The sequence below is a fragment of the Methylomonas sp. genome, from assembly GCF_023228165.1.
Classification (GTDB): domain Bacteria; phylum Pseudomonadota; class Gammaproteobacteria; order Methylococcales; family Methylomonadaceae; genus Methylomonas.
On the sequence record NZ_JALOBS010000012.1, the window covers coordinates 1 to 114,524 of the forward strand.

The following is a 114,524-nucleotide window of genomic DNA, read 5'->3' on the forward strand; positions in this document are numbered from 1 at the left end:
GGGTCAAAGCCGAGGTGACGCGGACGGCCAGGGCCGCCGAAGGCAATCACCGTGACGGTGTAGGCGCGATTATTCACTCAGGGATGGTGAATAATCTTTACCGCCGGAAGCCGTCACTCGCCGGTACCAATGGCCCGCGATTGGCGCGAAGTAAATCCACCCCGCAGACATTCAGTCCCATAATTTTCGCGGCCCGCACTGCCGTGGCGCGTTCCAGCGGCGTCAATTTTATCAATGCGGCGCTGCCGCCACGGTGCAGGTTGGAGCGAAATTCGCCTTCCTGGCCTTGGCGTTTGATGGCAGCTACCACCTTGTCGCCAATCACGAAGCAGCGGATATCGCTGCCTTTGGACTCCTGGATGAATTCCTGCACCATGATGTTGGCGTTCAGCCCCATAAAGGCTTGAATCACGCTGCGGGCGGCATTGTCGGTTTCCGCCAATACCACGCCTATACCTTGCGAACCTTCCACCAATTTGATAACCAAGGGTGCGCCGCCCACTTCGGCGATTAGATCTTCGATGTTGTCGGGATTATGGGCAAAGGCGGTGATCGGCAAATCGATACCCTTGCGGGCCAGTAATTGGCTGGAAGCCATTTTGTCGCGGGAACGGCTGATGGAGGCCGAGTTATTCAGGCAAAAGGTATTCATGACCTCGAATTGGCGCAATACCGCTGTGCCGTAAAAGGTGATCGAGGCGCCTATTCGTGGAATCACCGCATCGTAGCCCAATAGATTTTCGCCTTGATAATGTATCGAAGGCTTCATCGAGGTGATGTTCATGTAGCAATGCGTAGGGTCCAACACGCGGGCTTGATGACCAAGGGCCGCGGCAGCTTCCATCAGGCGCACGCTGGAATACAGCGTGGGGTCGCGGGATAAAATCGCGATTTTCATAGCCAATCGCCTATTGCTTATAACGGGATAGCGGCAAAATCTTTAACCTGCCGATGAGCGGCTTGCTGATCGATGGCGTGATCCCTCACTAACCAATAGGTATCGAACCCGGCTGCGCGCGCGGCATTCAGCTCGGCTTCGATATCGGATAAAAATAATATATCGGCGGCGGGCAACTGTAATTGTCGAGCTATGGCCTGATAGGACGCTGCTTCTTGTTTGCTGCCGATATGGGTGTCGAAATAACCGGAAAATAATGGCGTCAAATCGCCGTATTCGCTATGTCCGAATAATAATTTTTGTGCATAGACAGAACCGGACGAATACACATAAAGCGCATAGCCCTTGGCATGCCAGTGTTTTAAACGTTCCGCCGCGTCCGGATATACGTGGCCCGTAAAAGCACCTTGCCGGTAACCGTCTTGCCAGATCAGGCCTTGTAACGATTTAAGCGGAGTGACTTTTTGATCGCGGTCTATCCAATCCGTGAATTGATCGATTAATTGCTCGTTATCTAGCGCTTGGCCGGCAATTTGCCGCGCATCATCCAGTAATGCCTTGATTTCCGACTCCCGGCCATGCTGGCGGACAAAATCCGCTAGATGGGCGCGGGCATAGGGAAACAGCACATCCTTTACAAAAGACAATGAGGAGGTGGTGCCTTCAATGTCGGTGAGGATCGCTTTGGTCATAAACTGGTCAAATACTGGTCTAAAGTGGGAAAGCTGTCTGCAATCGGGTCGCCGGTAAAGTTGCCAATCCAGCCGTCTTCAGTAGTAAATAGCCGAATACATTTAAAATCCGGCATTTCGCCCATATCGAACCAGTGCTTGGTATGCGCCGGCACGCTGATCAAATCGCCCTGTTCGCAGAAAATGGCGTACACCTTGTCGTCGACATGTAAATAAAATAAGCCCCTGCCCTCCACAAAAAACCGTACTTCGAAGTCGTCGTGGGTATGTTCGGACAGAAATTTCTGCCGCATGGCCTCCTTTTCCGGATGGTCGGGTTTCAAGCTGACAACATCCACCGATTTAAAACCAAACTGTTCGGTAAGTCTGTCGATGTGTTGTTGATAAGCGTCCTTGACTGTGAGAACTTCGACTTCGGAAATAAATTCGCTGCCGGCTTCCCAGCGTTCGAATTGCACGCCGATAGTCTTGAGTTGTTCTGAAATGCTGTCGAAGTCACGGCAGGTATTACCCTGTTGCGGTTGATTGGCCGGATAGATAGTTAATGCGCTCATGGTTGTTTCACTCCGTGTAGACGTATTTCACAATCGAATAAAAATTCCAGCGCCTCGAGATGGCGCAGGGTTTCCGCCACCGAGCGGCCCCAGGTGTAAAAACCGTGACCGGCAATGATATAGGCATGGATGTCACTATTTCGATCCAGAAAATTTTCCACTTGGGTAGCCAGACGCGGAATATTCTGATCGTTGGCGAAAATCGGTATGCTAACGCGGGATTCGTGGGTATCGATGTCGGCAAGCGCTTTCAATAGCTCGTAATTTTTCAAGACGATTTCGGATTTGAACAGCCGCGCCGCCAAGGTAGCATTGATCGAATGCGGGTGCAAAATTGCTTGGACGGCAGGAAAACGCCGGTAAAGCGAGGTGTGCAGCAAGGTTTCCGCGGAAGGCTTTTGTCCGTCGAGTGACTGGCCTTGCGGGTCGATCAACATAATATCATCGTGCAGCAATTGGCCTTTATGCCGGCCAGAAACCGTAATGGCGATGTTGCCGTCGCTCAAGCGCGCGGAAAAATTACCGCTGGTGGCCGGTACCCAACCCTTGCTGTCGATGAAGCGCCCGGCGTCGATCAATTCGTCGGCCTTGCTAAAAAATTCGTCGGTTTTTAAATTCATGGGAAGATTTTGCGAATTGCAAAAGGGAAGAGAAAGAGTTGGCCTGTAAGCCGGGTTCTGTCGAGAACAGCCATTCATCTAGGCGGCAAGTCACCCTGCCGCTCAAGCAATCTACCCAGGCGCCGCGCGGGCCACGCGTATGCGCCTCTATTTGATCTTGCTCCGGGTGGGGTTTTCCATGCCACAGCTGTTACCAGCTGCGCGGTGCGCTCTTACCGCACCATTTCACCCTTACCGGGTTCTAAAAGAACCAGGCGGTATATTTTCTGCGGCACTTTCCGTAGGCTCGCGCCTCCCAGGCATTACCTGGCACCCTGCCCTATGGAGCCCGGACTTTCCTCCCTTTCATTTGCATGAAACGGCGGCTGCTCGGCCAACTCTGGGAGTAATTATACAGAACTTCTAAAACGAAAGTATGTCGTAAAAAAAACCGAGTTTAGTTTTAGCTTTGCGCTTGGCCTTCGGCAATGCGTTTTTCCCGTTCTTCGCGGGCATGTTCCAGTTTGGAAAATACCTTGAGAATATCGGTAGCGGACAAAATTCCAATCAGCTTGTTGCCCTCTACCACCGGCAAGGCGCCGATACGGTGATCGGCCATCATGGCGGCTGCTTCGGAAACCAGTGTTTCGGCGGTGACGGTATAAACGCCTCGGTGCATGATGTGCACGACTTTTTGTGACACCACATGCAGCTGAGTATTGTCTTTATTGGTTTCGACCGCGTTGGAGTTGCTTTTCGGTCCCAGGGCTTTATAAAGGTCGCGGTCGGACACGATACCGACCAATTTGCCTTTCTCCACCACGGGTAGATGGCGGATTTTTTCGTAATGAATTAAAAAGAAAACCCGATCGATCAGATCGTGGGGTTCCACGGTAAAAACTTTGCTGGTCATTAATTCAGCGACGCGCATGGTGATCTCCAGATAAATTATAGCTACACAGAATAAGGAAATAGCGGTTGCTTGACAAGGTGAAATCAGTTTAACCGAAGGAAAGCGATGAAAAAAAAAGGGGGAACAAGCAGCCGGTTTCCGGCAACTCGGTCGGCAAATTTACTGAACAGCGTTAAAATTCTTTTGAATGGGGATTGGCTGCAAAAGGCATTGTTGGCGTTTTCTAAGCCCTTAAATGTCCATCGCCATAAGCAACCCATTTGTAGGTTGTGAGCTGGTCTGGCCCGACCGGGCCGCGGACATGAATTTTATCCGTGCTGATGCCGACCACCGACCCCAAACCATAATCGCCGCCGCCCGACAATCTTGTGGAAGCATTTATCATCACCGACGCCGAATCCACCTGCTGTTCAAACTGTTGAGCCATGTTCAGGCTTTGTGTGACGATGCCGTCGGTATGTCCCGAGCCATAGTAATTGATGTGAGCAATCGCCGATTGAATACCGTCCACAATTTTGATCGACAAAATCGGCGCTAGATATTCGGTATGCCAGTCGTCTTCCGTCGCCGCTGCAATACCCGGCAACAGCTTTTGCGTCGCATCGCAGCCGCGCAGCTCGATCCGGTTTGAGCCGAACGCCGTCTTCAGCAGCGGTAACAGCTGTTCGGCACACTGTTTATCGACCAGCAGGGTTTCCAGCGCGTTACAAACCTGTACGCTTTGGCATTTCGAGTTAACGGCGATGGCGACCGCCTGATCGGGATTTGCATCGGCGGCGATATAGAGGTGGCAAATGCCGTCGTAATGTTTAATGACCGGAATGCGGGTGCCTTCGGCAATACGTTTGATTAAGCCTTTGCCGCCACGCGGAATTAACACGTCGATATACTCGTCCATTTTCAGCAGCTCGCTCACCGCCTCGTGTCCGGGGGTGCGGATGATCTGTAGCGCGTGTTGTGGCAAGCCTGCGTCAACGGCGCCTGCAATCATGGCATCGGTAAGCAATGTGTTGGTAAGCAGGGCTTCCGACCCGCCGCGCAAGATGACCGCATTGCCGCTTTTGATGCACACCCCGGCGGCATCGGTGGTGACGTTGGGTCGCGATTCATAAATAATACCGATGACGCCCAGCGGTACCGATTTTTTACAGACCCGCAGCCCATTTGGATTGGTATGCCCCGACAGTATTCGATTCAGCGGGTCCGGCAACTGCGCCACTTTTTGCAAGCGCGTCAGCAGGTACAGAAAGGTTTTGTCGTCTATCGTCAGACGCTTGATCATCGCATCGGACTGTCCTTCATCCCGGGCCTTAATGATTTCCAGGGCATTAACCTCCAGAACCCGAGTTTTGACCGACTCAAGCGCCGCGGCCATTTTAGCCAGGGCAAGATTTCGCAATGCTTCAGGCGCCGATGCTAATTGGCGCGCCGCTTGGCGGCTTTGTTTGGCAATGACTTCAACGGGAGGGACACTCATGATTTTCTCGATATGATCGCTGTTTGAGAGCATTAAGATTACCAGTATTCAGGGAAACGGTGTGTCATCGCCGATTTCGCCAAGCGCTATTCCCCTGCCTCATGGTTACCAGGATTTTCTTAAAAACCAACGGCTGGCTTGAGCGACTTGCTGCCACAGCAAAGTCCACTTCTGCCGGTTTTTGGCATCTTTCAGGCATCGTAACAAACGGGCCCGATTTGCTTCATCCATTTGCTGGCCCATGACCAGCCACAAGGAATCGACGTTATAAACGCCTAAACCGTCATTATTGCCCAAGCTAACCGGTACCAGGGCGGTGGTGTCCGGCAGGGCCAAATCTTGCTGAATGGCGTCCATGGCGGCGCGAATATTGACAGCCTTTACGCAATCAGGTTCTAGCACATCATAGGGTGGCTGCCATTCTCGAAGCGGCCGAAGTTCATCGATATGGGTTACCACCACAAGGATGGGCGGAATTTTCCGATTGGCTTGATGATGGTAGTGCCGGTGAAATTCATGCAAAAAATGCCGGTCGGCGGAGCGTGCCGCATTGTTGGCATGACAGACCAGCATGACTAAATCGGTTTTATCCAACTCCTGCCGATTGTCATGTATCCAACTGGTGTTTTCGCCATAACCAGGCGTGTCGAAAATCAGGCCGGAAAACGCGCCTTCGCGATCCAGCGTATAAGGCATGATCGCGTCGGTGCAGGAAACCACATCAGCCGCCGCGCGTGGCGAATCAAACAAGGTATTGATCAAGGTTGATTTGCCGGCATTGGTTTGTCCCGCCACCAGAATACGGATCGGTTCCTGACTCTGCGTTTGCTGCCGCTCCGTTGCCTGTAACTCATCGTCCCGTGACTGGGCTGACAAGATATCCGATTTTTGCGGCTCCACCGCCATGCGCCCGCTATACAGCATGATGGCATAATGCCCCACTTTCTGAATATAGGTTTCCAATAACCAGTCTTGCAGACGCGGTACGGTTAAAGCCACGGCCTTATCCTGAGCATAATTTTTTAATTCCTGTAATACCCCGCTCATGGGATTCAATACCACGCGCCCCAAGCGTAAAGCGGTATTAGCGTCACTTAAATGGTCCAGCCAACGCTGCATATTTAAACCATCCGCCAAGGTAATCACGTGACTGAAGGGTATATGCCCCGTTATTTGTCGATGCAAGTCATGGCATACCTGCTCGGCTAGCCGCAGTAGCTCCGTAACGGGAATATCCATTTCCGGTTGCGTCGCATTGGCGCGGTAGTGCCGGGCCACCAGCAGCAGAACCTGTTGCCCTAGCTTTAACCAGGTATCAATTTGATCCAGTCCGCTTCGAGTGTCTTGGTTAATGGTGGGCGCCAGTGCCTGCACCGCATCCCAGGCGGCTTGATCGCGTTGCGAAAATGGGGTGTCCGGCTTGACCGCGCCTTCCTTCCGCGCCCTTTTTCTAGAACGATTCAGCCAGCGGGACACAATCCAAATAAGGCCCGTACAAGCCACGGATGAATTGAGCCATATCCAAAACCACTGCTGTTGCCATAACCACCAGGCACCGCAAGCCATTAACACTAAAAACGGAATGCTGCCGATAAAAAGCATCAACAGCCAGGGCCAAGCTCGTTTGATCATGATTGAGCACCCTTACTGAACCTGTCTTTTAATAATTCGCGGCCTTGTTGTAATTGATCGTCATAGACCGCCTTCAGCATTTCCGGAGAGAAGGCATGGCCTTGCCGGGTTTGTGCATAGTAATAGCAAAGGGTCATGCCCAAGGCATAGGTAATTGCGGCTGTGGATAGGCCGGCAATTAGCGACCCCCAACCCGGCACAAATTTAGCCAATTCGCGCACGCCTAATCCAAAACTTAAGCCGCCGATGCCGATCGCGCTGGTCACTTCGTAGACGCTACGCCGTGTCAGCGGTAAACCGTAAATTGACGCGATACTATGAAACAACTTGCCTTGCGCGGTAATCACCAGCGGCACGCTGGCGGCGGGCACGGGCGTCATTGCCAGCAGTCCGCAAGATATGGCGTATCCCAGGATGTGCGGATACGCGTGTTGCAGATAAACATCGTTGAGCTGGTCTCTTTGCGCCCGGTTTTGCAACAACATCTGCCGCAATCCGGTCGGCAAGGCCAACTCGATGGCCGACCACAAGGCATCGAGACCGTAATCGGCTGGGACATAACCGTCTTGTTCCTGCGTCAAATCCACCGCCACAAACTGGGCGTTTAAGTCTTTAAAATGTTGCCGTTGCACATTTAGGGAACGGGCCAAGTCGGCTGGGCAGTTACTGGCAAATTGATCGGCGGCATAGGGATACGGCAGCACATGTTCCGTGGATTTATGCGGATAGCCTTCATGCAAACAGGTCTGTATCACCAGCAATGGCCACTCAGGACGACTATGCCGAATCGCGCGAATCGCTGCTAATACGCCGTCTAATTCATGATCCATGGCTTTAATCACAACCATCAATAAATGTGCCTGGCTTTGGCACCAAACCATATCTTCGGCGGGGTCGTAGCCTGCTTCGCCCAGTCCCCGCGTATCTAAAAAACGTACAAAGGCTGTTTCCGAGTCAGGAAAATCGAAAACGAAAGACCGCCGGGTGCATGGGCGAAACCCTTGCCCAATCTCAGCGCGGCTGGAACTGGTTAAAGCTTGAACGATGGACGACTTACCGCTTTGGGTTTTACCCAATAACCAAAATACCGGGATGGGCAGATGTTGACGCGCCTGCCGCAGTTTTTCATGCAACTGAATGTCGGATACTTTGGGGGTTAGAATTTGATTAATCCAGTCACCTTTCAATAATTTAGAAATCATGGGTTGCCTGGGTTAGCTAGTAAGGGAAGGTTAATGAGCCGTTGCGTGGTCATACATGACACCGAACAACTGTATCACCGTAAAAATCAGAGTTTGCGTAATGCGGGTGGCTTTGACGCGAATCGGGTTTTCCGAGGCAAAATCGTCAATCGCGGCATTCATGAAATTGACCAAGCCGGTTTGCGAGTTGCCGTCCATGATGCGCTCCAAAAAGCGATCCTGCAGTTTGTCGCGGATTTTTGGCTCCATGGGCCGATCGGTCATTAAAGCCTGCAGTTCTGTATCCAGCAGTACGGCGCTCTTTTCCAGCCAGTCGAAACCCAGGGTATTTTGAGAAGGCAGTGGGCCAAACGCTTTTTCAAACACACAAATTACATCGAAGCACAGATCCATAAACAAATTAGCCATGTCTTGGTTCTGTCGGGCAATAACAGTGGGAAAAACCCCAAAGATGGTTTGTGCAAATGCGGATTGATCAAGCTGAAATTGCTGCAGGATTTTTCTGCCGGCGGTTTCATCGATGGATTTAGCATATTCCAATGCCTGGTATAGCTCGTGTGTAGTCAGTTCGCGCATTGTGTTTTCCGGTGTCGGTGTCTGATTGGTCTGATTTTATCAAGATACCCCGGGATTGACTGATGCTTTGTTGCCTAAAAGAAATGATCGCAGTCAGTTGTTGATGGGCTAGGATGCCGGCGAGTGTGCGGCGGGTGTTGGAAAAAGTCAGTTATCGGTGGTGAGTTCAATGTCTTCGGAAACCTCATAGTGTACGGCGCAGTTCCTGCCTTTTTCTTTAGCCTGGTATAAAGCGAGATCGGCTAAGTGGACAATATTAGCTACGTCGACTTTTAGGTGGGACGGTGTAGCCGTATAACTCCCAACTGAAACAGTCAGGTAATTAGCGATAGCAGAGCCTTCATTCGGGATATTCAGTTTCCTTACCGCTAAAAGTATCTTATCGGATACGCACTGAGCGCCGGCGATATCGGTATTGGGGAGCAGTGCGGCAAATTCTTCTCCGCCAAATCGTGTCACAATGTCACCGGTTCGTTTAACATTATTTGTCAGCGTTTTCGCCACCTGAATAAGAACTTTGTCACCTTGAGAATGGCCATAGGTATCGTTAATATTCTTAAAAAAATCCAAGTCCAACATCAGAAATGAAATTGACGAGCGGGAATGAAACGCTTGATCCCAGAGTGTTGGCAACGCCTCTTCCAGGACCCGGCGGTTGGCAATTTTAGTGAGCGGGTCGATACGCGAGTCCGATACTGCTTGTTGCAACTTTAGGTCGGTGGTTAAGGTTTTCTTTTCATGTTTGTTTTGTTCCAGGTATAAACGATTTAGAGATGAAAAAGCATGCAAACGTTGTGCACGGTGATGAAATTCTATGAGATAAACGGGATGACTAAAAAGAGTGAGATCAATGCGTGTGCAGCAAACGATCATATTGGTGACATTTGCCACTAACTTTGCCTCGACTAGCTGAACCCGCTTGTTTCGCACGATAAGTTTTTTTACAGCGCTTTCTTGCTTTCTATTTTCCAGAAGTGCAAAAAAACATTCTTTATCGAGAGGCGCCAGATATTCTTTGAGGCTTAAATTCTTAAAGAGCCATTGTCCTTCGGCATTCATGACCCCGGAGGGCAATGAATACGCGTCCAAAAATTTTGCCGTTTCATCTGATAGCCCATTATTCAGACCCATAATATTCAATTCCTTCAGCCGATGAGTTCGGATCAAAATGTAATGTAACTTTACAACCTGAGTGCCCGCGCGCAATGGATTCATCAATGCTGACTTTAGCGTATGTTAAATTTTCCGCGGCAATAACGCCGAAAACATTTGAAGTCATCATGCATAGGGCCTCTCGGCCGATTACCTTGTCTTCGAAGGGGCACTGTCGATTACCGAAGACTATTTTGCTATCGGTTTCTTCGATGATATAAAAGTCGCCATGGACACGTTTCTTTAAATCAACAAGCACTTCAGCCACTTGTGCTTTATTCAGACGGTCTAGCTGCAATGCTTGTCGATATTCTTGGTTGATTTCTTCACCGATTTTTTGGCCTACCAGTGCGATAAAACCTTCTGCTTCTTGTAAACCAATAACGTCTTGCAATGTTCCCGAAAGATGACGAAGCATTTGTAGGAGAAAATCATCGCGATTTAGTAAAACGGGAGCTTGTTGAATATTTTTACTCATATGCTGATTCCCCTTGATAATAGATGAACTTGCATTGTGCGAATTAAGATTTACTTACCCGGAGAATCCAATCTGCAATTCAAGAATTAGGGCCGTTCTAAAACGAACTACCCAAAATTACTACAATGAATAACAACGACTTGTGCCTTATCAGCGCATGTTCTTAATGTTTGAATTCTCCTTCGCTAAGCAGCGAACGAGTTCGAGATAGCTCGTAGCCCAACGCGCGGATGATAGTAGCATTAACGGCAATGTTCTGCATGTTTGGTCCGGCAAGGACGGTCGTTATGGCGGCGAGGTAAGCTCGATCAGAACCGCGAACATTAGTTACGATGAACTCGATCGCTCAAAAACATGTTCCGGCTGACCGATGAGCAGGATCTACCAAAAGGTCCACGGCCGAATCCTTCATTTTGCAATCATTGGATTGAAAACCGTAATAGGTTCTTATCCGCTTTGCGTTATCGCTGTGCCAGCCCCGATATGCGCAAAAGGTCGGGGAAGAATCAACAGCAGGGTAGTGACGGCATGGAATAATTCGAACGATGTGACTTTTGGCGACGGCAGAGCACTATTTAGTGCATCCAATCGGGTTTAACCAATCCCTGAAGAAATTAGCAAGGCATTCAGATAACGTGTACATTAGAAAAGCCAATTAAAATAAATCTATCATCGGTTTTTTATTAAAGCAGGCGAAGCATTAACGGTAGTTTAATTTTTCTAATTGTTTGTGCATGGAGGCCATCAAATTAAATTAATCTGAAAACCGAGACTACTAGTTGTATAACAATAAATAACTAACTAACAGGATCTAACCTATGAACAAGAAATTATTAATAGTGTGTGTAAGCTTGAGCTCTTTAACTGGTTGCCCACCAACTTATGTTGCGCCGCCTCAAGGCGATACAACGGCTAATTTCAAGGAATCTCCGGGTTTCCAGGAAGAAGAAAAACCAGCGCCGATTATTAATCAGGCATCGCCTTCAAATAATCAAAATCCGCAAAACTCAGAATACTAAAAAACTTATTAACTCATATCTGCTGTAGAGCAAGGCGAGGTTTGGCATTTAAAAATGCCAAACCTCAATTTTCTAAATAGGTAGGGCTTATTTTAAGCTAATTGGGCTGGCAATTGGCGACACAACGTGTTTGGGAAGTAACCTTGCCGCCACATGTTGAATAACAGCGCTGATATTGATTATCGCATTGAGAGCTTGCTTCGCATTCCTGTTTGGTACACCAGTCTTTGGCGCAGTATTTTTGGCCGGAAGCAACACATTGATTATATTTCGTATCAGCCCGGGTCTCGCAATTTTGATAATTCATTTCAGCCATTTGCTGGCAATTATTGACCCTCATTTGGTCTAATTGTTCGCACGACATCTTTGTGTTTTCACATTGGAAGGTACAAGATCGTCCTTCCGCTGTTGTGGGAGGATCATAGTTATAGAAAGTCTTATACTGAGGTGTGGCACAAGCTTGAATAAGGATCGTTAAAAATATAGTCAATATCCATGTGAGTTTTGAGTTCTTCATTGTATTTCCTTTTTTCTATTTATTTTTATAAAAAGTGAATTAATCGAGTTATAGCCAAGAGCACTAAACCGAGAAAAATTCTGAAAGCCTTGTATCGGTTATATGAAATACCCATCTACCACCGTTATTATTTGCCTCTTTTCACTGTATGTTAATTTTTGTGACACAAAGTAATCAATGTGTTGGGTACAAAATCATTTTCTAAGAAATACAAATCTTTTTCCCTGAAAAACTAATATTTGGCTCGCCAGTAAAAAAGCCCCCCCGTTCGCCTCAAAGGTGGTTATCAAAGATAAGCTTCATGGGCTTTGTACCATATTGAGCTACTTACATCCCGAAAAAAAGCAAATTTACAGGCCTATAGAAGCCGATAAAAGCGAAGCTAAGATTGAGCTGCATTGGCATGAGATTGCGTAGCAAACAGATTGGATTAATCCAAAATCCTTGCAGGCTATTAAAAATTATAGAGATTTCTAAAGGGGGCGGGCTGGATCGATCATGCACTAGTTTGCTTGCATCTCCAGCGCGGCCTGGTACAAAAGTTTCTTGCGCTGTCCGGTAATTTCCGTGGCTAGGGCCACGGCGGTTTTGATCGAACATTCTGTTAGCAGCAGACGCAGAATTTTTAAGTGCTCGTCGCTAAGTTGCCGTTGATCGGCTTCGAGTTTGCGCCCGGCAACGATGACCACGAATTCACCCTTGCGCATGTTTTCGTCGCTTTGCACCGCTAGCACGGCGTCAGCCAGCGGGGCTTTTAAAATGGTTTCATGTAACTTGGTGATTTCGCGAGCTATGACGATTTCGTGATCGGCGGGGAAAATTTCCGCCATGTCTTCTAATGCGGCCTGAATACGGTGGCTGGACTCGTAAAAAGCCCACGTGGTGGTGTCGGCCAGTTTCTCCTGAAAAAAGCTTCGACGGGCCGAGGCGGTGCGCGGCGGAAAACCTTCAAAGGTAAAGCGGGTGATGGGCAGGCCGGAGGCCGACAAGGCGGCGATGAGTGCGCAGGCGCCGGGGATGGGGACGACCTCCAGGTCTTCTTGTTTGGCCAATTTCACCAGCGGCAGGCCGGGGTCGCTGAGTAATGGGGTGCCGGCATCTGAAACCAAGGCAATGGATAGACCGGCTTGTATTTTTTCGATCAAGCCTCGCGAAGCATGTTCTTCATTATGTTGATGCAGCGAAACCAGCGGTTTGTTGATGCCGTAGTGGTTTAGCAGCATTTTGGCGTGGCGGGTATCTTCGGCGGCGATTAAATCCACCTGCTTGAGAACCTCGACCGCCCGGAAGCTGAAATCCGCCAGATTACCTATTGGCGTGGCAACCACGTATAATTTTCCGGACATTTGTTTTAAGCCCTCCGCTGCTATGTCTGATTCAAAGTTTTTTTTCATTATGCCCCGTCGCTGTCTGGTCTGCTGTGTTTTTGCCGGCTTTTTTTTAACGGCCTGTACGCCAGAACCGGTGAAAAACCGGACGCACTTGGAAGTAAGAACCCAACAGCCAGCTCGCCGGCCGGTTGCGCCCATGGTGAGAAGTTACGGTTTGGCGGATGGCCAGGCCGACAGGCATTTACTGAGTGCCGACACGTTTATTCAAGGTGGCGATAATCAGGCAGCCCGGCAAGAGCTGGATTTGATTAATGAAGCTGAGTTGTCCCCGGAACAACGCGCTAAATTCAATTTACTGGACGGGCAGATTGCGTTGAGCATGGGCGATGCGGAACATGCCATGCAAAAACTGAAAATGGTCCGGCCCGCGTTGTTGCCGACCCAGGATAAGATCAATTATTACCAGTCGCTGGCGTTTGCCGATTTGTTGATGGGCGATGTATTGCAAGGGGTTAGCGCCCGCATCAGGCTGGGCAATTTGTTGCAAGACCCGCAGCAGCAGCAAGCCAATATTTCCGCCATTATCGACATGCTCAGCGTATTGCCGGAAGAGGCCCTGCAGGCCCGACCGCAAATGGCCGGCGAATTGAGTGGTTGGATGTCGCTTGCCAAGATCCTTAAGCAGCGGAATCAGCCGGGCTTCGATGTAAATGGCCAAATTCAGCAGTGGCGGCAGGATTATCCGGGTCATGCCGCCAACGCCGGATTTTTGCAGGCGTATCTGTCCACGCCCGCTAGTGCTTCGGCGGAGGAAAATGTTTCAGAGCAAGTGGCGCAGGCTCAACAATCCGAGGCTGGCATGATAGCGGTATTGTTGCCGACTTCCGGCGCTTATGCGCCTGCCGGTAAGGCGATTAAAGTGGGCTTGCAGGCGGCTTATCGGCTCGCCGCCAGTGCCGCGCCGCAGCTGCCGTTAAAGTTTTACGACAGTGCTCAGGATGATGTCGGCAGCCTGTATCAGCAGGCGGTTGCCGAAGGGGCCAAGCAGGTGATTGGGCCGCTGGTTAAAGAGCAGATTCAAGCGTTGGCTAATAATGCCAATCTCAGTGTGCCGGTGCTGGCGTTGAATCACGTCGATAATCTTAGCCAAAACCATTTGTATCAGTTCGGCTTGAGTCCAATCGATGAAGCGGAAGCGTTAGCGGTTAAAGCGCTTCACGATGGCCGACAAAGTGCCCTGGTGTTGGTGCCGAATACCTCCCAAGGCGAACGGATCGGCAATTATTTGGCGACGGCGTGGCAGAATCATGGCGGTACGGTGGCGGGCATACAATCTTACGATCCGAGACAGCATGATATTGGCGCCGTGTTGAATCAGCTGATTAGTTCTTCAAATTACCCCGGCGCTCAGCAACCGTCCCGTGCTCTGTTGCTGAGCGCCAATGCCGATGCCGCTCGGGAGCTGGCGCCGCAATTGAAATACCATCAAAACACCGATTTGGCTGTGTATGCCATGCCGACCATCTATTCCGGATCTCCCAACCCGGTGCAAGATGCCGAATTAGGTTCGTTCGAGTTTTGCGATATGCCCTGGCTGTTCGATAGTTATTTTAGCGGGCCGTTGAGTCAGTCCGCCTTGCAAAACAGTCTGCAAGGCATGCCGGACAGTTTAAGCCGCTTGGTGGCGCTGGGCGTTGACGCTTACAATTTGTTGGGACATTTGGATCAATTGCCGGTTAGGCCGTATGCCGGCGCCACTGGACATTTGTCGCTGGATAGTGAAAATCGCGTCACCCGTAAATTGGTTTGCGCGCAATTCAAGGGCGGGTTGCCGGTGGCCTCTGGGTTTGCCGAATAATGGTATTCGGCAAACCCAAGCCCGCGCATTTAGTCAAGGGCGATAGCGCCGAACGGCAGGCGCTGGACTATTTACAACAGCAGGGTTTGACGCTGGTCACCAGTAATTTTCGTTGCAAAGCCGGCGAGCTGGATCTGGTGATGAAAGACGGTGCCGCGCTAGTGATCGTCGAAGTACGCTATCGCAAATCCGAACAATTCGGCGGCGCTTTGGCCAGCATTACCCGGCAAAAACAGGCGCGCATCGTCGCTGCCACGCAACACTATGTCATAATCAACAAACTGAGCCATTACGCCATTCGTTTTGATGTGGTGGCTCTTTCCGGCGATAGCCGCATCAATTGGATTAAAAACGCTTTTCAAACCTGAATTTATGAGCTTACAAGACCGTATCATCAACCACTTTTCCGACAGCATACAGACCAAGCAGGATGCCATGGCCAGTCTATGCGAACTGATCGAGTTCGCTTCGCAAAAAATTGTCGAGGCACTGGTCAACGACAAAAAAGTGCTGACCTGCGGTAATGGTGGTTCCGCCGGGGACGCGCAGCATTTTTCTTCCGAAATGTTGAATCGCTTTGAACGCGAACGTCCCGCACTGCCGGCCATTGCTTTAAGCACCGACACATCGACCATCACCTCGATTGCCAACGACTATCATTTCGACGAAATTTTCGCCAAGCAATTGCGCGCCCTGGGGCAGGCCGGCGATATTTTATTGGTGTACACCACTAGCGGTAATTCCGCCAATATCCTCAAAGCCGTAAAGGTCGCTCACGATAGGGAAATGACTGTAATAGCGCTGAGCGGCAAGGATGGCGGTGCGTTGGCTGGCGCGCTTAACGAAGCCGATATAGAAATCCGGGTACCGTCCGGGTCCACCGCGCGGATTCAGGAAGTGCATCTACTCATCTCCCATTGTCTGTGCGATTTGATCGATCATCAGTTATTCGGCGGATAAGTGAGTTATCCAGGCCGGGATGGCGGATGGATGCTGCTAGGGTTTAATTTGATCGGGCAGTAACGATAGCTCAACAAATTAAATGCTATTTCTGCTTCATAACGCTTTAAACAATGAGTTGAGCGGCTTTGGCGTCGGTTAATCTTTGTAATTCAATTGGTTGTGTGAACAGTATGATATTAAAGTTATTGGTTATGGTATTTTTTCGAGAATATCCAGGTCTACGTTCGAATAGATTGAATTGAAATACATTTTTAATTTCACTCGGTATTGTTGCGATAAACGTAAACTACCAATACTGAGGCTACAAATTATCGCTTTATTTGAATACCAATTTTGGCGGCTCGCAATTAGGCTTTTCTTGTCAAGGCCTATTTCTGTACAAAATTAAGGGACTTTAAAAAAGCTTGCAAAGCGCGATTTAATGGGTGTAAGGTTGAGCCCAACGGCATGGAAAATTAATTTAAATTAGCGACTTATAAACAACGGCTTTTGTAAAAAAGCATCAATTATGTTGCTAATTGGCAAATTATTTTTACAAGGTTTTAATTGCCGTTGTAGTTTTATACAGGGGTAAAATGACGGCGCAATCTGATTGTGCGTCTATAACAATAATATATATACCAAGAGTTTGACTATGTCCCAATTTCCAATTGATCTCGGCGCTTATCAGCGCATCGCTTTAAACCCAAACAACCCAACTTTAACTGCCGAGCAAAGAGCCAGCCTCAAAGCCAATATCCAGCTTTGTCGCGACGCTATCGTATTTTTCACTGCCACGGGTGCTGCCCGTGGGGTGGGCGGACATACCGGCGGGCCTTACGATACGGTGCCTGAAGTTATGATCATGGATGCGTTATTCCGTGGTTCGGATGCGTTTGTACCGATATTTTTCGACGAAGCCGGGCATCGGGTGGCAACCCAATATTTGATGTCCACCTTGAACGGCGACCTGCCGGCCGAACGTCTGATGGAATACCGTGCCGCGCATTCTCATTTGCCTGGTCACCCCGAGTTGGGTTTTACGCCAGGCGTAAAATTCAGTTCCGGCCGTTTGGGCCACATGTGGCCGTATGTAAATGGCGTGGCAATCGCCAACCCCGGCAAGGTTTTATTTTGCCTGGGTTCCGACGGTTCGCAGCAGGAAGGTAACGATGCGGAAGCAGCCCGTCTGGCGGTGGCGCAAGGGTTGAATGTAAAACTGATTATCGACGATAACAATGTCACCATCGCCGGTCACCCCTCCGATTATTTAAAAGGTTGCAGTACCGCCAAAACGCTGGCGGGTCAAGGCGTCACCGTTTTGGAAGGCGACGGCGAAGATCTTGACGATTTATATAAACGTATTTGCACCGCGATTAATACGTCTGGCCCGGTAGCGGTCATCAACCATAGGCCGATGTGCCCAGGCATTGTCGGTCTCGAAGGTTCGACGCACGGCCATGACGTAGTATCTGTCAAAGTCGCGCTGGAATATCTGGAGTCGCATGGTCAACAAGCGGCGGCCGACCATCTAAGAACCGTGCAAGCGCCTAAAAACGACGCGGTATTTTTGGGTTCCAGCGATAAATGGGATGCCAACCGTAACGTGTTCGGCGACGCTTGCGTGGAAATCCTCGGCCGCATGAGTGATGCGGAAAGAATCGAAAAAGTGCGGGTGGTCGATAGTGATTTGGAAGGCTCTTGCGGCCTGATCAAAATTCACAAAGCCTTCCCGGAAGTATTCATATCCTCCGGTATCATGGAACGCGGCAATTTCGCGGCGGCGGCCGGTTTCGGCATGGAAGCGGGCAAACAAGGTATTTTCGGTACGTTCAGTGCGTTTTTGGAAATGTGTATTTCCGAAATCACCATGGCGCGCCTGAACAATTCCAATGTGCTGAGCCATTTCTCGCATTCCGGTATCGACGACATGGCGGACAACACCTGCCATTTCGGTTTAAACAATATGTTTGCCGACAATGGTTTGAGCGACGGTTACGATACCAATCTGTATTTCCCGGCCGATCCGCTGCAGATGAAAGCCTGTCTGGAAACCATTTTCTTCAATCCCGGTTTGCGCTTCGTGTTCTCAACCCGCTCCAAAGTGCCGACTATTCTGGATAGTAATGGCAACGAGTTCTTCGGCGGTGCTTATAAATTCGTATCCGGCAAGGATGAAGTGATTCGGGAAGGTAGCGCCGGTTATATCGTCAGCTTTGGTGAGGCCTTGTACCGCTCGCTGGATGCCGTGGAGCGCCTGAAAAAACAAGGTATCGATGTCGGCTTGATCAACAAACCGACACTTAACGTCATAGACGAAGATATGCTGGCCAAGATCGGTAAATCGCCCAAGGTGATGGTGGTTGAAGCCTTTAACCGCAAGACAGGTTTGGGTAGTCGAATGGGAAGCTGGTTGCTGGAGCGCGGCTATACGCCTAAATACGCGCATCTGGGTACGCATAAAGAAGGCTGCGGTGGTTTGTGGGAGCAATTCCCTCATCAAGGCATCGATCCCGAGGGCATCATGGCTAGCTTCTTAAAAGATTAACACCCTCCTTAATTTAGGGCACAGGACGTGCCCTTTCTTTTAGAGGATAATTTTATATCCAAGTTGGAATCGATTTTTCAATGAAGCTAAAGCTATGTCTACAATTATTTATGCCCTAACCGTACTTTACTTTTCGTATGTTATTTATGTTGTTCTTGGAGATAAGATAGGGGTTTTGATTAAATATAATTTCCCTAATTATTTATCCGGTTTATTAAAGTAACACCAATCCTCGGTAAATAGCTATATTATTTCCGAGGATTATTATTGTACGAGTAAAATGGAAAAACGCATCATCGGTAGTATTGAAACATCCACCCCGCTCACGGCGGAAAATTGGCGTGACCTGGACGCTCTCGCAAGCGTTGAAGTAAGCTCTGAAAATCCGGATCGTCCTATAGAAGCCGCATTGCTGCCGGGGTTTAAACAAGGCTGGCAAGCGGGCGGACCGGGTGAGCAAACCATTCGGTTGTTATTTGGGCAGGCGCAAAATATCCGCTGCGTGCAGCTCGATTTCTTGGAATCCGCTTTCAGTAGAACGCAAGAATATGTGTTGCGTATGTCTCAGGATCAGGGTGCCACTTTCAGAGACATCGTTCGGCAACAATGGAATTTCAGTCCCGACGGGGCGACTGCGGAATCCGAAATGCATTTAGTCGATATGGTTGGCGTAACGACTATTGAATTAATTATTAAGCCGGATATCGGCAATCCCTCGGCAGTGGCCACGTTAGAGAAAATACGAGTATACGAGTTATTTTCAAGTTAAATAGTCCGGCGAGGCTTTGCAAACTAAACCTGCTCCCAAGCTACATTCCAGTCAAGAAAATCATCGATTGCTTTTATGTCGGTAAAGCTCGCATAAGCCAGGCCAAGTTTGGCATAGGCGGCTTCAAGGGAATTATTCCAGATCATTTTGCCGCCGGAGGCAAGTATCTGTTGAGTTGAACTATAAGCTGCAGCGGATTTTATGGACGGCGCCATATAAAGCGGAATGCCGTTTTGCCGACAACGTTGGCAGAAAGCCAGTAGACTGTTGGCTTGGCCCCATTGTTGCGAGGCGCAAGCGGTACCGGAATGATAAAGGTCGTGCAATACGGCGTCGACATTTTCCAGATCAAAACATCGGTAATTTAGGCCAGGATAAGGCTTGATCAATAATATGTGCGCAAATCGATTTTTTAGGCCGGTTACCGGCGTATGTCTAGGCGGCAAATCATGCAAGACTGTAAAGCCGCCGTTCTCATAGCGTAGATAGGGTTTGGCTTGCACGCTAATAAAATCGCCGCTGAGAGGTAAGCAGCTGTTTAAGCGTGTGCCGATATGCACATGCATGGGTTGGCCTGGGTTTTGGTAAGGAACAAATAGCCCGGCTTGGCGCTGTTGGCGTATGAACGCCACGGCGCACATAAAATTGCGCAAGCCGTTAGCTTGCGGATTCCCCAAGGGATAATTACTAGATACCAGCAGCAGTGGAATTTTTAACGCATTGAAATAGATGCCCAAAGTCGCCGCGCTAAAAGCCAGCGTATCCGTGCCATGGGTGATTATGATGCCGTCGAATTGCGATAAATCCTGGCTTTCTATGGCCTCAATGATCTGTTGCCAAACACCCGGATGCAGATTTTCGCTGAGGATTTGTACCGGCTGCAGGCTGGTAAATTTAATTTGGTTGTGATCGCGATAATGTTGGCTGAACAGATGCAGCAATTGAAAACCGGCACCGGCATGGGTATCGATAGCGCCATGTTCGACTTGAGAGCCGATTGTGCCGCCTGTAAAGACTAGAAGGATATGTTTCATATAAAATGTACAGCCAAGTTAAGTCGCGCATAGTAATCACAAACCATGAAAATTTCACTGATCGTCGCCATGGCCAGTAATCGGGTCATCGGTCTGAATGGGGCGATGCCATGGCATTTGTCCGCGGATTTAAAGCGCTTCAAGCACATTACGCTGGGCTCGCCCATTTTGATGGGGCGTAAAACTTTTGAGGCCATCGGCAGGCCGTTGCCTGGCCGGGAAAATCTCATTATCAGCCGCAACAGGGATTATCACCAGCCCGGCTGCCGGGTTTTTGCCGATATTGAAAGTGCGTTGGAACAGCTACAAGCTGGTTCGGAACTATTTGTAATCGGCGGTGCGACGCTTTATGAAACGATGTTGCCGCAAGCGGATAATCTTTATTTAACCCTCATTGAACGCGAATTTGCCGGCGACACCTATTTCCCGGAGATAGATTATTCGGCCTGGCAGAGCTTGGAACGGGTCGAGGTGGCTGACGATCCGAGTGTGGATTTTTCGTATAGTTTTTTGACATTGACCAGACGAAACCGGGTTTAACGATAGCAAAAAGCCCCGGAGCGGCTTACAATTACTCATTGTCATAAAACTGTCATATTCGCTTCATACTATTGTCACGCTCAAAGGGCAGTATAGATTCTGGTTTTAAACATTGATTGAGAAATAATATGAAAAAAACATTTCAGCTGAAGTCACTCATCCTTGGATTTGGCTTTGCTTCTACAGCATTTATGGCAAGTGGCGTGGCGGCTGCGCCAGCTTCTGTTGACCCATCCTTGCCAGAATATGCGGCAGCTAGCGGCGTATCGGGCAACATTTCCAGTGTGGGTTCCGATACGTTGGCTAATTTAATGACATTGTGGGCTGAAGAGTTCGGCAAAGTATATCCAAATGTCAATATTCAAATTCAAGCAGCCGGTTCTTCGACCGCGCCACCGGCTCTGACCGAAGGGACTTCAAACCTGGGCCCGATGAGCCGCAAAATGAAAGACAACGAAATCGACGAGTTTGAAAGCAAATACGGCTACAAACCGACTGCAATTCCCGTTGCCATTGACGCCCTGGCTGTATTCGTAAACAAAGATAACCCTGTGAAAGGTTTGAGCATTCCACAAGTGGACGCCATCATGTCATCCACTCGTAAATGCGGTCATGCTACAGACATTACTACCTGGGGTGAAGCGGGGTTGACTGGCGGTTGGGCTGGTAAGCCCATTCAATTGTATGGCCGTAACTCTGTTTCCGGCACTTACGGTTTTTTCAAAGACGAAGCGTTGTGCAAAGGCGATTACAAAAGCAACGTTAACGAACAACCTGGTTCAGCTTCCGTCGTTCAAGCTGTAACCACATCCAACAATGGTATTGGCTACTCCGGTATCGGTTACACCACTTCCGGTGTCAGAGCAATTCCGTTGGCCGCCAAAGATGGCTCGCCTTTTGTCGACCCTACTCCAGAGAACGCAACTTCAGGTACATACCCGCTGTCTCGCTTCCTGTACGTTTATGTCAACAAAAAACCAAACGAACCATTGGCACCATTAGAAAAAGAATTCATCAAAATGGTACTGTCTAAAACCGGTCAACAAGTTGTTGTTAAAGACGGTTATATTCCACTACCGGCTAAAGCGGTTGAGAAAGCCTTAACACTGATTCAATAATCATCATTTACGGACGAGTGATACAGGGAATTAATAGCAAGGATGCTTTAAGGAATTAAAGTAAAATCAATAAATTAATTATAATGTTTGATTTTACGCCCGTTAATAAAGCCGATAAATTACCCTGGTGATTTGTCGGCTTTTTTATACTTAAAATCCTTGTAGTGTGATACAAGGACGCCACGTATTACTACTTATGTTTTGTTATGTCTGAAACTCAATCTTCCGCGGCGAAATCGACGCTGTTGCAGCTGTCATCAAGCGATGCTTATCAGCGTTGGCGGCTATTAAAAGATAAAATCGTGGCTCAAGCCGTTGTTATTGGCGGGTTGAGTATTATTCTGGCGATTGTTTTGATCTTTTTCTATCTACTTTATGTGGTATTTCCATTGTTACTGTCGTCGCATGCCGAATCGGTAAGCAGCTACGATGCGCCGGAACCCGCGATGGGCAGTACCGTGTTTTTGTCCATGGAGGAACAAAACGAAATTGGGGTTCGTTTTACCGATACGGGGAAAGCTGTTTTTTTTGCGGTTGCCGACGGACAGGTAAACCGGATAGTTGATTTGCCGATACCGGAAGGGGTGCGGATTACTAGTTATGCCCATGGTAGCGTCGATAAAGGCATTATCGTTTATGGTTTGTCCGATGGCAGGGTTTTAGTCGTCAGGCATGAATACAAATTATCCTATCCAGAAAGCAAGCGCTTAATAACCCCGACTATTTCGTATCCGTTCGGAACTGAGCCAACGGTAATCGACAACAGTGGGCAGGCGCTCAGCAAAGTCACGGTTAAGGTCGGTGATAAAAACACCAGCTTTTTAGCCAAAACAGCGGATAGCCGCTTGGTATTCGTCACCCTGGGCAAAAAGGAATCGATGTTCGATGACGAAGTCACTTGGGAGCGCACCGATGCCGTATTGGATATGACGGCCGGCGATGTGGATTTTATGCTGCTGGACAAGGAGTTTCGCAACCTTTATCTGGCTAGCCGTACCGGCGATTTGACCGTGGTGGATGTCACCGATAAAAGCGAGCCGGTCATCAAGCACAAAATCAACGTCATGAAGCAAGGTGGTGAAATCACCAGCATGGAATTTTTGAACGGCGATATTTCCGTATTGATTGGCGACAGCCGCGGCGAGTTGGCGCAATGGACTATTGTGCGCGACAAGCAAAATCATTACAGCGTGCAGAAGTTACGTTCGTTCAAGGTATCCGATGCGCCGATCATTACCATCAATCCCGAGCAGCGCCGTAAAGGCATGCTGGCGGTGGACGCCAATGGCGAAATGGGAATATACAACACCACGGCCGAGCGGGAATTAATCAAGGAAAAAGTGGCGGATTCAAAGCCGGTTGCCGTGACCCTGTCGCCGCGCGCCAATGCATTTTTGATGCAAACCGAGGACGGTAAAATACAGCATTGGAAAGTGGAAAATGAACATCCGGAGGTATCCTGGTCTTCGTTATGGCAAAAAGTCTGGTACGAAAGTTACCCCGAACCTGATTATGTATGGCAATCGTCCGCGGCCAGTAACGATTTCGAACCGAAAATGAGCTTGACACCGTTGGTGTTCGGCACCTTGAAAGCCTCGTTCTATGCCATGATAGTTGCTATTCCGTTGGCTTTGTTCGGAGCGATTTATACCGGTTATTTCATGGCGCCGAGTATGCGCCAGTATGTAAAACCCGGTATCGAAATCATGGGAGCATTACCCACCGTGATATTGGGTTTTCTGGCCGGGTTATGGCTGGCGCCCTTTGTGGAAGTGCACTTAACCGGCATCTTTGCGCTATTAATGTTTGTACCATTGGGTGTCATGATCTTTGCTTATGTTTGGCAATATGCGCCAAACGCGGTCCGTAATAACATTCCCGAAGGCTGGGATGTCATTGTGTTGGTGCCGGTCATTATCTTCAGCGGTTGGTTTGCATTCGAATTAAGTCCTGTTGTAGATGAGTATTGCTTTGGTGGTGATTTACGCACCTGGATGCGAACTGAATTCGGTATCGGCTACGACCAGCGCAACACCTTGGTGGTCGGTTTAGCCATGGGATTCGCCGTGATTCCGATGGTATTTTCAATTGCCGAGGACGCTATCTTTAGTGTGCCCAAACATTTGACAACGGGTTCCCTGGCTTTGGGGGCGACACCTTGGCAGACCTTGGCTAAAGTAGTGATTCTGACCGCTAGCCCGGGTATTTTCTCTGCGGTGATGATAGGCTTGGGCCGCGCCGTGGGTGAGACCATGATCGTATTAATGGCGACAGGCAACACACCGGTGATGGATATCAGTATTTTTCAAGGTTTGCGGACGCTATCCGCCAATATCGCCGTGGAAATGCCCGAGGCCGAAGTCAATAGTACGCATTATCGGGTGTTGTTTTTAGCGGCCTTGGTGCTGTTCATGTTTACGTTTATTGTCAATTCACTGGCTGAATTGGTACGTCAGAATCTGAGACAAAAATACAGTTCGTTATGATTAAAGCATGGTTTAAGAGCGGTTCCCCGTGGATCTGGATGACAGCTGGTGCGGTCAGCATTAATTTATTGCTTGTTGGGGGCCTGTTGGTATTGATTGCAATTCGAGGGTTGGGGCATTTTTGGCCAGCGAATATTGTGGAATATCAATACCAGAATCAACAAGGCCAGAACTCGGTCATCATCGGCGAGGAAGTTGATGAATCGTTGTTGCCTGAAGCTCAAGCCAGGGCGGCAGGGTTTGAGGTGTTGAACGGTGCCAAATATTTGCATCAGTATCTGGTGAAAACCGGCAACCGCGATATTCTGGGTAGCGATTTCCGCTGGATACAGGACCAATATATACGTCAAAAAAGTAACCCGCTAGATCTGATTGCCGTTGAGCGCAGGGAGTGGGGTAATTTTTACGGTCGTTTGCTGGCGGTAAAACAAAACGGCCAAGTTATAGCGGACGGTGAACAAGCTTGGCCCGTGGCGCAGGAAAAACTGGCTGAAGCCTTGGCCTTGTTTGATGAAATCGACAGTCTGCAGGATAAAGATGTAGGAGCGATTAATTACGATCTGGAACGCTTACGCTTGAAACAACGCGCCCTGGAATTGAAAAATCAATGGAACGGCACCAAAAGCCAGGAATTTGCTGCGCAAAAATTAGCCTATGAAGAGCAATATAAAGTCATCCAGGCACAACTGGGCAAGCTGAATCAGGAAATCAAGACTTACAGCATTATGGTCTCCGAGGCGGGGGGGCGGGAAATCAACATTCCACTGAATAGAGTGGTGAAGCTGACCCGCCCCAATGCCATGAGCGTACTGGATAAATCCATTGAGTACGTGAAAAACTTTAAATCCTTTATTACCGAGGATCCGCGCGAAGCCAATACCGAAGGCGGTATATTTCCGGCCATATTCGGTACGGTGTTAATGGTGATGCTAATGGCTGTGGTAGTGACTCCGTTTGGGGTGATCGCGGCGGTTTACCTGCGGGAATATGCCAAACAAGGCTTTATTACCCGTATCATCCGTATTGCGGTCAACAATCTGGCCGGGGTGCCGTCGATTGTTTACGGTGTGTTCGGCCTGGGCTTTTTTGTCTACATCATCGGCGGCAATATCGACAAGATATTTTTTCCAGAAGCGGCGCCCGCTCCGGTATTCGGCACGCCGGGTTTGTTATGGGCTTCCCTGACCCTGGCATTATTGACCCTGCCGGTGGTGATTGTTGCCACCGAGGAAGGCTTGTCCCGCATACCTAAATCGATTCGGGAAGGCAGTTTGGCCTTGGGTGCGACCAAAGCCGAAACCTTGTGGCGCACGGTATTGCCCATGGCCAGTCCGGCCATTATGACAGGCCTGATTTTGGCCGTGGCGCGCGCGGCTGGCGAGGTGGCGCCATTGATGTTGGTGGGCGTGGTTAAGCTGGCCCCGACGTTGCCGTTGGACGGCAACTTTCCCTATCTGCATTTAGACCGAAAATTCATGCACTTGGGCTTTCATATTTACGATGTGGGTTTTCAAAGTCCTAACGTCGAAGCGGCAAGGCCTTTGGTTTATGCAACGTCCTTGCTGTTGGTGATGGTGATCATTGGTTTGAACATGTTCGCAATCGCCATCCGCAACAATTTAAGAGAAAAATATCGCGCACTGGAAAATTAACGTTGTTCATCAACACGACACGTTTGGATTAAACACAATGACAACAGAAGCAAGAAAAACCCATGCCATTGATATCAATGCGCTGAATCGAGCCGACAAGTCCGGCCGCGACAAGTTTGATACCTGCATTTCGGTACAGGATTTGAATTTGTTTTACGGTAGCAAACAAGCGTTACACAAAGTCAGTATGGAAATGCCCCGTAAAAAGGTTACCGCTTATATCGGCCCCAGCGGTTGCGGCAAATCGACTTTATTGCGCTGCATTAACCGCATGAACGATCTGGTCGACGGGGTCACTATTCAGGGGAAACTGTTACTGGATGGGGAAGATATTTACGATAAAAACATTAATGTGGCCGCTTTGCGGCGGCGGGTGGGTATGGTGTTTCAAAAACCCAACCCATTTCCGAAAAGTATTTATGAAAATGTTGCTTACGGATTGCGCATACAAGGTATTAACGACAGACGGGTCTTGGATGAAATCGTCGAAAAATCCCTGCGGGGCGCCGCCTTGTGGGACGAAGCCAAAGATCGGTTGAACGACAACGCCTTAGGCATGTCGGGCGGTCAGCAGCAACGTCTGGTCATTGCCCGCGCCATCGCCATCGAGCCCGAGGTGATCCTGCTCGACGAACCGGCTTCGGCCTTGGACCCGATTTCCACCTTGAAAATCGAAGAATTGATAGACGAGCTCAAGGAAAAATATACTATCGTCATTGTTACCCACAATATGCAACAGGCAGCCCGGGTCTCGGATTACACTGCATTTATGTACATGGGCGAGCTGATCGAGTTTGGTGAAACCAGCGAGCTGTTTACCAATCCGTCAAAAAAACAAACCGAAGATTACATTACCGGGCGTTACGGTTAGGAGCATCATTCATGGATAACAGCATCATAAACCAACACATTTCCCGTCAGTTCAATAAGGAAATGGAAGACATCCGTAACAAGGTGTTGACCATGGGCGGACTGGTCGAACAACAGGTCGATTTAGCGACCAACGCCTTCATGAGTTATGACATGGAAAGTGCGGAAAAAGTGATCCAGCAGGACCAGTTGATCAACGCATTGGAAAAAGATATCGACCACGAATGTACTGAAATCATGGCCAAACGACAGCCGGCGGCGTTTGATTTGCGTATGTTGATCGCTACCATCAAGATCATTACCGATTTGGAGCGCATCGGCGATGAAGCAGCCCGTATCGCCAAAATGACCATGCGGATCGAGGCGGCCGATTATTATCAGGATAAGTACTACGAAATCGAGCATTTATTGGAGATGGTCAAGGAAATGCTCAATGGCGCGCTGGATGCCTATGCCCGTACCGATACCGAGGAAGTCATTGCCATCACCGCGCAAGATCACAAGGTAGACCGCGAATACACCAGTATTACCCGGCAGTTGATCACCCAGATGATGGAAGACCCGCGCAATATTACCCGGGCGTTGGATATGCTATGGACCGCTCGTGCCTTGGAGCGGATAGGCGATCATTCCTGTAACGTCTGCGAGCATGTTATCTATATGGTCCAAGGCAAGGATGTGCGCCATCTCACCCATGAAGAATTGGAAAAGACCGTCAACGAGGGGCGCTAACAGGGGAATCCATTCCTAAAGAATGGCCGCAAAAGGATTCGCGGCCAAAAACGTTCAGCCTAACCTTGCCGGTAACGGAGCTCTAAAACTCTGTTTTACCCGCTCTTAACAACTGGCGCCGTAAGTGATCGAGTTCTTCCTGCATATCAGCGACTAAGGCGGCCAGCTCGGGATGGGCTTCGAAGTTGCGTTCGATAGTTATCATGCGTTTGGCTCGGTTCAGTTCCATGGCGGTGAAACACCATTGATCAGATTCGCACTTAGTGGCGGACAATAAACCCTCCTCGATGTGCCGCATCACCCAGTCGGGTTCAACCGAGCACAGTGCCGCCAATTGCTCCACTGTCAGGTAAGTGTCTTCTATAACCGCGGTTAAGGTAATTTCGGTATGTGACATGATTTAACTCCGTGCGGCACGCGGGTCGAAGGCCAGTTCCTGCGCCATGCTTCGGTAAAGTTGTCGGGCTTTTTCAGTGTCGGCGGGCGGTAATACCACTTGAATATCCAGGAACAGATCCCCAGGAGGCCGGCTTGGAATACCCTTGCCGCCTAGACGCAGTTGCCGGCCGCTTTGAGTGCCTTCCGGTATCCGTACCTTCAGCTGGCCATCAATCAGATGGACATTCACCATCGCCCCCAGTGCGGCTTCCCAAGGCGTCACCGGTAAACCGAGATGCAGGTTGCGACCATCGATCCTGAATCTGGGGTGCGGGTTGAAACAGACCTCCAATAACAAATCTCCGGTTTTACCTTCGCCAAGTCCGGGAGCACCCTGACCGGCCAAACGAATGATTTGGCCTTCGTAAACGCCTTGGGGGATTTTAATATTGAGCAGCCGGTTTTCCAGCAGAACATGTCCCTGTGGATCCATGCGCGGCACGCGCAGGCCAATTTGTCTGGAAGCGCCTCTAAAGCTGTCCTCCAGATCCAGCATGACCTTCGCATGGTGATCTTCACCGCGGGCGCTAACCTTTCCCTGGCTGTAAAACCCGCCTTGCTTGCCCGTGCCGCCACGCATTTTGCCGAACAGTTCGGCAAAAAAGTCGCTAAACTCGGACGCTTCTCCGGCATTAAAGCCGCGACCGGAGAATTCAAAACCGGCATCCCAGTTAGGTGGCGGTTTAAACTCCTGCCCGGGTTTATAGCCACGGCCAAGTTGGTCATAAGCGGCGCGTTTTTCGACATCGGAGAGCACGGTATAGGCTTCATTGATCTCCTTCATCTTCGCTTCGGCATTCGCTTCCTTGGAGACGTCGGGATGATATTTGCGGGCCAGTTTGCGAAAGGCCTTTTTAATATCGGCCAGCGCGGCATCTTTTTTAACGCCCAAGACTTGATAATAATCCTTGTATTGCAATGATCCCCCTTGTGATTGCTGTCACGCCAGGTACTCTGGTTGGTTAAATCCGTTCGAATTTAAAAAATAGCATACATCATCAACTGATAAATTGTTGCCAGGAAAATAAGCCATGCCTATCACCCAACCTTGCTTTCGACCCGCATGGTGGTTAAACAACCCGCATTTACAAACCTTGTATCCGGCCTTGTTACGTAAAGTGCCGCCATTGCAGCGGAAACGGGAACGTTTATCAACCCCGGATGGCGATTTTATCGATCTGGATTGGTATGGGGAAAACCACGGCGTTATCGTGATATTACTGCATGGCTTGTCAGGCAGCTCGCAGTCGGGATACATCGTCGGTTTACAACGTAGCTTGCGGCAATGCGGTTATGCCAGTGTGGCGATGAACTTTCGCGGTTGTAGCGGCGAACCCAATCGTCTGGCGCGTTGTTATCATTCGGGCGAAACCGAGGATATCGATTTTGTCTATCAAACGCTAAGCCAGCGCTACCCGGAGACTGCGTTTGCCGCCGTAGGATTTTCATTAGGCGGCAACGTATTATTGAAGTGGTTGGGAGAGCAAGGCGATAACCTTAACTTATCCGCAGCCGTGGCGGTTTCGGCGCCTCTTTTGTTAAACGAGTGCGCCACTAAATTGGATAACGGTTTTTCCAGAATTTACCGCAAGCATTTATTGGATGAATTAAAGCGCTACATGCATGCAAAACAGCGGTATTTGCAGACAAGCGGTCGTGAGGCGGAAGCCGATAAATTGGCCCGGTTAGGCGATTTGGCGAACATTCAATCGTTTTGGCGATACGATGATCGGGTAGTGGCAAAATTACACGGTTTTAAAGATGTGCATGATTACTATCGCCGCTGCAGTTCCCGGCAATTTTTATCGGCGATTCGAGTGCCGACTTTGCTGATTCAAGCCGAAGACGATCCTTTTATGACCCCGGCGGTTCTGCCTAATGCCGATGAACTTGCGCCACTAGTTCAATTGGAAGTGTGCAGCGCGGGCGGTCATGTCGGGTTTGTAATTAGCCGAAACCGGTGTAGAGCCGATTATTGGCTGGAACAGCGGATCCCGCTGTTTCTAAGCAAATATCTACCGGATTCGGAGGGTTTCGTCCGGGGTGAGCAGGGGTAAGCTAACCCGGTATAGGCCTTGTCCAGCCAGCTTGGCCGAGCTTTTTCAGGTATAATCCCGCTATTTTTATTATTCAAGTGGCTCTCAGCGTGTCTACTAGCAAAAACGATGTCTCTACTTTTCAGGGCCTGATTTTGACCTTGCAGGAATACTGGTCGAATCAGGGATGTGTATTGTTGCAACCTTTGGATCAGGAAGTGGGCGCCGGTACGTTTCACCCCGCCACGTTTCTGCGCGCCATCGGTCCGGAGCCCTGGAATTCGGCTTATGTGCAGCCATCCCGCCGCCCAACCGACGGCCGTTATGGCGAAAATCCCAACCGCTTGCAGCATTACTATCAATTTCAGGTGGTGATGAAACCGTCACCCGCCGATATTCAGGAGTTGTACTTGGGTTCGTTGCGGCATTTGGGCTTGGACTTGCTGGAACACGATATCCGTTTCGTCGAAGATAACTGGGAATCGCCGACGCTGGGTGCCTGGGGTTTGGGCTGGGAAGTGTGGTTGAACGGCATGGAGGTCACCCAGTTTACCTATTTCCAACAAGTAGGCGGTTTGGAATGCAAGCCGGTCACCGGCGAGATCACTTACGGCCTGGAACGTATCGCCATGTATCTGCAAGGCGTGGCATCCGTGTTCGATTTAGTCTGGACTAGCGGCCCGCAAGGTGTGGTCACTTACGGCGATGTATTTCACCAAAACGAAGTGGAAATGTCGGAATTTAACTTTGATTTGGCGAATGTGGATTTTTTGTTTCAGTGCTTCGATACCTATGAACGCGAATGTCTGATGTTACTGGACAAAAACTTGCCGTTGCCGGCTTATGAAATGGTCTTGAAAGCTTCGCACTCGTTTAATTTGCTGGATGCGCGGCATGCGATTTCCGTTACCGAACGCCAACGTTTCATTTTGAGAGTGCGCAATATGGCCAAGTCGGTGGCCGAGGCTTATTACAATCGCCGGGAAGCGTTGGGCTTTCCTATTCTTGCCAGACAGGGAGCGTAACATGACCGCGACTAATCATTTGTTATTTGAACTGGGTTGCGAAGAGCTGCCGCCGAAATCACTGAAAAAACTCAGTCAGGCCTTGCTGGATAATGTCCTGGCCGGATTGAACGATGCAGGACTGAGCTACAATCAGGGGCGTGCCTATGCGACGCCGCGCCGTTTGGCGGTATTGATCAACGATCTGCAAACTTTTCAGGCCGACAAGGTCGTCGAGAAACGCGGCCCGGCGGTGATGGCGGCATTCGGCCCGGATGGCACGCCCAGCAAGGCCGCTCAGGGTTTTGCAGCCAGCTGCGGAGCAAGTTTCGAACAACTGGAAAAGCTGGAAACCGACAAGGGGGCTTGGTTGGTGTTTAAGCAGGCCGTCAAAGGTCAGTCGACTGCCGAATTGATCCCGGACATCATCCGCAAAAGCCTGAACAATCTGCCGATCGCCAAGCGCATGCGCTGGGGCAGTCTGGACAGCGAGTTTGTCCGGCCTGTACATTGGGCTGTACTGCTGTTCGGCGCGCAAGTCATTGATACCGAGATCCTGGGCATCAAAACCGGTCGTAGCACGCGCGGCCACCGTTTCCATGCGCCGCAGGCATTGGAGATTGCCAGCCCGCACGATTACTTGGGCACTCTAAGTTCGCAAAGCAAAGTCTTGGCCGATTTCGAAGAGCGCATGGCCATCATTCGGGATGCTGCCAATCAGGCCGCCGCCAATGTCGGCGGTGAAGCGCATATCGAAGAGGACTTACTGGAAGAAATTGCGGCGCTAAACGAATGGCCGGTACCGGTAGTGGGTAATTTCGATGCCCGTTTCCTGGAGTTGCCGAAGGAAGTGCTGATTACCACCATGCAGTCCAACCAAAAGTATTTTCCGGTTAAAAACGCCGAAGGCGGCCTGTTACCGCATTTTATTACCTTTGCCAATATCGAAAGTTCTAACCCGGTTTCGATTCAGCAAGGGAACGAGCGGGTGGTGTTGCCTCGTTTATCGGATGCCGAATTTTTCTGGAAACAAGATAGAAAGCAGGCATTGGCCGATCGCGTCGACAGTTTAAAAACCATTGTGTTCCAGAAAGACCTAGGTACTTTGTTTGATAAGACCGAACGAGTGGCCGGTCTGGCAGTGTTGATAGCTGAAAAATTGGATGCCGATATTGCGTTAGCCAAACGCGCGGCGCTGCTGGCCAAGACCGATCTGATGACCAACATGGTTGGCGAATTCGCCAATCTGCAAGGTACCATGGGCTTCTATTATGCGAGAGCGGATGGTGAGGATATAGCCGTAGCGAGGGCGCTGGAAGAGCAGTACTTTCCAAAACAATCCGGGGGCATGGTTCCTCAGGCTCAAATTAGCGTGGCGCTGGCGCTGGCTGAGAAAATCGATACGTTGGCCGGCATATTTAGCGCAGGTTTGATCCCTACCGGCGATAAGGATCCTTATGCCCTGCGTCGTGCTACCTTGGGTATCTTGCGGATTATCATTGAAAACGGCTTGCGGCTGGATGTAGTTGAATTGTTGGACGTGGCGTTGGACCAATTCAGCCACAGCTTTAACAAGACCGAAACCCGGCAAAAAGTGATCGGTTTCATCTTTGATCGTTTGAGAGGCTATTGCCTGGACCAAGGCTATAGTAGTGATGAATTCGAAGCGGTATTGGCCGCCAATCCAACTCAGCCGTTCGATTTTTGGCAGCGAATTCGAGCGGTTCAGTCATTTAGACAGTTACCGGAAGCGGAAAGCCTGGCGGCGGCAAATAAGCGCATCATCAACATTCTGAAAAAATCCGAACAAGCTGTTTCCAGCTCGATAGGCACATTGGTCGAAGCGGAAGAGAAAAATCTGTTGGCGGAAGCCGAGTCATCAGCCGCGGATATTCTGCCTTTATTGGCGGAGCAAAATTATCAGTTGGCGCTGAATCGCTTGGCGGAACTACGCGATAGCGTGGATGCGTTTTTCGATCATGTCATGGTGAACACCGATGACGTGGCGCTGCGTAACAGCCGTTTGGCTTTGTTGGCGATGTTGTCCAATCAATTTTTACAAATTGCCGATATTTCCAAACTGCAATCGTGACGGAGCGTTGGGTCATCCTGGATCGTGATGGTACGATCAATATCGATTCCGATGAGTTTGTTAAATCGCCCGACGAATGGCTGCCGTTACCCGGTAGCCTGGAAGCGATAGCCGAGCTCAATCGGCATGGCTTCAAAGTGGTCGTCATCACCAATCAATCGGGGTTGGCGAGAGGGTTGTTCGACTTGGCTGCGTTGTCAGCGATGCACGATAAAATGCAACGCATGCTGGCGGAGCTGGGTGGGCAAATTGAAGCCATTTATTTTTGCCCGCACGGGCCTAACGACCAATGCTCTTGCCGAAAACCCAAGGCGGGATTATTTAAGGCTTTTGCCAGAGACAAGCAGGTCGATTTGCAGGCGGTTTACGCAATTGGTGACTCATATCGCGACATAGAGGCCGCTCAAGCCGCGGGTGTCCGCCCTGTGTTGGTTAAAACCGGCAAAGGCCTGAAAACCTTAGAAAGCCATCCTCAGCTAAATTTACCCATATTTGATAACCTTTATGACGCAGCGCACTACATCGTCTCCAAAAGCTGATTTCAAAGTCTATTTGGGCTCGACTTTATTTTTTATCTACGTTTTATTTTCCACGCCGATTGTCGGTGTGGCAATCCTGGGCGGCTTTTTCCTGCCTTTTCCGATGAGATATAAATTTGCGGACATCTGGATCGATTGTCTGTTGTTCATGCTGAAATTATGTTGCGGCTTAAGCTACGAAGTTGAAGGATTGGAAAATGTCCCTAACGATCGGGCGGCCATTATTCTTAGCAAGCATCAGTCGGCTTGGGAGACGATTGCCTTGCGGCAAATTATTAGTCCGCAAACAGCGGTCCTAAAGAAGTCGCTATTACAAATTCCATTTGGCGGCTGGGCATTGGCAACCTTGAAACCGATAGCCATTGACCGCAGCAACCAGAAGGAGGCTTTGAAAATGTTGCTGGACCAGGGTGTTGAACGGTTACAGGAGGGGTTGTTTGTACTGATTTTTCCGGAAGGGACTCGGGTAGCGCCTGATGCATATAAAAAGTTTAATGCCGGGGGTGCCATGCTTGCAAATAAATCGGGTTTTCCGGTCATTCCTTTGGCCCACAATGCCGGTGAATTTTGGCCTCGTAACAGCTTTGTGAAATTCCCCGGGGTAATCAAGGTCAAAATCGGTCCTATGATTTCAACACTGAATAAAAGTACCAAGGATATTAATGCTGAGGCGGAAGCCTGGATTTCTCAGGCTATGCTGAGTATTGCAAAGGAATCCGGTTGAGAAATAGTTCTTGCGGGAGGGGGTATTGAAAGGAAATTATGAAAAATGAGAAGGCCCACCTAGGTGAGCATGAGCCTTACGTCTAAAAGTTAAAGCTGTACTGAAGTAGAGCTAGAAACTTTTTGTTTCGACGCGTCTGGATCGTCCATGCAACCGCTCAAGCCAACAATCATCAGGGTCATCGCTAAAAGAGATAATACTTTTTTCATAACATCCTCCAAATTAAATTTTTATTTTTGATTGTACTAAATATATTAAGCACGGTTATTTATAACACGGAATCCCACCCGCGTAAAAAAAGTATTTTTGGAAATAACAGCCTTTAACGCATAAGGCCCACGGATGTGGGCCTTACAAGGATTGAAGAGAATCCTGTTAACGCTATTGCTTTAGTTGACCCCGGAGCCTACTTGGTTAGGCGTGCCGTAATTTTTTGGTTTTGGATTGCCTTGATCCGGATCGTCCATGCAACCGCTCAAGCTGACAATCATCAGGCTCATCGCTAAAAGAGATAATATTTTTTTCATAACATCCTCCAAATAGGTATTTTTATAGTTTTGTTTGTACTCGATATATTAAGCACGGTAAGGCTTATATCACGGAAAACCGCGTGTGCAAAATAAATATAGGCTTGGAGGCGGGGGGGAGGAATGCATAAGGCCCACGGATGTGGGCCTTACAAGGATTTAAGAGAAATCCTGTCAACGCTATTACTTTAGTTGACTCCAGAGCCTACTTGGTTAGGTGTGCCGTAATTTTTTGGTTTTGGATTGCCTTGATCCGGGTCGTCCATGCAACCGCTCAAGCTGACAATCATAAGCGCCATAGCTAAGACAGAAAATACTTTTTTCATAACATCCTCCGAGTAAAATAAGGTTTTTATAATTTTGTGCACTTAAGTTAAGCACATAAAATTTATAGCATGACAAAAAGCCGCATGCAAGACCCAATTTAAATGTGATTTTCAAAGCAAGTCGATATCGGTGGGTAGATTGATTTTGAAATCTTTGCCGCTCCATTGAGCCGAGCCTATGGCTTGCCAATCGCCTGCCAGGTTTTTGTTTCTCAGATCCTTTTCCCAAGTGAAGGGTGCATCCGTTTTTTTCATTTTGATAATAAATCGGGTGCTTTCAAAGTCAAGATCAAGTTTTTTGCCCCAAAATGCAGTGAGTTTCATGATGAATTTTTTCAAGCGGAATTCATCGATATTAGGGGTGACTGCTATGTTGGCCCACATCGAATGGACTCTGCCCCAGTTGGGGGCCAACAGCCTGCCTTGTTGGTCGACAAAGGGTAGCCAGTGTTCGATGCCGTTTGCATCCAGATAGGTGATCGCCAGCAAGTGGTTGTAGCCTTCAAAGTGATCATGCAGATACAAGGCGTGTGGGGTAATACCTAGGAAAGTATGCGAGAGCATCATGACGGCATTGCTCATATCGGCCATGACGCTGGTGACAGGTGACTGGCGGGTGTCCACTTTTAGGCGGTACAGCAATCCATAATGCAAGCTGCTGTTCAATTGCAGCAAAATGATGACCAACAGCACTTTGCTGATTTTATCGGCATTGCGTTTTTGCTGCTTCGCTGTCCCGGCTTCAAAAATCCGTTCGTAGATCGTGGGCTGGAAAATGGCTCGGGGCTCTTTTATGCAGCTGACGTCGCAATTCAGGCGGGCACGATTATCGGCGATTCGGCGGTAATTTGAGCTAGCCAACGCATGGATCAACGGCAATTTGATAATCCAGCCAATCACCGCGGTGTAGCCCATGGCAATAAAAATTTGCGCATAGGTATCTACGCCCGCATAAAGTTTGTCGTCGCTGTCCAGTGCGTATAGATCGGTTAATAAGGTGCTGTCGTCTAGTTGATCAAGCACCGAATATTGGCGGGCATGAGCTTGGGCTGGTTTGAAGTCTATGGCGCGCAGGATGTCGAAATGATTCAAAATCAGCACGGTGCGATTACACAGCGGACACTGCTGGTCATAAAATACCGTCAGGATGGGTTGAGGTTTTGTTAGCCACTGACCTATTTGTCTATACCAGGAAAACGGCGTCATCAGCGTATAAAAAATCAACATGCCCATACCGAAGGGATAGATGTTTAAGGACAATGTGATACCCAGATGCAAGCCTATGCCGATCAAAAAATACAGCGGACGTAATAATCTGAAATGGAACAAAGGCAAAAAGCTGAACTGGAACACGATGATTGTGTAGCCAATCAGTTTTTGAAGCGGTTCGATGTTTAATAGCCATGACATATCCAGCGCGGAAATGTAATAAGGCATGGACGATGGCAGCCAAGCGCCAAGGCCGTTGCGCCAGTGCTCGGCAAACATTTTGTGGATGGCGGAGTCGAAATATAAGAAGCCCAGACAGATGACCACGGGCAAGTAATAAGCAAGTCTGGATACTTGCGCGATTGGATATTGGGAGTAATGAACAAAAGGCGCGGCCAATTTTTTTCTGAGCCCGTCAATGGCAAACGCTTTATCGGTAGGCATAAAAATCAGAAAAAAATTGGCTCCGATCATGAATAAATCAAATCCGCCGTCAAAATCGCGTTGCATGGGGGTGAAGTTGACGAAAACCAGCCAAAACACATAATTGGCGATACTGCTGGTCTGGCAGCGGTAGCCAATCATCAGGCAAAAGGCAATGGCTGCCCAAAGCCACAAAAAGAAAGTGATCATCGGAAACTCGACGTCCAGGTAGGGAATGGGGTCGAAAATCAGGTGGTTAAAATAAATCAGGAAAAGGATTTCCTGAAAGGTAATCAGACCGAACAGTAGTCTGAAGAGGCCGATACCGGTGGCGGGAGCTTGTTGCAGAAAAAAACTATTAATTTTGGATGCGAATAAGTGATACATCTATATTGGGCCAGACAAAAAATATACAAATTATAAGGTATTTTGCCTGGTGAGAAGCGTTTGGGCATAAAAAAGGCGGCCCCGGGAAACCGTGCCGCCTTTAATCAGAAAAACTAGGCTCCGAGAAGCAATCTAGCTTATTCTTCGTCTTTAGGCTCTTGGAACACCCATTTTACGAAGAAGTATCCTGCCGCGATAATCACTACCGCTCCAATCATACCTGATGGTTCTTTTAACATTTCTGTTAAGTCTAAGATCGCTCCCATGGGTGCCTCCTACCTTTTGTTTAGTTGTTATAAAAATTGCCAGCCAATCGGCCTTCGAGGTTAATATGTTACTTTAGCTGACTTTAAAGTCAAGCAATTGATAGCTATTTAAGAAAGATGTCGCCACAAATTGCCAATGCGTTTGTTTATGGTAGTATGAGCATTCCAACTGACTTTACAAGAATAAAAACAGTTAATAAGGGGATAGATTATGATTGGCGGTATTGTAATGGTTTTGACAGTGATATGGGTGTATCAGTCACTGATGAAAGCAAAGAAAAGTAATGTTTTGATGTGGGTTGCCGGCTGCGCTGTGTTGTTTTTTGCCTCCGAATTTATAGCCCAGATTTTTTGTATCGAAATTATCGATGCTCTCGGCGGTAAAGATATCGGTGCTGAATACGATCCGAGCCTTGTTGACGTAAGAGATCGAAAAACCAGTGAAGGTGTGGGCGGCTCCTTTATGCCGGTAATATGTGAATTATTGCCGTCGATATTAGCTTTTATACTGGTAGCAATCCTTCGTACGCAATTCATTTTGAAAGAGGCATTGACGCCCGCAAATCTGTTTAGCGGTGTTAAAGAGATGTTCGAAAGTATTAAAAACAGCTTTAAAACATCCGGCAACTAAGCTGTTGACAGCTTGAAAAAAGCCCAAGCTTTCTTGGGCTTTTTTTTGTAAAAAAACCGAGATCAACCGGTAACAAGCGATACTACCGATACAATTGCTAAAATAAATAACACTGTCCCAATCAATCCAACAATGATATAAGCAGGCAGCGAGCCATGCTTGAAATCCACTTCCCGATTTTTTTCGCTTTGTATGCCGATTGCGGCGGCAAACACGCTTTTTACAACATGCAGTAGATTGGGTTTGGACATGATTTCCTCAATTTCCAAGGTTTAAAAAACAATACGGCTGCTACAGCCCGTTCAGAATTAACTTCGATTTCTTCCTGCCAATGAACAGCATACAACGATTAAACCAGCAATTAAAACAACGAATTCTATATCTGGATGGCGCCATGGGCACCATGATACAGAGCTACAAGCTGGGAGAAAAGGATTATCGCGGCACCCGTTTTGCCGACTGGACCAGCGATCTAAAGGGTAATAACGACCTGTTGTCGCTGACGCAACCGGACATTATTAAAGCCATCCATAAGGCGTATCTCGAGGCAGGTTCCGACATTATAGAAACCAATACCTTCAACGCTACCAAGATAGCCATGGCCGACTATCACATGGAAGGTTTGGCCTACGAAATTAATGTTGCTTCCGCGCGCTTGGCCAAACAGGCTGCCGAAGAGATTTCCGCATTGACGCCGGACAAGCCGCGCTTTGTTGCCGGCGTATTGGGGCCCACCAATCGCACCTCTTCCATGTCACCGGATGTTAACGATCCGGGTTTTCGTAACATCACTTTCGATGGTTTAGTCGATGCGTATAGCGAAGCTACCGAAGGCTTAATCGAAGGTGGGGCAGACATTATCCTGATCGAAACCGTTTTCGATACCCTAAACGCCAAGGCGGCTATTTTTGCCGTCGAAAACACCTTCGATAAGCTTGGCTATAAGTTGCCGGTGATGATTTCAGGCACGATCACCGATGCCTCCGGACGGACTTTATCCGGACAGACAACGGCCGCGTTTTGGACTTCCTTAAAGCACGTCAAGCCCATTTCCATCGGATTTAACTGTGCCTTGGGTGCGCAGGAATTGCGCCAATACATTGAAGAATTATCCAACATTGCCGACACCTATGTATCGGCTCACCCCAATGCCGGCTTACCTAACGAATTTGGAGAATACGACGAAACTCCGGAGCAGATGGCCTCTGAATTGGCCGACTGGGCAGCTAGCGGTTATCTAAATATCATTGGTGGTTGCTGCGGTACCTCGCCGGATACTATTCGAGCCATTGTCGAGGCCGTGAACAAATATCCACCCCGGCAGATTCCGGTACTGGAAAAACGCTGCCGGTTAGCCGGGCTGGAAGCTATGAGCATAGGTCCGGAAACCCTGTTTGTGAATGTCGGCGAACGCACAAATGTTACCGGTTCGGCCGCGTTCAAAAAATTGATTGTCGAAGAAAATTACGAAGCGGCGTTGGAAGTTGCCAAGCAACAAGTCGAAAACGGCGCTCAGATCATCGACATCAATATGGACGAAGGCATGCTGGATTCCAAAGCTGCCATGGTGCGTTTTTTACACCTGATTGCTGCCGAGCCGGACATTGCCAAAGTCCCCATCATGTTGGATTCATCCAAATGGGAGATTCTGGAAGCCGGTCTGAAATGCATCCAGGGCAAAGGCGTCGTCAACTCTATATCCATTAAAGAAGGCGAGGAAGCCTTCATCAAACACGCCAAATTGGTACGCCGTTATGGTGCCGCAGTGATCGTCATGGCGTTTGATGAACAAGGCCAGGCCGATACCATGCAACGCAAAATCGAGATTTGCACCCGCGCTTACAAGATTTTGACCGAACAAATCGGCTTTCCTCCGGAAGATATTATTTTCGACCCCAACATCTTCGCGGTGGCCACCGGAATCGAGGAGCATAACAATTACGGTGTCGACTTTATTGAAGCGACCCGAATCATCAAGCAGACTCTGCCGCATGCCCTGATTTCCGGTGGCGTGTCCAACGTATCATTCTCGTTTCGCGGCAACAATCCGGTGCGGGAAGCCATTCATGCCGTGTTTCTGTATCACGCCATACAGGCGGGTATGGACATGGGCATCGTCAATGCCGGACAGCTGGCAATTTATGCCGATATTCCAGCGGAGTTACGCGATATCGTCGAAGATGTGATTCTGAATCGCACGCCAGAGGGTACTGAAAAACTGTTGGAAATCGCCGAAAAATATCGCGGCACTGGACAGGTGGCCAAGCAAGAAACCCTGGAGTGGCGGGAATGGCCGGTCGGCAAAAGGCTGGAGCATGCTTTGGTGAAAGGTATTGCCGATTACATCGATGACGACACCGAACTGGCCAGGCAGGAAGCGGAAAAACCCCTGCATGTTATCGAAGGCCCATTGATGGACGGCATGAATGTGGTGGGTGACTTGTTTGGCGAAGGCAAGATGTTCCTGCCGCAGGTGGTGAAGTCGGCCCGGGTCATGAAAAAAGCCGTGGCCTATTTAATGCCGTTCATGGACGCGGAAGTAGACGGCTCCGCCCGCCAAACCAACGGTAAGGTATTGATGGCCACTGTAAAGGGTGATGTACACGATATCGGCAAAAACATCGTTTCCGTAGTGCTGCAATGCAACAACTACGAAGTGATCGACCTGGGTGTGATGGTGCCCGCGGACACTATTTTAAAAACCGCCCGCGAAGAGAAGGTCGATGTCATCGGTCTGAGCGGCTTGATTACCCCTTCGCTGGATGAAATGGTGCATGTAGCCAAGGAAATGCAGCGCCAGGGTTTCACTATTCCGTTAATGATAGGCGGGGCCACCACGTCGCGTGCCCATACCGCCGTCAAAATCGAGCCGAATTATCAGCATCCGACTATTTACGTTACCGACGCCTCGCGTAGCGTGGGAGTGGTCAGTGCCTTGCTCAGCGAGGACTTGAAAGCGGATTTTGTGGAAAAAACCCGGACGGAATATGAACAGGTGCGTGAACGGCACAAAGGCCGCCACGCTAAAAATCCGCAGCTTGATCTGCAAAAAGCGCGGCACAATAAATTTGATTTTGCAGGGTATCAGCCGGTAAAACCCAAGTTCCTGGGTATCCAGGTTATCGATCATTTTCCCCTCGATACCTTGGTCGCGTATATCGACTGGACGCCGTTTTTCCAGACTTGGGAATTATCCGGCCGTTACCCTGCCATTCTTAGCGATCAGGTGGTTGGCGACGCAGCAACCAAGCTGTTTGAAGACGCTCGGGCCATGCTGAAACAGATTGTCGATGAGCAATGGTTGGCTGCTAAAGCCGTGGTTGGCTTCTTCCCGGCCAACAGCATTGATGACGACATTGTGCTGTACACCGACGATAGCCGTACCCAGCAACTGGAGGTGCTGCATCATTTGCGTCAGCAAAACGTCAAAGCGCCGGGACGGCCCAACTATTGCCTAGCCGATTTTATCGCGCCGGTCGGTAGCGGTATTGCTGATTATATGGGCGGCTTTGCCGTGACTGCCGGGATCGGCATAGAAACCAAACTAGCCGAATTCGAAAAAGACCATGACGATTACAGCAGCATCATGCTGAAAGCCTTGGCCGACCGCTTGGCGGAAGCTTTTGCCGAATGCATGCACCAAGCGGTGCGAAAAGATTATTGGGGTTACGCCGCGGAAGAAACCCACGATAACCATGCCTTGATCGAAGAGGCTTATCAGGGCATTCGCCCAGCTCCCGGTTACCCGGCCTGCCCCGATCATACCGAGAAAGCCAAGTTGTTCGAGCTTTTGAACGTGACCGAATCAACGACCATCGAGCTGACCGAAAATTTCGCCATGTACCCGACCGCCGCGGTCAGCGGTTGGTATTTCTCGCATCCCGAGTCACACTATTTCAATGTCGGAAAAATAGATCAGGACCAGTTGCAGGATTACGCCAGGCGTAAAGGGCTGAATATTGAAGTGGCTGAACGCTGGTTGGCCGCGCATTTACACCATTAACCACGGTAAACAGCATGCAATTAGGTCTCGAACATTTTCTGGAGCGCTTGATGTATGCCAGTCGTTGGATCATGGCGCCGGTTTTTCTGGGCATGAGCCTGATTTTATTGATGTTGGCCGTCAAGTTTTTCCAGGAGTTGTATCATTTTGTGCCGCATATTCTGGAGGTTGACGAAGGCCAGATTATTTTGAAGCTGCTGACGTTTATCGATTTGACCCTGGTGGGCAGTTTGACCCTGATTGTGATGTTCAGTGGCTACGAAAACTTCGTTTCCCGGCTGGACATCGGCAGCGAGGCCGAAAAGCTGGACTGGTTGGGCACGCACGATTACGGCTCGTTAAAGCTGAAAGTGGCCACATCGATAGTGGCCATTTCCTCGATCCGCTTGTTGAAAGTGTTCATGGAAGTGGAAAATACCGAAAACGATAAAATGCTGTGGTTTGTGATCATCCATCTGACGCTGGTGATTTCGGCCTTTATCATGGGTTATCTGGATAAGCTTTCCAAACACCGATGAGCGACTTGGTATTGTTTGGCACCGAGGGCTGCCACTTGTGCGAAGAGGCCGAGAATTTGGTCGATTGTGCAGAGTTGAAGGTCGAAAAGCGGGACATTATGGATGACGAGAGCTGGCAGCAGCGTTATGGCATTCGCATCCCGGTGTTACGTAATCAAGCTAACGGCCATGAGTTAAATTGGCCTTTTTCCATTGAGCAATTGCAACTATTTGTAAGTGATTGCGCATAATGTCCGATCACATTGTAACTGATCGGCGAGGTCGTTCACCCCTACTCCCGCAGATTGCCTGCGCGGATGTAGCTGGCAGGGCAACGCGGGAGCAGTTCCGAGGGATTGTTGTGCTTTGGGCTGAATAGTTACCTTAACTTTTCAGGTTAAGGCGGTTTATTGTTCCGAATTATTGCAGGATTAGCCATGACTACCATTCGCCAAGACGATTTCATCCAAAGTATCGCCGACGCTCTGCAGTACATCTCGTATTATCATCCGAAAGATTTCATCGACGCGCTATTTGCCGCGTATCAAAAGGAGCAAAGCCCGGCCGCCAAGGACGCGATGGCGCAGATTTTGATTAATTCGCGCCTGTGCGCGGAAGGCCGACGACCGATTTGCCAGGATACCGGCATCGTTACGGTGTTTTTAACAATCGGTATGGAGGTAGGTTGGGATGCCGAGCTGGGCGTCAGCGAAATGGTCAACGAAGCCGTGCGACGGGCTTATCTGCAGCCGGATAACGTGTTGAGGGCCTCGATTTTGTCCGACCCTGCCGGTAAACGTATCAACACCAAGGACAACACGCCGGCGGTAATACATATGGAGGTGGTGCCCGGCGATAAAGTCGAAGTGGAATTGGCGGCCAAGGGAGGTGGTTCGGAAGCGAAATCCAAGTTCGTCATGCTCAATCCTTCCGACAGTATTGTCGATTGGGTAATGAAAACCGTGCCGACCATGGGAGCTGGCTGGTGCCCTCCGGGTATACTCGGTATCGGCATCGGCGGTACGGCGGAAAAAGCCATGCTGTTGGCCAAACAGGCTTGCATGGGTTCGATAGACATTCAGGACTTAATCGCTCGCGGCCCCGACAATGCGCTGGAAGAATTGCGGCTGGAGCTGTATGAAAAAGTCAATGCGCTGGGTATAGGCGCGCAAGGTCTGGGGGGGCTGACCACGGTGTTGGATATCAAAATTCTGGATTATCCGACCCATGCCGCCAATAAGCCGGTGGCGATGATTCCCAATTGCGCCGCTACTCGCCATGCGCATTTTGTGTTGGACGGTTCCGGTCCGGCTTTGTTGACACCTCCCAAGCTGGCGGATTGGCCACGGATCAGCCAGGCGGACGGAAATGCGCGGCGGGTTAATATCGATCTATTGACTGAACAAGACATTGCCGCATGGAAGCCGGGGGAAGCCTTACTAATCAGCGGCAGCTTGCTGACCGGTCGTGACGCCGCACATAAGCGCATCGTGGACTTGCTGACCAAAGGCGAGCCGTTGCCGGATGGTGTGGATTTTAACAACAAATTTATCTACTACGTCGGGCCTGTCGATCCGGTACGCGATGAAGTAGTGGGTCCCGCCGGGCCGACCACCGCGACACGCATGGATAGTTTTACCGAGATGGTGCTGGACAAAACCGGCCTGTTGGGCATGATAGGCAAGGCCGAGCGGGGACCGGCAGCCGTCGAAGCAATTAAGAAGCATCAGTCCGTCTATTTGATCGCGGTTGGTGGCGCGGCGTATCTGGTGTCCAAAGCCATTCGTAAAGCCCGTATCGTGGCCTTTCCGGACTTGGGTATGGAAGCCATACACGAATTTGTGGTTGAAGACATGCCGGTCACTGTGGCCGTCGATAGTCGCGGTGATTCCATTCACAATACCGCGCCGAAGCTCTGGCAGGCCAAAATCGGCAAAATTCCGGTGACGGTGGAATAGCTTGGCCGGCTGATGGATGTTGAGTGCCGTTTAAAGCGTAATATCGGTTTCCCAGCCTTTGATGGTTTGACTTGCGGTAAAGGTTTTTCTTTGTGCGGTGATATCGCTTAGTTGCAAATCCGAACGTCTGCGTTCTTTACGGCGTCTGTCGGTTAATGGTTGACGGCCGTTGCTACGCCTGTCATTGCCTTGAAGCCTTAAATAATATTCGGCAATATTGATAGGCTTGCCATTCAGTGGCTTTCTGTTTAGCTGCTTGATAACGCGCTTGGCCACTGTGTCGGGTTCTATGCGGATCAGGGCATTGAATTCGGCTTTATCCGAATTGGCTGCCTGTAGCATTTGAATGCTGACCTTTTCCAGGTTGCCGGCTTTTGAAAATATTCCGCCCTTCAGGGCGGGACTGATAAATGACTCAATATCGCGAATCAGGGTGGTATGGCTGATTCTTTTCAGAATTAAGATCATGTTGCTACACCTTTTAAGAATCCGGGCTGATTTAATCCAAATGAGGTAGGCAGTTACTTACGAATTAATAGCGACATCGAAGCGATAAACTTTAGGGCGGGATATGCCGCGGCATATCTATCCGCCCAAGTTCGCGGCACTATTCGGATAGACGTTTACTGATGCGCTGATAGGTATCTTTGAGTTCGTCGCCTACGATTTTTGCTTTAGCGATAAAATCTTCCGATGTTTCGATGGAATCGTCAGCGATTTCGGCCGCCTTTTGCTTAATTTGCTGCCAATGCTGTTCGGCCTGCTGGAACTCATCCTTGGCTTCCAGGCTGGCCAGATGCAGTTTCAGCTGCAGTTCTTCGCGCTCGGTGTTCAGTTTGGAGAGCAAATTTTCGAACTCGTTTTGTATGGACATGAATCACCTCAATTAGTTATAGCCGAGCGTCAACTACAGCAATCGACAGTTGCTACTCGGCAAAGTTTAGTCCCTATCAGGGGTAAATGGATATTTTTAATCTAATGATAATATTCGGACAGTTTTGCCAAGCAAATAGGCCTTTAATGATCATCAAAATCAACCATGTCGGATAAAAAAATGCAAAAAATCCTCGAGCCTTGCGAGGGCAATAATTTTTACCGGGATCATGTCGCTATGATGATCGACAGTTATCATAGCTTGTTGCATCGGTCTTTTTTGAAAAACATCCGCGCGGATAGCGTCGGGCGGCAGGTGTTTAGCGCCGAATTTGCCGTGCTTTCACACAATACGGACCCGGATCCTTTGTTTAACTACGCCAATCGAAAGGCCTTGGATTTGTTTGAATTGAGTTGGGACGAACTGATCGGCATGCCCTCGCGCCTGTCGGTAGAGTCCGAAAATCAACAAGCCCGCGAACGTTTGATGGCGGCGGTCACGGATAATGGTTTTGTGGAAAATTATGCGGGTATTCGCGTTTCAAAAACAGGCCGGCGGTTCCGGATCAACAATGCGGTGATTTGGAATGTTTATGACCGACACGGCGTGTATAACGGACAGGCGGCTTGCTTCAGCGATTGGGTATATTTGTAAGCCTAACCTGTCTCGGTGTCCTTGTCGTCATCCGATGACATGTCGGATATTTCCTTCAGTCGCTCAACCGCCTTAAAGTTGATGCTGCCTTCCGGGTACTGGCCCTCGGCATTCATGCTGCCGGCCTCCTGATTCATCAGTAAACAGAGGGCTTCGTCGACATCGGAAACAGCATAAATTGTGAATAAACCTTGTTCAACCGCATCGATTACCTGTTGATTTAACATCAGGTTCGGCTTATTCGACGTGGGGATGATGACGGCTTGCTTTCCGGTCAGGCCGCGCGCCGCGCATAAGCTGAAGAAACCCTCGATTTTTTCGTTGACCCCGCCTATGGCTTGCACTTCGCCGTATTGGTTAATGGAACCGGTCAAGGCCATGCCTTGATTGATTGGAATCCTGGTAAGCGCGGAAATCAGACAGCACAACTCGGCCAATGAGGCGCTATCGCCGTCGATATGCCCGTAGGATTGTTCCATGGCGATACTGGCGGAAATGGCCAGGGGAAACTGTTGCGCATAACAGTGGCCGAGATAGCCGCTCAGAATCATCACGCCTTTGGAATGGATGGGCTGGCCCAGTTCCACTTCCCGTTCGATGTCGACAATACCGCGCGAACCGGGATGCACCGTAGTGGTGATACGGGCCGGCGCACCGAAGCTGCTGCCGCCGATATCCATAACGGTCAGACCGTTGACCTTGCCAATCGCCTCGCCGTCCGTGTCGATCAGAATGGTGCCTTCCAGCATCTCTTCCAGAATGGCTTCGGAAATGCGGCCGTTACGTTGCTCGCGGGCCGACAGTGCCAGTTCGATCTCGGTCTTGTCTATGCTGGCGGCTTTGGTTTGATTAGCCAGTAAATTCGCCTCGGCAATGATTTCCAGGCAATTGTTGACGTGGGCGGATAAACGGTTTTGGTTTTCCGCCAGTCGGCAGCTATGTTCGATCAAGCGTAGCAGTGCCGCGTCGGTTAGCGGTTTGGCGCCGGAGTCCCGAGCCTGTGTGATCATCAGTTGAGTGAATTGGGCGATATGGTCCGGAGTGCGCTTGATATGGTCGTCGAAATCGGCCAGTACCCGGAACATCTCATTGAACTCGCTATCCATTTCTTCCAGCAAATAATAGATGTCGCGCGAGCCGACCAAAATGACTTTTACGTTTAACGGAATGACTTCCGGTTTTAGCGTGATGGTATTGATCCCGAGTTCCGAATACGGTGATTCAATTTCGATTTTGCCGGCTTGCAGCGCCCGTTTCAAACCTTCCCACACGAAAGGATAAGTGAGGATTTTTTCCGCATCCAGAATCAGGTAACCGCCATTGGCGCGGTGCAGAGAACCGGGACAGATGCGCCGGTAATTGGTGACCAGCGTGCCTTGATCGCTGAGGTATTCGATACGGCCGAACAGGTTTTGATAAATGGGATGCGGCTCGTAAATGACCGGGGCGCCGTTGGCGTCGTGCTTGCAGTCCACCAGAATATTGGGCAGATATTGCTCGGTAAGCACCAAGCGTTTGGCCAGGCTTTCGCGGCTCTCCTGGCTGCGGCTAGGCATTAAAAAGTCGCTAATGGTGTTGCTGAGATTTTTTTCGACTTCGGCCAAGTAAGTAATGACATCGTCAACGTTTTGATACTTGCCGTTGAGCGAGGCGAATAGAGGCTCTAGGGCGAGTTTGATGGTATCGGTATCCAGTTGGCGCAGTTCTTCCACCAAGCTGCGGCGCCATTGCGGCAACTCCAGCAGTACATCGCCCAGATATTCTTCCAGTTCTTCGGTGTGTTGATGGAAGGCGTCACGTTCTTCCTGAGGCAGCAAGGTAAATTGCTCTTCGTCCAGGGCTTTGTCGTTGCGTATCGGTAGGAAGGTAATGGCGTCACTGTCGCGATAAAGGGCTACGCTCATCGCACGGGCTTTGCTGTCAACTAGATCGATGGCGGCGTTGTAACGCTGATTGAAACGGCGTTCGATCGCGGTTTTTTTTTGCTGATAACTGGGGCTTTCGAAAGCGGCCGGAAAGGTGGCCAGAATGTTGTCGATCAGTTTTTCGATGTCTTTGCTGAAGGTGTGGCCCTCACCGGACGGTAATTCCACGGCGACCGGTTCACGAGAATTTTCGAAATTATCCACATAAGCGTAGGAAAGAGGCGATTCCTGTTGCTCGGCATAACCGGTCAAATAATGGCTGACCATGGATAAGCGCCCGGTACCGGGTTCGCCCATCACAAAAATATTGTAGCCCGGTGCTTTCATGGCCACGCCGAAAGCCAGGGCGGATTGCGCGCGTGCTTGTCCAACGATCCCATGATGTCTGGAGATTTGGGCTGGCGTGAGTTCGTATAGGTCAATCGCCAGCTTCAGGTCCGATGGCGGCAGTTTTAAATGTTCCAGCATGGGGAGGTGTTATTTTTTGTCCGGCATTTTTAAAATATGACGCATGCGCTCTACTTTGGTTTTCAAGTAGCCGAGATTGTCGAGATGGATATGGGTTTCGATGGGAATACGGTCGTTGACCTGGATGCCCAGCATGGTCATTTCGTCGATTTTTTGCGGATTGTTGGTGATCAGCGCAATCGAATGCACTTGCAGGCTATTCAGAATCAGCGCCGCAATGTCATATTCGCGTTCGTCGGCCAGATGGCCCAGTTTGATATTGGCGTCGACGGTATCCAGACCTTGGTCCTGCAGATTATAGGCCTGCAGTTTTTTCAGCAGGCCAATGCCGCGGCCTTCCTGCCGCATGTAAATCAACACGCCGAAGCCGGTTTGGTTGATCAGATCCAGCGCCATATCAAGTTGTTCGCCGCAATCGCAGCGCCGTGAACCCAGTACGTCGCCGGTAAAACATTCCGAGTGGATGCGCACCGGCACGTTATCCTTGCCGGCCACTTCGCCCTTGACAAAAGCGACGTGTTCCTTTTCGTCCAGGCTGTTGCTGTAGTAATGCAGGATAAATTCCCCATGTTTGGTGGGAATTCGGGTTTGAACTTTATCTTCTATGGTTGCTTTCACAGAGTTAGAAATCCTTAGTGCGCGGTTTTAGCGGCAAAAGCCGAGCCTTTCTCAATCATTTCCTTGGAAAGGATTGAGAAAGGCTCCAGGCCTGAGTGTTTGGCTTTACGTTGATAGCGGCTTTTATCTTTAAAGATCTGGGTCTTGTTAAACTGGTGGGCAAATTTCGCCACCGGATTTTTTATGGGCTTATCACACAAGCCCTTGGCTTTGTTTTGTTTTCTCATGCTTTTTTCTCCATAAGCTATTAAAATGCCGATTTATTTCGAACCGTTTATTTGAACATAGATTGCCAGTGAAATTCCAGAAAGACTTTGATGTAATTGTAGTGGGCGGTGGCCACGCCGGAACCGAGGCGGCTTTAGCAGCCGCGCGGACGGGTGTGCAGACCTTGTTGTTGACGCAAAATATCGAAACTTTAGGGCAAATGAGCTGCAATCCGGCCATAGGCGGTATCGGCAAAGGACATCTGGTCAAGGAAGTGGATGCCTTGGGCGGTATTATGGCGCAAGCCGTCGATAAGGGCGGCATTCAGTTCCGGATCCTAAACGCCAGCAAGGGCCCCGCGGTGCGGGCGACGCGGGCGCAGGCCGACCGGATGCTTTATAAGCAGGCCGTACGGACGGCGCTGGAAAACCAGCCGAATCTGGCCTTGTTTCAACAAACCGTGTCGGATTTGCTGGTCGAGGGTGACCGGGTAGTGGGGGTCAAGACTCAAATGGGGTTGGAGTTTAATGCCAGAGCCGTGGTGTTGACCGCCGGTACTTTTTTGGCCGGCCGCATTCATATCGGTCTGGAAAATTACAGCGGTGGCCGGGCCGGTGATGCTGCGTCGATTGCATTGGCGGAGCGCTTGCGCGAATTACCGTTCCGGATCGCCCGCTTAAAAACCGGCACCCCGCCGCGTATCGACGGCCGTAGCATCGATTACGGCAAATTGCAGGAACAGCATGGCGACACGCCGCTACCGGTATTTTCATTCATGGGTAACCGTGAGCAACATCCGCGGCAGATCTGTTGCCATATCACCCGCACCAACAGCGAAACTCACGACATCATCCGCTCCGGCCTGGATCGGTCACCGATGTATTCCGGCATTATCGAAGGAGTGGGGCCGCGTTATTGTCCATCGATCGAGGATAAGGTGGTGCGCTTTGCCGAACGTGATTCGCATCAAATTTTCGTCGAGCCGGAAGGTTTGACCACCAACGAAGTGTATCCCAACGGCATATCGACCAGTTTGCCGTTCGATATTCAATACCGCTTTATCCGTACCATGCCCGGTTTCGAACATGCCGAAATTGTCCGGCCCGGTTATGCGATTGAGTACGACTTTTTCGATCCGCGCGATTTAAAAACCTCGCTGGAAACCAAACACATGAACGCTTTGTTCTTCGCCGGTCAGATCAACGGCACCACCGGTTACGAAGAAGCCGCCGCGCAAGGCCTGGTTGCCGGGTTGAACGCCGCCCGGCTGGCGCGGGATTTGGAAAGCTGGTGTCCGGGGCGTGACGAAGCCTATATCGGCGTGATGATAGACGACCTGATCACGCGCGGCACCGCCGAGCCTTATCGGATGTTTACCAGTCGAGCGGAGTACCGCTTACAACTTCGGGAAGATAATGCCGATTTACGCTTGACCGAACAAGGCCGCAGCCTAGGTTTGGTGGACGATGCCCGTTGGCGGCGCTTCGAAGCAAAACGCGAAGCCATTGCTAATCTGCAAGGTAAACTGGCCAAAAAATGGATCAGGGCGGAAACCGACGAAGCCGCGCTGGCTGAGCAGGTGTGGGGCAAAAAGCTGCTGAAGGAAGCCAGTCTGATGGAAATGTTGCGGCGGCCGGAAGTGGATGTCGAAAACCTGCTGCGATTTAGCGACGAGGCCGAAATCGACGAACAAGTCGCCGAACAGGTGGCGATACAAGCCAAATACGCAGGCTATATCGATAGACAGCAAACCGAAATCAACCGTACCCAACGCTACGAGCATCTGAAATTGCCGGATAATGTCGATTACAGCTTGGTGTCTGGTTTATCCAATGAAGTGAGCGAAAAATTGAAACGGCAACGTCCGGAAACGCTGGGTCAGGCCTCCCGGATTCCGGGGATTACGCCGGCGGCGATTTCGCTGTTGTTGGTGCATCTGAAGAAGAAAAGCGCTTGATGGAACGCGGTAGCGAAAAACTGCTTCAAGGTCTGGCGGCTTTGGAGTTAGCTGTTGACGAGTCGCGGCAAGCGCTGCTGTTACGGTTCGTCAAGCTGATTGAGAAATGGAATAAAGCATATAATCTGACCGCGGTACGCGACCCTATCGAGATGGTGAGCCTGCATTTGCTGGATAGTCTGGCCATTTTGCCGCATATCAAGGCGCCACGGATTGCCGATATCGGCACGGGAGCCGGATTGCCCGGTATTCCGCTGGCCATCTGCATGCCGGAATGTCACTTCACTTTGGTCGATTCCAATTCCAAGAAAACCCGCTTCGTGCAACAGGCGATACTCGAATTACAGCTGAAAAATGTGGAAGTGGTGCATAGCCGTGTAGAATTGCTCAAACCCCAGCAGTTGTTTTCCACGGTAATCAGTCGCGCCTTCGCCAGTATGGGGGATATTTTAGATTTAACCGGCCACCTGCTGGCTGACGACGGTATTTTATTGGCTATGAAAGGGCAAATACCTCAGCAGGAATTAGCGGAAATAAGTTTGCGGTACACGGTAATACCCTTGGCAGTGCCCGGCATTGAGGCTGAGCGTTGTTTGATTTGTCTGGAGAAAAGCAAGTATGGCTAAGATTATCGCGGTCACCAACCAAAAAGGCGGGGTGGGTAAAACCACGACCAGCGTTAATCTGGCGGCGGCGTTGGCTGCCACCAAGCGTAAAGTGCTATTGGTGGATCTGGACCCGCAAGGCAATGCCGCCATGGGTTGCGGGGTTAACAAGGATGATATCGAATATTCCAGCTGCGAATTATTATTGGAAGAAGTGCCGGTTTCGGAAATCATACTCAAAAATAAAGCGCTGGGCTTCGATTTGATTCCCGGCAATGCCGACCTGACCGCGGCCGAAGTGCAATTGATGACGGCCCAGCATCGCGAGCGGCGTTTGGCCGATGCCCTGCTATCCATTAAGGATAATTACGATTACATTTTGATCGATTGTCCGCCGTCGTTGAATATGTTGACTTTGAATGCGATGGTGGCGGCCGACAGTGTGTTGATACCGATGCAGTGCGAATATTATTCGCTGGAAGGTTTGTCGTCGTTGATGGCGACCTTGCGAAATATCCGCGATACCGTCAATCCGAGCTTGGTGCTGGAAGGTATTCTAAGAACCATGGTGGATAACCGCAGCCGTCTGGGTAAGGATGTCTCGGATCAATTAATCGAATATTTTGGTGACAAAGTATTCAGAACCACCATTCCCAGAAATATCCGGTTGGCCGAAGCGCCCAGTCACGGTGTATCGGTTCTGGCTTATGACAAAGCTTCGCGAGGCGCGGTGGCATATATTGCCTTGGCCGGCGAGATGATCAGAAAAGAAAAAGCAGCGAAAAAATGATGCAAAAAAAACGCGGTTTAGGACGCGGCTTAAGTGAATTATTGGGCGATGTTGCCGCTGTGCCGGCTCAAGAGAAGTCCCATGATGTGCATACCCTGCCTATCGAATTCATGCAAAGGGGCAAATATCAGCCGCGCAAGGACATGGATCCGGAAAAGTTAAAGGAATTATCGGATTCAATAGCCGCGCAAGGTATTATTCAGCCCATTATCGTGCGCAAAATCGCTGCCGAAAAGTATGAAATCATTGCCGGCGAACGGCGTTGGCGCGCGGCGCAGTTGGCTGAATTGCGTGAAGTGCCGGTGCTGGTCAAGGATATTGACGATCGGACTGTAATGGCGATTGCCTTGATCGAAAATATCCAGCGCGAAGACTTGAGCGCGTTGGAAGAAGCAGAGGCCTTAAGGCGCTTGCAGGATGAGTTTGATTTGACTCATCAGCAAATCGCAGCCGCTGTCGGTAAGTCGCGTACCACGGTCACCAATTTGCTCAGATTGCTGGAGCTGGCGGTTGAAGTGAAAAACATGCTTGGAAAAGGTTTGCTGGAAATGGGGCATGCGCGGGCTTTGTTAGGTTTGGATGAGACCAAGCAAATCGAGATTGCCCATAAAGCCGTCAAGCAAGGTTTGACGGTGCGGGCTGTCGAAAAGTTGGTTCGCGAGCAAAACGAAGTAAAACCCAGGTCAGTAAAAAAAATCGATCCGGACACACTGCGTTTACAACGTGAATTGAGCGAAAGAACCGGGGCAAAAGTCGAGATCAGTCACCAGGACAGCGGTAAGGGTAAATTGATATTCAGCTATACCAGTTTAGAAGAATTGGAAGGCATTATTAAAAAAATAAATTAAAACGTAAGTCCGTGGGGGTAAAAACAACAAAATTAACAGGGTTGTAGCGGTCATTGCGGAGTTTGTAGGGTTTGCGACATAATGTAAGTTCGAAATTTCAAATTAATTCAAGTGTTTAACTAAGTGGCATGTAATTTGTTCTATAAACCGGGGATTGGACACGGTCGCGATATCGAAAAAAGGCGGCTAGCCAATATTGGGCGGGTTGATATTAAGCCAATAGTTGCCGAAACGGCTTAACTTAAAATAAGCTTAAAGCCCGCTTCCTTGCTTTAAGTTTGTGGGCTGGATATAATCGCAACGCTTAACAGTCGAGGGGTTTCAAATGGCAGTCGAAAATCAATTTTCTACTGTCGGAAAAATATTGTATGTGCAAGTCCTGATGGCTGCATTGGTGGCATCGGGCTTTTTTATGATGGGCGGTTGGAAATACGCGTTATCGCCTGTTCTCGGTTGCGGAGTTGCGCTATTGCCCAATGGTTATTTCGCATTCAAGATATATCTTGCCAGGCATAAGCACCCGCAAGGCATCTTGAATGCGTTTTATTCGGGCGAAGCAGTTAAACTTATCCTGACGGCTGCGCTTTTTTCGATTGTTTTACAGATCTCATCTGTTGATTTTTTAACACTGCTGATAGGTTATCTGGCGGTGTTGTCGGTTTTTTGGTTCGCGTTATTTTTTTGGCGCGATTAGTTTTTATTGCGAGGCAAAATGGCTAGTGAAGGTGGCGCTACAGGTTATATTGTCCATCACTTGACACCGTTATCGGTGGGCGAGGGATTTTGGACATTGCATCTGGATACCCTGTTTTTTTCTGCGGTATTGGGCGGATTGTTTATCTGGTTTTTTAAATCCGTAGCGGAAAGGGCTACCTCCGGCGTACCGGGCTTGGCCCAGAATTTTGCCGAAATGATAGTCGAGTTTGTCGATACGCAGGTAAAGGATACGTTTCATGGACGTAGCGAATTGATTGCTCCGCTGGCACTAACGATTTTCTGCTGGGTTTTTCTGTGGAATGCCATGGACATGCTACCGGTGGATTTATTGCCTATGATCGGTAGTGTCATGGGTATGGAATACATGCGGGTTGTGCCGAGTACCGATTTGAACGGTACATTCGCACTATCTATAAGCGTATTCTTCCTGATTTTCTTTTACAGCATCAAGGTCAAGGGTGTTTTTGGTTTCATCAAGGAAATGACTTGCACGCCTTTTGGACCTTGGTTAATGCCATTTAACCTGATGTTGAAAGTGGTTGAAGAACTTGCCAAACCCATCTCGCTGGCACTGCGGTTATTCGGTAACCTGTACGCCGGTGAGCTGGTGTTCATCCTGATTGCTTTATTGCCGCCGGTTGTACAGCCATTGCTGGGCTTTCCGTGGGCGATCTTTCACATTTTAGTTATCACATTACAAGCTTTTATATTCATGGTTCTGACCATCGTTTATCTAAGCTTGGCGCATGAAGATCACTAAAGCTCAACCTATTTTTTTTATTATTTGATATACATTTAGGAGACACTATGGAACTCGCATCATTAGTAGCCAACGTACAAGGCTTCACCGTCATTGCAGTTGGCATTATTTTGGGTCTGGGCGCTATCGGTACCGCGATTGGTTTTGGTTTGTTGGGCGGTAAATTCCTGGAAGGTGCTGCACGTCAACCCGAATTAGTTCCAATGTTGCAGGTTAAAATGTTTATCGTTGCCGGTTTGCTTGACGCGGTATCTATGATCGGCGTTGGTATGGCATTATTCTTCACCTTCGCAAACCCATTCCTTTCAGCTGTTCAATCTGCTGCAGGTTGATAAAAAGATTGATCTGTTCAGTAAAGACGCCTGTCTTTAATAGCGACCGCTAATGCTTAAATAGCAGTCGGCTAACAGATTCAAATGACAACAGCATAACGAGGAAACCATCAATGAGTATCAATGCTACTCTGATCGGGCAGATGATCACGTTTTCGCTTCTGGTTTGGTTGACCATGAAGTATATCTGGCCACCTATCATTGCCGCGCTTGAAGAGCGTAAAGTAAAGATAGCGGAAGGTCTGGCCGCGGCTGAGAAAGGTCAGGAAGAAATCAAACTGGCTGAAAAGAAAGCGAAAAGCGTTTTGAAAGAAGCCAAGGATCAGTCTGCTGAAATTGTCAGCTTGGCCCAAAAGCGTGCCAATGAACTAGTCGAAGAATCCAAATTGCAAGCCCAAAAAGAAGGCGAGCGTTTATTGGAAGCAGCCAAGGCTCAGATCGAGCAGGAAATGCTGCAAGCCAGAGAAAATTTACGCAAAGAAGTGTCTGCCTTGGCCTTACGCGCTGCCGAACAGATTTTGAAAGAAGAAATCGATAAAGCCAAGCATCAGGATCTTCTTAACAGAACCGCGGAACAATTAGGGTAAGCAATGACTGAATTAGCGACATTAGCAAGACCCTACGCCGAGGCTGCATTTAAGCGGGCAAAAGAGACCGGTAATGCAGGCAAATGGGCGGAAGCGCTGCAATTTTTGGCTTTGATTGTTCAAGATGCGGATATGGCGGAAATCGTCAATAACCCTAGAATCAGCAAAGAAAAAATTCAGCAACTGCTACTGGATATTTGCCAGGATCAAGTCGATGCCGAGGTCGTCAATTTACTTAAATTGTTAATTCAAAATGGTAAATTGAAATTGTTGCCGAAAATCTCGGCTTTGTATGAAGAATATAAAGCTCAAGATGAAGGCTACGTTAATGTCGATCTTTATAGTGCCTATGCGTTAACAAAAGCTGAACAGAACAAATATGTCGCCATGCTGGAAAAGCAGCTTATGAAAAAGGTCAATGCAGTGGTGTCAATCGATAAATCATTGATTGGCGGCATTCTTGCCAAGGCGGGCGATAAAGTAATAGACGGTTCTATCAGTGGCCAGCTTCATCAATTAGCCAAAAGGCTCTAAGAGCCAGATCGGGAAAATAAAATGCAATTAAATCCATCTGAAATAAGTGATCTGATCAAGAAGAAGATCGAGAATTTCGACGCCCAAGTTGAGGCGCACTCGGAAGGTACTGTGGTCAGTGTGACTGACGGTATCGTTCGCGTGCATGGTTTGTCGGACGCGATGCAGGGCGAAATGCTGGAATTTCCTGGCGGCTCTTACGGCATGGCCTTAAACCTGGAAAGAGATTCTGTTGGTGTGGTTATGCTGGGCGCCTACCAACATATTACCGAAGGCGATACCGTTAAATGTACCGGTAGAATTTTGGAAGTGCCCGTCGGTGAAGCCTTGCTGGGCCGAGTTGTCGATGCATTGGGTCAGCCCATAGACGGCAAAGGTGCAATTGATACCAATTTATCTTCGCCCATCGAAAAAATTGCACCGGGCGTAATCGCCAGACAATCGGTCGATCAGCCGGTACAAATTGGTCTGAAATCAATTGATTCCATGATTCCAGTCGGACGCGGCCAACGTGAGCTGATCATCGGTGACCGCCAAACCGGTAAAACCGCGATTGCTGTTGATGCCATCATCAATCAAAAAGGCACCGGCATTAAATGTATTTATGTCGCCATCGGCCAAAAACGTTCATCCATTGCCAACGTGGTTCGCAAATTGGAAGAGCATGGTGCCATGGAGCACACCATCATTGTTGTGGCGTCGGCATCGGAATCGGCCGCACTGCAATTCATTGCACCGTATACCGGCTGCTCGATGGGTGAATATTTTCGCGACCGTGGCGAAGACGCGTTGATCATTTATGACGATTTGACCAAACAAGCCTGGGCTTACCGGCAAATTTCCCTGTTGCTGCGCCGTCCGCCGGGCCGCGAAGCGTATCCAGGGGACGTGTTCTATATCCATTCCCGCTTGTTGGAACGTGCCGCCCGTATTAATGCCGCTGAAGTCGAAAAATTGACCGAAGGCAAAGTCAAAGGCAAAACCGGTTCGTTGACTGCCTTGCCGATCATCGAAACTCAAGGCGGCGACGTATCAGCATTCGTACCGACCAACGTGATTTCGATTACCGATGGTCAGATTTTCCTGGAAACAGGTTTATTCAACTCCGGTATTCGTCCGGCGGTGAATGCAGGTCTGTCCGTATCTCGGGTAGGTGGCGCCGCGCAAACCAAAATCATCAAAAAGCTGGGCGGCGGTATTCGACTCGACTTGGCCCAATTCCGCGAGTTGGCGGCCTTTGCGCAGTTCGCATCCGATTTGGATGAAAGCACACGTAAGCAAATCGAACGCGGCCAGCGGGTTACCGAGCTGATGAAACAAAACCAATATGCACCGATGTCGGTAGCGGAAATGGGTGTTTCTCTATATGCAGCCAATGCCGGCTTCCTGGATAGTCTGGAAGTCAAAAAAGTGCGCGACTTCGAATCGGCTCTGCTGTCATTCATGAAATCAGAAGAAGCGGATTTGATGGCGAAAATCAATCAAACAGGCGACTTTAGCGATGAAATCAAAAATGGTTTGCACAGTGCCATTGAGCGTTTCATTAAAACAAATACCTGGTAATAAAGGATAGTCGATGGCTGTTGGCAAAGAAATACGTACCAAGATCGCAAGTATTAAAAATACTCAGAAGATCACCCGCGCCATGGAAATGGTGGCTGCGAGTAAAATGCGTAAAACTAAAGACCGCATGCAGGCGACCCGGCCCTATTCCAAAAAAATTAGCCAGATCATCAATCATCTGTCTCACGCCAATCCGGAGTACAAACATCCGTACATGATTGTGCGTGAGGTAAAACGGGTCGGCATCATTGTCGTTAGCTCGGATAGAGGGTTGTGTGGCGGTTTGAATGCCAATCTATTCAGAACTATTTTGAATCAGATGCAGCAATGGAACAGTCGCAATATTGAAATCGATATTTGCACCGTTGGCGGTAAAGCAGCTAATTTTTTTAGCAATATCAATGCGAATGTAATTGGCCAAGTGGCTAAGTTGGGCGATACCCCGCATCAAATGGACATTATCGGCGTGATCAAGATCATGTTGGATGGTTACGAAAACGGCAGCATAGATCAACTGCACGTCATCAATAATGAGTTTGTAAACACCATGACCCAAAAACCGGTCATGACGCAATTGTTGCCGGTGGTAGCTGGGGATTTGGAAGACGACTTAAGTGGATGCTGGGATTATTTGTACGAGCCCGGCGCCAAGGAAGTTCTGGACCATTTGCTGCAGCGATATGTCGAGTCCATCGTTTATCAAGGGCTGGTCGAAAACAATGCCTGCGAACAGGCGGCTCGCATGGTTGCAATGAAAAGTGCTTCCGACAATGCTGGAAACATCATCAAGGAATTGCAACTTGTGTACAACAAAGCCAGACAAGCGGCCATTACGCAGGAAATTTCGGAAATTGTTGCCGGCGCCGCAGCTGTTTAACGCATTTCACAAGTTTTAGATAGATTTTTAAAGAGGACGACACAATGAGTTTGGGTAAAATCGTTCAGATTATTGGAGCGGTCGTAGACGTGGAATTTCCACGCGATAACCTGCCGAAAGTATACGATGCGCTGAATGTAAAAGGTGGATTGGTGCTGGAAGTTCAACAGCAATTGGGTGACGGCGTAGTTCGTACCATTGCAATGGGAACGACCGACGGATTAAGCCGTGGTATCGAAGTCACCAACACCGGTGATGCGATCAAAGTTCCTGTTGGACAAGAGACACTGGGCCGTATCATGAACGTGCTGGGTGAAGCCATCGACGAAAAAGGTCCAATCGGCGAAAAAGAAAAATGGGTTATCCATCGTGATGCGCCCGCGTATGACGAACAAGCGCCAGCCAACGAACTACTGGAAACCGGGATCAAGGTTATCGATTTGGTGTGCCCGTTTGCCAAAGGCGGTAAAGTCGGTCTGTTCGGTGGTGCCGGTGTAGGTAAAACCGTTAACATGATGGAATTGATCCGTAACATCGCGATCGAGCACAGCGGTTACTCGGTATTCGCCGGTGTCGGTGAGCGAACTCGTGAAGGTAACGACTTCTATCACGAGATGACCGATTCCAACGTTATCGACAAGGTATCGCTGGTTTACGGCCAAATGAACGAGCCGCCGGGCAACCGGTTGCGGGTGGCGTTGACCGGTCTGACCATGGCGGAATTTTTCCGTGATGAAGGTCGTGATGTACTGTTCTTCGTCGACAACATTTATCGATATACACTGGCCGGTACCGAAGTATCAGCGCTGTTGGGCCGTATGCCGTCCGCGGTAGGTTATCAGCCTACTCTGGCCGAGGAAATGGGTGTTCTGCAAGAGCGTATCACCTCTACCAAAACCGGTTCCATTACCTCTATCCAAGCGGTATACGTACCTGCGGATGACTTGACAGATCCTTCGCCCGCGACGACTTTCGCGCATTTGGATGCGACCGTGGTATTGTCCCGCCAAATCGCCGAGCTAGGTATTTACCCTGCTATTGATCCTTTGGACTCTACCAGCCGTCAGCTGGATCCATTGGTTATCGGGCAGGAGCATTACGACACAGCCCGTTCCGTTCAAGGTATTCTGCAACGTTACAAGGAATTGCGCGACATTATTGCCATTTTGGGTATGGACGAATTGTCTGAAGAAGATAAATTGACTGTATCCCGGGCCCGTAAAATTCAACGTTTCTTGTCGCAGCCTTTTTTCGTCGCGGAAGTATTTACCGGTTCACCCGGCAAATACGTTTCACTGAAAGAAACCATCGCCGGTTTCAAAGGCATTATTAATGGAGATTACGACAGTCTGCCGGAACAAGCGTTTTACATGGTTGGTACCATAGATGAAGCCATCGAAAAAGCCAAAGGCATGTAATCCTTTTATGATGTGGAGAAATAGGATATGGCCATGACCATTCACGTTGACATCGTCAGCGCGGAGCAAGAAGTATACTCAGGCTTGGCCGAGATGCTGTTTGCGCCCGCGGAACTGGGTGAGGTGGGTATTGCGCCACGCCACGCCCCGCTTATCACCAAGCTAAAACCCGGTGAAGTGCGGGTAAAAATCAGTGATAAGGAAAGCCAGGAGTTTTATATTTCCGGTGGTTTGCTGGAAGTGCAACCTCACGTGGTGACCGTGTTGGCCGATACCGCCATCCGCGCGCACGATATTGATGAGGCGCAGGCTTTGCAAGCCAAGGCGCGTGCCGAGGAAATGTTGAATGATAAATCCGGCAAAATTGATTATGCAAGGGCTCAGGCGCAATTGGCCGAAGCTGTCATGCAGTTAAGAACGTTGGAAAGATTAAGAAAGCGTGGATCATAATAATTAATCTCGTAAATATATAAGCCCGATAACGCCTGCGTCATCGGGCTTTTTTGTTTATTGATGCCCCTGAGGGCAAAGGACTAAGGCATGTCGATAAAAACCATCATCCTGGCAGCGGGCCAGGGTACGCGTATGCGTTCATCCCGTCCGAAAGTGTTGCATGAAATTGCCAATAAAGCCTTGTTGCAACATGTCTATGAAACCAGCTTGGCACTGCAGGACAACGATGTATACATCATTTACGGCCATGGCGGCGAAACAGTCAAACAAACTCTCGAACATTTCCAGGCGACCTGGATAGAGCAACGACAGCAATTGGGTACCGGTCACGCCGTCCAGCAAGCCATTCACCACGTGGAAGACGTCGACACCGTTTTAGTGCTATACGGCGATGTGCCATTATTGAAAGCCAAGACCATACAGACCTTATTAGGCAAGGTTAGCGCAACCTCGTTGGCGCTCTTAACCGTGACGTTGGACGACCCCAGCGGCTATGGCCGTATCGTACGGGACAAAGATCATGCGGTGATTAAAATAGTTGAGCAAAAAGATGCCAACGAAGCCGAGTTGCAAATTAGCGAAGGCAATACCGGTATACTGGCTTGTAAGGGCAAGCAATTGAAAAATTGGTTGTCCAGGCTGAGCAATAATAATGCGCAAAATGAATATTATCTGACCGATATCATTGAAATGGCGGTGGATGACGGTCTGACTATAGAGACCAGCCAGGCCAATAGCGCCGATGAAGTCTTGGGGGTCAATAATCGCAGTCAACTTGCACACCTGGAACGAGTGTATCAGCTCGAACAGGCCGAAATGCTGATGGAAAAAGGCATGACCCTGCGTGATCCAGGCCGGATCGACGTGCGAGGCACATTTGCCGGTTTGGGCCAGGATATCGATGTCGATGTCAATGTGGTATTTGAAGGTGTCAACTCCATAGGTTCGCACGTTAAAATCGGCCCCAATTGCCTGATCAAAAACGCCACTATTGCCGATGGCGTGGAAATATTAGCTAATTGCGTGATAGAAGATACCAAGATAGGTGCCGATAGCCGCATCGGACCTTTCGCCCGACTAAGGCCGCAAACCGAACTGGCCGCTCAGGTGCACATCGGTAACTTCGTTGAGGTTAAAAAAACCACTGTGGCCAGCGGCAGTAAAATTAACCATTTAAGTTACATCGGTGATAGCGAAATCGGCAGCAAGGTCAACGTCGGCGCCGGCACCATTACCTGTAATTACGATGGCGTCAACAAATTCAAGACCATCATTAAAGACGGCGCATTCATCGGTTCCGACACGCAATTGGTTGCGCCGGTTACGGTGGGAAAAAATGCTACTATTGGTGCTGGTTCAACGATTACCAAAGATACGCCGGCAGACCAACTGACGCTGAGCCGCGTCAAACAGATCGCCATTCCAGGATGGCTGCGGCCGGTAAAACAGGAGAAATAATATGTGTGGCATCGTCGCCGGTATTGCACAACGTAACGTAGTGCCGATTCTAATTGAAGGGCTGAAACGATTGGAATATAGAGGATATGACTCGGCAGGGTTGGCGGTAGTCAATCAGGGCGAAATATTTCGAAAAAGAGAATTGGGCAAGGTTAAGGGCTTGGAAGCCCTGATAGCCGCCGATCCCATCGCCGGTAACGTCGGTATTGCCCATACCCGCTGGGCCACGCACGGCAAGCCCAGCACTCAGAACGCCCATCCGCATGTCAGCAAGGATAAAGTGGCGGTGGTGCATAACGGCATCATCGAAAACCACGATCACTTGCGCACCGCTCTGCAGCAAGACGGCTATGTTTTCACTTCGGAAACGGATACCGAAGTCATCGTGCATAAAATAGCCCAGGAATTGCAAACCGACGATGATTTGTTGGCAGCCGTAAAAAGCACCATCGCGACCTTGCAGGGGGCATATGCATTGGGTGTGGTGCATGCGGATCAGCCCGATATTTTGATTGCTTGCCGTAAAGGCAGCCCCTTGGTGATCGGTATCGGTATAGGCGAATATTTTATCGCCTCGGACATTGCCGCCCTGCTACCGGTTACCCAACGGTTCATTTTTCTGGAAGACGGCGATATTGCCGAATTGACCATTAACGGCGCCAGTATTCAGGATGAACACGGCAAACGCGTGGTGCGGCCGGTTATCGAGAGCCAGTTAAAAGCCGACTCGGTCGATAAAGGCAAATACCGCCATTACATGCTGAAGGAAATTTATGAGCAAGCCTGGGCGGTTTCGGAAACCCTGGAAGGTCGCTTCGTCAACAACAAGCTGCAAGACACCGCATTCGGCCATAATGCTGCCGAGGTATTCGACCAAATCAAATCCGTATTGATTTTAGCCTGCGGTACCAGCTATCACTCGGGACTTGTGGCACGCTATTGGTTTGAAAAATACGCGCGTGTACCGTGTTCTATCGAGGTTGCCAGCGAATTCCGTTACCGCAACCCGGTGATCTCCCCCAACACACTAGTGGTCACCATTTCCCAATCCGGCGAAACCGCCGACACCTTGGCCGCCTTGCAGGAAGCCAAGAAACTGGGCGTCAAACATTCACTGGTAATCTGCAATGTACCGGAAAGCTCGTTAGTCAGAGAATCCGAGCTGGTGATGATGACCCGCGCCGGTCCGGAAATCGGCGTTGCTTCCACTAAGGCCTTCACTACGCAATTGGTGGCGCTGCTGATGCTGCTGATTGCGATCGGCCGCCGCTTTGAATTAAGCCAGGAAATGGAAGAGAAAATCGTGTCCGAGTTGTTCGGTTTGCCGGGCAACATAGAAAAGGTTTTGAAGCTGGATGAAACCATAGAAGTGCTGTCGCAGCGGTTTGCCGATAAACAAAATGCCCTGTTTCTGGGGCGAGGCACGCATTATCCGATAGCGATGGAAGGTTCGCTGAAGTTGAAGGAAATTTCCTACATTCACGCCGAAGCTTACCCCGCCGGTGAATTGAAACATGGTCCGTTGGCGCTAATCGACGCCGAAATGCCGGTCGTCACCGTGGCGCCGAATAACAACCTGCTGGAAAAACTCAGGTCCAATATTCAGGAAGTCAGCGCTCGTGGCGGTCAGTTGATCGTATTTATGGATGAAACATTAGCGGACGCCGGCGACGAAAACGTACAAATCATCAAGATGCCCAGTGTCGCCAACATCATTTCGCCGATCATCTACACCATACCGCTGCAGCTGTTGTCCTATCACGTGGCGGTATTGAAAGGTACCGATGTTGATCAGCCGCGCAATCTGGCCAAATCCGTGACGGTGGAATAGCCTACAAAATGAATATCTCGTTTGAAATAGTACCCAGAAGCCTGGAAGCTTTTGACACGCAATATGCCTTCGTACAACAGCTGGATGACGGTATCAATATCATTAACGTGCCGGACATTCAGCGCTTCGACACCCGCAGCTGGGAACTGGCTGCCCGCATCGACCGCGGTAAATTTCGCTTTATTCCGCATTTTCGCGCCATCGATTTCAAAATCGACGGCGGCGAATTGTTTCGCATTATCGAAAACTTTCAGCTGGATAGCGTACTGCTGGTATCCGGCGATCCGCCGGAGGGTTTGAAGCGGGCTTACTATAATACCGACCTGGTCGATTTGATTCGGGTAGTACGCCAGCGGTTTCCCGCTTTGAATATCTATGCCGGCTTCGACCCTCACCGGCAAGGCCTGCAGGATGAATGCGATTATACCCAGCGCAAAGCCGAAGCCGGTGCCATGGGGTTTTTCTCACAGCCGTTCTACGATCACCGCTTGATAGAAATTTACGCCGAGCACATGCAAGGTCTGGAAACCTATATCGGCATCAGCCCCATTACCACTCAGGCTTCGATGAACTACTGGGAAGTCAAAAACAAGGTTAAGTTTCCTAAGAGTTTCCGGCCGGATTACGACTGGAACGTCGAGTTTGCCAATAGTGTAATCGCCTCGGCGGCCGCAGCCGGCTTGAATGTGTATTTCATGCCGATCCGGATTGATTTGGAACGGTATTTTGGGGGGATAAAGTTGGGTTGAGTCTCGTTAAGCAATCCGCCAACCTGGTGATATGTTGTGTTTTTTTATGACAGATTAAAGATAGGTGGCTGTAGATATCGAATTATCAAACATTGTACTTACTGTCTTAGGCGGTGCTATTGGCGTCACAACTAAATTCACGCATTTCTGAGCGGAGATACAAGAATGAACAACACCAGAAATTTCTAGAACACTTGGGCAAACGCAACGCTATCTTTGATCATCTTGGTATTGAACCTATCTTGCAAATTGAAGATGAAAATGGACGTAAAGCACCTTGGCTTAAAGCTACGAAACTACAACTATCCGATCTTGGAGTTTGGAATGGGTATATTGAAGAGTCGAATAAGCATTTAGATCAAGGTGCCATGGAGTTGTTATCACTACGAAAAGAGCTTGATCAACTTCAGAAGGAAAATGTCTACCTAAAGTCTGAGCAATCTCGCTTGCTTAAAGAGAAGTCTGAATTGTTTCACAGTCTCGCTTTACGTGGGAACACAGCTTTAGCCGCTCTGAGTCAACGTAGAAACAATGTTTCGCTATCTCGATGCCTGATTTAATGCCGGTTCCCGCACCGGCGGGCGGGATACTTTCTTTTGATTCGCCAAAAGAAAGTATCCAAAGAAAAGGCGACCCGGATGCCGCGTTGATCCTGTGCGCCGTAGCTTTTGTCAGAGATTGCTTGAAGGGGCCTCCCAGCCCCTGCAAGCAACGCGATGCATCCTTGCATCGCCCCTTCGGGCTAATTCTGCCAAAACCTCCGGTGCTCGGCGCGGCATAACGGGATTAACCACGGCATAGTTTGACATTCATGACATCGTTCCCACGTTCCGCGTGGGAATGCAGCCTTAGACGCCCTGCGTCGGCATACAAACAAATTTTGCTGGGAGACCCTGATGAAGCCAGGTAGGTCACGTTGCCGCGATAGCGGTTACGTGACATTTCGAAATTAAATTAACAGTTATTACTACAGCAGGTTCATGGATATTCAGCAGTTAAACAGTGAATTCGGAATAGCCCAGCAACTGGAAGTTATTCCAGGCCAGGGCGGTATGCCGATGATTAAAATCAGCAATGGCAGTGCCAAGGCTTTAATTTCGATTTACGGCGGACAGGTGTTGTCGTTTCAGCCCATGGATCAAGCCGAGGATGTGTTGTTTCTTAGCGAACAATCGGCCTATGCGGCAGGCAAGGCAATACGCGGCGGTATTCCGGTGTGTTGGCCTTGGTTTGGGCCGGACCCGAAAGGTTTGCAACGACCCAATCACGGTTTCGTGCGGAATCATTTTTGGCGGTTGGCTAGGACGGAAGCCATTAGCGATAGCGAGACTAAAGTCAGTCTGCAGTTCAACGAAAGCTTTAAACAGGAGAATACCTGGCGGCAGCCGTTTATGTTGCTGTTGGATATCAGTATAGGCCCAAGTCTGCAATTGAAGCTGACCACTTTTAATACCGGTGATCAGCCCTTTTCCATTACCCAGGCGTTTCATAGTTATTTTCGGATCGGCAATATCAAACGGGTGAAAATATTAGGTCTGGACGGCTGCGATTACTTCGATAAACTGGATCATGGTACCCAGAAAACTCAGAAAGGAATCGTTACCGTCACCAAGGAAGTGGATAGGGTTTATGTTGAAGCCCGCAATAACTTGGTGATTGTCGATCCGCTGTTGAAGCGCCGTATCCACATCGACTCGCCCAATACCAGCACGGCGGTGGTGTGGAATCCCTGGTCGAAAACGTCCAAAAAAATGCCGGATTTGGCGGATGCGGATTATCAGCGGTTTATCTGCGTTGAGGCGGGGAATGTTGCATTCGATCTGATTAAGGTTCAGCCGGGAGGCCAGTTTAGCCTGCAAGCTAATTACAGGCTGTTGCCGGATTAATAGCGTATGCATGCCAATCGGGCAATATTTGCTTTTGTGCCCCGCCATTCAGGTATAAGATAAAATCCGATATGAACAAGGGGTAAGCCTGATGAGTTTTATTGAAGTCTATTTTAATAGCGCACTAAGAAATACGGTTGAAATCGAGAATAACTCCGCTAGTATAGGTCGGGCCAGTTATAACCCCATTCAAATCGATAACAAAGGCGTTTCCTTACTGCATGCCGTTATTACCCGGCAAGATAATGAATGGTTTATCGAGGATTTAAACAGCACGAATGGTACCTATTTAAATGGGGGTAAAGTGCTGGGTAAACAAAAAATAAAATTCGGCGATACCATCAGCATTTGCAAGCACGATTTAAAATTTGCCAGAGAGCGCAGCAGGGTCGGGTCGGTCTCCAATACTTATCAAAGCGACGATAGCGATAGGACCGTCATGGTGGGAAACAATCCATCCAGTACCAGCCAAGCCAACACCAGTAATTGTTATTTACTGGTACATGGCGAAAGGCGCAATATTAATAAATTATTATTGAATAAGGACAGTTATGCTATCGGCAACAGCAAGTTGAGCGATATTCGCGTGGGTGGCTGGTTTACGCCAAAACTGGTCGCCGAAATTTCGCGCATCGGCAATAATTATTATCTGTTTCCTAGAAAATACAGCTTGGTCAAATTGAACGGTCAGAGCTTAAATACTCAAAGCAAATTAAGCAATGACGACAGCATTATTATTAAAAAGCTGTTATTGAAATTTGTGGAAGAATAAAGTCTTATTGGCAAATCAAAATAACCGAGATATTATCGGAGCCGCCATTCTGGTTGGCGAGATCGATTAACTGTTGGGCTTTCTGCTCGATATTATCTTTGCAAACACCTTTGATGGTGGTTGCTATCACAACATCTTCGACCATATCGGTCAATCCGTCCGAACACAATAAAAAACTATCGCTGGCGGCAATATCCAAAATTTGCACGGCGGGTTTGACCGTTGGGTTGGGACCAATGCCCTGCAGGATGATGTTGGAACGGGGTGGCTGACCGATTTGACCGTTATCCAGCCAAATTTGATAGGCCGAATGGTCCTTGGTGACTTGGATCAATTGATCGTCCCGCCAACGATACAGCCGGCTGTCGCCAACATGGAACACATGCATTTTGGCCTGCGTGGCGTAAAATTTGCATCCGACCAGCGTGGTTCCCATGCCGTTGCTGTCTATCATTTGCGCCTCCTGATTCAAGTTATAAATGGCTTGATTGGTTTGAACCAGGATGTCGGCGATAATTTGACTGTGTGTCTCGAGTCGTCTTAGTTGATCCGCGTGTGCGGATTTGTGCCATATCGCGGCCAGCTTTTCCCAAAATCCGGGCGGTTTTTGCGGGTTGCGATTGTCGGCTAAATACTTTTTGGCCAATTGGTTGACTAATTGGGTGGCCTCAAAACTGGCTTTGTCGCCGTACTGGTGTCCACCCATGCCGTCGGCCAGCAAAATCAGACCATCGGCATGGTTAATCAGTATGGTGTCCTCATTGTGATCGCGGCGCCGGCCGCAATCGGTTTTGCCGACCACATAATAGCGATTGAGAACTTGGCCCACCGTCATGACAATGGGTTTCCCATGCGGAGGAAAACCCAGCTGAATGACTGGGGGTTAGCCGACTGTGAAATCATCGAATAGCAGGTTCGGGCTAAAGTCATGATCCGTGGTCCCTTTTTTTGGTTGGGTGCCTGCTCAGCTAAAGAACAATTCCCGCATTTTTTGCCCGGGCGATTCCGCGCGCATAAAAGCTTCGCCGACCAGGAAGGTGTAAATACCGTTGTCCTGCATGAGTTTTACATCGGCTGGCGTGTGGATACCGCTTTCCGTGACGACCAGTTTGTCCGCCGGCAAGGTTTTTTTTAAGTCTAACGTAGTTTGCAGCGAGACTTCGAAGGTGCGTAAGTTACGGTTGTTGATGCCTATCATGGGAGTGTTTAATAGCAGCGCTCGTTCCAGTTCAGCGGCATCGTGTACTTCCACCAACACATCCATGCCAAGGCCGGTGGCAGTATCGGCCAATTCTTTCAGCATGGCATCATCCAACGCGGCGACAATCAACAAAATACAATCCGCTCCCAGAGCGCGTGATTCATGAATTTGATAAGGGTCTATCATAAAATCCTTGCGGATCACCGGCAGCGGACATTTTTCCCGCACCATTTGCAGCGTGGCTTCCGAGCCCTGGAAAAACTCTTTATCGGTTAATACGGACAAACAAGTCGCGCCGCTCATTGCGTAATCGGCGGCAATATTGATCGGCTGAAAATTTTCCCGAATGACGCCCTGGCTGGGCGAGGCTTTTTTGATTTCGGCGATAATGGCCGGTTTTTTAGCGTCGGCCTTACTGCGCAAGGAATGGTAAAAGCCGCGCGGGCCGGGAACGCCGGTGGCAATTTCCTGCAACATGGAAATAGGGGCGTTGATTTTGCGGCGCGCCACTTCTTCGGCTTTTTTAGCCAGGATGATTTTTAAAATGTCGGGGGTATCGGTCATGGTTTTTCAAAAAAATTAAAATAATGTAGGTTGGGTTTAGCCTGCGGCATCAACGCTTAACGTAACCCGACCAGACAAATGTTGAAAAGGCTAGGTAGCCTTTGAATATGCAATCAAAGCTTCAAACTTCGCCAGCGCGCTACCATCCGCTAGCGCCCATTGCGCGCGTTGAATGCCATCGGCTAGCGTATCGACCAAATCCGCCGCATAAATTGCCGCACCGGCATTCAGCGCCACAATGTCCAGGGCCGGGCCGGGTTGATTATTCAATACCTGGCGGATAATTGCCAGACTGTCTCGGGCATTGCCGACCGCTAAACTATCCAAGCCGGCACGTTGCAGGCCGAACTGCTCAGGCGTAACGCTATAAGTGCAGACTTGGCCGTTTTTCAGTTCAGCAATATCGGTGGGAGCGGCGATACTGATTTCATCCAGACCGTCATGGGCGTGCACCACCAGTACGTGTTTGCTGTCCAGCTTTTTCAACACTTCCGCAACCGGCACCAGCCAGTGTTTGTCGAACACGCCGATTAGCTGATGCGGGGCATTGGCCGGATTGGACATCGGCCCGATCAGGTTAAACAGGGTTCTGACGCCCATTTCCTTACGCGGACCTACCGTATGCCGCACCGCGCTGTGGTGTTTGGCGGCAAACAGAAAGCCGACTCCAAGTTGGTTTACGCAGTCCGCCACCTGTTCGGCCGGCATGTCCAGGTTGATGCCGGCCGCTTCCAGCACGTCCGCGCTGCCGCAACTGCTGGAAACCGAACGGTTGCCGTGTTTGGCGACTTTGCCGCCGGCCGCCGCCACCACGAAGGCGGCCGTGGTGGAAATATTGAAGGTGTTGGCACCGTCCCCGCCGGTGCCGCAAGTATCGATAACGTGATCGCCGCTCACCGGCACCTGCCGCACCAATTCCCGTAGTACGGCCACCGCGGCGGCAATTTCCTCTATGGTTTCGCCTTTGCAGCGCAGGGCGATCAGAAAGCCGGCGATTTGGGCATCGCTTAGTTCGCCGTTCATCATGGTCCGCATTACCGCCTGCATTTCGGCGGCAGTGAGATTATGTTTGTCGAGCAGTTTCTGCAAAGTGGCTTGGATCAGCATAAAGTATTGAACCGGATGAAGCTAAATGGATCGTGAAACGGCGTTATTGGCCGGCTTTGTGTTCTGAAAATACTTGCGCCTTGCCGTCTTTATCGAACGATACTACCGAATAATCAGCCTGCCGGCCGCCCATTTCCATGCCGGGGCTGCCCATGGGCATGCCGGGCGCGGAAATGCCCACTACATCGGGTTTGGTTTGCAGCAGTTTGTCGATATCGGCAGCCGGCACGTGGCCCTCGATCACATAACCGTCTACGATAGCGGTATGGCAAGAGGACAATTCCGAAGGCACGCCGAATTTTTGTTTGATAGCCTGCATATCGTCGCTAACGATATCCTTGATCGCAAAGTGATTTTGTTTGACATGGGCTATCCATTTACCGCAGCAGCCGCAAGTAGGGCTGCGGTAAACGGTCATTTCCCTGTCGGCCACGGCTTCCTCCGCTGCAGTTGCCATGCCGGATGCCAGTAGTAGCGCGATGAGTAAACATTTTAAGCGTTTCATAAATACCCCCGTATTTAGCTGTGCAAATGGTGGAGTATTGTACGCTGCTGGCGCCGCTATTGCACAAAGCCCTACTCACCGTGCAGGGTTAATACCAAACTGCGGCTGCCGCCATGGTTGCGGTGTTCGCATAGATAAATTCCCTGCCAAATGCCCACGTTCAGACGGCCGTTATTAATCGGCAGACTTAGGCTGCAACCGAGCAGGCTACTTTTTAAATGCGCCGGCATGTCATCGCTGCCTTCGTCCCTGTGCCGGTAATATGGCTGATCTTCCGGTACGGCACGGTTGAAAAAGCTTTCAAAATCCGCTCGCACCGTGGGGTCGGCGTTTTCGTTAAGGGTCAGCGAGGCCGACGTATGTTTGATGAACACATGCAGCAAGCCGAGATTGATGTTGGCTAGCTCCGGAAGCTGACCGACCACTTCATCGGTCACCAAATGAAAGCCGCGACTGCGGGGTTTGAGGCGTATTTCTTTTTGTATCCACATCTGCGCGAAGTTGACCGGGTTGTGTAGTTAGCTGTTAGAGAGATTGTAATCGATCAGAATGGCCGCGGCAGTACGCGCATTGGCGATGGCACCGGAGTTTCGGCGTATTTGTTCGCCGACAATGGCGCCGGCAATCAGCAGCGTCAATTGCGCCGCCAGATGTTCAGGGTTGTGGCTACCGGCTTGTTCGGCCAACTTCGCCAGCAGCTTGCGAAATTCGGCATAAAATTCGGCGGCGGCTATTTGCACCGGGTTATTTTCCTCGGCAAATTCGGCGGCGGCGTTGATGAACGGGCAGCCGCGGAACTCCGGGGTCTCCAGCATGACATCGAATACATCGATTACCGCCAGTAGCTTTTGCCTTGGCGTCTCTCCCCCGCTGTCGATACCGCTTTGAATATGTGCCAGCGTGGTTGTGCGGCTTAGGCGCAAATGCGCCAATACCAAATCGTCTTTGGAGGGAAAGTATTTGTACAGGCTCATCTTGGTGGTGCCTGCGGCTTTAACGATCGCATCTACGCCGGTGGATTTGATGCCCTGCCGGTAAAAAAGCGCGGAAGCCGCTTGCAGAATATGTTCTTGAAGATTACGTGACATAAAGCAAACAGAATAAAACTTGCCACTATACCGACCGGTCTGTATTATTACAACAGACTGACCGGTCGGTATAGTCTTGTTCGTTTCTAAACCAGAGGAGATAGCTCCATGATCACACTTTACGGCATTGCCATCAGCAACTATTACAACAAAGTCAAACTGGCGTTACTGGAAAAACAGGTCGCTTTCGCGGAGGAAGCCTTGCCGCCCGCACAGAGCGAGGCGGTATTAAAACGCTCTCCGTTGGGCAAGATTCCGTTCATCAAAACCGCAGAGGGCTATTTGTCGGAGTCGCAAGCGATTCTGGAATATCTGGAAGATGCCTACCCGGAGGCCCCTCGACTATACCCCAGCGATGTGTTCGAACGGGCGAAATGCCGTGAATTCATCCAGCATATCGAGCTGAATGTGGAGCAGGTAGCCAGGCGCATATATTCGGAAGCAGTCTTCGGCGGTAAGGTGTCGCAGGAAACCAAAGACGAAGTATTGACCAAAGTGGAAAACGGCCTGAAAGGACTGGCCCGGTTAATGACTTTATCGCCTTACGCGCTAGGAGACCATTTTTCCGCCGCCGATGTGGTGGCTTGGCCGCATTTACAATTGGTGGGGTTTGCCACCCAGCAGATTTACGGCAAGGATTTGGTAGTCGAGCATATTCCGGGTATCGCGGAGTATATGCAGCTGATCGAAAGCCGCCCTCATCCGCAAAAAGTGGGTGAGGACAGAGCGGCGGCGCTGGAGGCGTTTTTTAACAACCGGTAGTTTCATCGGCAGCATTGCTTACCGCTGAGACTTGTAAACTATCAAATCCAAAGGTAGGCGATGCCTGCCGGCATGGATTTCGTTTCCGTGATTTTTTGCCTGCAAGCGATTCGCGGCGGAAGGTATTGTGAAAGTTATCGTGGGAGAGCCGCTTCGTTGCGATTCAAGGCAATTAATTCGCGAAGAAGCCGCGCTCCCGCAATTTAGACGTGATGCAGCGCATTTCATGGCGGTGATAATGGGCGAGGCCAAGTTATTTGCAAAAACGGCTTCGGGACTTGTTCGACCGGATTATTAACGGCAGCGACGTGGTGGCTATAAAACAATCAAAGCCAACCCAGCCGCTTAAGGGCGCCGTAAACTAAATAAATGCCCAAGCCACACACAAAAACACCGAAGATCAATCGAAGGTAGGGACCTGGCATATGATTGGCCGCGTAGGCGCCTAGCCAAGAACCGAGGAACATCATTGCGGCAAGAATGGCGGCAGCCCGCACATCCACATTCCCATGCCGGTAATATTCAAACGCCGCCGCCAGACCAATCGGCGGTAACAAAACCGCAAGGCTAGTGCCGGTGGCCATATGCTGCGAGAATCCGGCCAGATAAATCAATGCCGGTACAATCACGATGCCGCCGCCGACCCCGAATAACCCCGCTGCAATACCACCAAAAAGGCCGATGATTACGAACAAGAACCAGGATGGCATACGAAGCTCCTTAAAGTTTATCTAACTTGGCAAGGGTAGACATCGAGGTTGGTATGTGCTGACTTAATCTGAAGCGCATCGGTCGTGTCTGATGCGTTCCAGGCAGACTGGGTTTATTTCTTTACATACAAATCCGTAATCGTGCCTTCTATCATTTCCGCCGCAAACGCGAAGGTTTCCGACAAGGTCGGGTGCGGATGGATAGTCAGGCTGATGTCGGTGGCATCGGCGCCCATTTCCAGCGCCAACACCGCTTCGGCGATCAGTTCGCCGGCGCCGGGGCCGGTCATGCCGGCGCCCAAAATGCGACCGCTGGTTTTGTCGGTAAGGATTTTGGTGATGCCCTCGTTGCGCCCCAAAGCCAACGAACGGCCGCTGGCTGCCCACGGGAAGGTGGCTTTTTCGTATTCAACACCTTGTTCCTTGGCCTGGTTTTCGGTCAAACCCATCCAGGCTACTTCCGGATCGGTATAAGCAACCGACGGAATGGTCAGCGCGTCGAAGCCGGCTTTGTGACCGGCAATGGTTTCGGCGGCGATTTTGCCTTCGTGGGTGGCTTTGTGAGCCAGCATGGGGTTGCCGACGATGTCGCCGATGGCGAATATATGCGCGATGTTGGTGCGACCCTGTTTGTCGACCGGGATAAAGCCTTTTTCGTCTATCGTGACACCGGCTTTACCGGCATCGATCAATTTGCCGTTGGGGCGGCGGCCTACCGCGACCAAGACTGCATCGAATACGGCAGATTCCGGTGCCTCCTTGCCTTCCATGGTTACTTTTATGCCGGCGTCGCCGGCCTCCATGGCTTTGACGCTGGTTTTTAACCACAAATTGTCGTATTGTTTTTTGATCTTGCGTTGCAGCGGGGTGACCAAATCCTTGTCGCAGCCGGGGATGATTTGGTCCATCAATTCCACCACGCTGATTTTCGAACCTAAGGCGTGATAAACCGTGGCCATTTCCAGGCCGATGATGCCGCCGCCGACGATCAACAGATTTTCCGGTACCGATTGTAAAGCCAAGGCGTCGGTGGAATCCCACACGCGCGGGTCGTCATGCGGAAAGCCGGGAATTTTGGTCGGCTGCGAACCGGCGGCAATGATGGCGTGATCGAAAGTCACGGTTTGCTCGCCATCATCGTTTTCCACAAGCAGGCTGTTCGCGCTGACGAATTTACCAGTGCCTTGGATGACTGTCACCTTGCGCTGCTTGGCCAGTTTACCCAAGCCCTGATTCAAAGACTGACTAACACTCTCTTTCCAGCCGCGAATCCTATCCAAATCAATTTCCGGTTTGCCGAAACTGACCCCGTGCTCGGCCATGGCTTCGGCTTCGTGTATGATTTGTGCGCTGTGCAGCAGGGCTTTTGAGGGGATGCATCCGACATTCAAACACACGCCACCCAATACCGGGTAACGTTCGATCAGCACCACCTGCTTACCTAAATCGGCGGCACGAAATGCGGCTGTGTAACCGCCGGGGCCGCCGCCCAAAACCAATACTTCGGCGTGTGTTTGTGTATTACTCATGTAGTTGAACTCCTAAATGCCTGAATCGTTGATGTGCGCAAGCTGAGTGCCAACAAGGCGCGGGGATTGGCAAGTATTTTACCGGTTACTGTGACGGATAGAAAATTAATCCTACTCTGCGAATATGGTCGATTAAATCAGGATTGTCGATTTGTTGGAACAGCGACAGGTCGACAGTGTACGGAAGCAGTAAGTCGTCGATTTCGGTTTCGATGCGGCTTAACAATCGGTAATCCAGTTTATCGCCGAGCAAGGTCAAATCAATGTCCGAGCCTTTGCGTTGAGTGCCGTTGGCTCGCGAACCGTAAAGCAAGGCCTGTTCTACTTCGGGATGGGTGGCGAACACCCGATGCAGCGCCGCGATATTGGCAACGCTTAACCCGCTACGCTCAGCCAACGCCTCATTCGGCATCGACCAACCCCGCCATGGTTTGTTGCAAGCATTCGAACTGGGCAAAAAACCGCTCGCGTATGTTGCCGGCAATCGCTTGCGCGGTTTCCTGGTTATAGGTGTGCACAGTACGGTTCCGGTCGCGGATCATATCCATCCAGCATTCGCCATCGTCGATCAAATCCAGTTTGAAAGCCTCGCGCGTGGCATCGCGGGAACCGTGAATGGCCTGCTGGCCCTTGGACAACAGATAGTCGCGTAACACATTCCAGGCCAGCTCGTGGGTATATTCGAAAGCTTGAATCAAGCCCTGCTCTTCCAACTCGTTCAGCTCGCCGTAGTCGATGAACTTGCGCAGTTGCCCCAGGGCTTTTTGGTAATTGGAAAAGCGTTGTTGCCAGCGGATGTCTTGTTGCATAGGTTGGTAATTCAATGGGTCCGATTACGCCATGTTAATCGGGTCTTTGCGGGCGATATAGGGTGCTGGTGGATGCGCTGCCGTTTATCCACTTTACGCAACTGTTTCGCCAAGATCATTCATAACGTTCCCTAAAACAAGTCAAGGTTTAGGGCTAGGTTCGCACCTAACCAATACAAACATTTCCGGTCAAAACCATTAAAATTGCTTGTCGAGCCCCGCCTGTTGCAAGGCCGCGTTGGCTGTGTGCTTCAGCTAGCCGAACAAAATAACAACCCTTGATTTTAAGCGCCTTCTTCAGTAACGGCGTGAAATCGCCCGTTAATGAAGATGTGCGCTGTTGGTTTTAAATCCATCGAGCACGAACGGTAATTCATCGGCAGACAATTCCGGATGATTAAGTTCCCTCAACTCCGGAATAACGAATTTGAGCCGTTGGATCAACGCATCCATAGTGCTGGCTTCAATTGCCAAACCGTCTATGTCTTGGCTGGTCGCGACCCAGACACTGGCTTCATCGTCCTAGTTAGCATTTACTCTTAATGGTTGCATGACACTTACCTTAGATCCCATGTCGAACTTGACGAATCAAACGATTACTTAAAGCAATAACCGCCGAATATCGGCCAGATTGGCTTTTAAGGCTTCCATGAAGCGTGCACCTTCGGCACCATCGATGACGCGGTGGTCGTAGGTGATGTCCAGCGGCAGCATCAATTTCGGTTCGAATGCCGAGCCGTTCCAAACCGGTTGTACTTTGGCGCGGGTGACGCCCAAAATCGCCACTTCCGGTGCATTCACGATCGGCGTAAAGGCGCTGCCGCCGATACCGCCCAAGCTGGAAATGGTCATGCAACCGCCCTGCATATCGGATGGCATTAGTTTCCCTTTGCGGGCCAGTTCACTTTTCTCGGCCAGTTCGGTGGATAGCTGGAATATGCCTTTTTTATCCACGTCGCGGATTACCGGTACGACTAAGCCGTTCGGCGTGTCGACTGCAATGCCGAGGTGGAAGTATTTTTTATAAATCAGTTTGTCGCCTTCCGGTGACAGGGAGCTGTTGAAAGACGGATATTTCTGCATCGCCCCTACCAGCGCCTTCATGATGAAGACCAGGCCGGTCAGTTTGATGCCGTCTTTGCCTTGGCCGGCGTTTGTGGCTTTACGAAAGTCTTCCATCTCGTCGATGGCGACTTCGTCGTGATAGGTGACTAGCGGCAGATTCAGCCAGACTCGGGTCAAATTTTGGCCGGTCAGGCGTTTAATCTTACTTAACGGTTTTTCTTCGATCTCGCCGAATTGGGTGAAATCCACCGCCGGAATTGACGGGATGCCGGCGCCGGCGCTAGCGGTGCCGCCGGATGCCATGACTTGTTTGACGAAGTTTTGCACATCGCTTTTCAGAATCCGCCCTTTACGGCCGCTGCCGGATTGGACTTTGCTCAAATCCACGCCGAGTTCGCGGGCGAACAGCCTGACGCTGGGCGTGGCGTGGGCTTTAAAGCCTTCGCCGCTGCTGACTGTTGGAGCCGCCGGAACCGCGGCTGGTTTTTCAGGTTCGGCTTTGGGGGGCTCCGCCACGGCCGCCGGGGTGGGCTCGAACGGTGCCGGAGTGGGGGCTGCGGCGGCGGGTTCCGGCACAGCCGCGACATCGCTGATTTCCACCGTGGCAATCAAGGTACCTTCCGAGACCTTATCGCCGGGTTTAATGTGTATGCTCTTGATGATGCCGGCGGCGCTGGAGGGTAAGTCCATGGTGGCTTTATCGGTTTCCATGACTGCCAGGGTTTGTTCCACTGCGACCACGTCGCCGGGTTGTACCAATACCTCGACGATGTCGATCTCCGGCACGTTGCCGACGTCGGGGACTTTTACTTCAAATAAAGAACTCATATCGTGATTTCCATTAGATCAGCCGTTAAATCAACCAAGGCGCGGTGACGTCCGGATTGATATTGTACTTGGCAATTGCTACTTCGACTTTGCCGGCTTCTAATTCGCCGCTTTCCACCAGACTATACAACGCCGCTACTGTGACATGATATCTATCGACTTCAAAGAAACTGCGCAAATTGGCGCGGGTATCGGAGCGGCCGAAACCGTCGGTGCCCAGCACGGTATAAGATTTTTTCACCCAGGGTCGGATTTGCTCGGCAAACACACGCATATAATCGGTGGCGGCAATAAGCGGACCTTTGCTGTTGGCCAAGCAACGTTCGATATGCGTGATACGCGGCGTTTCGGTCGGATGCAGGCGGTTCCAGCGATCGCAGCTATGGCCGTCTCGGCCCAGTTCGGTAAAGCTCGGGCAGCTCCACAAATCCGCATCCACGCCCCAATCGTCGTGCAACAATTGGGCGGCGGCGATGACTTCGATGAAGATAGTGCCGGAACCCAGTAATTGTACGCGGGGTTTTTTGCTGTTCGGCCCTTTTTTGAACAAGTACATGCCTTTCAGAATATCCTGCTCGGCCCCTTCCGGCATGGCGGGTTGTTCGTAGTTTTCATTCATCAGGGTGATGTAATAGAAAATATCTTCCTGATCCACATACATGCGGCGCAAGCCGTCCTGAATGATCACAGCCAGTTCGCAGGCGAAAGTCGGGTCGTAGGAATAGCAATTGGGCACGGTGGCCGACATCAGATGGCTATGGCCGTCTTCATGTTGCAGACCTTCGCCGTTCAAAGTGGTTCTGCCGGCGGTACCGCCCAACAGGAAGCCGCGGGTACGTTGATCGGCCGCCGCCCAGATCAAGTCGCCGACCCGTTGGAAACCGAACATCGAGTAATAGATGAAGAACGGAATCATCGGTACGCCGTGAGTGGAATAGGCTGTGCCGGCCGCTATCCAATCGCACAGGCCGCCGGCTTCGTTGATGCCCTCCTGTAAAACCTGGCCGTGCTTGTCTTCTTTATAAAACATCAATTGTTCGGCGTCCTGCGGGGTATACAGCTGGCCGACTTGAGACCAGATGCCCAGCTGGCGGAACATGCCTTCCATGCCGAAGGTGCGCGATTCGTCCGGCACGATGGGGACGACGCGTTTACCGATTTGTTTATCCTTGACCAATATGTTGAGGATGCGTACGAAAGCCATGGTGGTGGATATTTCGTGGCCTTCGCCGGTACCATCCAGCAAGGCTTTGAAAGTTGCCAGGGCTGGAATTTCCAAAGGATAGGCTTTAACGCGGCGGGCGGGTAAATAACCGCCCATATCGACCCGGCGCTGGCGCAGGTAATTCAGTTCGGCGGAGTCCTCCGCCAAGCGAATGTAAGGCAGGTCGAGCAATTCCTCATTGCTGATCGGTAATTGGTAGCGGTCGCGGATGGCTTTGATCGACTCCATGCTCATCTTCTTTTGCTGATGGCTGGTGTTTTGGGCCTGGCCGGAATCGCCCATGCCGTAGCCCTTGATTGTGTGCGCCAGGATTACGGTCGGCTGGCCTTGATGATTGACGGCGGCGTTAAAGGCGGTGAAGACTTTGATCGGGTCGTGGCCGCCGCGATTCAGTTCCCAGATGTCGCGGTCGGTGTAGTCTTTAACCAATTCCTTCAGTTCCGGAGTGTTGAAGAAATGTTCGCGGACGTAGGCGCCGTCCTTGGATTTGAAGGTCTGGTAATCGCCGTCCACGCACTCCATCATGCGCTTGACCACCAAGCCGTCCTTGTCGCGGGCCAGAATCGGATCCCAGCGGCGGCCCCAGATGACCTTGATCACGTTCCAGTTGGCGCCGCGGAAGTTGCCTTCCAGTTCCTGAATGATTTTGCCGTTGCCGCGCACCGGGCCGTCCAGGCGTTGCAGGTTGCAATTGACCACGAAAATCAGATTATCCAGTTTTTCGCGGCCGGCCATACCGATCGCGCCCAGCGTTTCGGGTTCGTCGGATTCGCCGTCGCCCAAAAAGGCCCAGACTTTTCGGCTGTCGGTATTGGCAAAACCGCGATCCTGCATATAACGCATGAAGCGGGCTTGATAAATTGCCATGATGGGTCCAAGGCCCATGGAGACGGTGGGGAATTGCCAGAATTCCGGCATCAGCCACGGATGCGGATAGGACGATAGGCCGTTGCCGCCCACTTCCTGGCGGAAATTGTCCATTTGCTCTTCACTCAAGCGACCCAGCAAAAACGCATGGGCATAAATGCCGGGTGCGGAGTGGCCTTGCGAGAAAATCAGGTCGCCGCCGTGCTTGTCGGAAGCGGCATTCCAGAAATGGTTTTGGCCCACATCGTATAAGGTGATAGCCGAAGCAAAACTGGCGATATGACCGCCGACGTTGGTATGTTTGTTGGCGCGCAATACCATCATCATCGCGTTCCAACGTACATAAGAACGTATGGTGCGTTCTATGTCGAAATTGCCGGGAAACTTGGGTTGTTTGTCGACCGAAATGGTGTTGATGTAAGGCGTGTTGGCGGAGAAGGGGATGTCCAGACCGGCTTGTCTGGCGGTGTCGAGCAGTGTTTCGATCAGAAAGCTGGCGCGGTCGCGGCCTTCTTTTTCAATCACCGCTTGCAGGGCCTCCATCCACTCCTGGGTTTCTGCAGGATCAATATCGTGTTTGACGGCAATGTCGGTATTGTTGTTCATTTACGGAACCTAGAAAATCGTTGGCTTAGCCCAAAAAGGATACCTGAAAAGGCCGTTTTCGGCATGTTTTTTTGTAAACTCATCGTACTGCAAATTTCGGGTTTAAATTCTCTTCATCCTAACCCTCTCCAGCAGAAGAGGGAATGGAGGTGCCAAAATTTGAAGTGCAAAAGCTAAAGTCTAAGAACTGCAAGACAGCATGGAGCAACCCGCGCGCTGCTTGGCCCAGTCGGGGCGTTTTTCCGCAAAGCGCTGCTTGCCGGCTTGCTCGGTATAGGGATGGCGTAGCACTTCCAGCAATTCCCAAACTTCGCTGAAGTCGTCTTGTTCCGCTAAATCAATGGCTTGCTGGGCCAGATAGTTGCGTAACACATAGATTGGGTTCACGGCGTTCATGGCTTGTTGGCGTTCGGTTTGCGGTCTGTTTTCGCCCTGCAGACGGGTTTGATAGGTTTTGAACCATGTTTCGGCCAACGCTTGCGTTTCCGGGGACAGCGGTTCATAGCTGCACTCTTGCAAGTGTGCTTGAAAAACCGCAACGGCATCGTCGGCTTCGATGGCGGCCAAGCCGCGATAAAATAATGTCATATCGGCTTCGGCAGTCTGTAGCAAAGTCGCTAATTCGGCGGTCAGCGTTTCATCGCTGCCAGGAGCAAAGGCCTTAAAACCCAATTTGTTGGCCATGGTTTGCCGCCAGGTTTGTTCGAAAGTGGTGGTAAACACAGTCAGGGTCTCCTGCAAGGGTTCCGCTTTTAGAATTAAAGGATAGAGTGCATTCGCCAATTGCACCAGGTTCCAGTAGGCGATTTTGGGCTGATTGCCGAACCGGTAGCGGCGGCCTTGGGCATCGGTGGTGTTGGGGGTCCAATCCGGATCGTAGTTTTCCAGCCAGCCGTAGGGGCCGTAATCGATGGTCAAACCCAGGATGGACATATTGTCGGTGTTCATGACGCCATGCACAAAGCCTACTCGCTGCCAGTGAACTATCATTTCCGCGGTAGTTCGGCAGATTTCCGCAAACCATTGCAGGTAAACCGCTTTGCTGGGTGGGCCCAGATACGGAAAATCGGTTTTTATGCAGAAATCGACCAGCTGTTTTAGGGTTTCCAGGTCGTCGCGCGAGGTAAACAGCTGAAAATTGCCGAAACGGATAAACGACGGCGCTACCCGGCAGACCACGGCACCCGGTTCCAGCTGCGGATTGCCGTCGTAAAACATGTCGCGCACCACTTGTTCCCCGGTCAATATTACGCTCAAGGCCCTTGTGGTGGGAACGCCCAGATGATACATGGCTTCGCTGCATAAAAATTCGCGGATGGAGGAACGCAGCACCGCCAAGCCGTCGGCGCTGCGCGAATAAGGTGTTGGGCCTGCCCCCTTGAGCTGCAAGGTCCAGCGTTGGCCTTGCTGGTTGACGACTTCGCCCAGATTGATAGCCCGGCCATCGCCCAATTGGCCGGCCCAATGTCCGAATTGTTGGCCGCCGTAGTTCATGGCATACGGATCCATGCCGTCCAGCAACTGATTGCCGGCAAAAGTCTGACAAAAGGCTGCGGATTGGCAAGCGGCTTCCGACAAATTCAATTGCTCGGCCATTTCCTTCGAATAGGCCACTAAGCGTGGCGCCTTGACTGGTTTGGGCTGTACCCGCGAATAACAACTTTGATAAACCTGGCGGCGGTAATTGTCCGGCTCCGGATCGCCGGGTAAATCATGTACAAAGCGGTTATCGAAATTTAAAGTATCGAGAAGATTGCTGTTAGATTGAGTTGGCATGGGCTTTTGGCGAAAATCTGTTTCGGTTAGGGACGAGAAGCAGCTAAGATAGAGTTATCGAACACTTTATAACAATCACCTAGCCAATTGAGGTTCATTTCATGAAAAAACTGTTTCTTAAACGCAGCGCACGCGCGGCCAAACTAAGTTCGTTCTTGTTAATCAGTGGCTTGGCGGCTACCCAATTGACCGGTTGTTTTACAGTCGGACAGGAATTCGCGGGGTCGCGGGTGCCGGAAATTAAAATCGGCCAAACCACCCGGCAGGAAATCACCGACATTTTCGGCAGACCCTGGCGCACCGGCATGGAAGACGGCAAGACTACCTGGACTTACGGCATTTACAAATACTCGCTGTTCGGTGCCGACGATACCCAGGATTTGTTGATTCGTTTCGATCCGCAAGGCGTAGTGCGGTCTTATACTTTCAGCTCGACCCGCAAGTAAGCATGGTGCGAAGGTCGTGCGGTCGCAGTGGTTATTGTTGATTTTACCGCTGCTGACCGGTTCGACCGGTATCGCCAAAAAACGTTACAAATATCAAGATCAGCAACGCCTTAGCTTGCCCCGAGAGGCCGGTTGGCAGGCTTATACTTGCCACCGGCATGCTTTTGAGTCGCGGCGGGGGCAATTGGCTGGAAGGCTTTAGTGCGCTTCCTTGATTTTAAGCGTCAGCAAGGCCAGTAGCGCGAGTACGCAAAACGCCGCGCCGGCATAAAAAGTCGAAGCCGATCCGAATTCATCCCACAGCAAACCGGCTAAAACACTCGCAATCAGCATGGCGGCGCCGCTGATTAAATTGAAAAAACCGTACGCCGTGCCGCGTAAATCCGTGGGAGCCGCGTCGGCCACCATTTTGGCCAATAGTCCTTGCGTCATGCCCATATGTATGCCCCACAGACACACGCCGGCCAGGATTGCCGCCCAATGCGCACTGCCGGCCAGCACCAGGTCGGCGGCTATCATAACCAGCAAACCCCAGGCTAATAAGCGGTTAGGGCTGACGCGGTCGGATAAATGCCCGAAAGGATAAGCGCTGGCGGCATAAACAATGTTCATGGCCACCATCACCAAAGGCACCCAGGCGATGGGAATGCCACTCTGCTGGGCCCGTAATACCAAAAACGCCTCGCTAAAGCGGGCCAGAGTGAAGACCGCTCCTATCGCCACTACATGCCAGTAGGAGCGGTTCAAACGCTTTAAGTTCTGTTTACGGATAGGGTTGCCGCGGTGTTGGTTACTGGCGCGGGCTGGTTCCCGGACACCGAGTAATAGCACTAACACAGCCAACAAGCCGGGGATGACCGCCACCCAAAATACGGCGCGAAAATCATCTGCCCACAGCAGCATCAGGGCTACGGCCAACAAGGGGCCGAGAAAGGCGCCCACGGTATCCAGAGACTGGCGCAAACCGAAAGCGGCACCGCGTATCTCCACGGGGGTAATGTCGGCCACCAGCGCATCGCGTGGGGCGCCGCGAATACCTTTGCCGATCCGGTCGATCAGGCGGGCCGTCAGGACTATGCCGCTGCTGGCGGCAATGGCGAACAAGGGTTTGCTCAGGGCGCCCAGGGTGTAACCCAACAAGGCCAGCCCTTTGCGTTTACCCAGGTAATCGCTGAGGGCTCCGGAAAATATTTTGACGATCAGCGCCGTCGATTCGGCCGCGCCTTCAATCAAACCGATAGTAAGGCTGCTGGCTCCTAGGCTGGTTACCATGAATAGCGGCAGCAGGGAATGGATCATTTCCGAAGAAATATCCATTAACAGGCTCACACAGCCTAGCGCCCAAACTCCTTTGGGAATGCGTCGCCAAACCGGGAGAGGCGCTATAGACAATTAACGCGTGCCAAATACCACGATGGTTTTGCCGTGCGCGGTAATCAAACCCTTATCTTCCAGTTCTTTTAACACCCGGCCGGCCATTTCACGCGAACAACCGACGATACGGCCGATTTCCTGCCGGGTGATATGCAGTTGCATGCCGTCCGGGTGGGTAATGGCATCCGGTTCCTTGGTCAGGTCCAGTAAGGTGCGGGCGATACGCCCTTCCACGTCCATAAAGGCCAAATCACGGTATTTGCGGCTGGTGATCAGCAAGCGGGTGGATAACTGCTCGCCGAGTACCGTCAGAATTTCTACCGCGTGTTCGCGTAATTCCGAGTTGAGTAACGATTTAAAACGGTCGTAACCGATTTCCGCCATATGGCAGCTGGTACGCGATTTAACATAAGCGCTACGGGTTTCGGCATTTTTGAAAACGCCGATCTCACCGACGAAGTCGTGTTTGTTAAGATAGGCCAGAATCAATTCGTGGCCTTCTTCATCCTCGACGCTGACGCTGACCGATCCGTCGACGACGAATAGCAGTTTATCGCCAACGTCACCGGGTCTGACGATGGTTAATTTGGCGGGATAACTGCGTACATGGCAAACATGCAAAAACGCATCAAGCGCTTCCTGGGAGATTTTATTATTTTTTTTAACCAAGCTCATTTGTCATAATCCAGTCCAATAGATACCGATACCCTAACCAACTGAGAAGTATTTTGCAAAAAAAACAATTCATGGACAGGTATCGTTGTAAAATTCGCCACATTTTTATTTTCCGGGATTCAAAATGCAAGCAACAGTGAAGTGGGTCGACGGCCGGTTATTCGTCGGGGAGTCCGGCAGTGGTCATGCCGTGGTGATGGATGGTCCGCCCGATCATGGCGGCCGAAACATGGGCGCGCGGCCGATGGAAATGATTTTGTTGGGCGTGGGCGGCTGCTCCTCGTACGATGTGATCGATATTCTGCAAAAAGGCCGGCACGACGTCATCGATTGCGTTGCTGAATTGACGGCGGAGCGTGCGGATGCAATTCCCGCCGTGTTCAGCAAAATCCATTTGCATTTTAAAGTGACGGGCAAAAATTTACCCGTGGCGGCCGTCGAACGCGCGGTTAAATTATCCGCGGAGAAATACTGTTCGGCGTCCATTATGCTGGCTAAGGCAGGGGTAGAAATTAGCCATGATTTTGAAGTGATGGAGGGTTGATCGATTGAGCAAATTACAATTACACGGGTTTAACAATCTGACTAAATCGTTAAGTTTCAATATTTACGATGTCTGTTACGCGCCCAAAGAGCAGGAAAAAGCTTATATCGAATATATCGACGAAGCCTATAACGCTAAACGGCTGACCCAAATTCTGAAAGATGTCGCCAACATTATCGGTGCGCAGATTTTAAATATTGCCCACCAGGATTACGATCCGCAAGGTGCCAGTGTGACCATGTTGATTTCCGAAGGCGCGGTGATACCTGCCGGTATGAATTCCGAATCGCCCGGTCCTTTACCCGACACCATTCTGGCGCATCTGGACAAGAGCCATATTACCGTACATACCTATCCGGAAAGTCATCCGGATACCAATATTTGTAGCTTCCGGGCCGATATCGACGTCTCCACCTGTGGGCAGATTTCACCGTTGAAGGCCTTGAATTATCTGATTCATAGTTTTGAATCCGATATCGTCATCATGGATTACCGGGTGCGCGGCTTTACCCGGGATATTTCCGGTGAGAAGCATTACATAGACCACAAGATCAACTCGATCCAGAATTACATCGCTGAGAGCACTAAAGAGTTGTATCAAATGATCGACGTGAATGTTTATCAGGAAAACATTTTTCACACCAAAATGATGTTGAAGGAAGCCGAGCTGGAAAACTATCTATTCGAGAAGGAAAGTAATTTCAGTGAAGATGAAAAGCTTGAAATTCAGGATCAGTTGCAGGAGGAGATGGCGGAAATTTTCTACGGTAGAAATTTTAGTTAAATCGATGGCTTAAAAGGTTTCGGGCTGGTTGTTGCGGATAAGCCGGTAAATTGGAAAAATAGGCCGAAACTTCGGCCTGTTTTTTTGCCTGATTAAGCGGTTTCTATATCGGTGATATTGATTTGCATGGCTTTGATAATGGCCAGCAATTCTTGGCGTTGCTGTTTCAACGGTGCCAGTTCGGCCTCCAGTTGGGCGATGCTTTCATTGACATTGCCTTTGGATTCATTAATTTTGCGCAGCATGATCAAACGGCTTTCAATCTGTTTTTTATGATCTTTGATCTGGTGCATCAACGGCGTTAATACGCTATTGCTCCAGGTTGCGGCGTCTTTATGGGCTTGCTGCAAAATAGTGCGTGCCTTCACGATCAGTGTGCTGTAAAGCTTGTTTATTACCAGGCTCTGTTCGGTCATGGTGGTTCTGGCACTGTTGCGGAATGCTTCGCCTTCTTCAAAAATCTGTTCCAGTTCGAACTGGTACTGTTTAATCGAAAACAGTTGCGGTTCGATCTCTTTAAAACCGTACTCGTCCTGAAATTTTTTGTGTATGGCCTTGATCAGGCGGCGGGTCTCTTCGGTAATATCGACGGAGTCCTGCAGCAGGTCGCGCAATTCGTCGAACAATTTACGCATGTTTTGTTTCATACCGTAAGTGGTCAGGCTTTTACGCATATCCTCTTTGGTGCGCAGGATGATTTCATCGATCTTATCCTTGGAAAACGAATCGATCAGCATGCGGGCTTGCACGGCGAATACTTTGCGGCTGGCCTGAAAGTTTTCTATGTTGGCCATATAGGTATTTTGCCGATCGCGAGTTTCCGCCATCAACTTGCCGGTCATTTCCTGGTTTTCAAAGTCGACTTGTTTGAATTCTTCCAGTTGCTTGCTGGCGTTGACCACTTTGCTGTTCATCAATTTGATCGATTCGCTGACCAGAAAGCCGATGTCTTTTTCGACTACGCCTTTCAGAATATCGCGGCGTTGATTCAAGATGTCTTCCGACAGGTAGTTTTCCAGCTTAATCAGCCGGCTTCTTTCCAATAGTGCCTCGTCGCCCTTGACCTTGGCCAATAGGGCTTGTTTGGCGGAAACCGGGAAAATCAATTCCTGCTTCAAATTTAAGATGGTCGCCGAGGTTTCGATTTGCTTTTGAATCGCCGCATCGTAACCGGTATCGCCGGCTAGGTCGTCCCACATGGAATCGATCTTGTTCATCACTACCGCCAAACCTTGGCGGCGTTGGCCTCTGGAGCTGCATACGTGGCTTTTCCACATTTCCAAATCGCTTTTGGTAACGCCGGTATCGGCCGCCAACACAAACACGATGGCTTGTGCGCTGGGCAGCATGCTCAGGGTCAACTCGGGCTCGGTACCCAGAGCATTCAGGCCCGGCGTATCAAGAATGCACAAACCTTCTTTCAGCAATGGATGCGGAAAACTGATCAGCGCATGTCGCCAGCAGGGTACTTCCACAAATTCGGGGTTGATGATGCCTTGTTCAGCCGCTTCGCGTTCATTCCACAAGCCCAATTTGTCGGCGGTTTCCTTGCTGACTTTTTTAGTGGCAACCAATTCTCTGAAGGCTTCCTGCATTTGGGTGGGCGAGTCGATATTCAGGCTGATTTGCGTCCAGCGGTCGGGGTTGCGCTTGTAATCCATCAGGGAAATATCTTCCAACCGACTTTCGATATTCAACAAGCGGATATAGCTGCCGCCCGCTTCGTCCCAATACAGTTCGGTAGGCGACATGGTGGTGCGGCCGGGAGAAGACGGCAGCAAGCGGACGCCGGTTTCGGCAAAAAACAGCGCGTTGATCAGTTCTGTTTTGCCGCGGGAAAATTCGGCCACGAAGGCCAGAGTGACGCGGTCCATATTCAGACCTTGGAGTATGTTCAGCAAGGTGTCGGTACTTTGTGGGTCGCTAAAATTATAACGGTTACGCCATTCCCGATACATTTCGATTGCTTGTACCAGGTGTTCGCGCCAATTCGAATATTCGTGTAATTGTTCTTTAAATTCCAGATTTCTCATGGCAAGCCTTTCTGCTGACTGTACTCGTTGTAAGAGGGCGAATAGTAAGGGCTAATTGTAGACTAAATACAAATAAGCGGAAGATCGGCACCTATGATAATCCTAAATACCATATTGTTGACGATAGCCGCGAATAATCGCCAATTGGTCGGCATAACTCGGGTTTTGTTCGATAAATTCTATGATTTCCGCCAAGGTAATGATAGGTAGGACCGGTATGCCGAATTGTTGGGATACTTCCTGCACGGCGGAGGTCTGGTTTTGGCCTTTTTCCTGGCGGTCCAGTGCAATCACGACGCCGGCAACCGTGGCCCCGGCCGCCTGAATAATTTCCACGGATTCACGCACCGAGGTACCGGCAGTAATCACGTCATCCAAAATCCACACCTTGCCTTGCAATGGCGCGCCGACCAGTGCGCCGCCTTCGCCATGGTCCTTGGCTTCCTTGCGGTTAAAGGCAAACGGAATATCGGCCCGCAGGCGCGAGTATGCAATGGCCGTGGTACCGACCAGTGGAATGCCTTTATAGGCAGGGCCATACAGTACATCGATCTCCACGCCGGCGTTTATCAGGGTCTGGGCATAGAATTGGCCCAGTTTATCGAGCTGTGCGCCGGTATTGAATAAACCGGTATTGAAAAAATAAGGGCTGATGCGGCCGGACTTTAATTGAAACTCGCCGAATTTAAGTACGCCGCACTCCAGGGCATAGGCTATGAATTGTTTTTGGTAGTCGAGCATATTCTATATTTCAAAGCGGATTGACGGGGAATTATAACCTGCAGGCCTTTATGGAATGAACTTTTCCAAAATTTCATCCAGAAAGTCCCAGCCTGATTCGGAGCAAAACACCTGCTGTTGTTGCCGGATCAGCAGTCCCTGCTCGATACACTGCTGCAAAGCGGGTTGCAGGTTGTTTTGGGTCTGGCCGGTTAAGCGGGCGTAATCGATTAGATTAAAGCCCGTTTTTAGGCGCAAATGGTTCATCATAAATTCCAGCGGCAGTTGGGCAAGGTTGATGGGGGTGCGAGTAGCGGCGGTCGGGTTTTTTAAATATTGTTCAGGACTTTTCGGCTTGGCGGTGCGAATGATGTCCTGCGGTAAGGCTCGGCTGATTTTACCGTGCGCGCCGGCCCCTATACCCAGATAATCGCCGAATTGCCAGTAATTACGATTATGCCGGCATTCAAACCCGGCGGTGGCATACGCGGAAATTTCATATTGCCGATAGCCGCTTTCGGCCAACACCTGTTGACAGGCTTTTTGCAGCGCAAAGATGCTGTCGTCTTCCGGCAATTGCGGCGGGAACTTATAAAAGTAGGTGTTGGGTTCCAAGGTGAGCTGATAAAACGACAAATGGCTTGGTTTTAGCGAGATGGCGGTGTGAATATCCTCTAGCGCTTGGTCTTCGGTTTGTTCGGGCAAACCGAACATCAGATCCAGATTCAGGTTTTCGAAAGCGGCCAGCCGGGCAATTTCAACGGCTTTAATCGCCTCTTCGGCATTATGCACCCGGCCAAGTTTTTTAAGGTGACGGTCATTAAAACTTTGAATGCCGATGGAGAGGCGGTTGATGCCCAGTTCGCGAAAAGCCTTGAACTTCGCGCTTTCGAAGGTGCCGGGGTTGGCTTCCAGGGTAACTTCGCAATCATCGCTCAGGTTGACCTGCTGCCTAATGCCGCTCAACAAAGTTTGTAAGGTTTCCGGCGTAAACAGGCTAGGTGTGCCGCCGCCCATGAATATGCTGCTTATGGCGCGCGGCGCATCCAATAACTGCAAGTCTGCGTGTAAATCCGCCAACAAGGCAGTCACGTAGCGCTGTTCGGGTATGCCTGATTTGACAGCGTGCGAGTTAAAGTCGCAATACGGACACTTTTGGATGCACCAGGGGAAATGAATATAAAGGCTGAGTGGCGGTAACGGCATCTCCGGGCTTCTATTTACCAAACTCCGGTATTGACCATACTGGTCCAGGGTTCTTGTGCCGGCAATGCGGCCCCTTTCTGTAATAATTCGATGGAAATTTGATCCGGCGAGCGGATAAAGGCCATCCAGCCGTCGCGGGGCGGACGGTTGATTGTCACGCCCTGCTCCATCAAACGTTGGCAAACCGCGTAAATGTCATCCACTTCAAAGGCCAGATGGCCGAAGTTGCGACCGCCGGTATATTCTTCGCTATCCCAGTTATACGTCAGCTCCAATAGCGGCGCGTCGTGTTCCCGGGCTTGGTGAGTGTCGTCCGGCGCGGCCAGATAAACCAGCGTAAAGCGACCGGCCTCGCTTTCCATGCGGCGTATTTCCGATAACCCTAGTTTATTGCAATAAAAGTCCAGAGACGCCTCTAAATTGTTAACCCGAACCATGGTATGCAAATAGCGCATTTTGGCCTCCAATCAGTAAAAAATCGTATTATGGTTGATAATAAACGGCTTGGCTAACCCAATAGGACACAAGAATGACCGAATACCCCGAAAAAACTTGCCAGTTAGATCGATTGGTTCGCCACCCGAAGCTGGTGGCCGCCGCGCTCAGCGGACAGAAAACCCAGCAGCGCCGCGACGGTTTATATGCCTATCCCGGCGAAATCTTTGAATTGGAAGGAGTGACCTTTGTGGTTACCGGCGTGGACCGGCAGCGCATCGGCGATATGAGCGAAGCGGATGCGCACGCTGAAGGTTATCCGAGTTTGGCCATGTACAAGGATTTAATTTTGAAAATGCACGCCAACATGGAATGGAACGACGACGGCCTGGTATGGGTGCACCGGTTTAGCCGTCAGCAGCCGGAATAAGCACGCCTTTCATCGCGAGTTCCTGCAAGGTTTGCAAACCGAACTGTAATACGGTGGGTTGATCGAATTGCGGGGACAGTTCCGCCGCCAAAATTTGCAAAACTTGCTCGCCGACGATGCCGTCATGCTGTTCAATCAATTGCAGCAAGCGAAAGGTTAACGGCGTGGTTTGCATGAAATGTACTTGATCGTCCGCATCCCGATATACCACTAAATAGCTGGGCTGTTCGGGAACCGAGCGTGGCAAAAAATCCGGGCCGATTTTTTGTACCGGGTATTGATAGGCCAGCGGCCAGGCGACAGGAGACAGGCTGATGGTTTGCCGTAGCACCTGCCCTACAAATGCGCTATCGCCGAATACCGGTGTCGCCTGGGCGATGGATAAGGCCATCTCCACCCATTCGTAATGCGCCAATTCCAGCATGAACGGAAAATCCCCTTCCGCCTGGCGTTCGTTTTGCAGGTAGTCTAAAAATTCTTCGGCGATTTCAGAAAAATGCGGCGTTTGGCACTGGTGGCGGGCAAAAAAATCCTGAGTCAAGTCGTGCCATTGTTGGTCGCTGAGTATCTTGTGCAACACCGGAAAATTACTGCTTAAAAAACCGTTGATGTTGTTGAAAAACAATTCCCGGTACATGGCCATGCGTTGCGGGTCTAAATCGGCGGGCACCGGAAAATGCTCGGGGTCGCGGATATAGGCGGCAAATTCGCTTTGTTTGGCTTTGAAGTCGATGCCCATATCAGGCAACCTGTTGTTTCTGCCGTAGGTTGGCGCTGTTTTGAATGGAGCGTATCGTGTCGACTTCCTGCAATAACTCCGCTAACGGCGGCAGATTGAAATCGCGTTCCAGTAGGGTCGGAAACACGCCAAACCGTGCGTACGCTTTGTCCAGCAATTGCCAGACCGGATCGATAACCGGCGCGCCGTGGGTATCGACCAAAAAATCTTCAGCCTCGACATAATGGCCGGCGATGTGCGCGTAAGCAATACGTTTGCCGGGCATGGCTTTTAAAAAGGCCTCGGCATCGTAGCCGTGGTTGACGCTGTTGACGTAAATGTTGTTGATGTCGATCAGCACATTGCAATCAGCTTCTTCGATCACCGCATTGAAAAACTCGATTTCGGACATTTCCCGGCCGAGTGCCGCGTAATAGGAAACGTTTTCGATGGCGATTTTGTGTTCCAGAATGTCCTGCACGCGACGAATGCGGGCGGCAACGTGTTTGACGGCATCGGCGGTAAACGGGATGGGCATTAGGTCATACAAATGCCCTTCATGGCTGCAATAACTCAAATGTTCGCTGTAATAGCGAATGCCGTGTTCGGCCATGAATTTTTTCAGGTCTCGTACGAATTTTTCATCCAGCGGGTCGCTGCTACCGATTGATAACGACAAACCGTGACAAATAAATTGAAAACGTTCGGTCATGGCCCGAAATTGTTTACCCAGCTTGCCACCCAAAGTCATCCAGTTTTCCGGTGCGACTTCGTAGAATCCGACATTGGCGGGCGGATTAGCGACGATCTCGGACAGAAAAGATCGCCGTAATCCTAAGCCTGCAGCGTTATCTAATGGATACTTATCCATAATCTGCAACTATCAACAATGGCTGTACTTACTCGCCGGCGGCTTCGTCGGTATCCACTTTAGCGCCGCAGCTGCCTTCGCCGCCTTTCATCATGGCGCCGCAAGAGCCTTCTTCGGCTTTTTTGCTGTCATTGCCTTTCATCATGTCGCCGCAGCTGCCTTCTTTGGCTTTGGCGGCCGGTTTTTCAGCATCATCGCCGTGTTTCATGCCTTTCATGTCACCCATACCGCCCATGTCGCCCATGCCGCCCATAATGCCGCAAGAACCTTCCTTACCTTTCATCATCTCGCCGCACTTGCCTTCCATGCCTTTTTTCATTTTGCCGTCCTGCATCATACCGCCGCACATACCTTCACCGCAGGAACCTTCGGCCTTTTTGGTGCTGGGTTTGCTGGATTTACCGGAGGCAGCTTTTGCGGCTTTAGTGATTCTATTGCCGTTGGCATCGGCGACATTACCGCCGCAAGCACCGTGGCTGGTTTTGTTGGATACTTCGGCAACCATGTAGCCGTTGGATAATTCGCTCATAGCAAATGGATTGGATTCCGCCTGCACATTGGCTGCAAAACCGGAGATAACCGCAGTACCCATGGCAATAGTCAATGGAGTTTTGTTAAATTTTTTCATGTTTTATCCTCTCTTAAGATTTTTATTATTGGCTTCAGCTGGCAGGCCGAGCAATTGCGACCAACGCTTAGTCCTTAAGTTCAGTCTGCCCCATTGTAAACGCTCTACGAAGTTTTTTCCTTAAACTCGCATAATTCGGCGATGCAGCAGCCCGGGCAGCGGGGTTTTCGGGCCACGCAGACATAGCGTCCGTGCAAAATCAACAGATGGTGGGCATCCTTTTTATGCTGTGCGGGTACGGTTTTCTCGAGTTTTTTTTCCACTTCCAGCACGTTTTTACCGGGAGCCAGGCCGGTGCGGTTGGCAACACGGAAAATATGCGTATCGACGGCGATGGTCGGCTGGTCGAAGGCCGTATTCAATATCACATTGGCAGTCTTGCGGCCAACTCCGGCCAGTGCTTCCAGTGCCTCGCGGGTTTGCGGCACTTCGCCGTGGTGGCGGTTGATGAGTGCGTCGCATAGCTTGATGATATTGGCGGCCTTACTGTTGAACAAACCGATGGTTTTGATGTAAGTCTTCAAGCCATCCTCGCCCAATGCCAGTATCGCTTGCGGCGTATTGGCAACCGGAAACAACTTTTCGGTAGCCTTATTGACGCCTTTATCGGTGGCCTGGGCAGACAATACCACGGCAATCAATAATTCAAATGAGGTGCTGTAGTTGAGTTCGGTAGTCGGTTCCGGAATGGCGGCGGCAAGCCGGTCGAAGATGATCTGGCGGGTTTGTTTGTTCATGGCGGCGCGCGGTGCGGAAATTCAAGGCCTTATATTATAGAAGCTCTGTCCTGTCTTAAGTGTTGATCGCGCTGCCGAGCACAAAAATTTTCTGCCATTTGAACTCACTATATCCGATAATCCGACGTCCTTTGCAGTGCGCTCGTTTAATGCTGGGACATCATTAAACTTGAATCCATTTTTTGTGCGGCAAGGGAGTCATTATGCTTCGATTCGTTTTCAGTCTGGCTTGGCTAGTTTGCCTGTCCACGCAGTCCCTTGCCCTGGATGCGGATATTCATACTGTGGAAAACATTGCCACCGAGCTGGGGTTTACTCCGTCTCAACGCTGGAGCCTATATCAAGGCAAAATTGTTGCTACCGATCTGCCGGAGCCCAGCGCCAACATGCTGGCACAAGTAGTTGCTCTGGTTCTCCCTGTTGGTGTGGAAGCCTTGGACAAGCGTTTGCAGGGTGGACATATTCTGGAAACGCCTCGGGATGTGATTGCCTTTGGGGTGATCGATCCGAAAAATCCGCTCGCCAGTTTTGCTAGTGTGCCGTTTTTTGCTGATGAACTGGAGAGTTTGCAGGATGGAGAGTATGACGGTTTCAATCTTTCGGCCGAAGAGATTACAACGTTGAAAGCGGAAAAAAACAAACCTATCGCCGCAGTGGAAGCTGCCTATCGTCGGATCTTGGGTTTACGGGCCCAGGCCTATATCAGACAAGGTCTATCTGGTGTCCAGGCTTATTGGCGTTCGGATGGAAAAACCTCGCGCCCCCAGCATGATTTAAAAATTATGACTGCCGCTATACCTTTGCTGGCGACACACGAGCCTGCGTTTTACCGGGCGTTTTTGGCCTATCCCAAACAACAAATCCCCGGTGTAAAGACCGACTTCTTCTGGATCAAGAAATGGGCTGATGATAGGCCGGTATTTACCTTGGCGCATCGGATGATCAAGGCGGAACCTGATCGAATGCTCGTGGTACGGCGGGAATTTTATGTTGGACACTCCTTCAACGCCGAACAATGGGTCGCCGGGTTTTTTCCGTTACCGCAGGGCACAATCTTTTTTTCCGTTAACCTTACCAGCAGCGATCAATTGCAGGGTTTCGGCTCTGAGTTACGGCATGCAATTGGGCGAGATATGATGCGAAATGAAATAGTCGAACGCTTCAACAATCTGCGTGGTACGCTCGGACATTAAGCGGAAGGCGTATCGGCTAATTCCTTTGCAAGCGTTTGTTATGGTAAGGTAAACGCGGTTATGCAGCCTGTCAGGGATGATCCGTCCTCGGGCAGGACGATGGTCTTGCAGCTACTTAAGGGGTTATGCCATGAAATTTCTTGCCGTTCATCCCAGTCCTTTGATGTATACCAAAGTTTTTTTGCGTCTGGAGCCCTTGGGTCTGGAGTTGGTAGCCGCCACGGCAAGGCAGCACGGTTGTCAGGTGCAGCTGATCGATTTGCAGACGGAAAACTATCAAGACCTAAAACGGGTACTGGATGACTGGCAGCCGGATGTGGTGGCCTTTTCCCTGAATTATCTGGCCCACGTACCTGAGGTTATCGATCTGGCCAAACTGGCCAAGGACCGACTCCCGGGTAGTTTTGTCTTCATCGGGGGCCATAGTGCATCGTTTACTGCCGCGGAATTGCTGGAGCAGGGCGAAGGCAAAATCGACGCGATTTTAAAAGGCGAAGGCGAGTCCGGTTTACCGTTGCTGTTGCAAGCCATCCGCGAAGATCGGGAAAATGCGCACACTGTGCCGGGCGTGGTGACATTGCATGGCGAAGGCGCACAGCCCACCTTTGTGGCTAATCTGGATAATCTGTCGCCCGCGCGCGATTTGATCAAATACCGAAAAAAATACTTCCTGGGTACCCTAGACCCCTGTGCCTCGATCGAATTTTCCAGAGGTTGTCCCTGGGATTGCTCGTTTTGCAGCGCCTGGACGTTTTATGGTCGTAGTTATCGGGTCATGAGTCCGGAAAAAGTGGTTGAGGAAATCGAGCGGGTCAGAGAGCCAGGCCTTTTTATTGTCGACGACGTGGCTTTTATCCAGGAAAAAATGGGTTTTGCAATTGGTGAAGCGATTGCCAGAAAAGGCATCAAGAAAGAGTACTATCTTGAAACCCGTGGCGATGTGCTGTTGCGCAATAAGGATGTGTTTAAATTCTGGAAACAACTGGGCATGCGCTACATGTTTTTGGGCATTGAAGCCATCGATGCCGAAGGCCTGGAAAAATTTCGCAAACGTATCAATCTTAATCGCAATTTCGAAGCGCTGGAATTTGCCCGCTCCTTGGGTATCCATGTCGCGATCAACATCATTGCGGATACCGATTGGGACCACGAACGCTTTCGCATAGTCAGAGAGTGGTGCAAGGAAGTGCCGGAAATCGTCAATATCAGTGTCAACACCCCCTATCCGGGCACCGAAAGCTGGCTGACCGAATCGCGCAAGCTAACTACCCAGGATTATCGTCTGTTCGATATTCAGCATGCGGTGCTACCCACTCGGTTACCCTTAGCGGAGTTTTACGCCGAGATGGTGGAAACCCAGCGGGTGATGTTCACTAAACATATGGGCTGGAAGGCCATGCGCGACATGTCCAAGATCATCGCCGGTAACGTCATGCGCGGCCAGACCAACTTTGTGCGTAACCTTTGGAAATTCGATAAGGTATTTAATCCGGCCCTGCAGTTGGCGGATCATGAAATGCCGGTCAAATACAAAATGAAACCGCCGGTGCGCGATGTCAAACACGCCAGCGCTAAAGCCCTGTCGAAATCCCTATACGTGCACCAGCCTTTGGGCCGGGTTAGTCGACAACTGGACGACGATACCGAGCGCTTTGTCGATGAAACACGGGGTGTGGAGTCGGAAGGTTAAGGTTAGTCCTACGCTATTTTAGTTGCCAGCCCATTCGCCTGGTCAATGGGTATGCTTTTCGCTGCTTAGCATGAGTAGCTGTCGCGCAAATGCTTGCAAACCGCCTGATTATGCGCGGACAATAAATGGCAAATAAGGCTGTCCTTCAAAATCCAGGTGCGATTTACTCTAAAGGGCATAAAAGCTTGGGTAATCGCACAATTCGAAGCCAACATTCCTCCTATTACGCTATTGTTAACCGGAGCTGACTGGCTTGATTCGACTGCAAGCCTTTACGCCAATAAATTCAGCGGATGGACCGTGCCGAATATCAGTCGGCCAAGAAGATAAAACGAAACTCAACATCGTTCACCATGTAGAAGACATTGAGAATGCACTAAAAAACGTACGATATAGAATGATGAAAAAAATCGGCTAGACTTCATAAGCGCTTGTGGCGATATTGAGCCGATCAAATAATTGAAAATCGATACCTTCCTTTTCCCTAATGTGTGCCAAGGACGCGATTTTTTCAGCCGAGATTTCACTTCTTACAAACAAATCGATTGAATTACAAAATCTACGCTATTTCCCGAAACCGCTTTGAGCATTTATTAGGCTACGACCGACATGTTAAATAGTTTATCCATATCAACCAAACTTTGGCTAATGTCTTTGTTTGGTTCCTTATTCCTGGTTGGGGCAACGGTGCTGGGTTATTTCGCTTTAAATAATGTCAGTCATGCCGCTTGGCGTATGGGGCAGGGTAAGGACGTCGTCGCCGATATCCTCCCGCCTCCCTTGTATCTCGTCGAATCTCAATTGATTGCCAAAACGTTGCTCTATGAAGCGAATAGTGATCACAGCCAATTGCACACCAGGCTAATGGAGCTCAAAACTGATTACGTTCAGCGTAATCACTATTGGGACGTTAATCAGGACATTACTCCCCAAGTGAAACAATCCCTGCTTGGGGACCAACGTAAACAGGCAGACTTGTGGTGGCATGAGTTGGAGGAGCGGTTCATTCCCGCAATCGACCATGCCGACCTGGAGGCGGCCCGCACATCCATGAACAATTTGGATGCGTATTATGCACAGCATCGCGCGGGAGTAGATAAAACCGTTGTGGTTTCTACCGAGTTCGCAGACGATACCTATGAGCAGCTAGGTCGTGCCGGAGACCGGGCAACTTTGTTTCTGGTCAGTGCGGCAATGACTGGCGCTTTCCTTTCCCTGATCATGGCGTACTTGGTTATTAGGCAAATCCGCAAAAATCTACAATTGGCCGGTAAGGTTACACAGGCTATCGCAGCCGGCGATCTGACGATATCCATACCCGTCTCCGGTCAAGATGAAATCGGACAGTTACTCGTTAAGATATCTCAAATGCGCGACAATCTTCACAAACTTATATTCGATATTCGTAATGAAGTCACCCAACTTATCCGGCACTCCGCTGAACTGCGCGATGCCGCCGCAAACGGGGCGACTGTTGCCCATAACCAGTCCGACGCGGCCAGTAATATTGCTGTAACCATAGAAGAGCTTTCCGTTTCTCTGGATCTGGTCGATAACAATGCGGGTGATGCTCGCCGCGTCGCCCTCCAGTCGGGCCAGCGTGCGCAGGAGTCTACAAAAGTCATTGAAGCGACGGCCATGGAAATGCAGAAAATTTCCGATGTAGTGTTAAACGCCGCCAACAACATTCGTAATTTGGAATCAATAAGCTCTGAAATTACCGGTATTGTGAATGTTATCCATGATGTAGCGGATCAAACTAATTTACTTGCCCTCAACGCAGCTATCGAAGCGGCCCGTGCTGGAGCCTATGGCAGGGGGTTTGCCGTTGTTGCAGATGAAGTACGAAAACTTGCGGAACGCACGAGATCGTCAAGTGGCGAGATTAAGCTAATGATGCAGAAAATACTTGAAGCGTCCCAAGCATCAGTAATCGCGATGGAAACAGGGGTCAAGGGGGTAGAATCCGGTGTGGCATTATCCCTTGATGCCGGGAAATCGGTGAAGGAAATACGAGAAGCCCAATCTCAAGTTACAATTTCGGTCGATGAAATTAGTGGTGCCATTAAAGAGCAATCCGCCGCAACGCGCGACATTACCAAGCGAGTAGAGATGGTATCACAAGGCGCTGAGTCACTAGCCGTAACCGTAAATCAAACAAGACAAAGCGCGGAAGAACTAGCCTGTCAGGCGGAAAATCTGGATAAGTTAACGTCACGATTTCGTTTTTAACATAAAAAATCGCTCCCAACTACCCGGTCTTGGGGTGAGGCTTTTATTGTCCTCTGGCTCTGATGGCATTCGCCCATTCCCAACTCGGCAGGTCTTCGGCTTCATAATGAGCCCTAGATCCCGTCAGGTACTTTGGAATGTAGGTGTTACCTTTTATGCCATTATTGCATTTTATCCACGCAATTCGTTGCTGTTCATCCCTGTCTTTGTGGATTTGATAATTTAGGGGTAAAACGTTGCCAACGACCCATAGCAGTCATTGGCATCATATCTCAACAAAAAATACACATTGTTTTTCGTCAATTAATACAATTAGAATTCTTTCTGGATAAAAATCCCATTAATGAATAACTCAGGCGCAAAAGCTGCATTAAAAGGCTACCGATTCCAAACGTTATACACTTTAGTTGAAATCCTTGAATCCAATCACAGTGATTACGTATTTCAACCTGAAGGAGAGGAAGACTTAGCGATAAGAAAAAATGGCGAATTAACTCGTGTGATTCAAGTAAAAGCCAGAAATGAAAAGTTGACGTTATCCAGTTTTAACCCCGATAAGAAAGATTCATTTTTCCACAGGGTGTCCGATTTGCTAAGTACGCATTCTGGTTTATCTATTGAAGTCGTCTGCTTTGGGGAAATCGGCAGTGAAATAGAAAAAGCGTGGTCAGGGGATGTGAATACCCGTTCTTCAATCACTGAAAAACTTAAAAAGCATGGTATTGACAAACAAAGGATTGAAATATTTTTCGAAAAAATACATTGGCTTGTTGTATCGGAACAGGATTTGCAAAGTAGGCTGCAAAACCATTTAACCCAAACAATGACCGCTGGCGACCCTAGCAGCGCTTTTTCTTTATTATTGGCTTGGCTTTATTACGCTGCCGAATATAAAGAAAAAATCACCAAGCAGGATTTAATTAATAAGATTAATGCTGTTGGTAGATACTTGTCAGAAAGAGCCGCACACCATCAGGAATGGTTCAAATCAATAAAACCTTTAATTGAAGAAGACCAAGCCCATCAACAAGAGCATCTTGCAAGCGAATTTTATAAGGGTGTTTCCTCCCGTTTTAGCCACATTCAAGCGGGCTTGGATATATCCCGTTCAGAACAAATAGACAAGATTGAGCAGGCATTCCTAAACGGGAACCGAACAGTCATTGTGCATGGCGCTTCAGGGCAAGGTAAAACAACGCTGGCTTATCGTTACTTGCATGATTTTGTTCCCGAAGAGTGGCGTTTTCAAATCAGTTTTATCGACAGCCGAAGCCATGCCGAAAATATTGCTTCGGCAATAGCCAATCATCTCTCTGTTTTTAAAGCTGATTTGTATCTTTATATTGATGTATCGCCGCGAGACTTGGATTGGACAGCACTAGTCAAAACGTTATTGGATAAACCAAACATCAAGATTCTTGTCACGATCCGCGAGGAAGACTTGGCTCGGCAAAATGTGCCAAATGTTGAGTTGGGCTTTCCTCTGAGTGTGCCCTTAGATTTTAATCAATCAGAAGCGGAAAAAATCTACCATAACCTGCTGGATAAAAAAGTAGCTAATCCATACCCATCCTTTAGGGATGCATGGCATCGGTTCGGCGGCAATGGGGCGTTACTCGAATACGTTTATTTTCTTACCCAAACTGAATCGCTCAAAGACCGATTGGATTTTCAGGTCAAACGCTTACGAGAAGAAATAAGGCAATCAAGATTAGAAACGGACACCTTAAAAGCATTGTTTTTCTGCGCGGTAGCAACCGCTTATGAATCGCGCATACAACTGGCTGAATTGGTTAACGTCATCAATTTATTCGATCCATCAGGTACGTTCGGGTTGTTTGAAGAGGAATATTTAATCCGCTGTTCGGATGACAAAAGATACATTGAGCCATTACACCCATTGCGCTCAAAATTACTGGTTGAGGTTATTAGCGATCCTGCGTTCAACCCGTGGATAAACGCAGCAACAGCTGTGCTTCCGTGCATAATGGAAGCCGATTTGGAAAGCTTTTTATTGTACGCCTTTGCCGAACATCCACTGGAATATTCGGCTATTTACCAAAAGCTTGCAGGGCTAACACTTCATAGTTGGCGAGGTTACGCAGGGGTTTGTAAAGCGTTAATTTGGTATGGCATTTACGCTTATGTCGAAACCAATAAGGAAGTAATCGAGCAAGCCCGTTTGATGGCGGGCAACGGCGGCTGGAAATTTCTGTTAAGACCTGATCTAACGAATGTGTTGGATGAAGACCCTACCGAATCCATCTTAGAAATGTTGGGTAAAAATAATCCTGAAAAACTGGCTGAGATCAAGCGTCTTAGAAATCAGGTATCGTCACCAGACATTATTTATCAAGGTTTGAAAACTTGGCTAAATAACACGTCATTTGACCTAGCTAAGCCAGAAAATGAAACCGATTGGCTTGGTTTGAGTGAAATCCTATTTTGGTTAGACTGGTTAAAAATTAGTGAAAGCTATGACGCAAAATGGCTGCTAAAAAGTGGCTTAGTTTCAGAAATATCAACCATCGCTTGTTTGTCAGAATTAACGTTGGCCCTTTATCATTACAACAAGCAAATCTACAACAGCTTCATCCATTCCAATAAATTAGAAATTGAAAAGCTATTTCAAAAACAAACCAATACCTTGTGGCTAGAGCAGAAACCAGAAAATCCAATTGCTCATTATGTTGTGCCGATGGAATCGGCTGATGACAGTGCCAAACAAAATTTTTCAACGCGACTAAACGAACAAACAGTTTACCGCGCAGAAATTCTTAGAAAGCTATTTCCTGAAGCGAAAAAGTTTGGTGGAATAGGCTACGGACATCATTTCCCCTTTATAGAATTACCTTATGACGAAGCAAATAAGCCAGGTATTTTGAAATCATCATTCCCAATAATGCCCTTAGTAAACATCAATGCAACTTATGCAAATTTAGCAGATTATTCGAATCGTCCAGATGATTGGAAAATGTATGCTGAAAACATTATTTCAACCAGAAAAAAAATCATTGCCGGTTTAACTTGCCTTAATAAAGCGTTAATCGCTTTTTTTAAAAATCGTAAGCCACCGCCGATCATGGGTTGGAAAATAGATGAAGGCTATTGGGAAGAATTGTCGAGAATCAATATGTTGTCCTCCATGCTCCCAAAACTAGCAGTTGACCCCTGGGGATACACTAGCGAAGGCACTAAAAATAATTCAGAAAATTCCCACTCAAATCGCCCAACGCAAATCAATGCCTCGGTGATGTTAGCCGAATATAACAATTATCAAAAAGCATGGGGCGACTATTTACACAGCATTATCAATTTTGTTACACAATCCCATCTTGTTTTAACAGTTAATGGTTTTATCGGACATCGACCAAAATATGAACATGCGTTGGTATATCAAAAAGCCGAAGAACTTGGTCATTCCTGTTCTCCGCACCATATTCACCTAACCGTAGTAAATCTCAATAATGCAAAATGTGAGTTAACGAACTTTCAAACGGAATTTAGCAATAGGTTTAAAGTCTTAGTTGACATATCCACTTTAAAAAAGCTTGAAGAACAAGAAGCAGCTAAACTCGAAAAAGCCTGGCATCTGTGGTATCAATTTGCCCATCATCCCAACCAGTACTGGAAAGAAGCACCTGATGTGCGAGCAGCGGCAATTACCAGAAAAGTACAGACTGATTTAATAAGCGGCGTCAAAAAAGCACTAGTCAATAATCCGGATTCTGGATGGCAAGCCAAGCTGCTAAGTGACACCTATTGCTATGAAGAACAACCTGCTTTGTGGATCAGCTTGGAATTAAAGGATTTAACTTCATTAGAAAGTGCATACGCCAAAGTTATTGATGTACTGATTGGTGCAATTCGCCCTCTTGAATATAAAGATTTAAGGTATTTTGTACTGACTAACCATTGGCAACATATCGTTATTATTCCAATGCTACAGGGGTTGACTTTAAATCATATTGCTTGGCGAATATTAACTAGTTCATTTACAGGTGATGACCCCGTCTTATCTGACGATAAGGTATGGTTAAACATTCCGATAGCACTTCCTGAAAACGCTGTAAATTACTTTCAATTTGAACAAATAAAAGATGATAACTTTGAAAAAATTCAACTACTTAGTAAAGAGTTAGCTGAGCTGTATGCTGCGACTTCTCATCTATCAAATTTCATTGAGATCTCGAAAAAACTGAACAGTGTAGGCCTAGATATACTTCAAGGTTATTTATCAAAATTTCATAAAAAGCTTGCTGAAAATATATCAACCGTTGATGCCATCATAATGGATTTAAAAAATGGAATGAAAATTAACGATGATCTTAAATTAGAAGCATTGGAGCTATGCGAAAACGCGATATATCCTTATGGCAAACCAGATGATGATCAAATAATAATTAATTTGGATGATTGTAAAGAATGGTCAACACTTATTAATGAAGCTATAAAAATGTTACAAGTAGCTGAATGGAGCTTATTCACATAGAGTTCTTAACAAGAAAATCCAAATGTAAACGTCTGCTTTTGGCCGATCTTTGCCGATGACAGTAATCAAAACGGAATATATCAAACCGAAATGGGGGCCTTGATGGCGGCGTGGGATTGATAATTGACAATTTCGAAATCCTCATACCGATATTCGAAAATAGAGTCCGGCTTGCGTTTGATTTTCAGCGTAGGCAGTGGAAACGGCTGCCGGCGTAACTGCAATTGGGCTTGCTCGATATGGTTCAGATACAAATGCACATCGCCGCCGCTCCAGACGAAATCGCCCACCTCCAAGTCACATTGTTGCGCCAGCATGTGCGTTAGCAGGGCATAGCTGGCGATATTGAACGGCAGGCCTAAAAAGGTATCGCAGCTACGTTGATAAAGCTGGCAGGATAATTTGCCGTCCGCGACATAAAACTGAAACAGCGCATGACAAGCCGCCAAGGCCATTTTGCCGTTGCCGGCATTGGCTTGCGGCGATTGCGATTCGTCCGGTAAATCCGCCACATTCCATGCCGATACCAGCATGCGCCGACTGTTGGGCGTGCGTTTTATCTGCTCGACGATTTGGGCGATCTGGTCGATGGTTTCGCCGTTGCCGGCCGGCCAGTTACGCCATTGGGCGCCGTATACCGGCCCCAAGTCCCCCTTTTTATCGGCCCATTCGTCCCAAATGCTGACACCGTTCCGGTTCAGGTAGGCAATATTGGTGTCGCCGTTTAAAAACCATAGCAGTTCGTGAATGATGGATTTCAGGTGGACTTTTTTGGTGGTGACTAGCGGAAAGCCTTTTGCCAGATTGAAGCGCAGCTGATGGCCGAAAATCGACATAGTGCCGCTGCCAGTACGGTCGCCTTTTGGGTGGCCCTTGTCGAGTATGGTTTGTAGTAAATCCAGGTATTGCTGCATGGCGGGTCGGAAAAGTTTTAAGAAGATAACGCGTTAACAGCGCGCATCGGATCGGCTTACCACATCAAATCATCAGGAATCTGAAACGCCGCATAAGGATCGTCTTCTACTGCTACATCTTGCGTGGCTTGATTTAACACCACAACGGCGAGGACATCTCTATCCTGGATTTTGCGAGCGACTTCTGCGGGTACGATTTCGTATCCGGAGCTCAGATGGACAATGCCGGCGCGGCCATTGATGAGTGCTTCGCGGACTTTTTCCGCTACATACACCGTTTTGACCTTATTCTCATGATTAAATTGGTAACTCAGGCCGTTATTGTCTTGCTCGATTTTATTCAGCAGGGTGATTTGTTTGATTTGCGCGGCCAGGGCTTTTTGCTCTTCGATCTGCTTACGCTGGCGGTTCAGTTGCCGGTCGCGTTCGATTTGCTGTTGGCGGGCTTGCTCGGCACTGAGTTTGATGTCGTCGACGATTTCCACGCCGTTATTGCGCTGCAATTTGTCTTGTTTGCGCTTTTCGGCTTTGACTTGTTTGGCTTTGGCTTCACTAGTCAGGCCGGATTTCAGCAATTGGGCTTGTAAGGGATTGAGTTGCGGTTTTTTCATGGTGTCAGTCGTCGTGAATCAAATAGGGCGTCATCGCTTCCCAGTCTATGTCGAGGCCCGGTATTACAGCTACCGGCGTGCGGCCTTCCAGTTTAAACATATCCGGTTTGCCGTATTCGCCGTTTTGCAAGCGATACACGGTGAGAATGCGGTCGGTCGGATGCACCAGCCAGTATTCCAGCACGCCATGGCGCTCGTAAATGCGGCGTTTTTCGATCTGGTCGCGGCTGGCGGAGGCAGGCGAGAGCACTTCCACCACCCAGTCCGGCGCGCCGCGCACGCCGCGTCTGTCCAATTTGTCCGGATCGCAGACCACCAATACGTCGGGCTGCACCACCACGTCGGTTGCCTCGTCGGCCTCACCATGGCGGGGCAGGCGCACATCCAGCGGCGCCACCAACGCGCGGCAGGTTTTGCCTTGCAATGCGTTTGCGGTTTGCCGGAAAATTTCGCCGACTACATCCTGATGCGACAACAGCGGCGCCGGCGTCATTATGAATACCTCGCCATCGATCAATTCGCAGCGCACGTCGTCGGGCCAGGTCAGGTAGTCCTTATAGGTGTAATGTTTGTCTTTTTCCAGTGCAAAAGCCATGGCGGGGCCTCCAAGATCAGCGTTTGGGCAAGCATAGCACAAGCTTTTATTGACCCAACAGTTTACCGCTGGCGTATTTCTGCCACCAACTTAACGGGCGGGTGATCGGTGTGGGGCAGCGGTCGTAGCCTTGATATTCTATGCCACGGAATACTTCGTTGCGCAGCCATTGATAGGCGGCGGGTGAACTTTCCTGCAAGCGCTCCGGAATTAAAATGTATTGCGCCACCAGTTCGGCCAGTTTTTCCTGAGTGTTACCGTCGTAGCGGCCGTCGTTCACTTCGTACAAATATTCGAATGCTTCGAACCATTTCGACGGCCACAAGGCCAGTTTGGCCTCGGCGATGATTTTCATGATCTGTTCGTCGTTGGAAATCTTGTGGTACTTGTAAAAAAAATACAGGTCGTCGGTGCCGTTCCAGAAGTGAAAATTATCGATGGTATGGGCGATTTCATGCACGACGATGGGCAACCGGAAATCCACCAGATATTGCACATCTATGTCCCGGTAACTGCCGCCCTCCTTGCCTTTGTCGAATTCCTTCACGGTAAACACGATCAGGTTTTGACCGCTGAATACCTGGGCCACGGTGCGGGAGCGAAAGCCAACGCCCGGCACCAGCGTCAGCGGGTGAGTATGATCCTGCCAGATGCTGGTGTTGTAATCTTCCTGAAAGGCGTCGTGTATCAGTTCCTGAATGGCGGTGGGTTTGTCGGCGAGTTCCTTGTCCAGATTTTCAACCGGTTTGGCTTTGCTGATGTTTTGCCTTAAAAAGGCCGGGATTTTGCGAATGGCTTTTTCGAAGATGCGCAGATGATCGGCGTCGAAGCGTTTAACCTGATAGCGGTAATCCTCGCTGTGCTTGATCACGGTCTTGGTGTCGTAAAACAGTGCCAGAGCCCGCCAGGCGGCATCTTTATCGCCCCAATATTTTTCCAGTACGCACAAATCCGCCGAAATATGCTTTTCGCAATCGTCCTTATAACCGGCCAAATCCGTCAGATGCTCGGGGTTGGTGTGGTCGGTTAATACCGCCACCGCCTGTTGGCGTAGATTGGGATGGTTGTTTTCGTAAAAATGAATGATGTCCGCCAATCGTTCGGTTGGGGTGAATTGCTGTTCGCTGGTGGCGCACAGCAGCTCGGTATTGGTCGACAGGGTGAAAAAGCGGTTTTGAAACAATGCTTGCGGGCCAGGCGTTGCCGCCAAGGAGGACAGACTGCACAGCATGATGCCGGTGGCCCATAGGGAATGAGGACCGTTCAAGCCTTATTTATCCAAGCCGATCGTATCCCAGGTTTCTTCCATCAAGGTCTTTTCCTTGTAATCGGCTACCGGGATACCGTTAGGGTAATTAAGCTTAAACACCCGCTCGGTATCGGCGGCCAGATCGTCCATGCCCAGTTTGGTATAGGCTTCCTGCATAATCACCAAAGCATGCGGCACCGCCGGGGTGCGCTGGTACTCTTTGACAATATGGTTGGCCCGGTTTACCGCCGCCACATAGGCTTTGCGACGCAGGTAAAAGTCGGCGACATGCACTTCGTACATGCCTAGATTATTCCGCAAGGCCACCATGCGCAGGCGGGCGTCCGGCACGTATTTACTTTGCGGGAAACGCTGAATCAATTCCTGAAAATTATCGTAAGAATCCTTGGCGTTACCGGGGTCGCGCTGGGAGGAGTCCGTGGGCAAAAAACGGTCGATAAAGCCGATACCTCGGTTGTAATTGACCAGGCCTTTCAGATAATAGGCATAATCAACGTTGGGGCTTCTGGGGTGGACTTTGATAAAGCGGTCCACGGCGGCCAGCGCGGCTTCCGGGTCGTCGTTTTTGTAATAGGCGTAGGCGACGTTCAATTGTGCCTGGGCGGCATAATCGCCGAACGGATAACGGGCTTCCAAGGCTTCATAAAGCGTGATGGCTTTTTGATAATGTTTATTATCCAGTGCTTCCTTGGCCTGTTGGTGAAATTTGGCATCGTCCCAGCCGACGTACTCATCTTCCTTGGCGGAATTATCCTTTTTGCTGAATATATCCAGACTCTCGCAGCCCGGCAAAAAGCTAAGCAAACTGGCGATAAAAACGGTTTTTACTAAAAGTAATCGCATAGAAAAGACAACACGTTGTAATATTGTGGGTTTTTTGCGGTTAAAGGCAATACCAAAGCCGCGAGTATATCTTAAAATCAACTATGACGATATTAACCGAACGGGTTCCCGAACAGCTGGCTGGCATGCGCCTGGATCAGTGTCTGGCGGAAATATTTCCCGACTACTCCCGCAGCAAGCTGCAAACCTGGCTTAAAGACGGTCGGGTTCTGGTTGACGGCGAGCAACGCAAAGGCCGAGAAAAGATGGACGGCGGCGAGGAAATCGAGCTGGATGCGGAAGCGGAGCAAGTGGTGGAATATGACGCCGAAGACATTCCGTTGGACATCGTTTACGAAGACGAAGCGTTGCTGATTGTCAACAAACCGGCCGGGCTGGTGGTGCATCCGGCGGTAGGTAACTGGACCGGAACGCTGGTTAACGCCCTGTTGAATCATGCGCCCAATCTCGATACGCTGCCGCGGGCCGGGATCGTACATCGTATCGATAAAGATACCAGCGGTCTGCTGATGGTGGCGAAAACCCTACAGGCGCATAACAGTCTGGTCGAGCAGCTGCAGGAGCGCAGCATACACCGCGAATATCTGGCCTTGGTGAAAGGCTGGATGACCGCCGGCGGCACAGTCGACCAGCCGATTGGCCGCCATCCGGTGGATCGCAAGCGCAACGCGGTACGCCGCGACGGCAAAGAAGCCGTCACCCATTACCGTTTGGAACAGCGTTTCAAACGCCACACCCTGATACGGGTCAAGCTGGAAACCGGTCGCACCCATCAGATTCGGGTACATATGGCGCATATCAATTATCCGTTGGTCGGCGATCAAACTTACGGCGGCCGGTTTCAAATGCCTGCCGAATGTAATCCGGCCTTGGCCGAGGCCTTGCGGAATTTCAAACGCCAGGCGCTGCATGCCACCAAACTGGGACTGGATCATCCGGAATCCGGCGAATATATGGAATGGGAGCAACCTATGCCCGAGGACATGCAAAACCTGATCAAGCTGTTGGCGGAAAATGAACTGGATCAAGCCTGATTGGCCTTTGCCGGCACGGGTGCGGGCCGCCACGACTCTACGCAACGGCGGTGTCAGTGTCGGCAGCTATGCCGGTCTGAACCCGGCCGGCCACGTCAACGACGACCCGGGGCATGTGCTGGCCAATCGGCGCATCATTAGAGAGATGCTGCAATTACCGGCCGAACCGGTCTGGCTGCAACAGGTGCACGGTATCGAGGTGGTGAAAGCCGATCGAGCGCATGGCCTGCCTGAAGCCGACGCCAGTTATACCGATCAAGCCGATACGGTTTGCGCGGTGTTGAGCGCGGATTGCCTACCGGTATTGTTTTGCGGTGACGACGGCGAGGTGATCGCCGCGGCTCATGCCGGCTGGCGCGGTTTGCGGGCCGGTGTTATCCAACAAACCTTATCGGCGATGCAATGCCGCGAGGTATCGGTCTGGTTAGGACCGGCTATCGGCCCGCTAAATTTTGAAGTAGGCGACGAGGTGCGGGACGCTTTTGTCTCCGGCCATTCAGCGGCTGTACAAGCCTTTAATGCCAACGGCCCCGGAAAATGGTTGGCGGATATTTATCAACTGGCGCGCCTACAGCTGGCAGCGCTGGGGGTGGAACACGTTTATGGCGGCGGTTATTGCACGGTGGCCGATGCGCGGTTTTATTCCTACCGCCGCGATGGCGCCGCCACCGGCCGGATGGCCAGTCTGATCTGGAGAGATTGAATTTGAGTACTTTATTATTAATCGTCATTTTTACCGCCATCGGCGGTATTTTGAGCGTATTGGCGGCCGGGGTGTTTTTATTGTTGCCGGAACAAAAAAGACAAAGCCTGTTGCCGCACGGCATCAGCTTTGCAATTGGCGCGTTGCTGACCGGGGCGTTTTGCGGGTTGATTCCGCATGCTTTCGAAGAAGTGGCGGCAGAAGACATGCAAATGCTGTCGGCGACCATATTGATCGGCATTTTGTTGTTTTTCGTGCTGGAGAAACTGCTGGTTTGGCGGCATTGTCATTCCAATGCCTGCGAGGCCCACGGCGAGGATTCGCACGACGATCATCACGGCCACCGCCAGCAAAACGATCAGGGTCGCCGGGTGGCCGGCATGTTCATCATTTTGGGCGACGGCATCCATAATTTCGTCGACGGCGTGTTGATCGGCGCGGCGTTTTTGACCGATCCCCAGCTGGGGATAGTGACCAGTCTGGCGGTTACCGCCCATGAAATACCGCAGGAAGTCGGCGATTTCGCCATCCTGCTGCACAGCGGCTATACGCGCGGCAAAGCGTTGTTTTATAACCTGCTGGCCAGTTTGACCACGGTGATAGGCGGTGTGTTGGCCTATTTCAGCCTCGGCAACCTGGATCATATCCTGCCTTATTTCCTCACCCTGGCGGCTTCCAGCTTTATCTACATTGCCGTGGCGGATTTGATCCCGTCCTTGCACCAAAAAACCGATATCAAGACGTCGCTGCAACAGATCGGCTTTATTCTGGCCGGGGTGGCATTGATTTTGGTGATGCAAACTATCGCGCATCGGTTCGAAGGTTAAATTCAGCGAATGCAGTTGTCTGTTTTCAACCCGGCCGGGTTGAATCGCGGCTGCGATGTGTCATATCTCATATTTTTATGGCATATGCCCGATTTTTCAGCTGGATAAAAAGGGCGCTGTTCGTTAAGTTTTTGTATTTCATTGTTTTTAATGTTGGCGTGAAAAGTGGTTATGGAACTTACACCGAGAATCGCCTAAGCACCCCGACGGTCGGTGTTTGACGGCCAATCAGTGCCGGTTCTCGTGTCTGGCATAACAACATCAAGGGTTTGAAATATGAAACAGCACATATCATTTCTGGCATTAGCCGGCATATTAGGTACCGGGTTTGCGAACACGGTCGCGGCGAATACGCTGACATTTGCCGGCACGATCAATCAAGTTGCGGGCGGCACCTCCTTCGATACCTGGAAATTCATTATCCAGAGTGCCGGAACATTTACGGTTGATCTGGCTGCCTATGAAGCGACGCAAAGCAGCACCTCAAGCGCCGGTTACGTAAGCCATGACATCAATGGCGACGGCGAATTGACTTGGCTGGATCCCGATACTCATTTCTATCAAGACGACGGACATCTGGATGCCATTGATGCCTTGGTCCGTTGTGATGATACCCAGAACAATTGCGCGGTTTATCAGAATGGCCTTGACGCTAGCAGCAGTCCGGTCGTGGTGAACAGCCATCTACAATCCGAATCGGCATTGGACGGAACGGTACATTTTAGGCGCGATCCTTGGTTTGATACCACTTTCGCCGCCGCGGGCAATTATCTTTTTCTGGTTGCCGATTACAGATTAACGCCGGCGGAAGCAGAAGGCGGCTACAACGGCTTCGGCGGTAGCCCCGACTCGTTTTCAGCGCCGTCGGGATTTGTCGAACCGATCCTGGATCATGCCGATTATAAAGTGACGCTGAGTTCCGATACCCTGAATTTCTCGATCAGCGGAAATACCATTACCGTCACGGCGGTGCCCGTACCTGCCGCTTTCTGGCTATTCGGTTCCGCGTTGGTAAGCATGGGTGCAATCGGTCGCCGTAAGCCGGTTGCTGTTTAAAGCCGGGCAATTATTTCGCCGAGATTTTGTTCATAAGGGGCGGGTTACTTGATTCGCCCCATCATTTTGCTGCTCAGGTGCTCGGTAGCGGCGCCTCCGGCGGCTGCAGAAAAGTAGCGTTCCCCTGCTTGGAATTTTTGAGGAATAGGTTCGAATGGCTTTCTAAGCATGGCGCATGCAAACTTAGGATGGTGCGGGGCAGATGATTGAAAATGCAATTGACTGATATTCTTAGTTAGAAAAAACGGTTGCTTTCGTTGTTTACTGCTCGCATACTTAAGCCAATTTAAATCAGGTAGTTACGCTTATTCGCGCTTGAACGAATAGCGCAAAACCGGCAACTAGCGTGAATGATGGTCGTTGCTTTTCTTCACAATCCGGAGAGTTTATGAACAGCATGCGGACCCTGACACTGGAATATATCGATAATCTCACAGCGATGGGCGGTAATCTGCTGGAGACCGGTGCCGGCGCCACTTTTCGGGTTTGGGCGCCGGCGGCTAGGGAAGTGCGTTTGCTTTGGGATTACCGCAAAACGGCTTCAGGATGGCAAAATCACCGGGAGGCCAAGCTGCAAGCCACGGCAGACGGCTATTGGGGCGGTTTTGTGGCCGATCTTACCGCCGGTGAGCGGTACATGTTTTATGTGGTTGGGCCGGTGGGCGGTAGCGAGGGGTTAAAACGCGATCCCTATGCTCGCGAACTGAGTGCCGAGCCAATCTGGCCGGATTGTCAGTGTCTGTTGGTCGACCCGTCAACATTTCCCTGGCACGACCATGACTTTCGGCCGCCGGCCTTTGATGAGCTGGTCATTTACCAATTACATATCGGGGTTTGGTTCATCCCGGCGGGCCGTAATAACGGTACTTTTCTGGATGTGGCCGGGAAACTGCCGTACCTGCGTTCGCTGGGTATCAATGCCATTCAGCCATTGCCCATCGTCGAATTTCCGGGCTTGTTCAGCGTGGGTTATAACGGGGTAGATTACTTCTCGCCGGAAACCGATTACGGTGTCAAGGATGATGATCCGGCGCTGGACCGCTATCTGGCATCGGTCAATCAGTTGCTGTATGACATCAACCCTCACCTGCCCTCTTATAGGCTGCAAGATATTCAAGGGTCCGCCAATCAACTCAGAGTAATGATAGATCTTTGCCATTTGCACGGTATCGCCGTGATATTGGATGTGGTTTACAACCATGCCGGCGGCGATTTTGGCGACCAGGGTATTTATTTTTTCGACCGCAAACCCGACGACAGCCAGGACAACAGTTTATATTTTTCCGATCAAGGCTGGGCGGGCGGATTGGTATTCGCCTATTGGAACGACAAGGTCAAACAATTTCTAATCGACAATGCCAAATTTTGGTTGCAGGAATATCACTGTGATGGTTTTCGCTACGATGAAGTCAGCGTGATAAAAAATAGCGGTGGCGAACAGGGCTGGCGTTTTTGCCAGCACCTGACCGATACCTGCCGCTTTATCAAGCCGCAAGCGATCCAAATTGCCGAATCCTGGCCGGTCGAGCAGGCAGTCGTCAGCCCGACTTGGCAAGGCGGGGCCGGTTTCGATGCCGCCCAGAGCGACGGTTTGCGCGAAGCCGTGCGCGCGGCTGTTGGACAGGCCTCCGCCGGCACCGGCGCTTTAGTCGATATGGGCCGGATTGCCCGGGAAATCGCCACGCCTAATTTGGACGACAAATGGCGGGCGGTGCAATGCACCGAAAACCATGACATCGTCCGTCGGGATAGAGGCTGGCGTATCCCCAAAATCGCCGACAGCGAAAACACGCAATCCTGGTATGCCCGCAGCCGCTCGCGGGTGGCGCTGGGGTTGACGCTGACCGCCGCCGGCATTGCCCATCTGTTTATGGGACAGGAGTTTCTGGAAGATAAGCAATGGAGCGATCAACCGCATAGCGGGCATGAGCTTGGTTGGGATAACCTCGGTCAAGCCCGAGTCGATTTTCTGCGTTTTAGCCGTGAGCTGATCGCGACCCGCAATCGGCTGCCCGGTTTGAAAGGCGGCGGACTGAATGTTTTTCACGTGCATAATCGAAATCGTATTTTGGCTTTTCATCGCTGGCTGCCGGGAGCGGGGCATGATGTGGTAGTGGTGGTCAGCCTCAACGAAGTCACATTTCACGAATATCGGCTAGGGTTTCCGCTACCCGGTTTTTGGAAAGAAGAATTTAACAGCGACCTTTACGATAACTGGATGAATCCCTGGATGGTCGGCAACGGCAAGGGTGTGTATACCTCCGGCGCAGCAATGCACGGTCTGCCGCGCTCGGCCAGTATCGCTATTCCGGCCAATGGTCTTCTGATTTTTGCCAAATCGCAGTGATTGCCGAATACTGTTGCGGCCACGCGGTTTATGTTAGCCCCAGCTAGTAGGCGGCTGGTTTATGCACAGCAGAACGACGGGATGCAAATAGCATAAATGCAAGCCCGGCGAGCAATAGGTTAAACGAGGCCGGCAGTGGCGCCGCAAAGGCCGCGTTGCTGGAGAGTAAGTTGGCGGGGGTAGAAGCGCTGTTGAGCGAACTTAAGCTGCCGCTGCCTACGCTGATTGTCCCGCCGTAACCAATTCTGGTCATTTCGACGAGTGATTGGGTAAATAGAATCGAAGCGGTTTGAAGCGAAACGAAACCGCCGTTATCAGCACTGATTGATCCGCCAGGAGACAAGATGGTGATTTCTCCCGGCGATGGTGTTAACGACGCCCTCGGCAATACAAGACCACTTTGGCCGGAAATCGATATGCCAGCCCCTAATTGTCCAGTATTCAGGCTTACGCTATCACCGGCACCTGCGGTATTCCAGATCAGCTCTCTATTTGGATTTAGCCAAATTATGGTGCCGGCTAAAAGTGTTCGCGGAACGACCGATTGTGCGATTGGACTACCGCCACTGGTTTGACGGAACTGCACCGCAGGCTGAACTGGATATGTTATGAAGTTGCTTAATTCAAGTCTGGCGAGCGGAGGCAACGGACGCGCGGTATTCACCGACAAACTTATATTAACGAGGTCGCTGCTGCAATTTGCCGGTTCATCCGCGCATGACAAAACCCCCGAATCGAATTCAAGCGAAGCTTGAACGGATGAAGATAAAAAACCGCAGATAACAAGCAATAAACCGGCGCGCATTCGGAGACTCCCTGACTAGTGTATTAGCTGAGTTTATTGGGTTATTGTTTCAATTCGGTGACATTGAATAATCGGTTAGGAAAGCGTGTAGGTTTGGTGCTTTAGATGTACGCCGGTTGCCGAAATTGCTGGTACGG

General features: G+C 50.0%; 110 protein-coding genes, 1 other RNA gene and 2 pseudogenes. 57 read left to right on the forward strand and 56 right to left on the reverse strand.

Annotated elements, in window-relative coordinates; genetic code table 11:
• Window positions 1-124: 124 nt before the first annotated feature.
• From rimK to M0R33_RS10510, 12 genes and pseudogenes are all read right to left on the reverse strand, one after another.
• Window positions 125-898, reverse strand: a pseudogene (gene rimK / locus M0R33_RS10455) (30S ribosomal protein S6--L-glutamate ligase); the annotation flags it as partial.
• A 17-nt stretch (window positions 899-915) separates the two neighbouring features.
• Window positions 916-1,590: an acireductone synthase gene (gene mtnC, locus M0R33_RS10460; protein WP_292568518.1), complete on the reverse strand. Its 675-nt coding sequence runs from the start codon at window positions 1,588-1,590 to the stop codon at window positions 916-918.
• Window positions 1,587-2,144 carry a cupin gene (locus tag M0R33_RS10465; RefSeq protein WP_292568520.1) on the reverse strand — a complete coding sequence of 186 codons (558 nt, stop codon included), beginning with the start codon at window positions 2,142-2,144 and terminating at the stop codon, window positions 1,587-1,589. The genes mtnC and M0R33_RS10465 overlap by 4 nt, the downstream gene beginning before the upstream one ends.
• The gene (locus M0R33_RS10470; protein WP_292568522.1) at window positions 2,141-2,764 is read right to left on the reverse strand and encodes a methylthioribulose 1-phosphate dehydratase; all 624 of its coding nucleotides are present in this window, start codon (window positions 2,762-2,764) and stop codon (window positions 2,141-2,143) included. The genes M0R33_RS10465 and M0R33_RS10470 overlap by 4 nt, the downstream gene beginning before the upstream one ends.
• Before the next feature lie 30 nt (window positions 2,765-2,794).
• An RNA gene (gene rnpB, locus M0R33_RS10475) (RNase P RNA component class A) lies at window positions 2,795-3,145 on the reverse strand.
• A 61-nt stretch (window positions 3,146-3,206) separates the two neighbouring features.
• Window positions 3,207-3,674, reverse strand: a complete 468-nt coding sequence (locus M0R33_RS10480) for a CBS domain-containing protein (protein WP_292568524.1) — start codon at window positions 3,672-3,674, stop codon at window positions 3,207-3,209.
• 205 nt (window positions 3,675-3,879) lie between these two features.
• Window positions 3,880-5,133 carry a glutamate-5-semialdehyde dehydrogenase gene (locus M0R33_RS10485; protein ID WP_292568526.1) on the reverse strand — a complete coding sequence of 418 codons (1,254 nt, stop codon included), beginning with the start codon at window positions 5,131-5,133 and terminating at the stop codon, window positions 3,880-3,882.
• Between the two features lie 105 nt (window positions 5,134-5,238).
• A complete protein-coding gene (locus M0R33_RS10490; protein WP_292568528.1) occupies window positions 5,239-6,765 on the reverse strand; it encodes a GTPase in 1,527 nt (508 codons plus the stop codon).
• Window positions 6,762-7,967: a GTPase gene (locus M0R33_RS10495; RefSeq protein WP_292568530.1), complete on the reverse strand. Its 1,206-nt coding sequence runs from the start codon at window positions 7,965-7,967 to the stop codon at window positions 6,762-6,764. The genes M0R33_RS10490 and M0R33_RS10495 overlap by 4 nt, the downstream gene beginning before the upstream one ends.
• 30 nt (window positions 7,968-7,997) lie before the next feature.
• Complete coding sequence (locus M0R33_RS10500) at window positions 7,998-8,543, reverse strand: hypothetical protein (protein WP_292568532.1); 546 nt, start codon at window positions 8,541-8,543, stop codon at window positions 7,998-8,000.
• Between the two features lie 147 nt (window positions 8,544-8,690).
• The gene (locus M0R33_RS10505; protein WP_292568534.1) at window positions 8,691-9,674 is read right to left on the reverse strand and encodes a diguanylate cyclase; all 984 of its coding nucleotides are present in this window, start codon (window positions 9,672-9,674) and stop codon (window positions 8,691-8,693) included.
• Window positions 9,661-10,173, reverse strand: a complete 513-nt coding sequence (locus M0R33_RS10510; protein WP_292568536.1) for a methanogen output domain 1-containing protein — start codon at window positions 10,171-10,173, stop codon at window positions 9,661-9,663. Before M0R33_RS10510 ends, M0R33_RS10505 begins: the two co-directional genes overlap by 14 nt.
• 818 nt (window positions 10,174-10,991) lie before the next feature.
• On the opposite strand from M0R33_RS10510, the gene M0R33_RS10515 reads away from it, so the two are divergent.
• Entirely contained in the window at window positions 10,992-11,192 is a 201-nt protein-coding gene (locus tag M0R33_RS10515; protein ID WP_292568537.1) for a hypothetical protein, read from the forward strand.
• Between the two features lie 1,020 nt (window positions 11,193-12,212).
• Here M0R33_RS10515 and rsmI read toward each other — a convergent pair.
• Window positions 12,213-13,055 carry a 16S rRNA (cytidine(1402)-2'-O)-methyltransferase gene (gene rsmI / locus M0R33_RS10520; RefSeq protein WP_292568795.1) on the reverse strand — a complete coding sequence of 281 codons (843 nt, stop codon included), beginning with the start codon at window positions 13,053-13,055 and terminating at the stop codon, window positions 12,213-12,215.
• 49 nt (window positions 13,056-13,104) lie between these two features.
• On the opposite strand from rsmI, the gene M0R33_RS10525 reads away from it, so the two are divergent.
• The 5 genes from M0R33_RS10525 (at window position 13,105) to M0R33_RS10545 (ending at window position 19,157) form a co-directional block, all read left to right on the forward strand.
• The gene (locus tag M0R33_RS10525; protein WP_292568539.1) at window positions 13,105-14,898 is read left to right on the forward strand and encodes a penicillin-binding protein activator; all 1,794 of its coding nucleotides are present in this window, start codon (window positions 13,105-13,107) and stop codon (window positions 14,896-14,898) included.
• A complete protein-coding gene (locus tag M0R33_RS10530; RefSeq protein ID WP_292568541.1) occupies window positions 14,898-15,266 on the forward strand; it encodes a YraN family protein in 369 nt (122 codons plus the stop codon). The genes M0R33_RS10525 and M0R33_RS10530 overlap by 1 nt, the downstream gene beginning before the upstream one ends.
• A 4-nt stretch (window positions 15,267-15,270) precedes the next feature.
• The gene (locus M0R33_RS10535) at window positions 15,271-15,858 is read left to right on the forward strand and encodes a phosphoheptose isomerase (RefSeq protein ID WP_292568542.1); all 588 of its coding nucleotides are present in this window, start codon (window positions 15,271-15,273) and stop codon (window positions 15,856-15,858) included.
• Window positions 15,859-16,495: 637 nt separating this feature from the next.
• Entirely contained in the window at window positions 16,496-18,388 is a 1,893-nt protein-coding gene (locus tag M0R33_RS10540; RefSeq protein WP_292568544.1) for a transketolase C-terminal domain-containing protein, read from the forward strand.
• Between the two features lie 280 nt (window positions 18,389-18,668).
• The gene (locus M0R33_RS10545; protein ID WP_292568546.1) at window positions 18,669-19,157 is read left to right on the forward strand and encodes a carbohydrate-binding protein; all 489 of its coding nucleotides are present in this window, start codon (window positions 18,669-18,671) and stop codon (window positions 19,155-19,157) included.
• A 23-nt stretch (window positions 19,158-19,180) separates the two neighbouring features.
• On the opposite strand, the gene M0R33_RS10550 is transcribed toward M0R33_RS10545, so the two are convergent.
• Window positions 19,181-20,191: an asparaginase domain-containing protein gene (locus M0R33_RS10550; RefSeq protein WP_292568548.1), complete on the reverse strand. Its 1,011-nt coding sequence runs from the start codon at window positions 20,189-20,191 to the stop codon at window positions 19,181-19,183.
• A gap of 45 nt (window positions 20,192-20,236) precedes the next feature.
• On the opposite strand from M0R33_RS10550, the gene M0R33_RS10555 reads away from it, so the two are divergent.
• The 6 genes from M0R33_RS10555 (at window position 20,237) to phoU (ending at window position 27,589) form a co-directional block, all read left to right on the forward strand.
• A complete protein-coding gene (locus tag M0R33_RS10555) occupies window positions 20,237-20,731 on the forward strand; it encodes a dihydrofolate reductase (protein ID WP_292568550.1) in 495 nt (164 codons plus the stop codon).
• 128 nt (window positions 20,732-20,859) lie between these two features.
• Complete coding sequence (locus tag M0R33_RS10560; protein WP_292568552.1) at window positions 20,860-21,849, forward strand: phosphate ABC transporter substrate-binding protein PstS family protein; 990 nt, start codon at window positions 20,860-20,862, stop codon at window positions 21,847-21,849.
• 206 nt (window positions 21,850-22,055) lie between these two features.
• Window positions 22,056-24,335, forward strand: a complete 2,280-nt coding sequence (locus M0R33_RS10565) for an ABC transporter permease subunit (protein WP_292568554.1) — start codon at window positions 22,056-22,058, stop codon at window positions 24,333-24,335.
• Entirely contained in the window at window positions 24,332-25,987 is a 1,656-nt protein-coding gene (gene pstA / locus M0R33_RS10570; RefSeq protein WP_292568555.1) for a phosphate ABC transporter permease PstA, read from the forward strand. The genes M0R33_RS10565 and pstA overlap by 4 nt, the downstream gene beginning before the upstream one ends.
• A 37-nt stretch (window positions 25,988-26,024) precedes the next feature.
• Window positions 26,025-26,858 (forward strand): phosphate ABC transporter ATP-binding protein PstB, encoded by an 834-nt coding sequence (gene pstB / locus M0R33_RS10575; RefSeq protein WP_292568557.1) that lies wholly within the window; start codon window positions 26,025-26,027, stop codon window positions 26,856-26,858.
• 11 nt (window positions 26,859-26,869) lie between these two features.
• Complete coding sequence (gene phoU, locus M0R33_RS10580) at window positions 26,870-27,589, forward strand: phosphate signaling complex protein PhoU (RefSeq protein WP_292568559.1); 720 nt, start codon at window positions 26,870-26,872, stop codon at window positions 27,587-27,589.
• A gap of 82 nt (window positions 27,590-27,671) precedes the next feature.
• Here phoU and M0R33_RS10585 read toward each other — a convergent pair whose 3' ends face one another.
• Both M0R33_RS10585 and M0R33_RS10590 read right to left on the reverse strand, forming a co-directional pair.
• On the reverse strand, window positions 27,672-27,986 hold the full coding sequence (locus M0R33_RS10585; RefSeq protein ID WP_292568561.1) for a chaperone modulator CbpM: 315 nt from the start codon (window positions 27,984-27,986) through the stop codon (window positions 27,672-27,674).
• A 3-nt stretch (window positions 27,987-27,989) separates the two neighbouring features.
• Window positions 27,990-28,946 (reverse strand): DnaJ C-terminal domain-containing protein, encoded by a 957-nt coding sequence (locus tag M0R33_RS10590; RefSeq protein WP_292568563.1) that lies wholly within the window; start codon window positions 28,944-28,946, stop codon window positions 27,990-27,992.
• A 112-nt stretch (window positions 28,947-29,058) separates the two neighbouring features.
• On the opposite strand from M0R33_RS10590, the gene M0R33_RS10595 reads away from it, so the two are divergent.
• The 5 genes from M0R33_RS10595 to M0R33_RS10615 all read left to right on the forward strand — a co-directional run bounded on the left by M0R33_RS10595 (window position 29,059) and on the right by M0R33_RS10615 (window position 34,422).
• Window positions 29,059-30,084 carry a hydrolase gene (locus tag M0R33_RS10595; RefSeq protein ID WP_292568565.1) on the forward strand — a complete coding sequence of 342 codons (1,026 nt, stop codon included), beginning with the start codon at window positions 29,059-29,061 and terminating at the stop codon, window positions 30,082-30,084.
• 89 nt (window positions 30,085-30,173) lie between these two features.
• Complete coding sequence (glyQ, locus tag M0R33_RS10600; protein ID WP_292568567.1) at window positions 30,174-31,088, forward strand: glycine--tRNA ligase subunit alpha; 915 nt, start codon at window positions 30,174-30,176, stop codon at window positions 31,086-31,088.
• Window position 31,089: 1 nt separating this feature from the next.
• Window positions 31,090-33,159 carry a glycine--tRNA ligase subunit beta gene (glyS, locus tag M0R33_RS10605; RefSeq protein ID WP_292568569.1) on the forward strand — a complete coding sequence of 690 codons (2,070 nt, stop codon included), beginning with the start codon at window positions 31,090-31,092 and terminating at the stop codon, window positions 33,157-33,159.
• Complete coding sequence (gene gmhB, locus M0R33_RS10610) at window positions 33,156-33,698, forward strand: D-glycero-beta-D-manno-heptose 1,7-bisphosphate 7-phosphatase (protein ID WP_292568571.1); 543 nt, start codon at window positions 33,156-33,158, stop codon at window positions 33,696-33,698. Before glyS ends, gmhB begins: the two co-directional genes overlap by 4 nt.
• Window positions 33,664-34,422 (forward strand): lysophospholipid acyltransferase family protein, encoded by a 759-nt coding sequence (locus tag M0R33_RS10615; protein ID WP_292568573.1) that lies wholly within the window; start codon window positions 33,664-33,666, stop codon window positions 34,420-34,422. The genes gmhB and M0R33_RS10615 overlap by 35 nt, the downstream gene beginning before the upstream one ends.
• A gap of 389 nt (window positions 34,423-34,811) precedes the next feature.
• On the opposite strand, the gene M0R33_RS10620 is transcribed toward M0R33_RS10615, so the two are convergent.
• The 4 genes from M0R33_RS10620 to M0R33_RS10635 form a co-directional block, all read right to left on the reverse strand.
• Window positions 34,812-34,949, reverse strand: a complete 138-nt coding sequence (locus tag M0R33_RS10620) for a hypothetical protein (RefSeq protein WP_013821087.1) — start codon at window positions 34,947-34,949, stop codon at window positions 34,812-34,814.
• Window positions 34,950-35,137: 188 nt separating this feature from the next.
• Entirely contained in the window at window positions 35,138-35,275 is a 138-nt protein-coding gene (locus M0R33_RS10625; protein WP_013821086.1) for a hypothetical protein, read from the reverse strand.
• A 111-nt stretch (window positions 35,276-35,386) separates the two neighbouring features.
• A complete protein-coding gene (locus M0R33_RS10630) occupies window positions 35,387-37,294 on the reverse strand; it encodes a DCC1-like thiol-disulfide oxidoreductase family protein (protein WP_292568579.1) in 1,908 nt (635 codons plus the stop codon).
• A 137-nt stretch (window positions 37,295-37,431) separates the two neighbouring features.
• Window positions 37,432-37,560 carry a hypothetical protein gene (locus M0R33_RS10635; RefSeq protein WP_013821084.1) on the reverse strand — a complete coding sequence of 43 codons (129 nt, stop codon included), beginning with the start codon at window positions 37,558-37,560 and terminating at the stop codon, window positions 37,432-37,434.
• Between the two features lie 211 nt (window positions 37,561-37,771).
• Here M0R33_RS10635 and M0R33_RS10640 point away from each other — a divergent pair, with 211 nt between their 5' ends.
• Complete coding sequence (locus M0R33_RS10640; RefSeq protein ID WP_292568581.1) at window positions 37,772-38,191, forward strand: hypothetical protein; 420 nt, start codon at window positions 37,772-37,774, stop codon at window positions 38,189-38,191.
• Window positions 38,192-38,253: 62 nt separating this feature from the next.
• On the opposite strand, the gene M0R33_RS10645 is transcribed toward M0R33_RS10640, so the two are convergent.
• On the reverse strand, window positions 38,254-38,442 hold the full coding sequence (locus M0R33_RS10645; protein WP_292568583.1) for a DUF2970 domain-containing protein: 189 nt from the start codon (window positions 38,440-38,442) through the stop codon (window positions 38,254-38,256).
• A gap of 80 nt (window positions 38,443-38,522) precedes the next feature.
• Between M0R33_RS10645 and metH the strand changes: the two genes are divergently transcribed.
• The 4 genes from metH (at window position 38,523) to M0R33_RS10665 (ending at window position 44,649) form a co-directional block, all read left to right on the forward strand.
• A complete protein-coding gene (gene metH / locus M0R33_RS10650; RefSeq protein WP_292568585.1) occupies window positions 38,523-42,194 on the forward strand; it encodes a methionine synthase in 3,672 nt (1,223 codons plus the stop codon).
• Window positions 42,195-42,208: 14 nt separating this feature from the next.
• A complete protein-coding gene (locus M0R33_RS10655; RefSeq protein WP_292568587.1) occupies window positions 42,209-42,712 on the forward strand; it encodes a TIGR00645 family protein in 504 nt (167 codons plus the stop codon).
• Window positions 42,709-42,942 carry a glutaredoxin family protein gene (locus M0R33_RS10660; RefSeq protein WP_292568589.1) on the forward strand — a complete coding sequence of 78 codons (234 nt, stop codon included), beginning with the start codon at window positions 42,709-42,711 and terminating at the stop codon, window positions 42,940-42,942. Before M0R33_RS10655 ends, M0R33_RS10660 begins: the two co-directional genes overlap by 4 nt.
• A gap of 186 nt (window positions 42,943-43,128) precedes the next feature.
• Window positions 43,129-44,649, forward strand: a complete 1,521-nt coding sequence (locus M0R33_RS10665) for a fumarate hydratase (protein ID WP_292568591.1) — start codon at window positions 43,129-43,131, stop codon at window positions 44,647-44,649.
• A gap of 30 nt (window positions 44,650-44,679) precedes the next feature.
• Here the strand turns inward: M0R33_RS10665 and M0R33_RS10670 are convergent, their stop codons facing one another.
• Both M0R33_RS10670 and M0R33_RS10675 read right to left on the reverse strand, forming a co-directional pair.
• A complete protein-coding gene (locus tag M0R33_RS10670) occupies window positions 44,680-45,117 on the reverse strand; it encodes a hypothetical protein (protein WP_292568593.1) in 438 nt (145 codons plus the stop codon).
• 139 nt (window positions 45,118-45,256) lie between these two features.
• Window positions 45,257-45,523 carry a hypothetical protein gene (locus M0R33_RS10675; RefSeq protein ID WP_292568595.1) on the reverse strand — a complete coding sequence of 89 codons (267 nt, stop codon included), beginning with the start codon at window positions 45,521-45,523 and terminating at the stop codon, window positions 45,257-45,259.
• A gap of 180 nt (window positions 45,524-45,703) precedes the next feature.
• Between M0R33_RS10675 and M0R33_RS10680 the strand changes: the two genes are divergently transcribed.
• The gene (locus M0R33_RS10680) at window positions 45,704-46,177 is read left to right on the forward strand and encodes an MEKHLA domain-containing protein (protein WP_292568596.1); all 474 of its coding nucleotides are present in this window, start codon (window positions 45,704-45,706) and stop codon (window positions 46,175-46,177) included.
• 2 nt (window positions 46,178-46,179) lie between these two features.
• Here the strand turns inward: M0R33_RS10680 and M0R33_RS10685 are convergent, their stop codons facing one another.
• Genes M0R33_RS10685 through M0R33_RS10695 form a run of 3 tightly spaced genes read right to left on the reverse strand, consistent with a single transcriptional unit; the run spans window position 46,180 to window position 49,415 of the window.
• On the reverse strand, window positions 46,180-48,570 hold the full coding sequence (locus tag M0R33_RS10685) for an ATP-binding protein (RefSeq protein WP_292568598.1): 2,391 nt from the start codon (window positions 48,568-48,570) through the stop codon (window positions 46,180-46,182).
• Window positions 48,571-48,579: 9 nt separating this feature from the next.
• The gene (ribA, locus tag M0R33_RS10690) at window positions 48,580-49,188 is read right to left on the reverse strand and encodes a GTP cyclohydrolase II (RefSeq protein ID WP_292568600.1); all 609 of its coding nucleotides are present in this window, start codon (window positions 49,186-49,188) and stop codon (window positions 48,580-48,582) included.
• A gap of 14 nt (window positions 49,189-49,202) precedes the next feature.
• Window positions 49,203-49,415 carry a hypothetical protein gene (locus M0R33_RS10695; RefSeq protein WP_292568601.1) on the reverse strand — a complete coding sequence of 71 codons (213 nt, stop codon included), beginning with the start codon at window positions 49,413-49,415 and terminating at the stop codon, window positions 49,203-49,205.
• Window positions 49,416-49,483: 68 nt separating this feature from the next.
• Between M0R33_RS10695 and mnmG the strand changes: the two genes are divergently transcribed.
• The 19 genes from mnmG (at window position 49,484) to M0R33_RS10790 (ending at window position 67,532) form a co-directional block, all read left to right on the forward strand.
• Window positions 49,484-51,352: a tRNA uridine-5-carboxymethylaminomethyl(34) synthesis enzyme MnmG gene (gene mnmG, locus M0R33_RS10700; protein WP_292568603.1), complete on the forward strand. Its 1,869-nt coding sequence runs from the start codon at window positions 49,484-49,486 to the stop codon at window positions 51,350-51,352.
• A complete protein-coding gene (gene rsmG / locus M0R33_RS10705) occupies window positions 51,352-51,978 on the forward strand; it encodes a 16S rRNA (guanine(527)-N(7))-methyltransferase RsmG (RefSeq protein WP_292568605.1) in 627 nt (208 codons plus the stop codon). The genes mnmG and rsmG overlap by 1 nt, the downstream gene beginning before the upstream one ends.
• A complete protein-coding gene (locus tag M0R33_RS10710) occupies window positions 51,971-52,747 on the forward strand; it encodes a ParA family protein (RefSeq protein ID WP_292568607.1) in 777 nt (258 codons plus the stop codon). Before rsmG ends, M0R33_RS10710 begins: the two co-directional genes overlap by 8 nt.
• The gene (locus M0R33_RS10715) at window positions 52,744-53,595 is read left to right on the forward strand and encodes a ParB/RepB/Spo0J family partition protein (protein ID WP_292568608.1); all 852 of its coding nucleotides are present in this window, start codon (window positions 52,744-52,746) and stop codon (window positions 53,593-53,595) included. Before M0R33_RS10710 ends, M0R33_RS10715 begins: the two co-directional genes overlap by 4 nt.
• 325 nt (window positions 53,596-53,920) lie before the next feature.
• Entirely contained in the window at window positions 53,921-54,289 is a 369-nt protein-coding gene (locus tag M0R33_RS10720) for an ATP synthase subunit I (RefSeq protein ID WP_292568610.1), read from the forward strand.
• An 18-nt stretch (window positions 54,290-54,307) separates the two neighbouring features.
• The gene (gene atpB, locus M0R33_RS10725) at window positions 54,308-55,072 is read left to right on the forward strand and encodes a F0F1 ATP synthase subunit A (protein WP_292568612.1); all 765 of its coding nucleotides are present in this window, start codon (window positions 54,308-54,310) and stop codon (window positions 55,070-55,072) included.
• 47 nt (window positions 55,073-55,119) lie between these two features.
• Window positions 55,120-55,404 (forward strand): F0F1 ATP synthase subunit C, encoded by a 285-nt coding sequence (gene atpE / locus M0R33_RS10730; protein WP_013821063.1) that lies wholly within the window; start codon window positions 55,120-55,122, stop codon window positions 55,402-55,404.
• Between the two features lie 113 nt (window positions 55,405-55,517).
• Window positions 55,518-55,991 (forward strand): F0F1 ATP synthase subunit B, encoded by a 474-nt coding sequence (locus M0R33_RS10735; protein WP_292568615.1) that lies wholly within the window; start codon window positions 55,518-55,520, stop codon window positions 55,989-55,991.
• 3 nt (window positions 55,992-55,994) lie between these two features.
• Complete coding sequence (locus M0R33_RS10740; protein ID WP_292568617.1) at window positions 55,995-56,525, forward strand: F0F1 ATP synthase subunit delta; 531 nt, start codon at window positions 55,995-55,997, stop codon at window positions 56,523-56,525.
• A 21-nt stretch (window positions 56,526-56,546) separates the two neighbouring features.
• The gene (gene atpA, locus M0R33_RS10745; RefSeq protein ID WP_292568619.1) at window positions 56,547-58,088 is read left to right on the forward strand and encodes a F0F1 ATP synthase subunit alpha; all 1,542 of its coding nucleotides are present in this window, start codon (window positions 56,547-56,549) and stop codon (window positions 58,086-58,088) included.
• 13 nt (window positions 58,089-58,101) lie between these two features.
• Window positions 58,102-58,965: a F0F1 ATP synthase subunit gamma gene (atpG, locus tag M0R33_RS10750; protein WP_292568620.1), complete on the forward strand. Its 864-nt coding sequence runs from the start codon at window positions 58,102-58,104 to the stop codon at window positions 58,963-58,965.
• Window positions 58,966-59,009: 44 nt separating this feature from the next.
• A complete protein-coding gene (gene atpD, locus M0R33_RS10755; protein ID WP_292568622.1) occupies window positions 59,010-60,383 on the forward strand; it encodes a F0F1 ATP synthase subunit beta in 1,374 nt (457 codons plus the stop codon).
• A 27-nt stretch (window positions 60,384-60,410) separates the two neighbouring features.
• Entirely contained in the window at window positions 60,411-60,833 is a 423-nt protein-coding gene (locus M0R33_RS10760; protein ID WP_292568624.1) for a F0F1 ATP synthase subunit epsilon, read from the forward strand.
• Between the two features lie 90 nt (window positions 60,834-60,923).
• Entirely contained in the window at window positions 60,924-62,294 is a 1,371-nt protein-coding gene (gene glmU / locus M0R33_RS10765; RefSeq protein ID WP_292568626.1) for a bifunctional UDP-N-acetylglucosamine diphosphorylase/glucosamine-1-phosphate N-acetyltransferase GlmU, read from the forward strand.
• A 1-nt stretch (window position 62,295) separates the two neighbouring features.
• Entirely contained in the window at window positions 62,296-64,125 is a 1,830-nt protein-coding gene (gene glmS / locus M0R33_RS10770; protein ID WP_292568628.1) for a glutamine--fructose-6-phosphate transaminase (isomerizing), read from the forward strand.
• Between the two features lie 8 nt (window positions 64,126-64,133).
• On the forward strand, window positions 64,134-64,874 hold the full coding sequence (locus M0R33_RS10775; RefSeq protein WP_292568630.1) for a methylenetetrahydrofolate reductase: 741 nt from the start codon (window positions 64,134-64,136) through the stop codon (window positions 64,872-64,874).
• A gap of 119 nt (window positions 64,875-64,993) precedes the next feature.
• Window positions 64,994-65,434, forward strand: coding sequence for a hypothetical protein (locus M0R33_RS10780; RefSeq protein ID WP_292568632.1), 441 nt, complete (start codon window positions 64,994-64,996; stop codon window positions 65,432-65,434).
• A 420-nt stretch (window positions 65,435-65,854) separates the two neighbouring features.
• Window positions 65,855-66,760 carry a D-hexose-6-phosphate mutarotase gene (locus tag M0R33_RS10785; RefSeq protein ID WP_292568633.1) on the forward strand — a complete coding sequence of 302 codons (906 nt, stop codon included), beginning with the start codon at window positions 65,855-65,857 and terminating at the stop codon, window positions 66,758-66,760.
• Window positions 66,761-66,851: 91 nt separating this feature from the next.
• Window positions 66,852-67,532, forward strand: a complete 681-nt coding sequence (locus M0R33_RS10790) for an FHA domain-containing protein (protein WP_292568635.1) — start codon at window positions 66,852-66,854, stop codon at window positions 67,530-67,532.
• A 4-nt stretch (window positions 67,533-67,536) separates the two neighbouring features.
• Here the strand turns inward: M0R33_RS10790 and M0R33_RS10795 are convergent, their stop codons facing one another.
• The 6 genes from M0R33_RS10795 to M0R33_RS10820 form a co-directional block, all read right to left on the reverse strand.
• Window positions 67,537-68,367 (reverse strand): protein phosphatase 2C domain-containing protein, encoded by an 831-nt coding sequence (locus M0R33_RS10795; RefSeq protein WP_292568637.1) that lies wholly within the window; start codon window positions 68,365-68,367, stop codon window positions 67,537-67,539.
• Window positions 68,368-68,496: 129 nt separating this feature from the next.
• Window positions 68,497-69,297 (reverse strand): indole-3-glycerol phosphate synthase TrpC, encoded by an 801-nt coding sequence (trpC, locus tag M0R33_RS10800; RefSeq protein ID WP_292568639.1) that lies wholly within the window; start codon window positions 69,295-69,297, stop codon window positions 68,497-68,499.
• Window positions 69,298-69,387: 90 nt separating this feature from the next.
• The gene (trpD, locus tag M0R33_RS10805) at window positions 69,388-70,404 is read right to left on the reverse strand and encodes an anthranilate phosphoribosyltransferase (protein ID WP_292568641.1); all 1,017 of its coding nucleotides are present in this window, start codon (window positions 70,402-70,404) and stop codon (window positions 69,388-69,390) included.
• A gap of 43 nt (window positions 70,405-70,447) precedes the next feature.
• On the reverse strand, window positions 70,448-70,909 hold the full coding sequence (locus M0R33_RS10810) for a DUF411 domain-containing protein (protein ID WP_292568643.1): 462 nt from the start codon (window positions 70,907-70,909) through the stop codon (window positions 70,448-70,450).
• A gap of 71 nt (window positions 70,910-70,980) precedes the next feature.
• Complete coding sequence (locus M0R33_RS10815) at window positions 70,981-71,400, reverse strand: secondary thiamine-phosphate synthase enzyme YjbQ (RefSeq protein ID WP_292568644.1); 420 nt, start codon at window positions 71,398-71,400, stop codon at window positions 70,981-70,983.
• A 27-nt stretch (window positions 71,401-71,427) separates the two neighbouring features.
• Complete coding sequence (locus tag M0R33_RS10820) at window positions 71,428-71,997, reverse strand: TetR/AcrR family transcriptional regulator (RefSeq protein ID WP_292568646.1); 570 nt, start codon at window positions 71,995-71,997, stop codon at window positions 71,428-71,430.
• Between the two features lie 108 nt (window positions 71,998-72,105).
• Here M0R33_RS10820 and M0R33_RS10825 point away from each other — a divergent pair, with 108 nt between their 5' ends.
• Window positions 72,106-72,759 carry a glutathione S-transferase gene (locus tag M0R33_RS10825; protein WP_292568648.1) on the forward strand — a complete coding sequence of 218 codons (654 nt, stop codon included), beginning with the start codon at window positions 72,106-72,108 and terminating at the stop codon, window positions 72,757-72,759.
• A gap of 127 nt (window positions 72,760-72,886) precedes the next feature.
• Window positions 72,887-73,057: a hypothetical protein gene (locus tag M0R33_RS10830; protein ID WP_292568650.1), complete on the forward strand. Its 171-nt coding sequence runs from the start codon at window positions 72,887-72,889 to the stop codon at window positions 73,055-73,057.
• Window positions 73,058-73,085: 28 nt separating this feature from the next.
• Here the strand turns inward: M0R33_RS10830 and M0R33_RS10835 are convergent, their stop codons facing one another.
• The 8 genes and pseudogenes from M0R33_RS10835 to M0R33_RS10870 all read right to left on the reverse strand — a co-directional run bounded on the left by M0R33_RS10835 (window position 73,086) and on the right by M0R33_RS10870 (window position 82,174).
• Window positions 73,086-73,469 carry a sulfite exporter TauE/SafE family protein gene (locus M0R33_RS10835; protein ID WP_292568652.1) on the reverse strand — a complete coding sequence of 128 codons (384 nt, stop codon included), beginning with the start codon at window positions 73,467-73,469 and terminating at the stop codon, window positions 73,086-73,088.
• A 113-nt stretch (window positions 73,470-73,582) separates the two neighbouring features.
• Complete coding sequence (lpdA, locus tag M0R33_RS10840) at window positions 73,583-74,998, reverse strand: dihydrolipoyl dehydrogenase (RefSeq protein ID WP_292568654.1); 1,416 nt, start codon at window positions 74,996-74,998, stop codon at window positions 73,583-73,585.
• 85 nt (window positions 74,999-75,083) lie between these two features.
• Window positions 75,084-75,410 carry a nucleotidyltransferase domain-containing protein gene (locus M0R33_RS10845; RefSeq protein WP_292568656.1) on the reverse strand — a complete coding sequence of 109 codons (327 nt, stop codon included), beginning with the start codon at window positions 75,408-75,410 and terminating at the stop codon, window positions 75,084-75,086.
• Entirely contained in the window at window positions 75,400-75,807 is a 408-nt protein-coding gene (locus tag M0R33_RS10850) for a nucleotidyltransferase substrate binding protein (RefSeq protein ID WP_292568658.1), read from the reverse strand. The genes M0R33_RS10845 and M0R33_RS10850 overlap by 11 nt, the downstream gene beginning before the upstream one ends.
• A gap of 321 nt (window positions 75,808-76,128) precedes the next feature.
• Window positions 76,129-76,317 (reverse strand): annotated as a pseudogene (locus tag M0R33_RS10855) (DUF1902 domain-containing protein); the annotation flags it as partial.
• Window positions 76,318-76,407: 90 nt separating this feature from the next.
• Window positions 76,408-77,700: a 2-oxo acid dehydrogenase subunit E2 gene (locus M0R33_RS10860; protein ID WP_292568659.1), complete on the reverse strand. Its 1,293-nt coding sequence runs from the start codon at window positions 77,698-77,700 to the stop codon at window positions 76,408-76,410.
• 25 nt (window positions 77,701-77,725) lie between these two features.
• Complete coding sequence (gene aceE / locus M0R33_RS10865) at window positions 77,726-80,398, reverse strand: pyruvate dehydrogenase (acetyl-transferring), homodimeric type (protein WP_292568661.1); 2,673 nt, start codon at window positions 80,396-80,398, stop codon at window positions 77,726-77,728.
• Window positions 80,399-80,578: 180 nt separating this feature from the next.
• Window positions 80,579-82,174 (reverse strand): protein adenylyltransferase SelO, encoded by a 1,596-nt coding sequence (locus tag M0R33_RS10870; protein WP_292568663.1) that lies wholly within the window; start codon window positions 82,172-82,174, stop codon window positions 80,579-80,581.
• Between the two features lie 101 nt (window positions 82,175-82,275).
• Between M0R33_RS10870 and bamE the strand changes: the two genes are divergently transcribed.
• Window positions 82,276-82,620: an outer membrane protein assembly factor BamE gene (gene bamE, locus M0R33_RS10875; RefSeq protein WP_292568665.1), complete on the forward strand. Its 345-nt coding sequence runs from the start codon at window positions 82,276-82,278 to the stop codon at window positions 82,618-82,620.
• 198 nt (window positions 82,621-82,818) lie between these two features.
• On the opposite strand, the gene M0R33_RS10880 is transcribed toward bamE, so the two are convergent.
• A complete protein-coding gene (locus M0R33_RS10880) occupies window positions 82,819-83,949 on the reverse strand; it encodes an MFS transporter (RefSeq protein WP_292568667.1) in 1,131 nt (376 codons plus the stop codon).
• A gap of 63 nt (window positions 83,950-84,012) precedes the next feature.
• Window positions 84,013-84,669, reverse strand: a complete 657-nt coding sequence (crp, locus tag M0R33_RS10885; RefSeq protein WP_292568669.1) for a cAMP-activated global transcriptional regulator CRP — start codon at window positions 84,667-84,669, stop codon at window positions 84,013-84,015.
• A gap of 124 nt (window positions 84,670-84,793) precedes the next feature.
• Between crp and M0R33_RS10890 the strand changes: the two genes are divergently transcribed.
• Together M0R33_RS10890 and speD are read left to right on the forward strand one after the other, a co-directional pair.
• Window positions 84,794-85,213, forward strand: coding sequence for an OsmC family protein (locus M0R33_RS10890; RefSeq protein WP_292568672.1), 420 nt, complete (start codon window positions 84,794-84,796; stop codon window positions 85,211-85,213).
• Between the two features lie 4 nt (window positions 85,214-85,217).
• Window positions 85,218-85,997, forward strand: coding sequence for an adenosylmethionine decarboxylase (gene speD / locus M0R33_RS10895; protein ID WP_292568674.1), 780 nt, complete (start codon window positions 85,218-85,220; stop codon window positions 85,995-85,997).
• A 92-nt stretch (window positions 85,998-86,089) separates the two neighbouring features.
• Here speD and M0R33_RS10900 read toward each other — a convergent pair whose 3' ends face one another.
• The 4 genes from M0R33_RS10900 to M0R33_RS10915 all read right to left on the reverse strand — a co-directional run bounded on the left by M0R33_RS10900 (window position 86,090) and on the right by M0R33_RS10915 (window position 90,411).
• The gene (locus M0R33_RS10900; RefSeq protein WP_292568676.1) at window positions 86,090-88,030 is read right to left on the reverse strand and encodes a dynamin family protein; all 1,941 of its coding nucleotides are present in this window, start codon (window positions 88,028-88,030) and stop codon (window positions 86,090-86,092) included.
• 102 nt (window positions 88,031-88,132) lie between these two features.
• Complete coding sequence (pyrE, locus tag M0R33_RS10905; protein WP_292568678.1) at window positions 88,133-88,771, reverse strand: orotate phosphoribosyltransferase; 639 nt, start codon at window positions 88,769-88,771, stop codon at window positions 88,133-88,135.
• 48 nt (window positions 88,772-88,819) lie between these two features.
• Window positions 88,820-89,956 (reverse strand): radical SAM family heme chaperone HemW, encoded by a 1,137-nt coding sequence (gene hemW, locus M0R33_RS10910; RefSeq protein WP_292568679.1) that lies wholly within the window; start codon window positions 89,954-89,956, stop codon window positions 88,820-88,822.
• A 14-nt stretch (window positions 89,957-89,970) separates the two neighbouring features.
• Window positions 89,971-90,411: a lactoylglutathione lyase gene (locus tag M0R33_RS10915; RefSeq protein WP_292568681.1), complete on the reverse strand. Its 441-nt coding sequence runs from the start codon at window positions 90,409-90,411 to the stop codon at window positions 89,971-89,973.
• A 74-nt stretch (window positions 90,412-90,485) separates the two neighbouring features.
• Between M0R33_RS10915 and M0R33_RS10920 the strand changes: the two genes are divergently transcribed.
• Window positions 90,486-90,821 (forward strand): ASCH domain-containing protein, encoded by a 336-nt coding sequence (locus M0R33_RS10920; RefSeq protein ID WP_292568683.1) that lies wholly within the window; start codon window positions 90,486-90,488, stop codon window positions 90,819-90,821.
• Here M0R33_RS10920 and M0R33_RS10925 read toward each other — a convergent pair.
• The 4 genes from M0R33_RS10925 to nth all read right to left on the reverse strand — a co-directional run bounded on the left by M0R33_RS10925 (window position 90,799) and on the right by nth (window position 93,775).
• Window positions 90,799-91,560 carry a putative DNA-binding domain-containing protein gene (locus tag M0R33_RS10925; RefSeq protein ID WP_292568685.1) on the reverse strand — a complete coding sequence of 254 codons (762 nt, stop codon included), beginning with the start codon at window positions 91,558-91,560 and terminating at the stop codon, window positions 90,799-90,801. The genes M0R33_RS10920 and M0R33_RS10925 overlap by 23 nt on opposite strands.
• Window position 91,561: 1 nt before the next feature.
• Window positions 91,562-92,410 (reverse strand): DUF692 domain-containing protein, encoded by an 849-nt coding sequence (locus M0R33_RS10930; RefSeq protein ID WP_292568687.1) that lies wholly within the window; start codon window positions 92,408-92,410, stop codon window positions 91,562-91,564.
• 28 nt (window positions 92,411-92,438) lie between these two features.
• Window positions 92,439-93,038, reverse strand: coding sequence for a hypothetical protein (locus M0R33_RS10935; protein WP_292568689.1), 600 nt, complete (start codon window positions 93,036-93,038; stop codon window positions 92,439-92,441).
• Window positions 93,039-93,142: 104 nt separating this feature from the next.
• The gene (gene nth, locus M0R33_RS10940) at window positions 93,143-93,775 is read right to left on the reverse strand and encodes an endonuclease III (RefSeq protein ID WP_292568691.1); all 633 of its coding nucleotides are present in this window, start codon (window positions 93,773-93,775) and stop codon (window positions 93,143-93,145) included.
• Between the two features lie 203 nt (window positions 93,776-93,978).
• Between nth and M0R33_RS10945 the strand changes: the two genes are divergently transcribed.
• The 4 genes from M0R33_RS10945 (at window position 93,979) to M0R33_RS10960 (ending at window position 103,382) form a co-directional block, all read left to right on the forward strand.
• On the forward strand, window positions 93,979-94,968 hold the full coding sequence (locus tag M0R33_RS10945; RefSeq protein WP_292568693.1) for a hypothetical protein: 990 nt from the start codon (window positions 93,979-93,981) through the stop codon (window positions 94,966-94,968).
• Between the two features lie 130 nt (window positions 94,969-95,098).
• Window positions 95,099-96,658 (forward strand): hopanoid C-3 methylase HpnR, encoded by a 1,560-nt coding sequence (hpnR, locus tag M0R33_RS10950; protein WP_292568695.1) that lies wholly within the window; start codon window positions 95,099-95,101, stop codon window positions 96,656-96,658.
• 648 nt (window positions 96,659-97,306) lie between these two features.
• Entirely contained in the window at window positions 97,307-98,890 is a 1,584-nt protein-coding gene (locus tag M0R33_RS10955; protein ID WP_292568698.1) for a methyl-accepting chemotaxis protein, read from the forward strand.
• A 343-nt stretch (window positions 98,891-99,233) separates the two neighbouring features.
• Entirely contained in the window at window positions 99,234-103,382 is a 4,149-nt protein-coding gene (locus M0R33_RS10960) for a hypothetical protein (RefSeq protein WP_292568700.1), read from the forward strand.
• 80 nt (window positions 103,383-103,462) lie between these two features.
• On the opposite strand, the gene thyA is transcribed toward M0R33_RS10960, so the two are convergent.
• Genes thyA through M0R33_RS10985 form a run of 5 tightly spaced genes read right to left on the reverse strand, consistent with a single transcriptional unit; the run spans window position 103,463 to window position 107,615 of the window.
• Window positions 103,463-104,296: a thymidylate synthase gene (gene thyA, locus M0R33_RS10965; RefSeq protein WP_292568702.1), complete on the reverse strand. Its 834-nt coding sequence runs from the start codon at window positions 104,294-104,296 to the stop codon at window positions 103,463-103,465.
• A 56-nt stretch (window positions 104,297-104,352) separates the two neighbouring features.
• Complete coding sequence (locus tag M0R33_RS10970) at window positions 104,353-104,907, reverse strand: DUF2058 domain-containing protein (protein ID WP_292568704.1); 555 nt, start codon at window positions 104,905-104,907, stop codon at window positions 104,353-104,355.
• A gap of 4 nt (window positions 104,908-104,911) precedes the next feature.
• Window positions 104,912-105,502 (reverse strand): Uma2 family endonuclease, encoded by a 591-nt coding sequence (locus tag M0R33_RS10975; RefSeq protein ID WP_292568706.1) that lies wholly within the window; start codon window positions 105,500-105,502, stop codon window positions 104,912-104,914.
• A gap of 46 nt (window positions 105,503-105,548) precedes the next feature.
• Complete coding sequence (locus M0R33_RS10980; protein ID WP_292568708.1) at window positions 105,549-106,769, reverse strand: hypothetical protein; 1,221 nt, start codon at window positions 106,767-106,769, stop codon at window positions 105,549-105,551.
• Between the two features lie 3 nt (window positions 106,770-106,772).
• Window positions 106,773-107,615, reverse strand: coding sequence for an outer membrane protein assembly factor BamD (locus M0R33_RS10985; protein ID WP_292568710.1), 843 nt, complete (start codon window positions 107,613-107,615; stop codon window positions 106,773-106,775).
• Window positions 107,616-107,698: 83 nt separating this feature from the next.
• Between M0R33_RS10985 and rluD the strand changes: the two genes are divergently transcribed.
• The 5 genes from rluD (at window position 107,699) to M0R33_RS11010 (ending at window position 113,582) form a co-directional block, all read left to right on the forward strand.
• Window positions 107,699-108,649 carry a 23S rRNA pseudouridine(1911/1915/1917) synthase RluD gene (rluD, locus tag M0R33_RS10990; protein ID WP_292568712.1) on the forward strand — a complete coding sequence of 317 codons (951 nt, stop codon included), beginning with the start codon at window positions 107,699-107,701 and terminating at the stop codon, window positions 108,647-108,649.
• Window positions 108,630-109,352, forward strand: a complete 723-nt coding sequence (gene pgeF / locus M0R33_RS10995; RefSeq protein WP_292568714.1) for a peptidoglycan editing factor PgeF — start codon at window positions 108,630-108,632, stop codon at window positions 109,350-109,352. Before rluD ends, pgeF begins: the two co-directional genes overlap by 20 nt.
• A 2-nt stretch (window positions 109,353-109,354) precedes the next feature.
• Complete coding sequence (locus tag M0R33_RS11000) at window positions 109,355-110,179, forward strand: ZIP family metal transporter (protein ID WP_292568716.1); 825 nt, start codon at window positions 109,355-109,357, stop codon at window positions 110,177-110,179.
• 276 nt (window positions 110,180-110,455) lie between these two features.
• Window positions 110,456-111,235 carry a VPLPA-CTERM sorting domain-containing protein gene (locus M0R33_RS11005; protein ID WP_292568718.1) on the forward strand — a complete coding sequence of 260 codons (780 nt, stop codon included), beginning with the start codon at window positions 110,456-110,458 and terminating at the stop codon, window positions 111,233-111,235.
• Between the two features lie 388 nt (window positions 111,236-111,623).
• On the forward strand, window positions 111,624-113,582 hold the full coding sequence (locus M0R33_RS11010) for an alpha-amylase family glycosyl hydrolase (protein ID WP_292568720.1): 1,959 nt from the start codon (window positions 111,624-111,626) through the stop codon (window positions 113,580-113,582).
• 43 nt (window positions 113,583-113,625) lie between these two features.
• On the opposite strand, the gene M0R33_RS11015 is transcribed toward M0R33_RS11010, so the two are convergent.
• Window positions 113,626-114,387 carry a hypothetical protein gene (locus M0R33_RS11015; protein WP_292568722.1) on the reverse strand — a complete coding sequence of 254 codons (762 nt, stop codon included), beginning with the start codon at window positions 114,385-114,387 and terminating at the stop codon, window positions 113,626-113,628.
• Window positions 114,388-114,524: the final 137 nt, after the last annotated feature.

What these genes read in the sequence shown, in the direction of transcription:
- M0R33_RS10565 (WP_292568554.1), top strand. Translation starts at nt 22,056, where the DNA reads ATGTCTGAAACTCAATCTTCCGCGGCGAAATCGACGCTGTTGCAGCTG.
- trpC (WP_292568639.1), bottom strand. Translation starts at nt 69,297, where the DNA reads ATGACCGATACCCCCGACATTTTAAAAATCATCCTGGCTAAAAAAGCC.
- M0R33_RS10535 (WP_292568542.1), top strand. Translation starts at nt 15,271, where the DNA reads ATGAGCTTACAAGACCGTATCATCAACCACTTTTCCGACAGCATACAG.
- pstB (WP_292568557.1), top strand. Translation starts at nt 26,025, where the DNA reads ATGACAACAGAAGCAAGAAAAACCCATGCCATTGATATCAATGCGCTG.
- M0R33_RS10665 (WP_292568591.1), top strand. Translation starts at nt 43,129, where the DNA reads ATGACTACCATTCGCCAAGACGATTTCATCCAAAGTATCGCCGACGCT.
- M0R33_RS10930 (WP_292568687.1), bottom strand. Translation starts at nt 92,410, where the DNA reads ATGGATAAGTATCCATTAGATAACGCTGCAGGCTTAGGATTACGGCGA.
- M0R33_RS10630 (WP_292568579.1), bottom strand. Translation starts at nt 37,294, where the DNA reads ATGTATCACTTATTCGCATCCAAAATTAATAGTTTTTTTCTGCAACAA.
- M0R33_RS10760 (WP_292568624.1), top strand. Translation starts at nt 60,411, where the DNA reads ATGGCCATGACCATTCACGTTGACATCGTCAGCGCGGAGCAAGAAGTA.
- M0R33_RS10695 (WP_292568601.1), bottom strand. Translation starts at nt 49,415, where the DNA reads ATGAGAAAACAAAACAAAGCCAAGGGCTTGTGTGATAAGCCCATAAAA.
- atpE (WP_013821063.1), top strand. Translation starts at nt 55,120, where the DNA reads ATGGAACTCGCATCATTAGTAGCCAACGTACAAGGCTTCACCGTCATT.
- M0R33_RS10925 (WP_292568685.1), bottom strand. Translation starts at nt 91,560, where the DNA reads ATGGGCATCGACTTCAAAGCCAAACAAAGCGAATTTGCCGCCTATATC.
- M0R33_RS10935 (WP_292568689.1), bottom strand. Translation starts at nt 93,038, where the DNA reads ATGAAAAAATTTAACAAAACTCCATTGACTATTGCCATGGGTACTGCG.
- M0R33_RS10490 (WP_292568528.1), bottom strand. Translation starts at nt 6,765, where the DNA reads ATGATCAAACGAGCTTGGCCCTGGCTGTTGATGCTTTTTATCGGCAGC.
- atpG (WP_292568620.1), top strand. Translation starts at nt 58,102, where the DNA reads ATGGCTGTTGGCAAAGAAATACGTACCAAGATCGCAAGTATTAAAAAT.
- M0R33_RS10655 (WP_292568587.1), top strand. Translation starts at nt 42,209, where the DNA reads ATGCAATTAGGTCTCGAACATTTTCTGGAGCGCTTGATGTATGCCAGT.
- rsmG (WP_292568605.1), top strand. Translation starts at nt 51,352, where the DNA reads ATGGAACGCGGTAGCGAAAAACTGCTTCAAGGTCTGGCGGCTTTGGAG.
- M0R33_RS10585 (WP_292568561.1), bottom strand. Translation starts at nt 27,986, where the DNA reads ATGTCACATACCGAAATTACCTTAACCGCGGTTATAGAAGACACTTAC.
- M0R33_RS10775 (WP_292568630.1), top strand. Translation starts at nt 64,134, where the DNA reads ATGAATATCTCGTTTGAAATAGTACCCAGAAGCCTGGAAGCTTTTGAC.
- M0R33_RS10845 (WP_292568656.1), bottom strand. Translation starts at nt 75,410, where the DNA reads ATGCCGAATGAGGCGTTGGCTGAGCGTAGCGGGTTAAGCGTTGCCAAT.
- M0R33_RS10500 (WP_292568532.1), bottom strand. Translation starts at nt 8,543, where the DNA reads ATGCGCGAACTGACTACACACGAGCTATACCAGGCATTGGAATATGCT.
- M0R33_RS11015 (WP_292568722.1), bottom strand. Translation starts at nt 114,387, where the DNA reads ATGCGCGCCGGTTTATTGCTTGTTATCTGCGGTTTTTTATCTTCATCC.
- metH (WP_292568585.1), top strand. Translation starts at nt 38,523, where the DNA reads ATGAACAGCATACAACGATTAAACCAGCAATTAAAACAACGAATTCTA.
- M0R33_RS10985 (WP_292568710.1), bottom strand. Translation starts at nt 107,615, where the DNA reads ATGCGATTACTTTTAGTAAAAACCGTTTTTATCGCCAGTTTGCTTAGC.
- M0R33_RS10615 (WP_292568573.1), top strand. Translation starts at nt 33,664, where the DNA reads ATGACGCAGCGCACTACATCGTCTCCAAAAGCTGATTTCAAAGTCTAT.
- glyS (WP_292568569.1), top strand. Translation starts at nt 31,090, where the DNA reads ATGACCGCGACTAATCATTTGTTATTTGAACTGGGTTGCGAAGAGCTG.
- mtnC (WP_292568518.1), bottom strand. Translation starts at nt 1,590, where the DNA reads ATGACCAAAGCGATCCTCACCGACATTGAAGGCACCACCTCCTCATTG.
- M0R33_RS10640 (WP_292568581.1), top strand. Translation starts at nt 37,772, where the DNA reads ATGATTGGCGGTATTGTAATGGTTTTGACAGTGATATGGGTGTATCAG.
- M0R33_RS10850 (WP_292568658.1), bottom strand. Translation starts at nt 75,807, where the DNA reads ATGCAACAAGACATCCGCTGGCAACAACGCTTTTCCAATTACCAAAAA.
- rluD (WP_292568712.1), top strand. Translation starts at nt 107,699, where the DNA reads ATGACGATATTAACCGAACGGGTTCCCGAACAGCTGGCTGGCATGCGC.
- glmS (WP_292568628.1), top strand. Translation starts at nt 62,296, where the DNA reads ATGTGTGGCATCGTCGCCGGTATTGCACAACGTAACGTAGTGCCGATT.
- M0R33_RS10510 (WP_292568536.1), bottom strand. Translation starts at nt 10,173, where the DNA reads ATGAGTAAAAATATTCAACAAGCTCCCGTTTTACTAAATCGCGATGAT.
- M0R33_RS10820 (WP_292568646.1), bottom strand. Translation starts at nt 71,997, where the DNA reads ATGTCACGTAATCTTCAAGAACATATTCTGCAAGCGGCTTCCGCGCTT.
- M0R33_RS10495 (WP_292568530.1), bottom strand. Translation starts at nt 7,967, where the DNA reads ATGATTTCTAAATTATTGAAAGGTGACTGGATTAATCAAATTCTAACC.
- M0R33_RS10715 (WP_292568608.1), top strand. Translation starts at nt 52,744, where the DNA reads ATGATGCAAAAAAAACGCGGTTTAGGACGCGGCTTAAGTGAATTATTG.
- M0R33_RS10735 (WP_292568615.1), top strand. Translation starts at nt 55,518, where the DNA reads ATGAGTATCAATGCTACTCTGATCGGGCAGATGATCACGTTTTCGCTT.
- trpD (WP_292568641.1), bottom strand. Translation starts at nt 70,404, where the DNA reads ATGCTGATCCAAGCCACTTTGCAGAAACTGCTCGACAAACATAATCTC.
- M0R33_RS10915 (WP_292568681.1), bottom strand. Translation starts at nt 90,411, where the DNA reads ATGCGCTATTTGCATACCATGGTTCGGGTTAACAATTTAGAGGCGTCT.
- M0R33_RS10815 (WP_292568644.1), bottom strand. Translation starts at nt 71,400, where the DNA reads ATGTGGATACAAAAAGAAATACGCCTCAAACCCCGCAGTCGCGGCTTT.
- M0R33_RS10670 (WP_292568593.1), bottom strand. Translation starts at nt 45,117, where the DNA reads ATGATCTTAATTCTGAAAAGAATCAGCCATACCACCCTGATTCGCGAT.
- atpA (WP_292568619.1), top strand. Translation starts at nt 56,547, where the DNA reads ATGCAATTAAATCCATCTGAAATAAGTGATCTGATCAAGAAGAAGATC.
- M0R33_RS10890 (WP_292568672.1), top strand. Translation starts at nt 84,794, where the DNA reads ATGCAAGCAACAGTGAAGTGGGTCGACGGCCGGTTATTCGTCGGGGAG.
- M0R33_RS10540 (WP_292568544.1), top strand. Translation starts at nt 16,496, where the DNA reads ATGTCCCAATTTCCAATTGATCTCGGCGCTTATCAGCGCATCGCTTTA.
- M0R33_RS11010 (WP_292568720.1), top strand. Translation starts at nt 111,624, where the DNA reads ATGAACAGCATGCGGACCCTGACACTGGAATATATCGATAATCTCACA.
- M0R33_RS10515 (WP_292568537.1), top strand. Translation starts at nt 10,992, where the DNA reads ATGAACAAGAAATTATTAATAGTGTGTGTAAGCTTGAGCTCTTTAACT.
- rsmI (WP_292568795.1), bottom strand. Translation starts at nt 13,055, where the DNA reads ATGTCCGGAAAATTATACGTGGTTGCCACGCCAATAGGTAATCTGGCG.
- bamE (WP_292568665.1), top strand. Translation starts at nt 82,276, where the DNA reads ATGAAAAAACTGTTTCTTAAACGCAGCGCACGCGCGGCCAAACTAAGT.
- M0R33_RS10825 (WP_292568648.1), top strand. Translation starts at nt 72,106, where the DNA reads ATGATCACACTTTACGGCATTGCCATCAGCAACTATTACAACAAAGTC.
- M0R33_RS10970 (WP_292568704.1), bottom strand. Translation starts at nt 104,907, where the DNA reads ATGAAAAAACCGCAACTCAATCCCTTACAAGCCCAATTGCTGAAATCC.
- M0R33_RS10960 (WP_292568700.1), top strand. Translation starts at nt 99,234, where the DNA reads ATGAATAACTCAGGCGCAAAAGCTGCATTAAAAGGCTACCGATTCCAA.
- hemW (WP_292568679.1), bottom strand. Translation starts at nt 89,956, where the DNA reads ATGCCGTTACCGCCACTCAGCCTTTATATTCATTTCCCCTGGTGCATC.
- M0R33_RS10465 (WP_292568520.1), bottom strand. Translation starts at nt 2,144, where the DNA reads ATGAGCGCATTAACTATCTATCCGGCCAATCAACCGCAACAGGGTAAT.
- M0R33_RS10860 (WP_292568659.1), bottom strand. Translation starts at nt 77,700, where the DNA reads ATGAGTTCTTTATTTGAAGTAAAAGTCCCCGACGTCGGCAACGTGCCG.
- M0R33_RS11005 (WP_292568718.1), top strand. Translation starts at nt 110,456, where the DNA reads ATGAAACAGCACATATCATTTCTGGCATTAGCCGGCATATTAGGTACC.
- atpD (WP_292568622.1), top strand. Translation starts at nt 59,010, where the DNA reads ATGAGTTTGGGTAAAATCGTTCAGATTATTGGAGCGGTCGTAGACGTG.
- M0R33_RS10545 (WP_292568546.1), top strand. Translation starts at nt 18,669, where the DNA reads ATGGAAAAACGCATCATCGGTAGTATTGAAACATCCACCCCGCTCACG.
- atpB (WP_292568612.1), top strand. Translation starts at nt 54,308, where the DNA reads ATGGCTAGTGAAGGTGGCGCTACAGGTTATATTGTCCATCACTTGACA.
- M0R33_RS10795 (WP_292568637.1), bottom strand. Translation starts at nt 68,367, where the DNA reads ATGACGGTGGGCCAAGTTCTCAATCGCTATTATGTGGTCGGCAAAACC.
- M0R33_RS10555 (WP_292568550.1), top strand. Translation starts at nt 20,237, where the DNA reads ATGAAAATTTCACTGATCGTCGCCATGGCCAGTAATCGGGTCATCGGT.
- M0R33_RS10470 (WP_292568522.1), bottom strand. Translation starts at nt 2,764, where the DNA reads ATGAATTTAAAAACCGACGAATTTTTTAGCAAGGCCGACGAATTGATC.
- M0R33_RS10900 (WP_292568676.1), bottom strand. Translation starts at nt 88,030, where the DNA reads ATGAGAAATCTGGAATTTAAAGAACAATTACACGAATATTCGAATTGG.
- nth (WP_292568691.1), bottom strand. Translation starts at nt 93,775, where the DNA reads ATGAACAAACAAACCCGCCAGATCATCTTCGACCGGCTTGCCGCCGCC.
- pyrE (WP_292568678.1), bottom strand. Translation starts at nt 88,771, where the DNA reads ATGCTCGACTACCAAAAACAATTCATAGCCTATGCCCTGGAGTGCGGC.
- M0R33_RS10975 (WP_292568706.1), bottom strand. Translation starts at nt 105,502, where the DNA reads ATGGCTTTTGCACTGGAAAAAGACAAACATTACACCTATAAGGACTAC.
- phoU (WP_292568559.1), top strand. Translation starts at nt 26,870, where the DNA reads ATGGATAACAGCATCATAAACCAACACATTTCCCGTCAGTTCAATAAG.
- M0R33_RS10785 (WP_292568633.1), top strand. Translation starts at nt 65,855, where the DNA reads ATGGATATTCAGCAGTTAAACAGTGAATTCGGAATAGCCCAGCAACTG.
- glmU (WP_292568626.1), top strand. Translation starts at nt 60,924, where the DNA reads ATGTCGATAAAAACCATCATCCTGGCAGCGGGCCAGGGTACGCGTATG.
- hpnR (WP_292568695.1), top strand. Translation starts at nt 95,099, where the DNA reads ATGAAATTTCTTGCCGTTCATCCCAGTCCTTTGATGTATACCAAAGTT.
- M0R33_RS10810 (WP_292568643.1), bottom strand. Translation starts at nt 70,909, where the DNA reads ATGAAACGCTTAAAATGTTTACTCATCGCGCTACTACTGGCATCCGGC.
- M0R33_RS10485 (WP_292568526.1), bottom strand. Translation starts at nt 5,133, where the DNA reads ATGAGTGTCCCTCCCGTTGAAGTCATTGCCAAACAAAGCCGCCAAGCG.
- M0R33_RS10560 (WP_292568552.1), top strand. Translation starts at nt 20,860, where the DNA reads ATGAAAAAAACATTTCAGCTGAAGTCACTCATCCTTGGATTTGGCTTT.
- M0R33_RS10720 (WP_292568610.1), top strand. Translation starts at nt 53,921, where the DNA reads ATGGCAGTCGAAAATCAATTTTCTACTGTCGGAAAAATATTGTATGTG.
- M0R33_RS10525 (WP_292568539.1), top strand. Translation starts at nt 13,105, where the DNA reads ATGCCCCGTCGCTGTCTGGTCTGCTGTGTTTTTGCCGGCTTTTTTTTA.
- M0R33_RS10550 (WP_292568548.1), bottom strand. Translation starts at nt 20,191, where the DNA reads ATGAAACATATCCTTCTAGTCTTTACAGGCGGCACAATCGGCTCTCAA.
- M0R33_RS10675 (WP_292568595.1), bottom strand. Translation starts at nt 45,523, where the DNA reads ATGTCCATACAAAACGAGTTCGAAAATTTGCTCTCCAAACTGAACACC.
- M0R33_RS10710 (WP_292568607.1), top strand. Translation starts at nt 51,971, where the DNA reads ATGGCTAAGATTATCGCGGTCACCAACCAAAAAGGCGGGGTGGGTAAA.
- M0R33_RS10635 (WP_013821084.1), bottom strand. Translation starts at nt 37,560, where the DNA reads ATGGGAGCGATCTTAGACTTAACAGAAATGTTAAAAGAACCATCAGGT.
- M0R33_RS10955 (WP_292568698.1), top strand. Translation starts at nt 97,307, where the DNA reads ATGTCTTTGTTTGGTTCCTTATTCCTGGTTGGGGCAACGGTGCTGGGT.
- M0R33_RS10595 (WP_292568565.1), top strand. Translation starts at nt 29,059, where the DNA reads ATGCCTATCACCCAACCTTGCTTTCGACCCGCATGGTGGTTAAACAAC.
- M0R33_RS10870 (WP_292568663.1), bottom strand. Translation starts at nt 82,174, where the DNA reads ATGCCAACTCAATCTAACAGCAATCTTCTCGATACTTTAAATTTCGAT.
- M0R33_RS10685 (WP_292568598.1), bottom strand. Translation starts at nt 48,570, where the DNA reads ATGCTGGAACATTTAAAACTGCCGCCATCGGACCTGAAGCTGGCGATT.
- M0R33_RS10740 (WP_292568617.1), top strand. Translation starts at nt 55,995, where the DNA reads ATGACTGAATTAGCGACATTAGCAAGACCCTACGCCGAGGCTGCATTT.
- crp (WP_292568669.1), bottom strand. Translation starts at nt 84,669, where the DNA reads ATGAGCTTGGTTAAAAAAAATAATAAAATCTCCCAGGAAGCGCTTGAT.
- M0R33_RS10920 (WP_292568683.1), top strand. Translation starts at nt 90,486, where the DNA reads ATGACCGAATACCCCGAAAAAACTTGCCAGTTAGATCGATTGGTTCGC.
- M0R33_RS10645 (WP_292568583.1), bottom strand. Translation starts at nt 38,442, where the DNA reads ATGTCCAAACCCAATCTACTGCATGTTGTAAAAAGCGTGTTTGCCGCC.
- M0R33_RS10835 (WP_292568652.1), bottom strand. Translation starts at nt 73,469, where the DNA reads ATGCCATCCTGGTTCTTGTTCGTAATCATCGGCCTTTTTGGTGGTATT.
- aceE (WP_292568661.1), bottom strand. Translation starts at nt 80,398, where the DNA reads ATGAACAACAATACCGACATTGCCGTCAAACACGATATTGATCCTGCA.
- M0R33_RS10945 (WP_292568693.1), top strand. Translation starts at nt 93,979, where the DNA reads ATGCTTCGATTCGTTTTCAGTCTGGCTTGGCTAGTTTGCCTGTCCACG.
- lpdA (WP_292568654.1), bottom strand. Translation starts at nt 74,998, where the DNA reads ATGAGTAATACACAAACACACGCCGAAGTATTGGTTTTGGGCGGCGGC.
- M0R33_RS10530 (WP_292568541.1), top strand. Translation starts at nt 14,898, where the DNA reads ATGGTATTCGGCAAACCCAAGCCCGCGCATTTAGTCAAGGGCGATAGC.
- M0R33_RS10790 (WP_292568635.1), top strand. Translation starts at nt 66,852, where the DNA reads ATGAGTTTTATTGAAGTCTATTTTAATAGCGCACTAAGAAATACGGTT.
- M0R33_RS10620 (WP_013821087.1), bottom strand. Translation starts at nt 34,949, where the DNA reads ATGAAAAAAATATTATCTCTTTTAGCGATGAGCCTGATGATTGTCAGC.
- M0R33_RS10505 (WP_292568534.1), bottom strand. Translation starts at nt 9,674, where the DNA reads ATGGGTCTGAATAATGGGCTATCAGATGAAACGGCAAAATTTTTGGAC.
- pgeF (WP_292568714.1), top strand. Translation starts at nt 108,630, where the DNA reads ATGAACTGGATCAAGCCTGATTGGCCTTTGCCGGCACGGGTGCGGGCC.
- M0R33_RS10625 (WP_013821086.1), bottom strand. Translation starts at nt 35,275, where the DNA reads ATGAAAAAAGTATTTTCTGTCTTAGCTATGGCGCTTATGATTGTCAGC.
- M0R33_RS10680 (WP_292568596.1), top strand. Translation starts at nt 45,704, where the DNA reads ATGCAAAAAATCCTCGAGCCTTGCGAGGGCAATAATTTTTACCGGGAT.
- pstA (WP_292568555.1), top strand. Translation starts at nt 24,332, where the DNA reads ATGATTAAAGCATGGTTTAAGAGCGGTTCCCCGTGGATCTGGATGACA.
- thyA (WP_292568702.1), bottom strand. Translation starts at nt 104,296, where the DNA reads ATGCAGCAATACCTGGATTTACTACAAACCATACTCGACAAGGGCCAC.
- M0R33_RS10480 (WP_292568524.1), bottom strand. Translation starts at nt 3,674, where the DNA reads ATGCGCGTCGCTGAATTAATGACCAGCAAAGTTTTTACCGTGGAACCC.
- M0R33_RS10660 (WP_292568589.1), top strand. Translation starts at nt 42,709, where the DNA reads ATGAGCGACTTGGTATTGTTTGGCACCGAGGGCTGCCACTTGTGCGAA.